The organism is Bacteroides faecium (assembly GCF_012113595.1).
Taxonomy (GTDB): domain Bacteria; phylum Bacteroidota; class Bacteroidia; order Bacteroidales; family Bacteroidaceae; genus Bacteroides; species Bacteroides faecium.
Genome location: NZ_CP050831.1, coordinates 115,344 through 230,686, shown reverse-complemented (window position 1 = coordinate 230,686; position 115,343 = coordinate 115,344). Strand labels below are relative to the sequence as shown.

The window sequence follows — 115,343 nt, the reverse complement described above, 5'->3', positions numbered from 1 at the left end:
CTTTTTTCTTTTGAGAGAATTTGGATAAATATATGATGAAATTGCAATAATATATTTGTTTTGATTGTCATGCTGAACGTTTTTGTGGTAAATAATCAATCATTCAGTCATTTTATATCTCCTTCGGCTTTATGATGAAATAGAGAAAAAAGTAGTCTAGAATGCTCTGAAATAACTCTTCTGTATCTTCCTCACCGAGGAAGGACAGGTTCCTCGGTGAGGAACTTATCGATGCACACCGAGGAACGCCTTGATGGTTTAGGGGGAATGAAGATTAAATTGCTGGAAAAACTGCATATTATATATGAAATTATACAATATTAGTTTGTATTTGTGCATAATATTACACTAATATATGCGGTTTTTACTCTAACTTGTTTCTTTTAGAGCAATTGTTTCTCAACATAATCTTAAAAATAGCACATTCATGCTAAAGACTTTTTGTCCTTTAATTAGAAGAAGTACCCCAATTCGTTCTCTTTGAAAATCTCTGCAACTAACTATTTTTCAAAGAACTATTGAGCTTTTTTTAGTGGACACTAATGTGATAGAGTCTAATATGTATTTTATACAAGTTAGTAAGATACTTCTCTCAGAGTCCCCAAAATGTCAATATCTCTATGTATTAAACGAACATAAATACTTCCCACTAGAACCTCTGATTGAATATAATAGTTTGTTTGGACTCCAAAAAGTTCTTTTATTTGCCTGACTGCCATAGTGCAACGAATTCTATCTTCTTCATTAAGAAAATCATTGGAAATAATGATGATTCTTGAAATGGGACCAATCCGTCCCACAATATCCATTAACTTACTTAAATGTACTCTGCTGCAATCCATATAGGGTAAATGATAACAGGCAACTTCATTCGAAGTATTTGTAAATGCTAAAACAAGTCCGCAAATTGTAGTTCCTGCATTCACCAACGTGTCTCCTGTATGAGCGATCATTGTATGCCCTTGACCTAATAAGTGATTCATCTTCTATTTTTTTAGATAAGTAATAACTGGTACATTATTATCAATTAGTAGGACACCTCTCGTAAAGTTCCTAAGATATCAATGTCTTCCTGTTTTAAGCGAACATAAATGTCTCCTACTAGCACTTCTGGTTGAATATAATAGTCTGTTTTGACTCTAAAAAGCTCTTTTATTTGTCTGACTGCTGCAGTACAACAAATTTTATCTTCCTCATTAAAAAAGTCATTAGAAATAACGATGATTCTCGAAACGGGACCAATCCGCCCTACAATATCCATTAACTTGCCTAAATGCACCCTGCTGCAATCCATATAGGGTAAATGATAACAGGCAACTTCATTCGAAGTATTTGTAAATGCTAAAACAAGTCCACAAATTGTAGTTCCTACATTCACTAGCGTATCTCCTGTATGGGCGATCATTGCGTACCCTTGACCTAATAAGTGATTCATCTTCTATTTTTTTTAGATTAGTAATAATTGATGCAATATTACAAGTTATAAAGAACAATCTATTATGCAAAATATTAATTTTATTACATATTTGAAGTGAACTTAATGTAAATTGATGTGATTGGATTCAGAATCATAGTTTGCAGAAAGGAAAAATGCAAGTTGTTCAAAACCTGCAATGTCCGTGTGTGCAGCGAAGAAAACCAGGTGGATTATTGTTTCCAGTGCAGCCGGTTTCCTTGTGAAAATACAGGCTTTGACGAGCATCTATACAAAAGATTTGTTGCAATCAATAAGCGGATGCAAGAGATAGGAATAGAGAAATATTATGAAGAAGTAAGAGACTTGCCTCGTTATTAAGTCGCGGATAGTCTCTCTTTCTTTGCTTCACTCCAATTCCTGTGCATAAATGTTGATTGCGCGTAATGCTTTTAATATTTCAGTCGAGGTAATTCCCTGACATTCTATTCTTAATATTTTCTCCCAGTTCTCAAGGTCTACATTCCATTTGTAGATTTGCGGACACAGGGTGAAAAGCGCCGAGATATGTTTTATATCTCGTACATTTTTTACTGAAGTGCGGAAAATAAGTATTTGCTCTTCCATGGTTGCTATTTTATTTTTGTTCTGAACGCAAAGGTAAGTCAAAATAGCCTCAGCCATAGAATTATTCGACGAACGCCCTGATTACTCATGACGAAACAAGTAATATAGGAGATAAACTTCGCATACTCAAAGATTTTACTTACATTTGTTCTTATAAATAAAATGTAAGTAAAAAACATGAGAAAACAACTATCAATTACATTAGCTTGTTTCCTTCTTACTTCGGCTACGGCATTCGCTCAAAGCTGGAAACCTTATGAAAATACTGCGAAGGGAAAGACTTATGAAACATCCGATTGCGTGACATTACTGGATAGCACGCTGGTATCTGTCCAGCCTACCGGACAAGGCTCGTTTGCTGTGTGCAAAGTGATTAAAGTGCAAACTCCGAAAGGGGCAGTAGCTAACCGGGTAATTAAATACGATTATGACCCTCTGACCGCTTATGCTGAATTCAAACGTGCGACCGTTTACCGTGCCAATGGGCAGGTGGATGAACTTGATGTAAAGAAAACCTGTGATTATGCCGCTCCTGCCCGGGCTATTTATTGGGGAGCGAGACAGATTATGCTCGAAATCGGTGCTTTACACCCCGGTGATATCGTGGATTATGAGATAGCTAAGAAAGGTTTTACTTATGCGTTGCTCGGAGCCGGAGATGAAGATGATTCACGTTTTATCCCGCCTATGCGCGGACAATTCTATGATATTGTTCCTTTTTGGAGTAGTGTCCCCACCGTGCGTAAAGTTTATAAAGTGGCTGTCCCTATGGAAAAAGAATTGCAATTCCAGTTCTATCAGGGCGAATGTGCTTCATCCATGCGTTATGAAGACAATAGTAAGGTGTACACTTTTACAATGGATAATGTGATGCCTTTCGTCAGAGAACCGAATATGGTAGACTTTTTTGATGCGGCTCCCAAACTGATGATGTCTTCTACTCCCCAATGGAAAGACAAGTCCTTGTGGTTCAATAAAGTGAACGAAGACTATGGCAGTTTTGCCCCACTGCCCGAAGCACAGAAAAAAGTGGACGAACTGATAAAAGGCAAGAAAACCGAGATGGAAAAGATTGCCGTGCTGACTCATTGGGTGGCCGATAATATCCGTTATTCCGGCATATCCATGGGAAAAGGAGAGGGGTTCACACTTCACAATACTAAAATGAATTATACCGACCGTTGCGGGGTCTGTAAAGACATAGCAGGCACACTGATTTCCTTCTTGCGTATGGCAGGTTTCGAAGCCTATCCGGCTATGACAATGGCGGGCAGCCGTGTGGAGAGTATTCCTGCCGACCATTTTAATCACTGTGTGGCAGTAGTGAAACTAAATAACGGAACGTATATGCCACTCGACCCTACCTGGGTTCCTTTCTGTCGCGAATTGTGGAGCAGTGCCGAACAGCAGCAGAACTATCTGCCGGGTGTGCCCGAAGGTTCTGATTTGTGCATCACTCCGCTTTCAGCTCCCGAAAATCATTATATGCGTATCAAAGCCGATAACCGTTTGGATGTGGACGGTACTCTGCGTGGTACTTTCACTCTTACCGCCGAAGGGCAGAGCGACAGCAATATTCGCCGCATCTTTACTACCGGATTTCAGAGCGAATGGAAAAATACGATGGAAAGACAGCTCTTAGCCATATCTCCAAAAGCCAAATTGTTGAGTGTAGACTACGGTAAGAATCCTAAAGACTATCAGGCAGCACCTATAAAAATCACTTTCCGTTACGAAATACCTGGTTATGCATTGAAAGGCGAGAAGGAGATGTTCTTCCGTCCGTTGGTGATGAATAACCTTTATAATCAGGTACGTTCTTACTTGCGAATTGACACTTCGCTGAAAGAACGTAAGTATGGTTTCAAAGATGGATGCTCGCGTCTGGTCGAACTGGATGAAACGATTCAGCTTCCGGCAGGATACAAACTGGCGAATGCCGACAAGAATGAAACAATGCAAGGTACGGGAGCCGATTTTGAAGGTTCATTGGCACAGCAAGGAAACAAAGTGTTGCTTCACAACAAACTAGCCTTGAAGAAACGTGTCTATGAGGCTTCCGACTGGGATAGTTTCCGCAATGCAGTGAATGCCCATAAGGCATATGGTGAATATTTAGTGATTAAAAAGTAGAGCAGAATGAAAAATATACATTATTATATAATTACACTGGTAGTACTGCTGCTTACAGTAGCTCCGGTGAAAGCGGCATCCGAAGCCGAATTTGGGAAATTGCACAAAACTTACATTTTGCATGCTGATGGTAGCCAGGAGATGCGTGTACAAAAGGAACTGACACTATTTACTCATGCAGCAATGAATCGTCTGTATGGTGAAAGTTTTATTATTTATAATCCGGAGTTTCAGGAATTGAAGATTCACGAATCTTACACCCGTCAGAAAGACGGCAATATTGTAAAGACACCCGAAAATGCTTTTGTGGAAGTACTTCCTTCTGCGGCAGCCGATGCTCCGGCATATAATGGTTTGAAAGAAATGGTCGTAGTCCATACCGGATTGGAGTTGGGAGCTACTATTTATCTGGATTACTCTGTTATTACCCGCCCGGGCTATCTACCCGAACTGGACGTGTGCGAACAGGTGGAAGAACTTTCTCCAATCAAAGAATATGTACTTTCATTGTCAGTGCCCGAAAGTAAGTCTTTGCATTACGAATTATTGAATGGAAAGACTGCTCCGGCAGTGAAAACTGCGGGTGGTGTAAAAACAGTGACCTGGACATTGAAGAATGTGCAACCACGTCCTTATATGCTTGACGTTTCTTTGCCGGCAGGCAATGTGCAGGCTATTGTAGCTTCTACTTATGCTTCAAAAGGCCATGCCTTGAAGGTGATTAAACAACAATTCGAGAGTAACGGAAGGGAAGTTTCAGAATTGGCAAAGAAACTGACTGCCAACGCACAAAGCCCGGAGCAAAAAACGAAACAACTCACTGCTTACGTACAAGGATTAGGAAACTGCCGTTTGTCATTGTCGCAAACCGGATACCGTTTGCGTCCGGCAGCCGAAGTGATTCGCTCGGCTTATGGGACGGAAGCGGAGAAAGCGGCTTTGTTGGCTGCTTTGCAGCAAGCAAGCGATATTCAGACTGAAATAAAGGTTGTTTTTCCTAAAACAGTGAATAAGGATGCAGCGGGACTTGCTGCTGTCAGCAAACTGTTTGTTACTGATAATGCAATTGCTGATATGCAGGATTTTGTTTCAGTTGTCAATATGGACGCTCAACCAATAGCTTTAAAAACGGTTTCTCATATTATTTCGCAAACCGACACATTGCGGGTGACTGCAAAAACCGGAAAAGCTTTGGAAGCAGGTTACCGGAGATTCGAACTGCCCCAGGCGCGGAGCGGCTGGGCTGCTTATGAAGGACGTTCAACAACTATGAATACAACTCGTCCGGTTAATCTGCTATTGCGATACTTGCCCGATGAAACTTATACTTGTATTGTGAAAGTTACCGATGGGATGAAACCGGTAGTGTTACCGACTGATAAAAAGATTGAAAATCCTGTCGGTAGCATAGAAGTTACAGTGAAAAGAACGGCAGATGAAATAGAAATTGTCCGTACCTTGAAACTGAAAAAGCAATTGATAACTCCGGCAGAATATCCGGCATACTATCGCTTGATGTCGGAATGGATGGATGCTGATAAAAGCACTGTACTCTTTCAAGTTGCAAAGTAGTATTATGGAATGAAATAAAAAATGTAGGTTAAACATTTATACCTGTTTATTTATGTATGAACTGGAGCAAATCGGAAAGCAGAGCTATTATATAAATTGTCCTGCGAAAATAGGAGTATATAAACAAAATGATAAAGATATATACTTGATAGATAGTGGTAATGATAAAGAAGCAGGTAAGAAAGTTTTGAAACTTGCAGCTCAAAACAACTGGGAAATCAAAGCTATCATTAACACGCACTCTAATGCTGACCATATCGGCGGCAATCATTATCTGCAACAACAGACGGGTTGTCCGATTTTTACGAACGGCATTGAAACTGCATTTACTAATTATCCTGTCTTAGAGCCTTCTTTCCTATATGGCGGTTATCCGTGTAAAGAGTTAAGAAGTAAGTTCTTGCTTGCTAAAGAAAGTAAGGCAGTGGAATTAACGGATAATGATTTTCCTGAAGAACTGGAAGTTATACCTCTTCCGGGACATTTTTTTGATATGATAGGGTTACGTACTCCCGACAATACGGTTTTTCTAGCTGATTGCATTAGTAGCCAAACTACATTGGAGAAGTATCAGGTTTCGTTTATTTATGATGTTGCCCGATATCTCGACACATTGGATAAGGTGGAAAATATGCAAGCGGCTATGTTTGTTCCGGCGCATGCGGAAGTTACTTCGGATATTAGAGGACTTGTTGCCCTCAACCGGGCTAAAGTGTACGAGATAGCTGACGGATTACTGGATATTTGTAAAAAGCCGCTGGACGGTGATAGTATTCTTCAAAAGGTTTTTGAGAAATATAATCTGACAATGACTATCGAGCAATATGTATTGGTGGGAAGTACAGTCCGTTCCTATCTTTCCTGGTTGAAGGATGGTGGTAAATTGACGTTCTACTGCCAGGAGAATAAACTTCTTTGGGAGAGTATCTGAATAGATATGCAATAGAGAAAATGCCGAAAAAAATGAGGGCGGAGACTATGAAGAAATAGTCTCCGCTTCATTGTCGAAGGAAGTATTAAGGGAATATCTACAACAATGGCATTTCTACTCTTGTCACTTGTTCTTCTTCGGGTGCATCAGGACCGGTATAATAATACTCTATAGATGTTCCCGAAGCCTTGTATCCATTGGACTTTATCCATTCCATCATTTCATTGTACAGGGTAGCCAACTCGGCATAAGTTCCTCTATGCAGACAGGAAACTATTTTTCTTTCCGGTATTATTATAGATTGTATATCCTCTTTACCTTGTAATTCTTTGGGTGATTTAAGGCCGATAATCATTCTGATATTCTGTTCAGTCAAACTTTCAAAGTCAGGATATTCAACGTAGGGAATATCTGTTGTGACTTCTCTCTGTTCTTTAAATAAAGAGTCTATCCTTACGAAATTTCCCCCAATAGCTTTCGACATTCCGTTCATATCTGTCCGTACTTCAACTGCCAAAGCGAATTGTTCCGGTTGTTTCAATAGCATGATTTCTGAAATCTTTCCCATAATAGATTGTTTTAGAGTGTTGATAATTTATTATTTCTTTACGACCGGAATATAAATATCAGTAATTAATTCCGTTTTGAGAGTGGAATCAGGATGATTCATATACATCTCAAAGCTAAAGGGACTTTGAGGACGATACTTGCTTTTCGGAAACCATTCTTCGTAAATTCTCCGGTAGAATTTGTGCAATAAAGAGTAATCTCCGGTATGCCTGAATATTGCGTAACGACCACCGGGGATTTCCATGATTCCCGGTTGAGAGTCATGTGTCATGTTATCTATTGTTACTCCGAGATAGAAGCGGCATTTATCCATAGGAGTAATGGATGGGTCGTCCATACTGACACTGACAAATTTATAATTCGATTTACTTTCATTATACTGCCTGGCATAATTTATCAACCTGTTCCATATTAATTTATATCGAAGCTCATCCTTGTATTTTTCACCGACTTCAATATAGAATATTTTCATTGGCTGAATTGACCAGATTTCAGGGACAATAACCGTATGCTGTTCGTCATGCATCGGCTTGTATTTTTCCCTATATTGAGAAGTCGTTATTTCGAAATGTTTCTTGAAAGCTTTGGCAAGACTAAACTTTGTCTGATAGTTTGTCTGCTCCAAAATCTGATTGATTGTAAAGTCAGTAGATACTAATAAATGTGCTATATGTTCAAGTCGTAACCGTTGTATATAGCTTCCTATATTTTCTCCGCTAACGGTCTGAAACACCCTTCTAAAGTGATATTTGGAAAGTCCGCTCATGTCACTTAGCATATCTGTATCCAAAGAATCGAATAAGTGATTATTGATATGAACGATAATATCCTGAATCTTCTGGTGGTGAATGTTGCTGGTTTCCAACTTCTGTTTCCAGCGTTTCAGTTTAGGTAAACGCATGTTGAGTATAGTTCTCAATTCTTCCGGTGAATATGTGGTATCTGCATATTCATTGTACTTGTCGGTGTATTTTATCCAAATATTAATCATCTCCGACATCGGAATATCGACGATATATTTTCCGTCTTTCAGGCAATAATAGCAATATTCGTCACTTCGCGAACCGTCGGAGTTGGTACCCAGATATTTCTCTATATCAAAGCGTAAGGGCATCCCGCAACTTTGGCAATACTTCTTGTTTATTTCAGATTCAATCATTTATCGGTTCGGTTTTCGTTTGATGGATAGAAGGCGCTCCATATCATTGAATAAACTGGTATCTCTCAGCTCGAACATAACCCACTTCCCATCATGAAAAGTGGTCGCTTCATCATATATCTTCAGCGTTTCGTTAGAGAAAAGAGCTCGCTGTGATTCAAATTTGGCACGTTCGTCTTTGCCTAAAATGACCATGAAACCGAAAGTCTGCTCTCTGGCATATAGGGCGCAAAGCGTTTTCCCACCTCTGCGATATTTATATTCGTACTTCCAGGCTTTTCCGCCATGATTCCACAATTGTTCCATATTGTACTTCTGTTCAATAAGTTGGCAAAGTGAAGACCATATATTATAGAGATCTTTACCTATGAGGTTTTCCAATGTTTCGGGAGTAGGAATCTGCAAAGCTTCTTTCATGACATTCTATATTTGTTTTTAATAATTGACATCACAAAGATAGACTGATTTTTCGACAGATAGTTGTCCAATATAGCTGTCTTTAGTGCAAGATTTATTCTCACTGTGATGAGAGCCTTTTCTCACTGCAATGAGAAAACTTTCTCATCGCATTGGGAAAATTTTCTCATTGCGATGAGTATTTTTTCTCAAAGGTATGAAAATGTATGAGAAAATATATAGCTATAAATGGCTGTAAATGATGTTGCTAAATGAATCATTATCTAAAGGTTTATATTATGTTGAATGGATAAACTGCCATCGTATTCTTTATATTTTGCATTTTTGTATATATTGACTAGCTTGTTACCGTAATCAAGAATCATATTTTGAGATTCTTGTGATAAGTTTGTTGCTAGAATACCGCTTCCTAAAATGCCCGGATTACACAAAATACTGTCTTTCCTTATTGAATTCATCGTGAGTTCTACACATGTGTAGCTCTTGATACCTTCTTTTTTTAGACTTGATGTGATATATTTGTCCAGAGATTCTTTGCTATCTTCAGTCATGAATCCATACCATAATAAACACTTCATCCCTAATTGAGTCGCTTTTATCAGAACATCGAGATAAGTGTAGCCTGAATCGCCTTTCTTATCTATTTCGTAAGGATCAATATGGATGAATGATGATCGGGGAAGTGAAGGCAATAGTTGCATCGTTCCTTCCAAAGAATCGGTATTGTGTACTTCTACAGATACATCCAACCCGATTTGTTTTGTGTAGAAAGCCACATTATCCAATGCACTCTTTTCCAAATCAAAGAATACAAATCTTTGTGCTTGATTCCCTAATACATTCATTGCCAGGGCAGGAGAACCTAAGTAATGTCCTTTTGCCATTTCTGTACTTTCCAGTTTGTGATAAATGGAATTTTTCAGGGCTGTATCCTCATTTGCATTTTCTAAGAAATGGTAGATGCCATATTGCTGCTCCGGTGTATGTGCCATTTGATAAATGGCGCATGCCGAATTCGTTTCTACATATACCTGTGGCGTTTCGTTCCGAAGGGCTTCACAGAGTACCAGATGTTTCAGCACATCAGGCTGTTTTGCGAAATGAGTGTAAGTTGACATATCGGTGTATTTATTAGGAGTTAATCAATTCATGAATCTCACGGATGTGTAGATGTAAATGGTCTAAGTAACCCTCTATCATATCTTGCAGAGTGACTTTTGTACCCTCAAAGTCGCACCAATAACTGTCCAGTCTTGTTTGGTCTACGGACTTTATGACTTGGATGATATGTAGGTTAAAGAACTTCCATAATTGAATTAAATTGTGGAAGTCCTCATTTTGATAATCTTGCAGAGCTATCCACAAATCATTATCCTGACGATAATCAGGAAAGAAAAGCAAGTCTTTGCAGTATTGCAGCCTGACCATGCGTTGATGATTGTTTGACGCTGAATCAATCAAGTGCCCGAGAATCTGTTTGATAGTACGGTTTTGCTTATTGCGTTTTAACGTAATCGTCTCTTCTTGTAAGCTGATTAATACTTTCTCTTCGGTTTCTATAACATTATAAATACCTTCTGTTACTTTCGAAAAATCGAATTTAGCCATGGTTCTTTCTTAAAATAATTTGTTTTTGCGAATTGCTTAATTCTACAAATATAAATAAATACATGAAATAGGTAGGTTAAACGGTATGTTTTATCTGAAATAATTTTATTTGAATAAAAATATATATATTAAAATCTTTATCTAAATAAATAAAAATGCATGAGGATATCCCATTCAAAGGGAAACTTCTATTACTATTTTTATGTTGCTGATCATATTTTAGTAAAAAAATGGCTTAATACTTTTTTTATTCTGTATTTTACATAACTTTGTAGCGCATACTCCTTGAATAAAGGGAATAAAACAAAAAGCGTTTCATAATAAAAAGATAAAACTATGATTAATTTACAGAAAGGACAGAGAATAGAGATAGGCCTGTCAAAAGTGAGAGTTGGATTAGGCTGGGATCCTAATCAAAGTACTGGTTATGATTTTGATTTGGATGCATCTGCATTTATGCTGAATGAGAGAAAGAAACTTCCTACAGATGATTTTTTTGTTTTTTATAATAATCCGGTGTCTCCTGATAAAGCAGTAGAATCATCGGGTGATGACCTGACGGGTGGTAATAGTGCAGATGGAGATGATGAAATTTTGACAATCGATTTGCAAAAGGTAGATACCCTTATTCAAGAAATTATTTTCACCGTAACTATTCATGAGGCTGAACAGCGTAAACAGAATTTTGGGCAGGTTCATAATTCATATATTCGGATTTATAATGCGAATACTGATGAAGAAATTGCTCGATATGATCTGGATGAAGATTTCTCTGTAGAAACAGCAGTTGAATTCGGACGCTTATACCGACGAGGCGGAGAATGGAAATTTGAAGCTCTGGGAGTCGGGTATAAAGGTGGATTACAGTACTTTGTTGATAAGTATGTGTGATTTTGTTTTTCATAAAAGGAAAAGTAACTAATTAATTATCAATGTTATGATAAATTTAGAAAAAGGGCAAAGAGTAAACCTTGATTTGCAAAAATTTACTATCGGTTTAGGATGGGACACAAACCAATCAAGTACAGGAGCTGATTTTGACTTGGATGCTTCTGCATTTATTTTGGGTGAGAATCGTAAGATGCTTTCTGACGAGTGTTTTATATTTTATAATAATCTCAAATCACCGGACGGTGCTATCGAACATACAGGCGATAACTTGACAGGAGAAGGTGAAGGAGATGATGAAAGCATCAAAGTAGATTTGTCTAAAATTAATCCCCAAGCAACGGAAGTTTGTTTTGTTGTTACCATTCACCAGGCAGAAGAACGCAGACAGAACTTTGGACAAGTTCATAACTCTTTTATTCGTGTCTGTAATGCCGATACCAAAGAGGAAATACTTAGATACGAATTGGAAGAAGACTTTAGTGTCGAGACTGCTGTCGAATTCGGACGTTTGTATAAGAAAAACGGACAATGGAAATTTGAAGCAATTGGAGTAGGACAAAAACAAGGACTTCAGGAATATCTAACTAAATACAACTAAAAACTACTAAAAAATACGATCATGGCAATACGTTTGGAAAAAGGTCAGAGAATCAATCTTGAAAAAAATAATGGTTCTAAACTTACTAGTTTCTGTGTGGGATGTAACTGGGGAGTAATTGAAGTAAGCGGTGGGTTCTTTGGATTAGGTAAGAAAGTTACCGAAGTCGATTTGGACTTGAGTTGTGTAATGTTGAATAGTGCAGGAGATATGTGTGATCATATCTATTCTCCTTTATATAAACCGGAATTCTTAGCTCATTATGGCATGCCTGCTGGTAAAGTGGATTCTAAGGAGTACGCTCTTCACCACTCCGGTGATGATTTAAAAGGCGACGAAGGTGGTGATGACGGATTGGACAATGAAATCATCACAGTCAATCTGGATAAAATCAACCCGGATGTTGAGCAAATCTTTTTCTTTCTGAATAATTGTGGAAAAGAAGACTTCTCACAGATTCCTTATGCTGCTATAAGAATGTATGAAGGAACACCTGACAGGGTGAAGGAAGTTTTTGCACAATATGATGTTGCTGCAGAAGCCCAGTATAAGGGAAAACTAGCTTTGATTATGGGTAAGTTATATAAAAAAGGTGGTGAATGGAAATTTGCTGCTATAGGAGACGCGTATGAAGATGCCAATCTTTGCCTGACAATAAAGAGAATCCTAACTAACTACGCAAAATAATCATGAGACGTTTACCTGTATATTTATTGTTGGATACTTCAGGTTCTATGTACGGAGAACCGATTGAGGCAGTGAAGAATGGAGTTCAAGTACTCATTTCTACTTTGCGTCAGGATCCGTATGCTCTTGAAACTGCATATTTGAGTATAATCACTTTTAATAGCAGTGCCCAACAAATTATTCCTTTGACGGAATTGTCAACTTTTCAGCAGCCGAATATAGATGCCAATGGTTGTACAGCATTGGGTGAAGCTCTTGCATTGCTGGCGACGAAAGTGGATGCGGAAGTTACCAAAACGACCCCCGAAGTCAAAGGCGACTGGAAACCTCTTGTTTTTATTATGACCGATGGTGAACCTACGGATGATTTAAATAAAGGGTTGGCTGAATTTAAGAAAAGAAAGTTTGGTATGGTGGTGGCTTGTGCTGCCGGACAGGGTGCGAATACCGATACACTGAAAAAGATAACAGAGTGTGTCGTACAGTTGGATACAGCCGATAGTGCAACGATTAAATCTTTCTTCAAGTGGGTGTCCGCTTCCGTTAGTGCAGGTAGCATGAAGGTTGAAGATACCGGTAAGGAAGTTTCCGGAATGAGTGAACTACCTCCTCCTCCTCCCGAAGTGAATATTGTTGTATAATTTATAAGTAAGGTTTAAGAGGCTGTTTCAAAAGGTTGCCAGCAAAATGTCAGCATAACACTTTTGACGCAGCCTCTTTTAATTGTAGACAAAATGAGACGATTACCTGTATATTTATTGATTGATACTTCTGGTTCCATGAAGGGTGAACCTATCGAGTCTGTAAAAGTAGGGCTAGAAGCTATGATAGCGAGTTTGCGGCAAGATCCATTTGCTTTAGAATCAGTCAATATAAGTATTATCACATTTGATAGTAGCGTAAATCAGTTGTTACCTTTGACTGAGTTGGAAAATTTACAATTGCCTGAAATTGTAACTCCGGATTCCGGTCCTACTCATTTAGGAGCTGCTTTGGAACTATTGTGTAAAGTAGTAGATAAGGAGGTGCGATTGAGTACTCCCGACAGAAAAGGCGACTGGATGCCTCTTCTTTTCATTATGACGGACGGAAAGCCTTCTGATATCCAACTTTATAACCAGATGATACCGGAAGTAAAAAAAAGACATTTTGCAAGTGTCATAGCTTGTGCCGCCGGTATGCATGCCCGGACAGAACCGTTAAAGCTGCTGACAGACCAAGTGTATTCTTTGGATACTGTAGACAGTTCAACTTTCAAGCAATTCTTTAAATGGGTATCAGATTCTATCGGAGTGGGTAATAGAAGTATCGGAGCTGCGGACGAACTGATTCTTCCTCCACCTCCTGCGGAAGTTAATGTTGTAATATAAAGGAAATTATGAGACGTTTACCTATATATTTTTTAATAGATGTATCAGAATCTATGGTTGGTGAACCTATAGAACAGGTTCAAAACGGGATAAGGAACATCATACAGGAGTTGAGGATGGACCCTTATGCGCTGGAAACAGTTTTTGTTTCGGTGATCGCATTTGCAGGAAAAGCTAAAAGTTTGTCTCCCTTAACAGAATTATATAAATTCTATCCGCCTGTGTTTTCTATTGGCGGGGGAACTTCTTTGGGAACTGCTATGGAGTTTTTGATGAATGATATCGATCGGTCTGTTCAAAAAACTACCTTGGAAACAAAAGGTGACTGGAAGCCTATCATCTTCTTATTTACCGATGGAACTCCGACAGACAAGCCGGAGAGCGCATTCAAAAAGTGGAATGCCAACTATCGCCGGAGTTGTAATTTAATCGCTATTTCTATCGGAGATAACGTTAATACGCAATTGCTGGGAACAGTTACTGAGAATGTTTTACGTCTGAAAGATACGGACGAATATTCCTTCAAGGCTTTCTTTAAATGGATAACGGCATCCATCAAAACATCCAGTGTATCAGTCAGTGAATATTCAAATGATGAAATAAAACTGGCTCCTATGGATGGCATTAATCTGGAAAAAGTCGATATTGGCAAACAAAGTTTTGTGGATGAGAACTTTGCGGTTATTCCGGGTAAATGCCAGAGTACTAAAAAGATGTATTTGATGAAGTACGCTAAAAGACTGAAGCCGTTTGAAGGTTTGGAGCAGTTTAATGTTGCCGACTTCAAATTGGTAGGAGCATACCCTATCGACGAAGAGAAATATAAGGAACTTTCTGAAGGCACTTATACGAATAAGAACATCAGGACATCTGAATTGGTAGGTCAGCCAACGTGTCCTTGCTGCGGAAATCAGTACGGCTTTGTGGTGTGCGAATGTGGAAATGTATTCTGTGTAGGTGAAGAACGCAGGAACCGATGTCCCTGGTGTGGATTGGAAGGTGAACTGACATTTGCTGAAGGAGGAATGGATGTAAACAGAACCAGAGGATAGAAAGTATGATAAACGCAAAAGAAATCCTCGAAAAGATAGGTGTCAAGACTACTGATGAGGAATACGAAGACTTTGAAAATCGACTCATAAAAAAACTGTGGAGCGAGTATAATGCTGAATGTATGGAACAATATACAATTATAAAAAATAAAATAGATGCGTCTGATATAGTATTTCCGAATGGAACAGTAAATAAGGAGTATAAGGTAACCGTAAATGTCTCGAAAGAGGATGTGGACGATTATTGGTTTGAAGGTTTGGATGCTATAGGGCTGAAAGAAGTGATAGACGGAGACAGTTGTGTTGTGAAAGGGATTCCATTGGAAGCGGGGAGTTTTGATTTCAAATTGTGCTATAAATATAAAGGATGGATCAATGGCAAACCTATTTTGGCACGCAACTTTACCATTGCTATAAACCCTGACCCGCGCACCTTATGGAAAGATATTCCTACTCCTACTGATATAGAGTACTTTAAAGCAGATTATGCGACAGATTATGTTCAAGTAATAAGTGAAGGTGGCGAACCTCAAAAAGACATGGTTGCTGCCAGTAAACGGGGGCGTTCGCATGCTCATGAGGGAAGAGCGAGGGATGATGATTTCCGGTTGTATCATTGTGACAATACAGGATGGTATGTCATGGCTGTTGCCGACGGAGCGGGTTCTGCCAAATATTCCAGAGAAGGATCTCGCATCGCCTGTGACACGGTAATTAACCATTGCAAGACTAAATTGTCTGTTGCGGGTGACTTTGAAGAATATATACGTATTCTGCAAGAGGAAGAAACACCGGAGAATAGAAAATGGGTAGGTGATAATATCTATGATATTGTAGGGAATGCGGCATTTAAGGCGCATAAAGCCATTAATGAGAAAGCGAAAGAAAAGGGGGCATCTCCCAAAGATTATTCTACCACTTTGCTATTGGCTATTTGCAAGAAATTTGATTTCGGATGGTTTGTAGCTTCTTTTTGGGTAGGCGATGGCGCTATGTGTATTTATGATAAAGAAAGGCAGTATTTCAAATTACTGGGAACACCTGATGGTGGGGAATATGCCGGTCAGACTCGTTTCCTGACCATGCCCGAGATATTTAGTGATGCAAAGTCCTTTTATGGCCGTCTGAAATTCTCCATTGAGAAAGATTTTACAGCTTTGCTTTTGATGTCCGATGGAATTTCGGATCCTATGTTTGAAACGGATGCTAATCTGAATAAGATTGAGAAATGGAACGACCTGTGGGAGAATATAGGCAAGGAGGTGGAATTGGTTGATGACAATTCAGAGTCACAATATCAGCTGCTGAAATGGTTGGATTTCTGGTCGCCCGGAAATCATGATGACAGAACAATCGCAATCTTATATTGATTATGGCACAGACTATAAAACTGACGGCAACAGACGGAACCTCTGTTGAATTTGTAGATGATGTGATTGGCTCCGGAGCGATGAAAGATGTCTATTTTAGTCCTGATAAGACTTATGTAGTAGGCTTTTTCCGCACTCCGCAGGATGCTAACGCTAAAGATCGTCTACATAATATTACAGGCGTTTACAGAGAACGTATTTTCAATCAAATAGGTGGAGAATATTGGAAGAACTTATTTTGCTGGCCGACAAAGATGGTCGAATGGAAAGGGAAAATAGGAATTGTATGTCCTACCTACCAGTCTCATTTCTTTTTTAAGAGCGGTAACTTTAAGGGAAAGGAGAAGGAAGGCAAATGGTTTGCTTCCGCCAAGTTGAGAAATAAATTCTTGCCGGTTCAGGAAAAGGGAACGTGGCTGAGTCATTATCATATGTGCATTCAGATAGCCCGTGCGGTGAAACGTCTTCATGCAGCGGGATTGGCGCATTCCGATCTTTCTTACAAGAATGTGTTGGTTGATCCCGTTACGGGTAGAGCGGCTATTATTGATATTGACGGATTGGTAGTGCCCGGCAAATATCCGCCTGATGTGGTTGGAACCCCCGACTTTATAGCACCGGAAGTTTTGGAAACAAGAGCGTTGCCTTTGGGGGATACAAACAAGAAGTTGCCCAGTATTTCTACCGATCGTCATGCTTTGGCTGTATTGATATATATGTATTTGCTTTATCGTCATCCTTTAAGGGGCGGCAAGGTGAACGACATGGATGCTGCTAAGGACGAAGAATTGTCGATGGGGGCTAAGGCTCTGTTTGTAGAGCATCCTACCGACAAAAGCAACCGGCCGAAAGTAAATCAGTTGGCACCAAGCGAACTGCCACAAGGTGATGTCATCAAATTGCCTTATACGATTTGTGGTCCATATTTGACGGAACTGTTTAAACGTGCGTTTATCGATGGACTTCATAATCCTTCCATGAGACCGACTGCTGACGAATGGGAGCAAGCCCTGATTAAAACGACGGACTTGATGCAACCTTGTCAAAATCCCAAATGTGAATATCATTGGTTTGTTTTTGATAATTCTACCAGACCGAAATGTCCTTTCTGCGGAGCGGAATATCATGAGAAATTGCCGGTGCTGAACTTATATTATTCCCCTAAGAAAGGGGTGTTCAAGCCGGAAAATTATCGTCTCATGGTTTACAATCAGCAGTCGCTCTATATGTGGCACGTGAATCGTTTTATCACCCCAAACGAAAAGACGAAAGAGGAAGATAAAAAGCCCGTAGGAGATTTCCATCTTTTCAATGGAAAATGGATATTGATAAACAGGCGGTTGAATAGTCTGTATGATAAAGATTTGGATAAGAAAATTGAAATAGGAGAGTATGTAGAATTAACGGAAGGAAAGAAGATATTACTTTCTACGGAAGATGGGGGCAGGTTGATAATTGTTCAACTTGTGAATGGCTGATATATCGATGTATACTCATACTTCTTATAACAATCTGAAGAAACAAGAATGATTTATATATTACGTAACAACCAGCAGTATGGTCCATATACTGAGGCTGCGCTTCTTTCTTACGTAGAAAACGGACAGATATTACTTCAGGATAGGGCAATAAAAGATAATAGTCAAGAGGTAAAAACAGTGGGTTACTTTCTTCGTGAGGCAGGACTCTCTGTTCATTTGAAACATAAAGGGAACTTATTGGTCCAACTGAAAGATATTGGGACCGAATTAATTATTCCAAAAGCATCTTTTGCGTCCAGACAATGGTTATCGGATAAAAGGCTTTTGACATTGGCGCTCATCGGGTTGATTCCCAGTATGCTGATGATGTTTCCGTTAGGAGACTATCTGACATTCTATTCTATTGCGCTTTATTTTTCAGGAATATGGGGATTGTTCTTCTATTACTTTTTCAGAACCTCTCAAGTGTCCGTGAAAGTAACGTTAGGCGTGTTTTTCTTAACTCAGCTATTCGTTTTTCTGATTTGGGACTTATTGGGACTGGCAGGTCTAAATCCCTTTTATCATATCATAGGAACGAATGTCATTCTGAATATGGTTGGCTACATATTGGGTGTCGGAATCACTGAAGAATTGGCCAAAGCCATTCCTCTGTTTATTATATGCAAACGTGCCAAAGAACCACTAGTTCCTCAAACGATGGTCTATTATGGTTTGATGTCCGGCATTGCTTTCGGCGTTTTTGAAGGAGTTCAGTATCAAATGGGCGTTAATGCGGAGTTAGGATATACTGCATCGTTTTTTATGAACATTGCACGGCTTACCAGTCTTCCTTTTTTGCATGCGATATGGTGTGGAATAGCCGGATATTTCATTGCATTTGCCAACCTTTATCCCAAATATAGGATATCTCTCTATTTTTTGGCTATAGCTATTCCTGCGGTACTGCATGGCTTATATGACACTTTTTGTAGTTCACTGTTAGGAATGTTTATTGCCTTGCCGATAACGTTTATCGGCGTTATTTTACTGATGACTTATCTGAAGCAAGGTGTCAATTATCAATCTAAATTGAGAAATTAATGCACATGTAACAAGAGAAAAGAATAAATAATCAGGTTTGTTTAAAATAGGTTTGAATTAAAAACGAGAAAACTAAAAATTAGAAAAATGGAACAAAAGCATTTTGTGGGATTAACCGAACAGGAAGTCCTGGAGAGTCGTAGTAAGTATGGAGAGAATTTATTGACTCCACCCAAAGAAACTCCGTGGTGGAAACTTTATTTAGAGAAATTCGGCGACCCGATTATAATTATTTTGTTGGTCGCTACTGCTATATCTTTAGTATTTGGTATTATTCACGGGGACTTTACAGAATCTATAGGTATTATTTTTGCTGTATTGATTGCGACGGGCGTGGGATTCTGGCAGGAATATGACGCCAAGAAGAAGTTTGATGCTATGAAGTCTGATAAAGACTACGAGCATGTGAAAGTGAGAAGAGACGGTACGGTGCTTGAGATAACGAAAGATCAGCTTGTTGTAGGTGATATTGTTATATTGGCAGCGGGGGATGAGATTCCTGCGGATATAGAATTGTTTGAAGCTATCGAAATGAAGGTTTCGGAAGCATCAATGACTGGTGAGTCGGTGGCTGTATCCAAATATCCATGCCGAGACTTTAAGGGTTCGGGCTTTGCTCCCAACTTACTTTTGAGAGGTACTACCATTGAGCAGGGATTGGGCGAAGGTATTGTGGTTAAAGTGGGTGATTCTACCGAAATAGGTAAAACCACGCGTCAGGCTTCCGAAGAAACCAATAATAAAACACCCCTGGAAGAACAACTGGACGGGTTGGCTGCGAAAATCAACGTTGCTGCATTTACCATTGCGACCATCATGTTTATCATTCTGAATATCGTACATTGGATGGACAATGACTTTAGTTGGACATGGGATACGCTTCTTACTGAAGTTCGTTTTTTGATGGGGGCTGTGGTTGTTATTATTGTAGCTGTTCCAGAAGGGCTTCCGTTGTCTGTTACTCTGGCTCTTGCTTTCTCAATGAAGACGATGGCTAAAGAGAACAATTTAGTCAAGAAAATGCATGCTTGTGAAACCATCGGAGCGGTGAATGTGATATTCTCTGATAAAACAGGTACTTTGACACAGAACAGCATGACCGTTGTTGACACGGATATAAAGCCTGAAAATAAAGAATTGCTCAACGTGATTGGTGCGCTCAACTCTACAGCCAACTGGTCTCATGATTCTCAAGTGCTGGGTAATCCTACGGAAGGGGCTATTTTGAAATTTATCGGTCATAAGCAAACAGAACAATTGCGTTCTGAATACCATACTGTTTCGTGTATTCCGTTCTCCAGTTTGTATAAATACATGGTTACTTATGTTGAGAAACGCTCGGATGGCAGCAGGTTGATGATGATAAAAGGAGCTCCTGAAGTAATAGCCAAACTAATCAATAAGGATGATTATTTGGCGGAAGTATCCAATCAGCAGGCTCGTGGACGTCGTGCTATATCAGCAGCAATTATTCACGGCTTAACTTTTGAAGAATTGAAAGCAGTATTGGATAATGGAGAGACGCTGAAGGATAATGACTATATCGGAACATGGTTTATCGAAGATCCGGTGCGTGCAGATGTACCGCATGCTATCGGGCAATGTTATAAAGCTGGAATCGATGTGGTAATGATGACAGGTGATAACTTGAAAACGGGTTCTGAAATTGCGCGTCAGGCAGGTTTTAAGGATATTTGGGCTATTGAGGCAAAAGACTTTAATGAGGCTATAAAGACCGAACATGCTACCCGTGAGTTTCCTAATGTTATCGCAAGGTGCACGCCGACAAATAAATTGAATATTCTGAAATGGGCACAGGAGAAAGGATATGTGTGTGCTATGACGGGAGATGGAGTGAATGACTCCCCTTCGTTGAATTACGCGGACGTAGGTATCGCTATGGGGTCAGGAACTTCGGTAGCTAAAGAAGCGGCAGATATAATATTGCTTGATGACGCTTTCCCGTCCATCGTGACAGGAGTGAAGTGGGGACGTTCTTTGTTCAAGAATATAAAGAATTTCTTGTATATGCAACTTTCTATCAATGTGTCCGCCTGTCTTATTGCTGTATTCGGACCGATAGTAGGGGTTGCCATGCCGTTTACTGTGACTCAATTCCTTTGGATAAATCTGGTAATGGATTCGCTGGCAGCTATTGCGTTGGCGTCGGAACCTGCTGATGAGAATGTTTTGAGTGAGAAGCCTAGAGACAGGAAAGAGTTTATTATCAATAAATCTTTGGCTAAAGCCATCTTTGGTTTTGGAGGTTTAATCTGGTTGCTCTGTACATTGGTTCTTTGGGGAATGAAGCATAATGTGGAGTTTCTTTCTCACATGAATCTGACTGTATTCTTTGCTGCTTATATGGTACTGAATTGGTGGAACTTGTTTAACGCAAGGGTTATCGGTAAGAATAAATCAATTTTCGATGGATTAGGAAGGAATTTGAAGTTCGTCGGTGTAGCTTTGGGAATATTATTTGTTACTATTGTAATTGTTCAGATAGGTGGAGAAGCTTTCCAGACAGTACCTCTTTCCTGGCAGACATGGGGATATATTATATTATTCACATCTCCTGTTGTGATTGTTAGAGAATTATGGTATAGATTGGTTAGCCGGAAATAATTTGAGAAAATAAGGGGGAAAGATTGTTCTTAATAGTCCAGACTATGAAAGAACAACTATCTTTCCCCGATTATTCTCGTTTTTTTTAATTGACTTCCTTTTAATTGTAAAGACAGCTCAATCTTGATATAAAAACATTTAAAGAGGCTTTATCGGGATACAAATATCAACAATATGTTTATTCTCGGGATGTGTCCGATGACTATTGTGGTATAATTCATAAGTGCATCCGTCTCCTTGTTGATAACCGCTTTCTGTAAACCACTTGCACATCGTGTTCCATGCTTTTTCAAAATCTTCGGTCCCCAATTCAAAATGTCCGACAGCATATTTCCCGCCGGGAATAACGAGATTTCCTATTTCGCCTTCCCCTTTAATATCTCCTTCAACAATGATGCAGGCACTCTGACGAACCTTATCCAGTTCAGTTACCGAGGGGTCATCGTGTGTGACGGTTGCGGATTTTGTTACATTTGGGATATACAGACCGCGAGGTTCCGCCCATTTGATAAGTTTCTCATACGCCTTTACGATTTCTTTGAAAGGACCAATGTGCCGGTAATAAACAGCTTTCATGTCCGGCATTTCTTTTACTTCGATTTTTGTTTCCATAAAATATGATATTTTAAATTTGACACTGCAAAGTTGGGGAGATATTACAGTCTTGGGTGTCAAATTCTTGCTAACCATTTGTCCATTCTTGCTGAATAATATTCCGCCCTGGGCATAAACAGGTTTCTCCATTTTACGGAACTGGCTTGGAGTTAAACCGAAGAATTTCTTAAATACACGACTAAAAAGTGATATAGTGCAAAAGCCGCAACTATCGGCAATTTCACTGACAGAGACTTCCGGCTCTTCCCGTAACCTGCTTGCAGCTTTTTCAATCCGTAGGCGTTGAATGTAATCAATCGGTGTTTCACCTATCAGAAATGTGAATATCCTGTGGAAATGAAAAGGTGAGAAATTAGCTATCTCTGCTATATTTTTCAGGTCCAGTGGTTGGTCAAGGTGCATATCAATATAATCCATTACCCGGTTGATTCTGGAACGATATTCTATTTTACTTTTTTCTTGTATATTCATGGCAGAACGTTTAAGCCACAAAGATAGTTGCTGGTTATCAGAACTATTTGTCTATTCTTGCTTTATTGAATAGTCTTGCAATATTTTGTTTACCTTTGCGACATTAATATTTTGTTTAATTTATAATTCTACCGATTATGAGAGTACTGGTATTTCTTGCTAAAGGATTTGAGACGATTGAATTTAGTGGCTTCATTGATGTCATGGGATGGGCAAAGACAGATTTCGACTGCGATGTTGAGGTGGTGACATGCGGGCTGAACGAGAAAGTTATCAGTTCTTTTAATATCCCCGTTTTGGTAGATAAAACTATTGATGAGATTTCCGTAGACGAATACGATGCTCTTGCTATCCCTGGCGGTTTTGAAGTATTTGGCTTCTATGAAGAAGCATATAATGAGAAACTTCTGGATTTGATTCGTCTGTTTGATACTCGGAAGAAGTGGATTGCAACTGTTTGCGTAGGAGCTCTGCCTGTTGGCAAGAGTGGCGTATTAAAAGACAGGAAAGCAACAACTTATCATCTGAACGGAGCGGTAAAACAGAGAGTCCTTCAAAGTTTCGGGGCAATTATCGTCAATGAACCGATAGTGGTAGACGATAATATAATAACTTCGTACGGTCCTCAAACAGCTCCGGGAGTAGCTCTCCTTTTATTGGAGAAACTGACTTCCCGCCATGAGATGTCTTTGGTGAAAGAAGCTATGGGATTTTAACAATAGCCTTAAAAACATCAACTCTTCTTGAACCATTTATAAACCCACTTGCCCACTTTCTCATAGTGCTGTGTTTCAGTGTCGGTGTATAACTTGGAGAAGAAAGAACTGTCTAGCGGCTCTCCCGATTGATTGGGATATAATACAATCAAGCTGTTATTAGAAAAATATTTTCCTAATTGTCTCGGCAACTTCTCAAACGAACTGTCATAAGAAAGTGTTCCGGGACGTGCACTGATAATGACTAACAGATGGTCGTAACTCACTTGTCCGGTCAAGACCAGTAAGTCGTTCCAGTCTTCCAGGGAAGAGAAGTCGGTCAGCACTTGTTTATGTCGTTTCTTTATCCAGGCTTGCAGGCGGATGGTGGTCTTTTCGTTTGCGAAGAAGTGTACGCGGCATCCGAGCGTACTTCCCATCCGGCAGAAATGTTCCATCCATCGTGGGAAACCGGATTCGTATTCCGCTTTTGGGGGCACGGCGATAACAATCCGCTTTATTGTATTGACCGGTATCAGGAATTTGGAGATAATTATTTCGCAGTTCAATCCTTTCAGCAGGTTTTCGGTAAGCATTCCGAAGTATGAATCGGTGATGTTGACCTTGCGGTGCAGACCGGTGATAATACTTGTTACCTCATTCTCTTTCACCGAATGGATAATGCCGGAAGCGATATTTAAGTCATAACGGGTGAGTTGTTTCAATGGTACATTGGCAGCGGTTGTTGTCATGGCTGCTTTTTCCAAGTAACGTTTGCTCCGTATTCTTAGGTTATCGGAAGTATTATCATCATTGATAACATTCAGTGCCAGTAGATTATCTTTTAGTTTCGTATCACGTATTACTAAAGAAAGATTCATCATGTCTTCAATCGTATTCGGATTGGCAAGCGAAATCAGAATCCTTTCCGTTTCTGTCGAGGACTCTTTTTCCGGCTCTGAGTCGTCCATGGCTACTTTCCTGGCTGCCCGTTCGGTTATCAGTGAACTGACTATGCAGGTAACCAGTATCAACAGGACTGTTCCATTCAATACGTCATCGTTCAGCAAGCGTTCGCCGTTGGGCAGGAATATGTTGTAACCGACCAGCACTGCTGCCAGTGTTGCTGCTGCTTGTGCATTACTCAAACCGTACATCAGGTTTCGTTCAAGAACGGACATTTTGTATATCTTCTGTGTGAGCCAACAGGCAATCCATTTGCCAGTCAGCGCCATTACAATCATAACGGCAGCTACTTTCAGCGCATCCCCGTGTCCGAAGATAACACGCAGGTTAATCAACATTCCCACTCCGATAAGAAAGTAGGGAATGAAAAGGGCATTACCAACGAACTCCAGATGATTCATTAATGGAGAAACATGTGGGATGAGCCGGTTTAACACCAGTCCCGCGAGAAATGCGCCTAAGATGCCTTCCATACCCACAAATTCCATAAGCCCGGCGCCTAGAAAGACCATGGCAAGAACAAATATGAACTGCATCACATTGTCATTGTACCGATGAAAGAACCAGCGACCGATACGTGGGAAGAAATAAATGATAAGCCCGCCCAGGAAGATAACCTTTACCACCAGCCATACCCAAAAGAAACCACCGGTTTCTCCCTTGAACAGCCCGCCTATAACCGCCAGTACAAGCAAAGTAAGTGTATCTGTCACTGCTGTTCCGCCTACCGCTATGCTTACGCTGCGATGACGTGATATACCGAAACGGGTGACGATGGGATAGGCCACCAATGTATGGGAAGCGTACATACTGGCTAACAGTACGGAAGTGACAATACTGTATTTCAGATAGGATATATTTGCCACAAACCCGATTCCGATAGGAACGATAAAAGCCAGTAGTCCCAGGACTAGCGCCTTGTTTCGTGTCTCTTTGAAATCCCCCATATTCATTTCAAGTCCGGCCAGGAACATGATATAATAAAGCCCGACTTTTCCGAAAAGTTCAAAGCTGCTGTCGCGTGCCAAAATATTGAAACCATGTTCGCCGACAGCCAATCCTGCCAGAATCATACCGATAATGTGAGGAATACGCAGCTTGTTCAATAAAATGGGAGCAAACAGTATGATGAGAAGTACAAGGAGAAATATCCATGTAGGGTCGGTAATAGGGAATGTTAAATCAAGGCCAATCCAATCCATAATTTGATGAGTTCGTGATATTAGTTGTGCAAAATAACTTAAAAAATACTTTTAAGAAAACGATTGCCGATAAAATTTTGTTTTTATTTATTGCCATATAATTATTATCTTTACAATAATTTAAAACTAAACAGGATTTTAGGAAGATGAAAACAGCACTATTAGCAGTAGGAACCTTGTGTTTCATGGCAAGTTGCACGCCCGAAATGACAAGTTCAAAAGGCATCGTTTGCGATGCAAGTATGAATACGGTATCAATCGTTACCGATAAGAAGGATACGCTTTCATTCAGTACGATGGATGCAAACAAAGAAGAAGTGAACGGCTTGCTTCTGAACGATACACTGGAAGTCTTCTATACCGGAAAATATACTCCGGGAATGAAAGCAACAAAACTCGTCCAGTATCCACAGCTAACAAAATTAGGTGGTGACCGGGACGAACACGGATGTATCGGCTCTGCCGGCTATGTGTGGTGCGAGGTGCAAAAAGACTGTATCCGTCTGTTTGAGAAAGGTATCCGTACGGAAGCAATCGATGGAAATAATGCTTCTGCTTTCATCGTTTTCAGCCCCGATTCCACTCGTGCCGAACTTTTCTTCTCTGACGGGCAGGCTAACGAAATCCTGGAGAGACGTGGTTTACCTTCAGGCGGTTATGCATGGAATGTGGAAGATGATGACACAAAGAATGTACGTTTGGTTGACGGCTTGTGGACAATCAGTCAAAGAGGCAATCTGATTTATACACAGAAAGCAGAAAAGAAATAATCAATAGTCGGACACAAGAGATTGGAATCCCGATACAGGTGTATATGAATACAACCTATATCGGGATTTTTTTACATAATTATATTAATAGATAGCCTTATTTCCTTTCCAGATTCATTATTGACGGAATGAAAAATGCGAGAATACCCGTCATTACAATTGCAATGCCACATATGACAAATACATTAGCGATGCCGATGGCATCTGCTATAAATCCGGTAGCCAACAGTCCTAATAAAGAAGGCAGCAAACTGATACTGTCGAACAATGAAAATACACGTCCCAAGAAAGATACTTCGATTTGTGTTTGCAGTAAAGCAGTGAACGGACCGGAATAGAACGGCATGGATATGCCTTGTACTACCGCCATGATAGCGTAAATAATAAATGCCGAAGGGGGAAGCATTCCGGTAATAAAAATAGAAACACCTACAATAACGTAAGACAGATTTATCATCACGACTTTTCGGACACGCGGATTCCATACCCCCAGTAGAATACCACCCACTAATGCCCCCGAGCCGAAAAGAAGTTCTATCAAGCTGACCTGGTAGGCAGTTCCCGAAAAATTCTTCAATGTCATCAGAGGGATTAGGGCAACAACGGGCATGATGAAGAAAGTGATGAGAATCTCAGTTACCATCACCCATTTCAAACCTTGGTTGCTGCGAATCGCTATAAATCCGTCTTTCATGTCACGAAGCACATTATTGGTTGTTTCCGTTTCTGTTTTCTCCGGATTAGGGATAAAGACAAACAATAGTGAGGTGCAGGCTATAGCTGCCCCAACGACATCGAGCAACATTACTACACTCATATTCGTACTGACAATCAGTGCGGCACCCAGTACGGGACCGCAGATATTGCATAATGCCTGTATGGTCTGATTGATACTGGCGATGCGGGTCAACTCTTTTTCAGGAGCAAGCAATGGTATGGATGATTTCATGGCAGGCGCATGAAAAGCACTTCCGATGGAACGGAGCATAAGCAACAGATAAATCTGCCAAATCTCGATAACATCCAGATAGAACAGCAACGCAATGACGGCTGAACAAAGTGCTACGAAACTATCCGCTAATATCATTGTCCATTTCCGGCTCCAACGGTCAACGAATACTCCGGCAAAAGGACCTAATATAACTTGGGGCAACAAGGCGGCAATAGTGGCAAACGAGAGGACTTCTGCCGAACCAGTCTCAAGACTAATCCACAGAACAATGGCGAACTGGGCAATAGAACTGCTGAGGATGGAGAACAATTGTCCCGACCATATGATGATAAATTTCTTTTTCCAATTATTCATAATACTTCATTGATTATGGATGATGATAGAAGGTATTATCTGTCTGCATATGAAACTTGCAGAGGATATACCGTATAACTATGATAATAAACAATTAATTGAGAGAAATAGTCTTTATAATTCTCTGTTTTCCTGTAACGGAGGAAAGAAATAAAGTACAGGAAGCCCAGCTAAGAGAGCTCCAAATGAGAAACGAAGATTGTGAATTGGTAAATGACTTTCATTTTGATAAAATTCTTCAATTGACTTGTTTTTACTATTTCCAGGAATTTCCGTTCAAAAACATAACTCTATATTCTTCTTGCTTTTTCTTCGGCAATTTCTTTATGACTTCCTCTACCGAATGACTAATCAACTCTTTTATAAGTTTATCGGAAACATCTCCTTCCAAATAGACCGTTATCCAATGCTTCTTATCTGAAAATGGTCCATAAAAGATATCCTCATATTGCTCTATTAATTCTGCCGACTTATCAGGATTACATTTCATATCAGCCCAGAATCTCCCGTCCTTAGGTCGCAGAGTTGCAAAAGTGAACATTTTGTCCATCACTTTAAAAACTAAAGTATGATCACCAAATGGCATACATTCTGTTGCCCCTTTGACCGACAAGCAATATTCTCTGTAATCTTCGATATTCATGGTTTCTCCCTTTCTCCTTTTTTCAAAAGACAAACATACATAAAATCTGAAGATTTTTATGTATGTTTGCTTCGATATGAAGAAATATTCTAAATATAAAAGATAAAACTTATGACAGAAAAAGAAAAGATGCTTGCCGGAGAAATATATGATTGCGGCGATCCGGAATTACTCCAACGTTGGCATTATGCAAAGGAACTTCAGCTCCGATATAATAATACGGATAGTAGGAACAGTGAAGAGTTATCTGCTATTTTGGATGAATTATTAGGTTCACATGGAGATAATGTTTGGATTTCAGCGCCTTTCTTTGTAGATTACGGAGAGAATATACATATAGGCAGTCATGTTGAGATAAACATGAATTGTGTCTTTTTGGATTGCAACCGCATTACGATTGGAGACAATTGCGGTATAGGTCCCGGAGTACATATCTACGCGGTTACCCATCCGGTGAATCCGACAGAACGACTGTCTCCAAACAGCCAGTTCTGGAAGTCACTCACTGCTCCGGTTACGATTGGAAATAACGTATGGATTGGCGGTAGCTCCGTTGTTTTGCCGGGAGTTACTATTGGTGACAATGTGACTATTGGAGCCGGAAGCGTAGTGACTAAAGATATTCCGTCGAATAGTCTGGCGGTAGGAAATCCTTGCCGCGTTATACGGGAAGTTTAGTTATGCTGTCAATGGCTTCTGTTTGGGTATCGTAAATCAGTATGCCTTCCGTTTTATCATCTAACTGTGCAAGTAATTCTCCTTTAGAATTCCAGATAGATGATTTTCCGGCACATTCATATCCGCCTGATTCTCCGATATAGTTTGACATGAAAGTCGTCATTTGGTTGGTAGAAGCTATCTTTGAGAGTTTTTCTATATCGCCGTCTACGCCATTGACTGAGTTTAGTACGCTTGCCATGTAGACTGTCGCATTCATTTTGCGTGCATAGTCTATATGTTCATTATTGGATAATTCGTAGCATATAGCCGGAGCAATTCTGTTTGCTTCGTCATAAGAAATAATATAAGGGGTGTGTCCGGCTGTAAATATCCCTTTTTCAGTAGGATATAAGTATTGCTTCGAATAAGCAACCCTTTCTTTATTAGGACGGAAGATAATCATACTGATAAATAACTCATTATCCTTTTTGGTAGGAATACCGACACATAAAATGATATGATATTTATCACTTACTTCCTGTAAAGGAGTTAAGCGGCTGTCATCTGAATTAGTAGCTAACTCTTTAGCCAGTTCGGGTTCATAACCTGTCAATGACAATTCCGGAAACATAAGTAAATCCGGCTGCTTTTCTAATGCAGCACCTATTAATTTCAAATGTTTATTCAGATTTCCCTCAATATCCCCTTTAAGAGGTTTTAGTTGTACGATACCGATTTTCATATGTCTGCAAATATAGTTGTTTCTGAACTATTAGTTATCAAATAGATTCAAAACTTTCCGTCAAAAAGAAGCGAAGCGATTCGATCGAATAAAATAGATGTTCTTTATTATGCTCTTTTATATTGCAAATATCCATATCGGATACTGCCCATGCAGCGGACAAACATTTTATTCCAACCTTCTGACAAGCCATAATATCCGAAACAGCGTCTCCGATATATACCATCTCATAAGGTTGTAAATTGTATTCAACCAATAAGTTATTAAGATGCTCTGCTTTTCTGTTTCTCTCGGAACTTCCGGTTTTGATGTAGTCAAAACATTCTTCCATATTAAATTGCTTCAATGTAATAGTACAACTCTTTTCTCCTTTACCTGTGACTAAAGCAATAACGATAGATTTCTTTTTCAATTCTCCAATCAATTCTACTATACCTTCAAAAGGATGTGGGCATTTTATAGCATGCATCTTTTTATAGACATCATAAAAGTCATCTAAAGCCTTTTGCCAATTATCTCCGGTAATAACTTGTCTAATCATTCCTTCTTCATTCAACCCGAAAGTTTGAATGATTTCTTTTTCTGTTAATTCATGGTTAGCATAGGGAGCTGCTGCTTTCTTGAAGGCGCTTATACACATTGGTATAGTATCTCCAATTGTACCATCCAAATCAAATGCAACTAATTTAATCATATCCTTGTGCTTTCATTGATTTTACGAATCGTCCTGCATGGATTTCCTACAGCCAAACTGTCGGCAGGAATGCTTTTGGTAACAACGCTGCCTGCACCGATAACACTACCTTTCCCAATCGTGATGCCGGGTAAAATAATCACTCCACCACCAATCCAGCAACCATCCTCAATGGATACCGGTAGTGCAAATGTGTGGCGGACGTATTCGTAACCTTCCGAAGTTTCTACCGGAGTAAGCCGTTCATTCAAATCTATCGGATGGGTTGCCGTGTAAATCTGTACGTTGGGAGCTATCAGTACATTATTTCCTATGGTGATTTTATTGCAATCTACAAATGTGCAACCGGTATTTACGGTGACATTGTTTCCAATATGAATATTACAGCCATAATCACAAATAAAAGAATGACCAACAGAGACATTCACTCCAATACTGCCGAACATAAGTTTCAGAATCTCATATTTTTCTTTTTTCTGTTCATAAGATACCGAGTTGTATTTCATTAACAAACGGTGAGTTTTACTTTTCAATTCCATAAATACCTTGTCGTGACAATCATACCATTCACCAGCCAGGCATTTCTCCATTTCTGTTTTCATAAGCTATTGATTTTGATACACAGCAAAGTTATACCAATTTTTGAACTAATTTTATGTATTATTTTTCGTTATTCTGGTATAATGGCGCTTTTGGAGATTATATTTGCACTATGAAGAGAGAAAACCTACATCAACCGTTTGAGATTAGTTTTAGTGAACTTGACGAATCGCTATTGAAGGAACACGACCATACCTTTTTCGAATTGGTGTATATCCTGTCGGGTACAGGTATTCAATGGATAAATAATAATAAATTTTCCTACCATGATGGGCATTTATTTATGCTAACTCCCGGAGATTCCCATTCTTTTGATATACATACCACGACAAAGTTTGTCAATATCAAGTTTAATGATATCTATATTCACTCTGCGGTTTTGGGTGCTGAAAACATACATAGACTGGAATTCATTTTGCAACATGCCAATCATCAACCCGGATGTATCTTGAGAAATAAGACTGATAAGTTGTTGGTCAAACCGATGATAGAAGCTATTATCCGGGAATATATCAATAAAAAACTGTATAGTAAAGAGATTATAGCCCAGCTAATTAATACAATAATAATTGTTGTGGCGCGTAATATTGCGATGTTTCTGCCTGAACAAGTCGATGAGTGTTCGGAAGAAAAAGCACTTGATATTCTGCAATATATTCAAACCCATATTTACCAGTCCGATAAGATTAAGGCAAAAGCTATAAGTCAACAATTCGGTATTTCAGAAAGTTACTTGGGACGTTACTTTAAAAAACATACGAATGAGACAATGCAGCAATATATATTGAATTACAAACTAAAACTAGTCGAGAATAGATTGCTTCACAGTCAAATGAGAATCAGTGAAATAGTAACCGAATTGGGCTTTACTGATGAAAGTCACCTGAATAAGTTATTTAAGAAATATAGAGGATGCAGCCCTTCCAATTTCCGGAAAAAGGGAACGGTATAACTTTCTGACAACTTTGATTATTTCGATTGTAGGATTGAAATTAGTGTAATCTTTGTGTAGAGAGAAGAAACTGAATAATCACATCCGGGGATAATAGGTGTATTATGTCATAATTTATTCCATAAGTCTCCGAATATTAGAATTTTAGGAGTATATTGTTTTAAGAAGAAATATTTTGGAATCTAAAATTAATCTATATATTTGCAGAATATAGAGAATGTATTGTCAGAGTCTGAAATAACTATTTTATTCATTATCACCACTTCTAAATTTATTATGAAAACTACCGATTCCGAGCAAAAAGGAACCGATATGGAACTGGAGCAGTACCGTACCCGGCTCGAACAAATGGTCGAAGAAAAATCTAAAGACCTGATTGCTATTCAGGAAAATCTCGAAGCGACCAACCGGCGACAGGCATTGTTCATCAAGGTACTGCAAATACTCCAATTGGAACCCGATATACCCACAGCCATGAATATGGCACTTGCCGAAATCGGCCGTTATACAGGTGTTGACCGTTTGGCGACATGGGAAAATCATTTGGACGGTGTAACCTACGGCTGCACTTATGAATGGTGTAACGAAGGAATCGAACCTGCCATAGATTACTTGCGGAGTATGACTATCGAAGCGGGAAAACCTTGGTTTGATATGTTCGAAGATAACAACATCATTTGTACATCCGATATTTATTCGCTCGACCCTTTCATTTCCCAAATGCTCGAAGTGCAAGGAGTAAAGGCCATTGCTGTTTTTCCCCTGTCACAGTTGGGGATACATTTCGGCTTCCTTTCGTTCAACTTTTGCTGGAACAAGCAATGGGATGAGAAAGATGTGGAACTCATGAGCCAAATTTCACAAATTGTATCTACCGCTACGAAGCGTTGGCAGGTCGAAGTATCCCTGCAACAGTCGCAACGTACCATGCAAAAGGTATTGGATAATATCAATGCCAATGTTTTTGTCTGTGATTATGATACAATGGAAGTGCTTTTTGCAAATAAACCTTTTAGGGAAGAAGCCGGGCAAGTGCCGGAAAGAGCGAAATGTTGGAAGATGTTGAATGCCGGATTGGAAGGTGCATGCGTGCATTGTCCGAAACCACAATTACTCGATGCCGACCGCAAGCTCACAGGCGTTCATTTTTGGGAAGACTATAATCCTGTTACCGAACGTTGGTACACCATCCAAAGTATGGCGATTAAATGGCTCGACGGACGGTGGGCAATCATGGAACTTGCCACCGACATCACTACCCGCAAACACGTAGAGTTGGAATTGATTCAGTCTAAAGAAAAAGCCGAAGAAGCGGACAGGCTTAAATCGGCATTCCTCGCTAACATGAGCCACGAGATACGCACTCCCCTGAATGCCATTGTAGGCTTTTCGAGCCTGCTTGCCGAAACTGATGAGGCGGAACTGCGTCAATCATATATGTCACTGGTACAAGAGAACAATGAACTGTTACTCAACCTTATTTCCGATATTCTGGATATTTCCAAAATAGAAGCCGGAACAATAGAACTCACTATATCAAGTGTAGATTTACATCAACTTTGCAAAGAAGTGATAGCTACTTTCTTGCATAAGAAACATGATGAAGCAGTAGAACTTCGTTTTGATGAAAGTTCACCGCAGATAGTGATGGATGCCGATAAAAATAGAATCGTGCAGGTACTTTCTAATTTCATGACCAATGCCTTGAAATTTACCACCAAAGGCTCGATTACTCTTTCCTATACTTTAGAGGATAACGGTCAGCTACGTTTCTGTGTAACGGATACGGGCAAAGGTATTCCTGCCGAACAGCGAGATGAAATCTTCAATCGTTTTGTGAAACTCGACTCATTCGCACAAGGCGCCGGTCTTGGGCTTTCAATATGCCAAAGTTTGGTCGAACGGATGGGCGGAAGAATTGGGGTCGAATCCCGTGAAGGAAAAGGCTCCTGTTTTTGGTTCACACACCCATACCTATCCGATACCCAATCTTCCTTGGAAATAGTAGCGGAAAACGAACAACTTCCAATCCCAAAGACTACCCCAAGAAACTATAAACCTCTGATTCTGGTAGCCGAGGATATAGACAGCAACTACTTGCTGATTGAAGCGTTACTGAGAAAAGATTATCGCTTATTGAGAGCACACGATGGCAGCGAAGCCATAGAGCTTTTCAACGCCCAAACTCCCGACCTCATACTTATGGATATGAAAATGCCGGGTATGGGCGGAATAGAAACGACCAGCCTGTTAAGAAAAACCGGAACTCAAGTTCCCATTGTCGCACTTACGGCCTTTGCTTATGCCAACGATAAATCACTGGCTTTCAATGCGGGTTGCAATGATTTTCTGACTAAGCCTGTCTCGCCGCCCGAGCTGCGTAGAATAGTTAGTAAATGGACAGCGAAATAAACGGGAACCAAAAGATTATCCAATATGGCTATCTTATATTTAAAACATATGTTGAAATGTTATTATGCTTATTTTTTAATTTCTATGCTTAGAATGCGGAAATAGCATATAATGTGCTGTTTTATCAAACTAAATGATGACATTCTTGTTTTTCTTTATATATTTGTAGAAAATAAAGTTTGCCTATAATGATTGCAGAAATTAAATTTAAGAATTTGCTCTCTTTTAGAGATGAAGCAATATTTAGCTTTGAAGCAGATAATAGTAAAGATATGGAGACATACCATGTTGTTGATTTGGCTCCTGGAATCCGATTGCTTAAATTGGCTGTTGTTTATGGTGCAAATGCTTCCGGGAAAAGTAATTTCATAAAGATATGTGACTATATTAAGACGTTTTTGGTGCGTACGCCGACTACTAAAGGAGAGGAGACAGGAATTGTCCCATTTCTTATGAATAAGAATGGTATAACTGAAACCTCGGATTTAAGTATTTCATTTTATATCATAAAAGAGAAATGTCAGCCTGTAAAATTTATCTATAAACTTTCTCTGACAAGAATGCATGTGATTAAAGAAGAGTTGTGTTACTATCCCAGTCAGCAACCTGCAACGATTTTTGAACGGACTTTAGAGAATGGAGTTTCTGTCATAAAGTTTGGAAGTAAATTAAAATTGGGAGCGGCTGCAAAAGAAGAAGTTTCTCTGAAGTGTCTGCCTAACATGTCTGTTTTTGCCGCATATATGCAGGTAAACGTGAATGTTCCTGAAATAGAAGAAGTGCTTGCCTATTTTCGGAATAATGTGCTTCCTGCTGTGACACCTGCATTACCATTAAGGAAATATGCTGAGAATCGTATAAAAGAAACGCAGAATAAGGATTATATTCTGCAATATTTGCAAGAAGCGGATTTTAATATTTCTGATATTTCGGCAAAAGAAAAAGAAACTCCTGTAGGAGTGATACAAGATACTATTTTCCAACATAAAGTTCGGGACGAAAAAGGAGTGGATTCATTTTATGAGTTTTCAGAAATGTTTGAATCACAGGGAACTATTCGTACGATGGGACTTGCGGGGTGTATTCAAGAAACCATTTCTAATAATGCATTTTTAGCAGTGGACGAGATTGAATCTTCTCTCCATCCTAAGTTAATAGAATATATTATTGAACGTTTTCTAAAAGAGTCGAAATGTGCTCAGTTACTTTTGACTACTCATTATGATGGATTATTGGCTGAGGAAGATTTGCTTCGCAAAGATAATGTTTGGTTTACAGAGAAGGGGAGTGATGGAAATTCTGTACTTTATCCGCTTACTGATTTTAAAGGACTGAACAGAATTAGTTCTTTACAGAAAGCATATAAGTTCGGTAAATTCGGAGCAATTCCTAATATATAATCAAAGCTAGTCATGAGGAAGCAAAAACATACACAGAATATCCGTCAAGTGATTCATATCGTTGGAGAAGGATTAACAGAGTTGTTTTATTTCAGTCATATCAAAAAGTTATTAGGATATCGCTGCTCTATTTCACCTCGTTTATTTGAAAATAACAGCATCGAGAAAATAGAGAAGAAAGTGATTGAGTTACTAAGAGAGGATGTCTTTGTGATTTGTATTTTCGACGCCGATGTTAGTCGTCGTTCCGCTGCTGAGAACAAGAAACTTTCATCATTGAAGAAACGTTACGAGAAAAATAAGAATGTCCTTCTTTGTGACAGCCTGCAATCTATTGAGTATTGGTTCTTATTACATTATGAGGACACTTGCCGTCATTTTAATGATTCGGCAGCCACCGAACAAGCGTTGAAACGATATATTCCTACTTATGATAAGAGTCGTAAGTTTATGGAAAAAGAGAAATGGGTTAAAGATATGATTGCCGATGGCAGAATGGAAAAGGCTTGTGAATTGGCTGAAAAATATGATGGTAGTGAATCCTATAGTGGGATTTATAAAGCCATACAAAAATTAGTAGGGCAATAGAAGTCAATGGAAAGAATGGATACTCGTTTCTTCCTTCTGCCGGATTCTGGGGAAAAGAAGACTTTTGGGCTCCCGATTTTTATAAATATAAAGACAAATATTATTTGTTTATCACGTTGAGTGCACCGGGAGTAAAGAGGGGTACTTCCATACTGGTGTCGGATAGGGTGACGGGAACTCTCCAGCCTTTGGTCAACAGGGCTGTTACCTCACAGGACTGGACGTGCTTGGACGGTTCTCTTTACATTGATTCGGAAGGGGCTTCGTGGATTTTCTACTGTCGTGAATGGGTGGAGCGTCGAGACTCGCCCGAATATGTGAGGTTTAAGGAAGGATTTGAAGACACGCCCGAATGGGGGAGCGCCTTTATCATATCTTCCTGGTATACATACTTATGGTATGGGGGTGACAAGGCTCTGTCCACCTGTTATCCTGCTATGAAAGCTTATATGAATTACTTGGCCTCACGCGCAAAAGAGCATATAATCTCCTATGGTCTGGTATTATCATTACCGGTTGTATCCCAAGATTGGGGACACATTGTATAATACCTCAAACAAACCTTATAAGGTAAAGCAGGATTTTATAATCACGCATCCTAATGATAAAGGGATGAAGATGATTGCCCGACAGCTTTTTGAGTCAATATGCAAGAAGTGATTCTTGTTAAACACGCATAAAATATAATTTGTATGATGCTGAAAAACAGATTATTTTGTACTTTTGCCTTATATATGCAAGAGTCCGCATTCAGAATAATCAATATAATCAATCCGTTTTTTCAGATACAAAGACTAAAGGAATATGCAGAGAATATTAATAGTGGAAGATGAAAAGAGAGTCGCTGATTTGCTGAAAATCGGTTTGGAAGAGAACGGTTATCAGGTTTTGGTAGCTTATGACGGTGCAATGGGGTTACGTCTTTTTCAGTCAAACACTTTCCAACTGGTCATTTCGGACATCATTCTGCCCAAGATGGATGAGTTCGAACTGTGCAAGGAAATCCGCAAGGTTGACGACCGTGTTCCGATATTGATGCTGACTGCCTTGGGTGCGGCTGACGACAAGCTGGAAGGCTTCGATGTCGGAGCGGATGATTACATGGTGAAACCCTTTGATTTTAGGGAGTTGACGGCAAGAGTCAGGGTGTTGTTGAAAAGGCAGGCGGTATCAGCCGAAGTCCTTGTAAAGCAGATTGCTTACGCAGATTTGTTTATCAATCTGGAACGGCAGGAAGTTACGCGAAACAACGTTCATATCCGGCTTTCCCCCAAGGAATACAACCTGCTCGTGTATATGGTAGAGAACGCGGAAAAGGTAATCAGCCGCGTGGAGATAGCGGAGAAAGTGTGGAATACCCATTTTGATACGGGAACCAATTTCATAGATGTATATATCAACTATTTGCGTAAGAAGATAGACAGGGATTTTGACGTGAAACTTATCCATACCAAACCGGGAGTAGGATTTATCCTGACAGACAAGTTATGAAAATAAGAACGGCGCTTACATTAAAGAATACCGGTATAACGGCTGCTGCATTCTTGCTGTGCATGCTTCTGATTTATCTGGTCAGCGAACAGACACGCGCTAAAACCTTTTTCAGGGATTTGAAAAGCGAAGGAATCACTAAAGCCCACCTGTTTCTTGCCGACCAGGTGGATGCCCGGACTATGCAGTCCATCTACCTGAATAATAAGAAATTCATTAACGAAGTGGAGGTAGCCGTTTATACGACCGACTTCCGGATGATTTACCACGATGCCATACAGAACGATATTATCAAGGAGACGCAGGAAATGATAGACGACATTCTGCAGAAAAAGGAGATAGAGTTTCATATCGGCAAGTATCAGGGGATTGGCATCGTCTATCCGTTCGATGGAAAGGAGTATATAGTCACGGCCGCTGCCTATGACGGTTATGGTTATGACAACCTGGTCGGATTACAGAAAACGTTGTTTGGTTTGTTTATTGTCGGATTGCCTTTGCTGTTCGCTGCCGGTTATTTCCTGGCCAGAGTTTCCTTACAGCCGATACGCAATATCGTGAACGAGGCGGAAACGATTACCGTCTCGCGGATAGACCGGCGTCTTCCGGTGAAGAACGAAGGAGACGAGTTAGGCGAACTTAGTACAGCTTTCAATGCGTTGCTCGACCGGTTGGAAATTTCATTCAATTCGCAAAGGATGTTTGTCAGTAATGTCTCACACGAATTGCGTACACCGTTGGCGGCCCTTATTGCCGAACTGGATTTGTCTCTGCAAAAAGAGAGGACAGCAGAGCAGTACCGTTGTGCCATGCAGAATATGTTGCAGGATGCCAGGCGGATGACCAGGCTAATCGACGGACTGCTGAATCTTGCCAAGGCCGATTACCGGAAGGAGGAAATCAGTATGCGGGATGTACGGTTGGATGAACTGTTGCTTGATGTAAGAGAGCTGATACTGAGGGCGCATCCGGAATATAGTATAGAACTGCTTTTCGGACAGGAAGAAGCGGACGACGACCGTTTGATTACCGTGACGGGAAATCCGTATCTGCTGAATATCGCCTTTTCCAACCTGATAGAGAACAACTGCAAATATTCTGCTAATAACTCCTCGACTGTGCAAATCTCTTTTTGGGATAAATGGACTGTTGTCCGCCTGTCGGATAGCGGCATCGGCATGTCGGAAATCGACAAACAGCATCTTTTCACTTTGTTTTATAGAGGAGAAGATGACAAAGTGGTGGAGGGGTACGGCATCGGCATGGCACTGTCTCAAAAGATTATCCGTTTGCACGGCGGAGACATTGCCGTACACTCGGAACGGGGAGAAGGTACTACATTTGTAGTGGAACTACCCCACGTCTGACAATGCCCGCATTTCTCTAATAGTTTTCTAATACCACTCTAATACTTTTCTAACAGTCCCTTACAAGAATGCTTCCTACTTTTGCGGCGTGAATGGCAAAACAAAGTAATTAATTCATTAAACAAAAGCAACATGTGGAAGAAAAAAAAGCGTAAGGAGCAATTTGCCTTTAATGCCGAGAAGGTATTTTTGGCCGCAGGACAGCCACTTGAATCAGTTTTCAATTATTTCCGGACAACCCAACTCGGACTAACTGAAGATGAAGTAGAGAAAAGACAATCTCTTTTTGGGAAGAATGAGGTTGTGCATGAGAAAAGAAAAAGGCCGCTTATCATGTTTGCCAAAGCATTCATCAACCCCTTCGTAGGCGTATTGACGGCACTGGTCGCCATATCCTTCGTGATGGACGTGCTGATGGCTGCTCCCGGCGACCAGGACTGGACTTCTATAATCATCGTCACGACAATGATTATATTGAGTGCCATCCTGCGTTTCACCCAGGAATGGAAAGCCAACCGTTCGAGCGAGGCTTTGCAGAAAATGGTGACAAATACTTGCTACGTAAAACGTACGGGAGTTTCCGAGGGGGAAATAAGTATAGAAGAACTGGTTCCGGGAGACCTCGTGATGCTCGCAGCCGGTGATATGATTCCTGCCGATATTCGTATCATCGAGTCGAAAGACTTGTTTGTCAGCCAGTCTACCCTGACGGGTGAGTCTGATGCGATAGAAAAAACTCCTAAGGTGATGGGGAAGAAGCACCATAAGGGAAGTGTGGTGGAACTGGACAACATCTGTTACATGGGGTCTAACGTGGTGAGCGGATCGGCGAAAGGAATTGTTTTCGAGACAGGAAACAACACTTATCTGGGAACCATTGCCAAAAGTATAGCCGGACATCGCGCGGCTACGGCTTTCGACAAGGGCATCACTAAAGTAAGTTTGCTGCTTATACGTTTCATGTTGGTTATGGTTCCGATAGTGTTCCTTATAAATGGCATTACGAAGGGAGATTGGATGGAAGCGTTTATCTTTGCTATTTCAGTGGCAGTGGGGCTGACTCCCGAGATGCTCCCTATGATTGTGACGGCGAATCTTTCAAAGGGCGCCATGGCCATGTCGCGGAAGAAAACAATTGTAAAGGATCTGAATGCCATCCAGAATTTCGGTGCCATGAACATACTTTGTACCGACAAGACCGGTACATTGACACAAGACCATATCGTGTTGGAACGTCATGTCAATGCTGACGGTACTGAGGACAGGGAGAACCGTATCCTGAGGCACGCCTACTTTAACAGCTATTTCCAGACCGGACTGAAAAACCTGATGGATCGTGCCATCCTTTCACACGTCAAGGAGCTGAATCTTGAGTCTTTGAGTAGTTCTTACAGGAAGGTGGATGAGATTCCGTTCGACTTTACCCGCCGTCGGATGTCGGTGGTAGTGGAGGATAACAATGGCAAACGGCAGATTATCACCAAAGGAGCCGTGGAGGAAATGCTGGGCATCTGTACTTATGCTGAATTTGGCGGCGAGGTACGTCTGCTCACTGAGGAAATGCAGGGGAAAGCGCAAAAGTTTGTCGAGGAGATGAACAACCAGGGGATGCGTGTCCTTGCCCTTGCCCATAAGAGTTTTCTGAGCAAGGAGAACAATTTTGCCGTAGAGGATGAGCAGGAGATGGTACTGATAGGCTATCTGGCATTTCTCGATCCGCCCAAGGAATCTGCGGCACAGGCTATCCGCCAGTTGCACGAACACGGCGTGGAAGTCAAGGTGCTCTCCGGTGACAACGATGCTGTGGTGAAGACTATTTCCCGGCAGGTAGGGATTGATACCTCAACTGCCGTTACGGGTTCCGAACTGGAAAAAATGAACGAGGAAGACAAGATGAAAGCGGTTACGGCGGGTAACATATTTTCCAAACTGACACCGATGCAGAAAGTGGAGATTATCCAACTCTTGCAGAAACAGGAGAATACGGTCGGTTTCTTGGGAGACGGCATTAATGATGCGGCTGCGTTGCGTGAATCGGATATAGGTATCTCCGTAGATTCGGCTGTGGATATAGCCAAGGAAAGCGCCGATATCATCCTGCTCGAAAAAGACCTGATGGTGCTGGAGAACGGTGTGCTTGAAGGGCGCAAGACGTTCGGGAATATTGTCAAGTATGTGAAGATGACCGCCAGTTCTAACTTTGGTAATATGTTCAGCGTATTGGTGGCCAGTGCATTCCTGCCTTTCCTGCCGATGATGCCTATCCATCTGCTGGTTCAGAACTTGCTCTACGATATATCCCAAACCACCATTCCGTTCGACCGCATGGATCCGGAATATCTGCGTAAACCCCGTATCTGGGATTCTTCCGACTTGAGCCGTTTCATGATTTGGATCGGCCCCATCAGTTCCATCTTCGATATTGTGACTTATATTGTGATGTGGTGGTTTTTCAGTTGCCGGACTCCTGAAATGGCATCTTTGTTCCAATCAGGATGGTTTGTCGTTGGACTGCTGTCGCAGACGTTGATTGTACACATGATTCGTACACGCAAGGTTCCGTTCTTCCAGAGCACGGCATCCTGGCCGGTACTGATAATGACATTCTCGATTATGGCTATCGGCATCTATGTACCATTCTCCTCGTTTGGCGCATCTATCGGTCTGACCCCGCTTCCATGGACTTATTTCCCTTGGCTGGTCGGTATCCTGCTCGCCTACTGTATGCTGACGCAGGGACTGAAGGTGCTCTATATCCGTGCATTCAAACGTTGGTTATAAAACAGTATGTAAAACATTTCTGCGGGATACTCGCTTTCAGCGGGCGAATGTTCCGTAGACAAAAACTGCGGTTATGAAATTAAAGACAATACTTTTCTTTATGGGCTGTACGATACCCGGTATGGCTTATACCCAGATTTTCAGTGGTGAATATACCGCCGAGTGGCAGTGGGATACGAAGAAGAAGACTAACTGGGTAAACCTGCTCCGGTTGGATATGGACTTGTCTCTATGGAAAGGCGGAGCGTTGGAGACTGCTACCATCCATGTAGCAAAGACGAACGAAAGTATCATTGATGATTGGCAGACTTTCTCCAATATTGAAGAAGACAATAATTTTGCAGCTATCGCCATACTGGGGTATATGCACACATGGGAAAAAGCGCGTTTGTTTGTCGGGGTACGCAATGTGAATGAGGATTTTTTCACTTCCGATGCCACCTCTCTCTTTACAGGTAGTTCCTGTGGCATTTTTCCCACGATTTCGGCAAGTTATCCGATTTCCAATTATCCTTTGTCCGGAATGACTATATATTTTGACGTGAATCTGGGCAGATGGACTTTTAAGAATAGTCTGTACAACGGTGTGGGGTATAACGGATGGAACCGGAATGACAATCCGTTCCTCGTCCGACCGAAACGGGATGGCGTTTTCGATATGGCACAGTTGGAGTATGAATGTGGAAACGGGCATTATTTTGCGGGGATGGCTGTACACAACAGGCAGTGGGCTATTGATAAAATTGATAAAGAGGAGGAAATGGCTCCTGTGGAGGAAACCTTGAAGAAGACTAGTTGTGCCTGGTGGGTTTATGGGGAACAGCCTGTATGGAAAACTGATGAGAAGAAAGTTATCCTGATGGCTCAGTATTCGGAGAACACATACGGGTCGAACGATTGTTACCGGTATGCGGAGATAGGCTGTGTGTATGCCGGCCGGAGTAACCGGGTTGGGGTATCGGGACAGCATGCCCGATTTCATCAGGGGAAAGAGTGGTCGCTGGAATTGACGTGGAGCAAGGCCATCAATGAATCTTTGTTCATCCAGCCCATTTTCCAGTATGTCGGGAACGGGAATGGAAACTTCACGGTGCTTGGTGCACGGGTTCATTGCAGTTTTTGACTTGCGATTCCAAAAAATATTTTTGTTGATTTTACCCTCATACCCTCATAGTTTGCCTGAACTTCTTTGTTCATGGTAGTTTCAGCTATGAGGGCAGAACTGAAAAACACCCTGAGGGTAACTTTTACCCTCAGGGTGCTAATTTCTAGTTTATTTCGTAACCAGTTCATTATTACCATAATAACCACTTCCCGGTACATAAATCGGTTGCATCACTCCACCCTCATTTTTCAGCTTTCCTTCGTCACGTAGCCGTCGGATATGCCGCATAGCCGTGCTTCTTGCCATTCCGCAGAGATTTTGGAAGTCATATCTCCGCATAAACTGATGTGTTTGGAAGTACTTCGTCAGTTTTCGGTCTATTTCTTCGTTCGTGGGTTGTGAGAAGTCCAGTCCGCCTTTCAGGCTTTTGACTTTCAGTATGCCGAACTCATTCTTCAATGTCTGGTCGGCACGAAACTGGATAGATTTCAGTTTAACTTTGGTCGCCTTTCGTTTCGTGCCTATCGTTACCGGTTCCGTACTGGTCAGGCAGGGGCGGAAGTAGCCGATACCGTCCAAATGCACCTGCTTCCCGTCCGCCAATTCTTGTCCCATGATGTGGGAAAGGGCGTCGAGTACGGCGGTGACATCCGTTGCCGTCAGTGAACAACGATCCTGAATACGTTGGCGTAACAGGTCAGTCCCTGTCGAACCGTTATATTTTAAACGTGGATGCAGTGTTTTCTCTCCTTGTTCTTTGTCCGAAGGTTTCGGGTCTTCATACCAGTCAAATAATATTGCCATAGCTTCATGTTTTGTTTTAAAGTAACTGTTCTTGTTATGTATTCTCTTATATAGTCGTACGTTAATGCTTACTGTTTGTTTTGTTAAGCCTTAATGCTTTACAAGGGCTTACTAATGTGAACAAAGCTATTAACATCTGTGGACGTTTTTGTTTACAACTGATAGCCTGTTTGTTCACGTTAGTGAGCCCTTGATAACTACTAAGCAAAGATACATGAAATATAGGTGTAATGCAAATAAAATGCGGGTATTAATCAGAAGAAATGCTTGTTTCCTGCAAATTAATAGCGTATCTTTACAGGAAATAAACAAGATGTTGTATTTGTAGAAAAAACAGACAAAAACAGGATGAAATTTACTTTAATCAGACAGGATAGCGGGAGTGGAAAAGAGACTCTCAGCATTTGTGAAGCAAGCACATTGTTCGACAAAATGAAGACGGAGACAAAATCGGGACATATCACGGCTTTGCGCGAACTGATACCTTTGATGGAAGGTTCGTACGGGCACTATGAACACATAGACAAGCTGCCCTATATTTATTCCGCCGTGGAATATACCCGTACTAAGGACGGTGAACGGAAGATGAAACAATATAACGGACTGGTGCAACTGGAAGTGAAGCATTTGGCGGGTCTGTCCGAAATCGAGTTTGTGAAGCGGCAGGCGGCGCTTTTACCGCAGACTTTCGCCGCTTTCTGTGGCTCCAGTGGTCGCAGTGTAAAGATATGGGTGCGTTTTGCCCTGCCGGATGCCGGCGGACTTCCTGAAAAGGAAACGGACGCGGAATTGTTCCATATCCACGCCTATTGGCTGGCGGTGAAATGTTATCAGCCGCTATTTCCCTTTGACATTGACCTGAAAGAACCGGTGCTGACGCAAAGGTGCCGGATGACATTGGATGAGACTCCTTATTATAATCCGGACGCGGTGCCGTTCTGCCTGGAACAACCGCTTTCCATGGCGGGTGAAGAGACTTTCAGGCAGCGCAAGCAGGGGGAGAAAAATCTTCTGTCACGTTTGCAGCCGGGATATGAATCCTCGCGGACTTTCAAGAAGATTTATGAAGCTGCACTGAACCGTGCGCTTCAGGAAATGGAGAACTGGAAACGTGGGGATGACCTTCAACCCTTGCTCGTGCGTCTTGGCGAACATTGTTTCAAAGCGGGTATCCCCGAAGAGGAAGCGGTACGGCAAACGCTTATCCACTATTATCGTGAGGAAGATGAGCAGGTCGTCCGTCTCGAATTACATAATCTCTATCAGGAATGTAAGGGATTCGGCAAGAAAAGCAGTATCAACAGGGAGCAGGAGACGGCTTTCCTGTTGGAAGAATTTATGAACCGCCGCTACGAACTTCGTTATAACACGGTATTGGACGACCTGGAATACCGTCAGCGTGATTCCATCCATTTTTATTTCAAGCCTGTGGACAAGCGTGTGCGCAACAGTATTTCTATCTGTGCCTTGAAAGAGGGTATCAGTGCATGGGACCGTGATGTAGACCGTTTCCTGAATTCGGAATATGTTCCTTTGTACAATCCCGTCGAGGAATATCTTTATGAGGTGGGGCGTTGGGACGGCAAAGACCGTATCCGTGCATTGGCAGGTCTGGTTCCTTGTGATAATCCGCATTGGCAGGAATTATTCTACCGATGGTTTCTTAGCATGGTGGCGCATTGGCGTGGGGTAGACCGGCAGCATGGAAATAATACTTCGCCTTTGCTTGTCGGCCCGCAAGGTTTTCGTAAGTCAACATTTTGCCGTATTATCCTGCCGCCGGAACTACGTTTCGGCTATACGGACAGCATCGACTTCAAAAGCAAGCAGGAAGCGGAGCGTTATCTGGGACGTTTTTTCCTGATAAACATTGATGAGTTCGACCAGATAAATGTCAGCCAGCAGGGATTTCTGAAACATCTGTTGCAGAAGCCGGTCGCCAATCTGCGCAAGCCTTACGGCAACACTATCCGCGAAATGCGCCGTTACGCTTCTTTTATCGGTACGAGCAATCAGAAAGATTTGCTGACCGATCCCAGCGGCAGCCGCCGTTTTATCTGTATTGAAGTGACGGCTCCTATCAGCACGAACGTCACCATCAACTACAAACAGCTTTATGCACAGGCGATGGATGCTATCTATAAAGGTGAACGTTACTGGCTGAACGAGGACGATGAGCAGATTCTGAAAGAGACAAACCGTGAATTTGAGCAGATAAGTCCGTTGGAGCAGTTATTCCATTGTTATCTCAGTCCGGTGGCGGAAGAAGAGGATGGCGAGTGGTTGACGTCTATGCAAATCTTGAGTTATTTGCAGACAAAGACGCGTGATAAGCTGGCTATCAATAAGGTAGCGCAGTTCGGCCGTACGCTTCAGAAGATGAATATTCCCTGTCGGAAGTCTTATCGGGGGACGCTTTATCATTTGGTGAGGATAGAGTGACGGGGATAAGCATCTTCGCGATACTGTTGTAGGTAGCCTGAGGGTAAAACTTACCCTCAGGGGGTAAATGGAACTTGCTCTCATAGCTGAAAAGCCGATGAATAGGGGAGTACGGACTATTTATGAGGGTATGAGGGTAAAACACTCATAATAAATATTTGGGGAGATTGTTGGGGAGATTGTTGGGGAGATTGTTGGGGAGATTGTTGGGGAGATTGTTGGAGAGATTGTTGGAGAGATTGTTGGAGACTGCCTTGGGGCTGCCGTCTTTATTAAAGTTGCGAGCGTCATCATATATAGTTTTATCTGGGACCGGTATTTTTTCTGGAACCAATATTTTAGTTGGATTAATAGTATTTTTCAATTCCGCCAAACCCTGTTATTATTTTATTTTCTTTCGTCTTATTGATAAAGTTATTCAATCGCTTTTCAAATTCTTCCGGTCGTTTCCTCGCTGCTTCAATATATGCAATTCGGATACGTTTATATGGTTCGGAAAGATGTTGATAATTCTTCCATACTATTTTGTCTTCTTTCAGTCTGTCGACTATATCATCGGGGAAAACAAAAGGAGCAGACAAGACATCCCGTATCTTATCTTCAAATTTAGGATGTATCATTTTATTTTCCAGTAGCCATTTAAGTCTTTCTTTATTGGCTTGCGAGTATGTGCTTTTAGGGTTTCTGGGCGTGAAATGCTGAATTTTATGTTCTTCGTCAAGTGCCTTTATTGTACTGTCAATCCACTCGAAACAAAGGGCTTCTTCAACAGCGTCATTGTACGTTATACTTTTTTTGCCCGAAGCCTTACTGGGAAATACAAACCAAATATCATTGGCAGTCTCAAAGTTGTCGGTCAGCCACTTTCGCCAGTCTTTCCTATCTTCAAAATATTTTATTTCTATTGGCATGACAAATTATTCCTCTTATTTTTTTGTATCCTTATCGGACGAACTATATATTGTTTCACGTTCAATTCCGCTTTGAACAAATAATGATTATTGCTTGCGGCAAGAAGAGCCAAAAGCCGGAAACTGGTTCAATAATGCAGCCGATTATGGTGAACAACAGAATAGCGTAACCTAAAAATGCAGGTGCCGGTTTCTGTTCTTTGCTGATGTAATATTGAAGTGTTTCTCCCCAAAGGATAAGTATTATTCCGCAGATTAAGAACCAAAAAGCAAATCCCAGGTTGTAATTTTCCCCGACAGAGTTTACCAATCCCTTTCCGAACATTTCCGAAAATGCATCTTTCCCGATGAATAGTGCATAAATCGTATGAATAACTCCCGTTACTGTTAAAAAACGTCCACTGTATTTCCAAAGTTTCATATACTTGCTTTTTAGTTCTTGATTAATATATTGTTTATTTCAAATCAATTTCATATACTCGGGAATGTTCGCCCCATGGATGATAACATTCTCCTATATACGTAAAGCCAAAACGTTCATAATATGAAGTATGATGTGTGCTTAGATATAATTTTGAATATCCCATCGCCAGTGTATCTCTCTTTACCTGTTCTATTAAAAGGTTTGCATAATTATTTCCCCTATGTTTTTCTTCTATGAACAAAGCGACCAGCCAGGGGTATAAGTCCATGCGGGAATTGAAATCATTAGTGGTAAGACCTACGCACCCGATGATTTCATCATCTTTCATTAAAAGATACCATTGGGGAATAGGGCTTTCCGTTGTGATGGAATGTCTGAAACAGTCGTCATAAACCATCTTAGAATCATTGTCCGCCCATTTGCTCTGAAAATAAGCAATAGTCCTTTCCAAATATTGAGGTGACTTTCTTAGTGAAATGATATTCATATAATCTTTATCAGTTTTGTGTATTAATAGTTAGTACAGTCATGATTTGTTGCAATATAGCAATATTTAGGGTGGGAGATAGAACTTAGCGTGAAGATTTAAGTGTTATTTAGAAAAACACTTAAACCTGAAATTATGATAATGTACAGATGCCGGGATTGATTCCATGGCATCTGTACATTTTGAAATGTCTACTTAATATCCCGGATTCTGATACTCACTGCCATTCGTGATTGTAGCGGTGAAAGTGGTTGAGATGGGACGTAACGCATAATTCGGATGGAAGAATCGGGCTAAATCTGGATGAGTCTTTTCCAGATACCCGGAGTCCTTAAACATTCCTGTCCGTTTCAAGTCGTAGAAGCGACAATATTCGCCACAAAGTTCACGGCCTCTTTCGTCCAAGATATCTTGAATCGTAATACTTTCTGTCAGCGGATTTGCTCCGGCACGTTCACGAACTTTATTGATATAGCCGGCTGTATTCGCACCGCCATTCAGGTAAATATCAGCTTCTGCCGCAATCAGATAAACTTCCGCCATACGCATGATAAATGTCGCGTTCAAATTACCGTTTCTCTGTTTGGAAGCATTGGCTACATAGTAATTACTGCTGTTATGCTTATTCAGTGACGGGTAGTAGTAACGGAACTGGTTTTCATTCGTGCCGTCATTCTTGTAATTGCCTGTGACGTTTGTATAAGCATAATTCATGTTCACGTTATTATTGTCGTCGCTATATACATGGTGATAATCAATGAGTAAATAATCAGAAATGTGTTCTTTCTGCTTTTCTGCGGAATAATCCATATCCTGTGGCATGATGAACTTAATGGCTAAATCGCCTTTATTCAGAGCTTTGCCGATAACTGTTTCTTCCTTGTCATACATGTGTGCGGCACTTTCGTCCCACGTGTAATTCTTGTTTGCGTTCCACTCAGTAGTGAATGATTCATGAAATCTGGGATCCAATGTCCCGTCTTTCTGTACGTATAAATTCAATAAATGCTGTGTGGGCATAAAAATGCCGGTGATTGAGCCTTCCCAAGTAAGCCGTGTCTCCTGATTGTCTTCACGCGCACCGAATTTATTGATATTACATAAGAAATACTCGTCGTTGCGATTCAACTTATAGTTTCCGTTGCTTGATCCGTGACCGTCTGCTCCTGCATACCAGCGATGTTTCCAAAGGGCTTCTTTGTTTTCCCAGTTATTACTTTCTTTGAACACTTCGCTGTATGATGGATACATATACGTATTGTACTTCCCGCCGCCGGTTTCGCAATCGGTAATTAATTTTCCGGCTGCGTCCAGTGCTTCCTGCAAGTATTCGGTGCTTCCATATTCGTACGTCTGCAAGCAGGCTTTAGCCAGAAAACCGAGAGCTGCTTTCTTTGTCGGGATGGTAGTCGTTGCATGAGTACCTGTCGGCAACCATTCGGATGCAAATCTTAAATCGGGTAGAATAACTTCCTGATAGATAGTCATTGGATCGGTGCGGGTGGGCGAGTAGGTCATCGTTTCCGTCACTACGGGTTCTGTGAGCATCGTCACCGCTCCGAATTGCTCCACTGCGTTGAAATAATAGACAGCTCTAAGGAAACGGGCTTCCGCAATCTTTGCATTTCGCTCTTCTTCCGTGGTGTAGGGCGGTTTGTCTCCTAATGCGATAGCCTCGTTGCAGGCTCCCACGCCGTCATACGTTCCGTTCCACCAATTATTGGTGTAAGTCGTATTGGGCGATGTTCCTGCGAAAAACCAGAACCATTGTGTGTAACTTGTCGATTCGTTGGCTTTATAAGTCCAAAGGTCAGTGTCACCTTCAGTCAGTGACATCCAGTCCGCAGAACCGTAATAAAATCTTTCCATGGCAAAATAACACTGGTTAATCAGGGTTTCATATCCGTCTATGGAAGTAGCCAAAGCTTCTTTGGTAAATGCGCCCGGGTTGTACTCGTCCAAAGTGCAGGAATGTAGAGACAATGCCGAGAGTAGCACACTGCAAAATATGAATTTTATATATATACTTTTCATGATTATAGTCTTTTGTTAGAATGTCAAATTAACGCCAAAAACAAATTGCCGGTAGGTGGGGAATGCGTCCGAACCGTTGGTTTCGGGATCGGTATCTTTCAACTGCTTGTCTTTTACAAAGATGAACGGATTGTAGGCTGTGGCATAGATGCGGCATTTCTCCATCAGAACCTTGCGTGAAATATTGACGGGCAGTGTATATCCCAGCGTGATATTCTTGATCTTGATAAAGGAGCCGTCGCGTACCCTTAATGAAGGATATACGGTCTTTTGCTCATCTGCCGTTCCGGGACGGGGGAAATAGGCTCCCTGATTGTCTTCCGTCCAGTAGTCCACACCTGCCAACTGATTCTTGGTTACGCTCTGTTCGGCGGTATAATAACCGAGCAGGTCACTGTTGATTGTCTGTCCGTAACGTGCCATGGCAAAGACGGACAAATCAAAATTCTTGTAGGTGAAGGAGTTGTTGAATCCGATAATCCAGTCCGGATTGGAATGTCCCAGGATTTGCCGGTCTTCCGTATTGTACTTATGTACGCCGCCATCGCCCTTCTGGTCTAGGGTTTCTATTTTGATGAATCCGGGTTTGACGCCGTAGGCATCTAATGTCTCCTGCGGAGTATCGGTTCCCCAGATACCGGCATATTTATATCCGTAAACGGCTTTGATAGGTTCACCGACAAACAGATTTTCGGCGATCAGGTCACCGTCAGGCAGATTATCTATTTGCTCCTTGTTCCAGGTGACGGATAAGGTTGTGTTCCATGTGAAATCCTTGTGCCGTATGTTGTGCGAAGTTATGGTTGCTTCCACACCCCGGTTACTGGTTTGGGCGATGTTCTGCCAGATAGCCAAAGGTGAGCCCCATCCGGTCAGACCACTGGTGATGGGCAGTGTACGTTTGAATAACAATCCTTTGGTGGTCGTCTTGAACCATTCTACCGAACCGTCGATGCGGCCGTTCAGGATGCCGAAATCCAGACCTGCATTCCAGTTGTATGACTTCTCCCATCCGAGGCCGGAACTGCCGTAAGTGCCTGAGTATTGCGTGAATGGAACAATCTTTCCGTTAATGGAAATTCCCGAAGCTGTATATACATAGGCTTGTGTTGTGGTGCTGTATGCGGTTGTTCCTCCCGAATTTCCCGTGATACCGTAGCTCACTCTCAATTTCAGGTTGTCCAGCCAACTGCGTGTCTTTTTCATAAACGCCTCGTCGGATATTCTCCATGCCAGTGCGCCTGCGGGAAAAGCATCCCATTTATGCCCGGTGGAGAATTGTGAAACACCGTCCCAGCGGGTAGAGAAATTAAATAAGTATTTACCCTTGTACGAATAGTTCAGACGGAAAGCGAAAGACATTTTTTGCGTCTGTGCGAAGTCGGATTCCACATGTTGGGAAGTGCCCGAGGTCAGTCGCCAGAAAGACCATTGATCTACCATCTGACCGCTGGCGGCAGCCATGCTGCTTTCCGACTGGTTCTTATTCCAGGAAGTAATCAGTGAACCACCCAGGTTATGGTCTTTTGCGATGGTTGTGTTGTAAGAAAGAATATTCTCCCATGTGTAATTCCAGGTATTGTTGTTGGTGATGGAAGCATGTGGTGAACCGGCATAACTCGGACGGTTGGCATTACACTTCTCTCCCCAGTATTGCCCGTGGCGTGAGTGATTTAAAGTACCATTGATACGGCTGGTAAAAGTCAGGTCTTTGACGGGAGTCAGCTCAACATACCCATTCATATTCAAATAGGTGGAGCGCGTGTTGTCTACATACTGATTCTCTATGAAATCACTCATCGGGGAATATTGTCCCGTGATGTATTCGTGATTAATCCCCCCTTCTTCGGTATAAGTATCCCCCAACGGAATGGCGGAGAGAGATTTGGTGAATGTGTTTTTCACGCCGGAATTCAAGTCCCGGTAGACTAAATTGGAGGTAAAGCCTACCTTTGCCCATGAAAATATCTGCTGATCCAGATTGAGACGTAACGAATATCTGTTCAAGTTTTCGTTGCTCAGTAAACCTTCTTCCCGGTTGTAGGAAGTCGAAGCAAATATTTTTGTCTTTTCAGTGCCGCTACTGACCGAAAGACTGTATTTCTGTGTGGTAGCCGTATTGCCTGACACTTCATCTATCCAGTCTATCCATTTACCGTCGTTGTATGCGTCTATAAAATCCTGTTTTCCCAACAGGGCGGACATATCGGTAGGATAGTCACCGTTTTTATACTTATACGCTTCCCGTTGGTAAGTGACCCATTCATCCCGCGTCATCCCATGCCTGTAATTGGGTGCGCCGCTGAATCCGTAATAAGCATCGAAGTTCACAGTGGCTTTTCCCTCTTTTCCTCTTTTGGTGGTGATGATTACAACGCCGTTTGCTCCCGCAGAACCATAAATGGCGGTGGAAGCTGCATCTTTCAATACATCTACGCTCTCAATATCCGACGGGCTGACTTGGCTATAGCTGCCGGGAATCCCGTCGATAATAAACAACGGTTCGTTGCTGCCATAGATAGAACGTGAGCCGCGTAGCAGGATAGTGACATCACCGCCTACCTGTCCTGAAGTCTTGGTGATATCCATTCCGGGTATCTTTCCTTGAAGGGCTTCCATCACATTATTGGTAGGAGCAGCCAGAACTTCCGCACTCTTGACAGAGGTTACCGCACCCGTCAAATCCCGTTTCTTGACCGAGCCGTATCCTACTACCACCACTTCGTCAATCAGTCTGGCATCTTCTATCATTATGATTTCCAGTTTGTTTCTGTTATGTGTCCTGACTTCTTGTTCCGTGTATCCCATATAAGATACTTTTAATATTGCATTAGGCGACACCCGTAAGGTGAACTGTCCGTCTACATTCGTAATTGTCCCGTTGCTTGTACCTTTTTCAATAATGTTTGCTCCGATAATAGTCTCTCCCTGAGAGTTTTTCACTATACCCGAGATTGTCTTGACTTGTTGGCTATAAGCCCGTGTTGTTCCAAGTATTGATAATGAACCTATTAATAGGAATAATAGGTAAAACTTCATTCCATAAACAGTCTTTAGGGGATTATTCCACCCTATGTTTGTTTTATCAGAAAATGATTTCATGCTTTTTGTTTAATTGTATGTTTATTAATTTGTTTCTGAATAGCTGAATTTCCGTACGATTCAAAGCTATGTTTCGATTGTGATGACTTTATTTACTCCATAGGCTATTAGATTTTAGTAGTTAAATGATGATTTTGAATGCCAATGTTAATTGAACATTACTCTACTATTGTTTTGAATGTGGCGCCACGATTCATATCAGTAAAAAAACTGACAGGACAAAATTAGGCATATGGAGCTGGGGATTGAAAAAAATAAAGTTGACTTTTAATAAGATAGGGTTGTTTCTTACGGATAGTTATACATTTGATTTTATAAGGTAAAAAAGATAAAGATTGCGATAAAATAGATGTAATCAGATTATATCCAAAAGAGAAACAGATGGAAAGCTGTCTTTTTCAATGGATGATATGTAGTTGCGTATTTTATTTTCCTTATCTTTGTCTCAATGAATTTACTAAAAGAACAATGATATGGATATTAAAGTAAAAGACAAAGCGCATCAAAGGCATGTCGGTCGCAACCTTCAAAGAATCCGTGTGTATCTAGGTATGAAACAGGAGGCGTTAGCTTCCGATTTGGGTATTAGTCAACAGGAGATTTCGAAAATAGAAAAACAAGATGAAATAGAGGACGGACTGCTAACAAAAATAGCTGAAGTCTTGGGAATATCTACTGATGTCATTAAGGATTTTGATGTTGAAAAAGCCATCTGCAATATTAATAACTATAAAGATGCTACGATTTCTCCGGGAGCAACAGCAACAGTTTATGCAGCTCATACGCAACAAATTAATCCTATTGAAAAGGTGGTCGAACTGTATGAACGCTTGCTGAAAAGCGAACAGGAGAAAATAGAGATTCTAAGAGAGTGCATAAAGCAAGGCAAATAATCAACAGACTGGAATATGGAAACGGAAAAGTACACAAATGCGATTCATTTGGGAAGAAAAATAGAACGGGTACGTCGGCTTAGGGGAATGACTCAAGCGGAACTCGGTGATTTGCTAGGTATAACAAAACAGGCTGTTTCGAAAATGGAACAAACCGAAAAGTTTGATGATGACCGATTGGAAGAAATTGCTTCTGCGTTAGGAGTTACTGCAGATGGTCTGAAGAATTTTAACGAAGAGACAATTCTGTACAATACGAATAACTTTTACGAGAATTGCGGTGTTAAAAGTGCTGTCAGTAATACAGGCAACAATCAGATCTTTAATAGCTTCCCTGTTGAACAGGTGATTGAACTTTTCGAAAAGTTGTTGGATAAACAGAAGGAACAATTTGAGCATTTAAAAAAAGAGAAGAATTAAATATCTCCAAGATATTGAATTTCATAAGCAGTAATTATACTCCTAATACAATTATAGGTGGGTTGGTTTCTTCAAAAAACAAGGAGATAGATTGGCTGAAAGATGAAATTAGTCTTTTAAGACAGGAGAATGAAAGATTGCTGCGGATTGTGAATGAAAAGATATAAATGGAGAATATAATTTGAATAATACTATGGAATGGCATGAATATAATGGGGAAGACCCTAAAAGTCTGTCAATGCTAAATGCATGTGAGATTGTGTCAAGGCTCGGTAAGATTTGTAATGACATTTTTCGAGAGGAAAGACTGGTTAAAACTCGGCTTATAAAGAAGAATTTGATAACTTTAGGTCTTGATTTGGGATATATAGCATATGCGAACAATTTAACGAAAGAGGATCTATCAGAAATAAAACAGCCTTATGTACAACGTGAATTGCTTTATGATTTAATTTGGTGTACAGAAAATGAACACTTTCTAATGAATCGTATGGAGTTAGCTGTTGAATGTGAATGGGGTCAGCGTTGGAAATCTAGTCGAAAACTGGAATGGGACTCTACATGGAAATTACGAGAAACCCCTTTTAGTGGGTTTAAGTATGATTTTCAGAAATTAGTGGTATGTAATGCAGAACTTAGACTAATGATTTTTCGAATCAAAAAGCGAACTGATTTAGATGACTTAGGGGAGTATTTTAATAAAGCGATACAAAGTTATACTCTTCTAAATACGGGAGCAAAATTTTTATTTCTTGCATTTTTTGAAAAAGAAGAAAAGTTGTATTATAAAGAAATCGTTAAAGGTTAAGTGTTTAGAGAACTAAAAGGTCACAAAATTGATTGTGACTTTTTATTTAATGCTTCCTGATTAACATAATCATTTTTATTTAAGGAATACTGATGGAAATATTGGAATCTATAAATTATTTGAACTTATATGCATTACCGGAATTATGCAATAAGAATTTTTTTATACCTGATTATCAGAGAGGTTATCGATGGGGGGAGACACAAATATATCAATTATTAGAAGATTTATATACTTTCTTTTATAATATGGATGCTGCTGGCAATTTTTATTGCTTACAGCCTATTGTTGTTAAAAAAATGAATTCATCTGACATTGACAAGTATAGGTTGGACTCGACCTTTGATGATAATATATGGTATGAGGTGATTGATGGTCAACAACGATTGACAACAATAAGAATTATTCTTGCTTTGGAAACCCTTCTTGATGAAGATAAAGACAAGTTATTCAATATTTGTTATCAGACTAGGCCTTTGTTAGGCGAATTATTTGAGAATTTGATAAAAACGAAAGATGAAAACAAAAAATATACAATTCATACGGAGAGTGATGCTAGATTAGATATAGATTCTTGGCATATACTTCAGGCAGCCAATTTGATTATTAAATGGTTTCAAAATGATGAACAAGGTAATCTACCATCTATTTCGGAGTTTAAAGGATCATTTTATGAGAAATTTACTAATGGGAAGGATAAGAATAAGTCGGTTCAGGTCATTTGGTATGAGTTGAGAGATGATAGTGATCCTTATGAAATGTTTAAGCGTTTGAATGATAAGAGTATTTCACTTAATAATGCAGAACTTATCAGGGCGTTGTTTTTGTCAGATTCGGCCAAATACAAGTGTGAAGATAGTTTGTTGAATGATTTTAATGAGGATATCAAGCCTATTGTAGAGAAACGTGAACAAGCTCGTAAGCAAAGTCACATTATTGAGAAATGGGATATTATAGAAAGCAAGTTGCGTAATCATCGTTTTTGGGCATTCATTAAGGATGACAATAGTACCGAACAGTATAGTTGTCGAATTGAATATATCTTTGATTTGATTTCAAAAAAGGATACAAAAGAAAAAGATCCCTTATTTACTTATTTGAAATTCGAGAGATCTTTGAGAACCAATGAAGTACGCGATTTATGGAGCCTATGGTTGAAGGTCGAAACTTATTTTTCTATACTTCAGGCATGGTTTGACGATAGATATTATTATCATAAGTTGGGCTTCCTTATTACAGAATTGGGAGCTAGTGTATTAATGGAACTCTTAGCAGAATCTTCTACTAGTAGCAAAACCGTATTCAAATCAATTATTGATAAAAAAATAAAGAGTGTTATTTCAGATAAAAGAAATCCACAACGGAATATTTGGGCTTATAGTTATGATAGTGATTATGATTTACTAAGAAAAACTTTGTTCTTGTATAACGTGGAATCTACCTTGCAGCGAGTTTGTATGGATTATTTCCCTTTTGAGGAATATAAAAAGGTAGATTGGACCTTGGAGCATATTCATGCTCAAAATTCGGAACGTCTGGATCAAAGCGATAAAAGTAAATGGTTGGAGTGGCTTGAGGAGAATCTAAAAGTTTTGGGAAGGTTGCAGTCACGATTGGTAAACGATAGACAGCTATCTAATCTTGTGAGTGTTCTTGATGATGCAAAAAATGTGTTGAATACATCGCAAAAGGATAAATATACATTTGCCAGAATAGTCGTTCTTTTTGATATGGTCCAAGCATATTTTGATCAGATGGCTCAAGAAGAAGGAAAACCTACTGAGATTCATGATATCTCTAATATGGCATTGTTGAGTGGAAATATAAATTCTTCTATTGGGAACTCTGTTTTTGAGGTTAAGCGTCAGAAAATAATGGATGAAGATGCCAAAGGTGCATATATTCCGTATTGTACGCGTAAAGTGTTTTTAAAATATTACAATTGTAAGGACGAGAATTTTATGGTACAACAGAACTTCTATTGGAGTGAGAAAGATCGTAGAAATTATTTGAATGATATAAAGAATATATTGAGGGTATTTATAGATACTCCCTGTGTGGCTGAAACTGTAGTTATTGATGGGCAGAATTCGCTTGCCATGGAAAAAAGAACGGAGGAATGTAATGAGTAATATTGGAAAACTTACAACCTTTTGCCGATTACTTAATGATGAATCGGTGATAATGATTCCCAAGGTGCAACGGGATTATGCTTATGGACGCCAGGAAAAGAAAGTGGAAGAAGTGCTTGATGGTATGCTGGATACGATGTTGGCTGCTGTGAAAAACAATGCAACGGAAATATTTGATTTCATTTATGGAGGTTCATATATTAGAAACAATAATAAATCAATAGGGCTTATTCCACTTGATGGGCAACAACGTCTTACGACTTTATTTTTGTTGCACTTCTATGCATCCATTCTTCAAAAAGATGTGCAGGGGAGTGATGTGGAATGTCTAAAGAAATTTCGATATGAGACTCGACAGTCAGCTACAGATTTTTGCGAATCCTTAATTGGCGGCATACGTACCGATATATTGTCTAGCAATGCTGATGAGAGCAAATGTATAAGTGAAATAATAAAGGATAATCCTAAATACCTTCCCAGTTATGAGTCTGACCCTACTATTCAATCAATGCTTAATGTTTTAAATAAAATAGAGGGAAAGTGCAAGGAATATAGTATACATGATTTATGGACAAAACTGGTAATGCGGGACAATATACAATTTTATTCTCTTTCACTTGACGATTTTGGACTGACTGATGATTTGTATATTAAGATGAATTCCAGAGGGAAAAAATTGACAGAATTTGAGATCTTTAAGTCTGATTTGGAGAAAGCTGTTGCTGCTATAGATCAGGACATCAAAGAAAGCATGTCTCGAATGATTGACAATGAATGGATGGATATGTTATGGGATTATGCAAATAGTAATAATGATAATCAGCAAGTTGTGCAACGTGCTGACAGTGGATTTATGTGTTTGTTTAGAAATGTTTTCCGGTTGGAGTTATTCCGCAGAAGAATTGAAGATAGGAAAAATCGGGACCCAAAAATAGCAGAGATTATCACGGATAAAGAAGCTGTAGAATCGATTATTTCCATTTTTAATTCAATAAGTTCTATCCATAAGCGTTGTGGTATTGAAGAAGATTGGTATAAGTATTTTTATTTTTCACAGGAAGATGTTATTGGAGAGGATAATAGAATACGACTGTTTTGGCAGTTAAAACAGAATCATAAGTCTGTTTTTTTGTTGGCAACTGAACGTGAATTGTCAGTACCTGAATTTGTTTATTTCTATGCGTTACATCTTATAGAGAAAAATCACATCAATGAACAAATAGCATTGAAGCGGTTGCGTATCATTAGAAATCTGGTTACCGCGAATGTTAGAAGTAACGTTGCTCGTTATGAGCAGTTGGCAGGATTTCTGAATGATGCAGAAATGATAATAACAAACGAAATTATTCCTAATACAAATAATACTTTTATCTCAACAGCCTGTGACGAAGAACGTTTAAAATTGAAATGTTTCCAGGAAGAGGACTACCAGCATCTTCTTCGCTACGAAAATCACCAGATTCTTCAAGGTTCTGTGATGCTCTTTATTGATAAATATATGAGTTTAGAAGATAGTGAAAATTCAGAACTATTTAGACAGTTACATAAATTCGAATATATATTTTCAAATGAATACAAAGAAAAGTTCAGTTTAATCCGTATTGGCTTAATTGATGCTGATATTGAATATATGCAATATCATCCGTCAATGGCAAATGAGGATAATATGACTCGTAGATACTTTCTACATAGAAATGATGAACTTAGTCACTTTTTTATTAAGAATGAATTGAGAAGGAATCAAGAGGCGATTCTTGATATTCTTTCCCTGAAATTTATTTCACTTGGAAATTTAAAAGATCCTTTTAGAAAGTGTTTAGAGTTTAAGATAACCAATTGGCAGTATTATTTGACTAAATATCCGGTTGAATCAAACCGGGAGGATACTAAATATGGATGTTATGTTTGGGATGATAAGGAAAAGAGACCATTGGAAATGGTTATTTTAAACAGTTCTTATCATAGCGAAAGTAACATAGAGTGGAAAGTTCTTAATCATATACTTATCAGTAAATTATGGAATCCCAATAAATATTCATTAGATTTCCATGCTTCCAGTCCGTTTGTAATGATCCAATTAGGTGTTACATTGACAATAACACAAGAAGGATGGTTAGTTGATTTTGGAAATACAGATTTGGTGAATGCACTTAGAAGTTCTGAAGTGTATAAAATAACCGATTTTAGTAGTGAAACTTCTGCGACAAAGTATCTTGTGGATTTCTTTACTATAGACGAATCTTATGATTATATAGATTTGGGTATTATGCTGGTTAATGATATTGAGAATGTTTATGCACAATTCGAAACACAAAAAACAGATGATACTACAACTCTAATTATATGAGATACCACTGTCTGTTATTTGTGGATAGTTATTCCTTTTATGCTGTACGCATAATTAAGATTTCATTGAAACTTTATAAATAGTATTTTTCGCCAAATTCGATTGTTGGATTTGGCGAACTTTTTTGCATTTTACTTAGGAATATCCCTGTTTGTTTATACGGGGACTTTATCGGGGGCTTACGAGAATGCTTACATTCATTACTATATTTGAAAACAGGATTCAAGTATAAAACCTGAATCCTGTGGTTTTATATTTAGGGATATTCAGTAAATGCCCTTTTCTATTTTGAGAATATCCCTATGAAGAGTCCCTTTTTATCCATTTTATTTTGGAATGTTTGATATTTTATGATTTAGTAAAGTCATGCTCAAAGGAATTTCGAGATAAATATATCATAAATTTTTGCAATAAATCATCAGAATAAGGTGACTTATAATGAGAGATTCTTTTTATATTAAATTTAAATTTTCTATTACTATAATCATAAATATCATCTCCATTTATCTTTAAGTCTTTTAAACATTCAGGAGCATATATGAATTTCTTAAGTCCTCGTATGTCTTGGTCATTAGTTTCCAGTTTTAACTTTATGTTGTTGAAGTAAATTAATGCCTTTTCATATTTCTCAAATTCTTTGAAAATGTACTCATATCTTTTTAGCCAAGGAAAATGTATCATTTCATTAGTCAAAGTTGGTTGATGCATGTTTAAAATAGCTTCTCCTGATACATTGTAAACAATCAAATCTAATAAGTCTAATGAAATATTCTTATAACTAGAAAAGTCTGCGTATTTAATTGTTTCTTTTAAATTAGGATCAATGATTTGTTCTATTGCAGGAGAATTTATTTTCTTGACATCGCCTTTCTTGAGAGGAACCAAAAGCCCATTCTTGTAGTTATATGCTCTTTTTCCACAAAAGCCATCAGTAGCTCTTAATGCTAGATTGCAAGGTTGAACTAAAAGTATATATTCTGTATTCTTAATTAAGAATATATCACCACAGGATATTGGTAAATATAATGGGTTGATAAGCTCAGAAGGAAGATAAATCTCGCTTTTACGTAGCTCTATTAATTGTTTGTTGTTTAAATGTGCTTGATAGCCTGTTCCTATCTCATCTATCCTGCGAATCTTTTTTATTGAATTATTAAAGGAACATCTTTTGGAGGGATCAGATATATGTCTCAAATTTTCTTCTTTAGACAATATCCCATATAGGCGGAATAAGGTGTTGATTTCCCAAATACCTTCTTTTAAAGAAGACTTTTGAATAATATGATTAAACGTCTTAGGTGATATGTTCTTTATTTTCTCAGTTGCCGTTTGGTTACTAGTCTGAAATACATCAATAGCTTGTTTCTTTAAATCTTCAACATAAGGCAAGAGAAGCATGTTTTTAATCCCTTCCGCAAAAGCGCTGATTTTGGGATCAAATGCAAATCTAGATTTAGAAATTGTATAAAACTTGCTTGATTCAATATTGAAGTCGCGTGAATATTTTTTTCTATACTCATCTTCATCCTCTTCTGAGAATGTGTGAGAGAAAATGCCGCATATAATTTTATTAGACAGTTCTTCTTGTTCTAATAACATTTGAGCTAGTTGTGCTCCATTTTTATCAGATATGAGATTATTCCCATTGTGAAATTGAAAATCAAATAAGCACAGAGCTTTCTGATCTTCTGTTAGTGATTTTATTAACTTATATTCATTGCGTATCCATTCATCTGGTGTTAGTTTCTTTATTTTGTCACCTAAACAGTTTTCTATTTCTAGGGCTGGGATAGTGTTTGCACTTTCTTCATCATGTAAATGAGTACAAACTTTATGTAATAACTCTCTTTTGTTTTCATTGTTATCCCACAAATTTATAGCTTGTTCTTCAAATCGAAGGGTAGGACCATCCCAGTCTAATGATTGAAAATCATTATCTGTTAAATAATCTCCATTATCTTTGATTTGTTTTAAACGAGCTTTGAATTCTTCTTTTTGCCCATTAATATCAAACTTATCGTCTATATAAATTATATATGCAATCTTTTCAGCATTAAATAATTGTTCAATGGATGATATCGCGTTCCTACGTGATTCTTCAATTGAAATATTCTTTGGAATGATTTCTAAAGATTCGGTACTATTATTTATGATAATTTTCTCATTCATTGCTCTGTAATAATATTTGATAGATTAATAGCGAATATGTATTTTCTTTTATGTTCGTTCCTGACGGGTTCTAATGTTATTGTACACCCAGAAGAATCCAATAATTGTTGAATAATAAATAACCCAAGACCTCTTCCTTCTCCTTTTGGTTTTGTTGTTACAAAAGGTTCAAATATTTGATTTTCTACTGCTGGAGGTATGCCATAGCCATTATCATTTATATAGATCCAAGGTGACTCAATTTTAATAGTAATATTCGGTAGAAAATTTTTGTCGTTTTTTTTCTGCTCGATAAGCCAGTATTCTGAATTGTTGACTATGTTGTCAATGATTTGAACAAGCTTTCCTCTATTTATGATAATTGAGAAATTATCTTTCAGGTCAATATTGAACTGAATATTTTGTTTCTTTAGTCTATTTCTATAATATTCATTTTCTTGTTCGAAAAAATCAATAAGACTGATAGTCGTTCTTTTTTCTCGGCTGTATTTGAGAGCTGGATCAAGATGCTTTAATTGTGTTTTTAATCCACTAACAGTCGAGTTTATGTATTCTATAAAAATATATATATCGGAATTTGTGATTTTGTTACCTTGAAGCTTAGTAGTGTAGAGAGACGCCCTTTCTGCTAATCTATCTGCTATAATAGCAAATTCATGACTTACAGCTTCTGCTGTTAATCCCAAACTAGCCAGTTCTGAAAAATATCCTAACTGTTCTTCTAGAATTTGAATTTTAGGTTCAAGTATATCAATAACCTCATTTAAATTTTCGGTTTTTGCTATTACTTTTTCAAGTTTATCTAGAGTGTTTTGAATCTTTTTTAATTCATTAAGTAGAACATCTACTTTTTCCGCAGTCTTTCTTTCTGAGTCAGTAGAAAACATCGGATTATTTTTTACAGTTCTTACAATTAGCTCAGAATCATTAATCGCTTTTTCTACTGTAACTACTGCATTTCGAAACTCAATCTTTACATCCTCTGTTTTTAATTTAGTTTCTTTGAGTTGATTAAAAGCCTGATAAACTGTTTTTATACCATTGTTTTCTGTTTTATATGTATTGAGAAAATTATTATAACCTCTTCTAATTGATCTTTGATATAAATTTATCTGATCTCTAACAAAATAGATTATAGTAAAAAAGTTTCGTGAGTAAGGATTTGAATTTAACCCTGATCTATCTGTCTTGTCTTTTAATTCATAGTTTTCTCCCTCATCTATAGAAATATATCCAATTACGTTATCAGGTCTTAAGTCATAAAAAGATGTTTTGGTTTGTGAACTTGATAGTCCTAACCAGTCTTTATTATTATTGTTAATGCCATATGGTAAGACTGCGAATCCATTTCTATAGATTTTGATACCAATTTGTGCTTGGGCAAAATCTCTATAGTTTTCAAATTTTCCAAAAATACTTTTGATGGAATACTCATTTTTAAGTTGTTCTTCTTTGTAAGAGAACTCGTTTATAATACCATAAAAATTTCCTGGAATAGCTCTTTTGCCATCCAATATTTCAAGTTTTAAATCTTTTTCTATATCATATACCCTTTCAAAATTTATAAAATAAGGGCTATTTGATTCTTTCAGATCACTTATTTTCTTATTTAAATAATTATATAGTTTCCTTCCATTATCAACTTCTACATAATTATGGTATGCTTCTTTAGCTTCCAATTCATTTCCTAAGAATTTCGCTAATCTTGTCTGACCATAGATAGTTAGAGTGCTTCCTTTTACTGTAAAAGTGAATTTAGAAATCGCTAAATCTGATAAACTTTCATTAAATTTATCTAGTTCTATTGGTTGTTCATTTACTTTGAGATAAACTTCGAATGGTCTGTTCTCTTTGTATGGAGATATAACTTGTAATATTTGTCCCTTGAATTTTTCTAAATTTTTGCCTTTCCAAACTTCTGCGTTGTTTAAGTGGCTGAGTAGTAGTATTGTACCTTTCTTTTTTTTGCTTAAAAAGCTTTCGTATTTTACTTCAACTTTGCTTAGGGCTTCTTTTTCTTCAAAATCTTTCCAGTTGAAAGCTATGTGAATTCCCTTTTGTTCTATTTTATTTGTGTATATCTCACATATATTTGCGAGACGTTGGGTACTAAGTCTTCCAAGTCCCTTTTCACCAAGGGGGGTTCGCCCTTCCGGAGTCTTTTCTTTTGGGCCATTTAAACTTCTTTTGTTAGAATAGGATATAAGTAACCATGATTTCATGATGGTCTCTTTATCCATACCAAATCCATCATCTTCAATAACAATAAAACCATCATGGTTAGGATAAAAAAGATTGTTTTTAGTATACTGTCCTTTTGTATTTATTTCTATTGAAACGTAAGAAGCGTCAGCATCGTATGAGTTTTTTATTAACTCTAACAACGCTGTGATTTCGTCTGAAACTAGTTGTTCGCCAAGTTGTTTGACTATATGTGGAGTTATGTCAAAGTGATATTGAGGACTATCCATTATTCCGTCTTTTTGAAGATTAGAATTTTTTCTTTGCTCATTGTATCAGAAAAATTATTTCTTCCAGGCATTCGTTTACTTAATATTTCTCTTTCTAAATTGGTGAATATTTTTACACCTTTTGAAGCAAGTAGCTCTTTTAAAATTAAATCATTCTGAACTATTTGTTTATTTACGTTTCTATTACCAATAGTCCAAACCATAAAAGAGTCTTTTTCCATTTTGGGAAGCATGTTATCGATGCTTTTATTTAAATCATAAATGAACCTCGTCACCTTTTCTGCTTTTTTCCTTTCTGTATCTTTAAATTGGGTAACGAACTTTTTCAAAGATCTCGATTTGTTAAACATTAGTTCCTCAAGATCCTTAATGTTACTCCTTGCTTGCCCACCTAGACTTTTAGTGTCAATTATTTGAGCATTTTCTAAATAATTAATATCAATACTGTTATCTATATCATGGACTGGAATCCATTGTAATGGTAAATACGAGAATTGGCCATAAGTAACAGTTGTTTGATTATCCCCATAGGGAGGAGAAGTCACAAGTAAATTGAATGACTTGTCTGTTCTAATTTCTTTATTTGTATCTCCCCATACAACTTCTATTTCTTTTAGATACTTTCCATTTTGTATATGCCCATTCTGTACCAATATAGTGATGTAATCACTAATGTTCTTAATGTTTTTTTTAGATATAGATGTAAATGTTTTTATAGCAGATACTTCTCTTGATTTAATGTCTTCAAGTGATCTCATATGCATCTTGAAAGTGGAAGTTCTATCATTACTCGTAAGGCGAATTACTTCAGCCAAAACTATCCAAAAAAATTTTCTAATTCTTATTATAGATTCTTTACTAATAGCTCGAAAAATTTTAGATAAATCAATTTGTACATTTTTGGTAAACCATTTATCTATATTAGTAAAGTTGATTTCGACGGTATAAGATTGATCTGTGTTGATATGATTGATTATTCTAGCTTCAGCTTCATCAAGCTCTTCTTTTGAATAATAGGAAGTTTTCACTTGGCTTAATAGTAATGAAAGTGGATTTATGTCTTGTCCAAAAACATTCATTCCATATTTCATACCCGTCACTAAAGTATTTGAGGCTCCCATGAATGGGTCTAATAACGAAACTTCATTATTTAATACTTCCGCAAGTTCTTCTATTATTGGTTCTTGAACTGATGGAACCATCATTGCCGGATAATTAAGGAGGCTACGGGCAAAATCACTTCTACTATAGTTTGTCCCATTTAGCACTTCACTGCTAATGGATTTTATATTTCTCTTTATTTTCCTTTCTAATATTGCCATTTAGTAATTCCGTTATAGCGTTTTTTAATAAAACAATATGTACTAAGCTTATTCCTTATATGTTAGAACAAACCTGTTAGCATTGTGTTTTATGTACTCCTATATGTTTTACAAAGTTAAGTATTTTTTTTGAGTATTTTCTACGTTAGCAATAAATATTCTTCAGATTTAATTCGATATACGGTATTTTGAGCGAAGTGGAATAAAAAAAATAACTGTAACTTGCCTTTTTAATCGTTTCGCTCATACTTGTTTGAGTTTAACTTTGAGCGTAATGGATAGAACTTTTAAACGAAAAAAGCAGCTATCTGATTTAGACAACTACTTTTTTTTCAGTGATCCGCCTGGGGCTCGAACCCAGGACCCCAACATTAAAAGTGTTGTGCTCTACCTGCTGAGCTAGCGAATCAATCCTTATTTGCGAATCAGTTATTTCCTGATTGCGGGTGCAAAGGTAGTGACTTTTATTTAATCTGCAAGTGTTTCGTAGAAAAAAGTTTCAATTATTTTTTCTCTATACCGCTTGTTTCTTGATTATCAGTAATTTCGGCTTCATCATATTTTATCTTTTCTTTGTTGATAATAAAGCGTTGATAATAGGAAAGCATTAAAGTGGTTAGAGGTAACGCGATGATCATTCCCAACATTCCCATTAAAGAACCCCAAATAGAAAGAGATAAAAGGATGATGGCAGGATTCAGTCCGGTAATCTTTCCCATGATTTTGGGGACGAGGAGAGTATCCTGTATAATTTGTACGATGGCGAAAACAGCCAATGCACATGCGATGATAATCCAGAAATTTTGTCCGGTATCGGCTGCTTTGAGGATAGCCAATACAATGGTGGGGAGAAAACCGATGATTTGCAGGTAAGGAACCATGTTGAGAGCTCCGATGAAAAGCCCCAAAGCAATAGCCATCGGGAAATCAATAATCAGGAAACCTATACTGAAAAGAATACCTACGCAGAATGCGACCAATGCCTGCCCACGGAAATATCTGTTCATGCCGTCCTGTACATCATAAACCAGGTTGGAAGCGAATTTGCGGTATTTGTTGGGAAGCAGGTGCAACCATCCTTCGGCTATGGCTTCATAATCCAGTAATATAAAGATTACATATAATAATATGATAAAGGAAGCAAGGATACTGAACAGGATATTAATGGATTCTGCAAGTAAAGTCCACATCTTGGGTACAGTTTCCTTGATTGCGGCAAGAATATTCTCTTCGCTCAACATTCTGTTTAATGCAACCAAGTCGAGATTCTCATGGACAAATTCGGAAAGTGTTTTGGGGACATTGCTGCCGCCGCCATTCGTGAGATAGCTCACTAATAAATCATTCATCCTGCCTATTTCGGAAACCATAGGCGGAACCAGCAGATAGAACAGCGCTACTCCGATAATACTAATCAGAAATAGAGAGCAGAAAATGGAAAGGATACGGCTTTTCAGTTTTAGCCTGTACTGGAAGAACTTGACTAACGGATAAACCATATAAGCAATCAGCCAGGCAATAAAGAAAGGTAATAGCACTCCGCTCAGTCGTTCTACAAGCATTAAGACTCCTACCACCATCACGCATCCGATGGCACCACGTATAAAACTGTCGAATGTTATCTTTTTCCTTTCCATAGTTGTTTTCTGTTGAGTTTATATCTTTTGCCCGTCCTCTTCCAACGCCCGGAGGTAGCATTGCCTGCAAAGAGGCTCGTATTCCGCAGTTTCACCCAAAAAGACTTGCTTGTCGTTCTTGACTGTACGATGTGAGAATGATGCCAGTTCTCCGCATTTTACGCAGATGGCATGCACCTTGGATACTTCATCGGCTATGGCACAAAGCTGTGGCATCGGTCCGAAAGGATTCCCTTTGAAGTCCATATCCAAGCCTGCAATAATGACGCGAACTCCATTATTTGCAAGCTGATTGCATACGTCTATCAGTCCGCTGTCGAAAAATTGCGCTTCGTCGATGCCTACCACATCTATTTCGGAAGTAAACAGCAGGATACTTGCCGATGAATCAATAGGAGTGGAAGCGATGGAATGGCTGTCGTGTGAAACGACGTCCTCTTCCGAATAACGGGTGTCGATAGCCGGTTTGAATATCTCCACACGCTGACGTGCAAATTTTGCCCGTTTCATTCTGCGAATCAGTTCTTCTGTCTTTCCTGAGAACATAGAGCCGCAGATAACTTCGATTCTACCTCTTCTTTTAGTCTCCTGTATGTGGTCTTCTGAAAATAATACCATGTGATTTCGTGCTTTCTTGATTAAATAAATGACTGCACAAAGGTAAACAATTCAATGTGCAAGAACTGTTAAAATATCCATTATTTTAAGTTATTGCATAAATTATTCCTACATTCGCACCATATTAATAATAGATGAACATGAAACAGAAGCTATTAACAGATATCGAATTGGATGTTCATGAGTTGAAGTATCTCATGGAGTCTTTTTCCAAAGAGCCGACTCAGACTTTATCTGAACTGTTGAAGCGGAGTATTATGCGTATGCAGGGACGTCTGGATGAATTGTCGCAGGAAATAGATTCTGTTGAGTTGAGTTCTTTATCTTCTCTTGTCGTAGAAGAAACGGTAGTGGAAACGAATGACATTACCGATCCGGAAGAGAATACATCTGTTATTATCCAATCTCCCGAACCTGTTATTGTAGAGGAAGACGAGGAGGACAGTTCTCTTATTATAGAGGAAGAATCTGCTATATTAGAAGAAAAATCCGTCATTGCAGAAAACCCCGTCATTGCAGAAGAGCCTGACGTCAAAGAGGAACCCGTCGTCAAAGAAGCCCCCGTCATTAAAGAGGAACCCGTCACCGAAGAAGAACCAGTTATTATAAAGAAGGAAGAACCAAAATCCGTAGTGTTGGGAGAAAGTATTAAACTGGCTGCCGGCTTGCGTCATTCTATCAGTTTGAATGATTCTTTCCGTTTCTCACGCGAATTATTTAAAGGGGATACTGATTTGATGAATCGTGTGATTGAGCAGATATCAGTAATGAGCTCCTACAAGACTGCTGTCGCGTTTCTTTCCTCCAAAGTTGAAATAGACGAAGAGAAGGAAGCGGTAGTTGACTTTCTGGAGTTATTGAAAAAGTATTTTAATCAATCAGCATAAATAAGAAATATATGGGAAAGTTGTATGTAGTACCTACGCCGGTAGGAAATCTTGAGGACATGACCTTTCGGGCTATCAAGGTTCTGAAAGAGGTCGACTTGATTCTGGCAGAGGATACGCGTACTTCCGGTATCTTGCTGAAACACTTTGAAATAAAGAACGCAATGCAATCCCACCACAAATTTAATGAACATAAAACGGTGGAAAGTGTTGTTAATAGAATAAAGGCAGGTGAAACGGTTGCGCTGATTTCGGATGCCGGAACGCCTGGGATTTCCGATCCCGGATTCCTGGTGGTTCGTGAATGTGTGCGCAATGGTATCGAAGTGCAATGCTTGCCGGGAGCAACGGCTTTTGTTCCGGCACTCGTAGCATCGGGATTGCCGAACGAAAAATTTTGCTTCGAGGGTTTTTTACCCCAAAAGAAAGGACGTCAGACACGACTGAAGGCATTGGCAGAAGAACGCCGTACCATGGTGTTTTATGAATCGCCCCACCGTCTGTTGAAGACGTTGACACAGTTTGCCGAATATTTCGGCGCTGAACGTCAGGCAACCGTGTCGCGCGAAATATCCAAGCTTCATGAGGAGACGGTTCGCGGCAGCTTGGCAGAACTGATAGAACACTTTACCGCCACCGAGCCGCGGGGCGAGATTGTGATAGTATTAGCAGGAATAGACGATTAAAATAACTTCATTTAAAAACGTAAAACGTAAACGTATGAAAAAGTTAGCAGTTTTATTTGTATGCGCAGCCATGTTGGCTTCGTGTGATGGCTTTAAAGGTGGAAGCAAAGACCTGAAGGCTGAAAATGATTCTCTTTTGATGGAACTGACCCAGCGCAATGCTGAACTGGATGATATGATGGGAACTTTCAATGAAGTACAGGAAGGTTTCCGTAAGATCAATGCTGCTGAAAGCCGCGTGGACTTACAACGCGGAACGATTACTGAAAATTCAGCCAGCGCCAAACAGCAGATTGCTTCTGACATCGAATTCATCTCTAAACAGATGGAAGAAAACAAGGCTCAGATTGCTAAATTACAAGCTCAGTTGAAGAAAAGCAACACCAATTCTGCACAGATGAAAAAAGCTGTTGCCGCTTTGACTGCCGAATTGAACGCTAAACAACAGCGTATCGAGGAACTTCAGACAGAACTGGCTTCCAAGAATATCCGTATTCAGGAGTTGGATGCTGCTGTCAGCGACTTGTCTGCTGCTAAAGAAACTCTGACTGCAGAAAACGAAGCAAAAGCTAAGACCGTTGCCGAACAGGAAAAGAGTCTGAACGCTGCCTGGTTCGTATTCGGAACAAAATCTGAATTGAAAGCTCAGAAGATACTTCAAAGCGGAGATGTCCTGAAGAGTGCTGATTTCAACAAGGATTATTTCACTCAAATCGACATCCGTACGACGAAAGAAATCAAGTTATACTCTAAACGTGCTGAGTTGCTGACTACTCATCCTGCCGGTTCTTATGAGTTGGTAAAAGATGACAAAGGTCAACTGACATTGAAGATTACTAATCCTAATGAATTCTGGAGTGTATCCAGATACTTGGTGATCCAGGTAAAATAAGGTAGGATTCCTTTTTTGAATTGCCAATGTGCTGATTCCTGGATTCAAGAAATTAGCACATTGGCTTTTTTGTTTCTTATACACACCCATAGCTACTGATGAAATATAAAAATCTGTTTTTTGATCTTGACGACACTATTTGGGCTTTCTCCCGTAATGCCCGTGACACTTTTGAAGAAGTATATCAGAAATATGCATTCGACCGTTACTTTGATTCGTTCGACCATTATTATGCGCTTTACCAAAAACGTAACACCGAACTTTGGATTGAATACGGTGAAGGAAAGGTGACGAAAGAAGAATTGAACCGTCAACGTTTCTTTTATCCTTTGCAGGCGGTAGGAGTAGAGGATGAGGTTTTAGCCGAACGGTTCTCGAAAGATTTCTTTGCCATTGTTCCTACTAAAAGCGGTCTGATGCCTTATGCCAAAGAGGTGTTGGAGTATCTTGCCCCTAAATATAATCTGTATATCCTTTCCAATGGCTTTCGGGAATTGCAATCGCATAAGATGCGTTCGGCGGGCGTAGATGGTTATTTCAAGAAGGTGATTCTTTCGGAAGATTTGGGAGTGTTGAAGCCCCGACCCGAAATCTTTAATTTTGCTTTGTCTGCCACTCAATCGGAGTTGCGCGAAACGTTAATGATTGGTGACAGTTGGGAAGCTGATATTACCGGAGCGCATGGGGTAGGGATGCATCAAGCCTTCTACAACGTGACAGAACGGACAACTTTTCCTTTTCTTCCTACTTATCACATCCATTCTCTGAAAGAATTAATGAATTTATTATAAGTTTTCTGGATTAAGTCGTATTTTTGTTGCGTTTAATAAATGCATAAAAATACGATATAATCATGGATAGTGCACTTCTGCCTTTTGCTTTGCTTTGTTTCACTTCGTTTTTTACATTGACCAACCCTTTGGGGACAATGCCCGTCTTTCTGACAATGACTCATGGAATGACGGAGAAAGAGCGTCAGTCAATTGTTCGTCGTGCCACTATTGTGTCGTTTATCACGATAATGGTTTTCGTCTTTGCCGGTCAGTTTCTTTTTAAATTCTTCGGTATTTCTACTAACGGATTCCGTATTGCCGGGGGAGTGATTATCTTCAAGATAGGCTTCGATATGCTTCAAGCCCGTTATACGCCGATGAAACTGAAAGATGAGGAAATCAAGACGTATGCGGACGATATCTCTATTACTCCTCTCGGTATACCTATGTTGTGTGGACCCGGTGCGATTGCCAACGCCATCGTATTGATGCAGGATGCCCATTCTTATGAAATGAAGGGGATACTGATAGGTACTATTGCATTGATTTATCTATTGACTTTTTTCATTCTTCGTGCTTCCACGAAATTAGTGAATGTCTTGGGTGAAACGGGGAATAATGTGATGATGCGTCTGATGGGATTGATTCTGATGGTGATTGCTGTGGAATGTTTCGTGAGCGGGGCGAAGCCGATATTGGTGGATATTGTGAGAGAGGGGACTTGTTTTAAATAGAATAGGAGAACTCTATATTCGCAGGTACTTTCTTGTATACGACCATACATGAAAAGGCGTCTCTCCAAGAATTTGATAAATACTTCTCAGAAAGACGCTTTTTATATAATTTAATTAGATATTTCTATTTGTCAGCATCGCGTGTATCCCACCACATGGTGCTTCCCCAAAAGTAATCCACAACAGATGCATTAGCTATCTTATAATTCTCTGTATTCAGGTTGGCTTCTGTATCCGGATAACCGTATCGCATTGGGGGACATTTATGTCCGGGGTAGTAACAGTCGGGAGCTACGGCGTTATCAGTCGGAAATCCGGTCCGGCGGTGACAAGACCATGCTTCCATGCCTTGCTTGAATAAAGAAATCCATAATTGTTCAAAGAGCTGTTTGTCTGTGCCATTGTATTTAGCTTCATTGGCCAGATACGATGTGATGTCGTCTTCTGCTATGCCATTTTCTTCCAAAGATAATCTGACAGCCTTGTTGTAAGCATCTTCCGCACTTATTCCAGTGGCAAATCCCAGTTTGTTGGCTTCAGCAATCTCGAAATAAGTTTCGCAGGCACGGAACCAAGGAGTAAAGCCGGCTAAATCTTGCATAAAACGTTTGCCTACTTTTGAATAATTAGCTACGGTTGCATAAACCTTTTTCCCATTGGGATAGCCAATATATTCAGGATTTCCCTCCTTTTCGCTGTTGGCAGTAGGAAGTGCGTAGACAGAAAGACGAGGGTCATTATAACTTTTCAGTTTATTCACCATTAATTCGCTGGTTCCATATTCATTGGCACGTTCGCGATAATAGTCTGCCCAAGGCTCCGGGTATTCGTTGCCCCATGTGAAGAAAGCATTTTGTGAATTCTCCTCGATTAGAGGATATTTGGCCGGATTACCCAGAATTTCTTCTACCGTACTTCTTGCCAAGTCTTTGGATACTCCGGAAATACGCATAGCCATGCGGAGACGGAGAGAATTGCAATAACGCTTCCATTTATTTATACTACCTCCGTAGAGTACGTCTCCGCTGCCTATGTCATCTCCGTTTTCGTCTAAAGCGTCGGCTGCAACCTTCAACTTGGCAAGTAAATCCGGGTATATATCTTCCTGCTTGTCATATTTAGGTTTCTTGATTGTTTCCAACTGGCAAGCTTCTGTATATGGAATATCTCTCCAACGGTCCGTTGTGATCTGGAAGATCTGACATTGGAAAATAGTAGCTACCGCTTCCATGTTCTTGGACTTATCTTCCTGTGACATGGCAATGATGTCATTCAAGTTGCTGATAATAAGATAGCAAATTGCCCATGAGTTGTTGTTTACATTCGGACGAAAATTATAATACCCTTCTTCCGTGTAAGAGAGCTTTGATATTTGACCGGCAAATCCGCTGCACTCGTTCAAATCAAACCATTCATCAAAAAGATTATCTGATGCATCACGTAAACAGTGAGCCAGTATATTTGTCGCGTCCACTGTGGTGGGGCGGTCGGGATCGGTATTTACTTCGTCAAAAGAGTCAGTACATCCGGCTGTCATTAACGAACTGACCAGCAGAAGTACATATAATTGGTTGATATATTTTTTCATATTTCTATACGGGTTTAATTAAAATGTTACACCTAGTTTGATGCCGAGGCTACGTGTCGGAGGAACAGAATTTGATTCAAAGCCTACTCCGTTATTATCTGATGCAATGCTTGATTCCGGATCAATTTTAGCCTCATTATGTTTGGATAGTTTCAGTATGGCAACGTTGTTGGCAATGAATGACACGTTTGCCGATTGAATGAATTTGGTTTTACTCAATAGTGATTTCGGGAAAGTATAGGTTAGGTGTATTTCGCGAAGTTTCAGGAAAGAGCCGTCGCAAACCGCCATTTGCTTATTTGAATAATAACTTTGATAATAGTCTTGAGCACTGACAGTTATATTATTTTCTGAGCCGTCTGCTAATACACATTTTTTATCCTTCAAAACATCTTTTCCTACAATCACTCCTGTTTCACGGATATTGCCTGCTGCCGTGAAATCCAGAATACCGGTTTGGGCACCGAACATTTGAGTTACAGAGAAAAAGTCTCCTCCTTTGCGGAAATCCAGCAAGAATCCCAAGCTCAGGTTCTTGTAAGTAAATTCGTTTTGGAAACCTCCAATCCATTTCGGCGTTACATTGCCAATCTTTTGGTTAGCTGCCAATACGGGAAGACCGTTGTCGCCGATAATGACATTCCCGTTATCGTCATATTTGAATGATGCTCCATAAAGTGTTCCCCAAGATTCTCCCACTTTGGCATAATTATATACTCCCCAGTTGTTGTTGATAGTATAAGTGTCCAACCCTTCCGATAATTCCTGGATTTTACTCTTGTCCTTAGCCCAGTTGAATCTTGCAGTCCAACTGAACCCACCCAGATTTTTGATAATATCAGCAGTAATCTGTAATTCTATACCCTTGTTCTGAACTTTTCCCGCATTGATTAGTGACCATGAGTAACCGGTGGAGCGCGGAACTTCTATAGTCATAATCTGATCGGAAGTTTCTTTATTGTAGTAAGTCAAGTCTACACGCAGGCGGTTTTTGAGGAAAGAGGCTTCAACTCCCAGTTCGTAAGTCAAAATCTTCTCTGGTCGTAACTCTTCATAAGGTGCCGTAGTCGGTTTGTAGAACTGTGATGTTCCGTTAATGGTATAATCGTCTGTATAATAATATTTTCCAATCATATATGCATCGGTAGCATTACCTATTTTTGCCCAACTTCCACGGAACTTTAAATAGTTCATAACGTCCGATTGTAAAGATTTGAATGTTTCTGTAGGAATCCAGCTCAAACTGAAAGCCGGATAGAAGAAGTCTTCTTTAATCGTTGAACTCCAGTCATTGCGCATGCTCACGTCGGCATATATTTGGCTGTCCCAACCTAACGATAAATTTCCATATACAGAATTGGAGCGAATGTGGGAGTGGTCCATATTTGTATATGGAGAGCCTTTGACATTGCTCATTGTGTATAATCCCGGTACGGTAAGCCCTTCCGAACCGGCACCTTGCGAACTTTGGCTGAAGTTAAGGTCACGGTAATTAGCTCCCACCAGTCCGTTGACGGAAAGTTTACCGAACTGATCGTTATAGTAGGCGACTACATCGGCATTCAGTTCCTTTTGCGTTTCGCGAATGTCACGGAACCAGCCGTTAGTGTGCTCTGTATCATATAAGATCTGCGAATTAAGTGTACTGCTGTACATGTCATATCCCAATCGCCCTTCTATTTTTAAGAAACTGAACGGCTTAACGAATACTGAACTTTTCCCGAAGAAGCGGTTGCGGTCGTATTTATTTGGATTGTTGTACACATTATAATACGGATTTACATGAAAAGATTGGTTCCAGTTATAACGGTTTCCGTTTTCGTCCAGTTCATTGTATTTTTCTTTGAGCACTTTCATGTCTACTTGTCTGCCAAACCACTGGAGAATGGATTGAAGCGGGTTGCTGGCAGTGTATCCCGTTGCGATAAGATTTCCACTGTTTGTGTTTGTGTAATTCATTGCTATGTCAAAGTCAATGTATTTGTTTACATTGTAAGTGGCATTCATTTGCCCGGTAATCTTTCTCATGTCAGTGTTAGGAATAGTACCGATTTGGTTACGATAGCCCAACGAAGCACGTACAGTTGAATTTTCTTTCACGCTGGTAACAGAAAGATTATGATTTTGGGATGTTCCTGTTTCAAAAAAGTCCTTGATGTTATTCGGATTGGACACCCAAGGAGTTGCTTGGCGTACTCCATTAACGATCGGGCTGTTGAATTGTGGAATCATTAATCCTATATCCAGGCGCGGCCCCCACGATTCGTCGTCATTATCGTTAACACCGTTTCCGGTTCCGTCAACATAATTGAAACTTTCATTCAATACATAGTCGGAGTATGAACTGTATGAGCCTTTACCGTCTCTGTTGTATATATATTCGCTACCATTAGCTCCCTGCCCGTATTTGTTTTGGAGTCTCGGCAGGTTGTAAACCCGGTCGACGGTAAAGTCCATATTGTAAGAGACAGATACCCCCTTGTCATTTTTTCTTCCGGATTTTGTGGTAATCAGGATTACCCCGTTACCGGCACGCATACCATAAAGAGCAGCGGCTGAACCTCCTTTTAATACTGAAATAGATTCAATATCATCCGGATTAATATCGTTCATTCCGGAGCCCAGGTCAAGTACACCACCATTGTTATTAGTTCCTACGTCATTGCCACGTGCATTAGAAGTTGCCTGATCGTTAATGATAGGAACACCGTCTACTACAATTAAAGGCTGGTTTTCTCCGAATGATGAGTTTCCTCGAACTACGATGCGTTGTGAAGAACCGACTGCACCTCCCGACTGTGTAATTTGTACACCTGCCATTTTGCCGGACAATGCTGAACCTACATTTAGCTGACCGCCTTTAGTCAATTCTGTTGCACCCACTTCCTGGACTGCATATCCCAATGCTTTTTTCTCACGAGAAATTCCCAACGCAGTAACAACTACTTCATCCAAAACTTCAGCATCGGATTTTAGAATTACTTTTAATTGTGGTTTGATAGCGACCTCTTGCGTTTGCATACCAATGTATGAAATTTGCAAAGTCTTTGCAGAACTAAATATTAGCGTAACCTCTTTATTATGAGTGATTAACAGATTATGCTATATTTACATAGCATAAATATAGATTAAATATATGGTATTGACAATCAACATATTAATATTAAGAAAGAATCTTGAATCAGTGATTTATTCTACTATATTTCCACCAAATTAATTAGTGTATTTATTTGGTAATCAGAGGTATGGTCTTAATATTTAGGTGTAATGATAAATACAAATTGTTACCATTTAATGCCAGGTAACCATTTTGTCGCCATTGATTGTAATGAAACATTACAGAAGTTGAATGCATTTTCTCACTGGATATTTATTCTCAATCTTTCTGTCTTCCTCTCCACCTTTTTCCTGTTTCTTCGATGAATAAAGGGATTGCGGGTAAAGAACAACAACTTCACCTGTATGCGATTAGTTTCAAAAATTGTTCCTCCTAGTGAAACCATTCGTTTCTCGGTGTGGAACACTTCGTTTCAAGCAGTGAAACACTTCGTTTCACACCGAGAAACAAAGTGTTTCAAATAGGGTTGAAACTAATTACAAAATAGCTTTACTAATCATGCTCAATTGTGAAAGCAGGAATCATCAATTCATTATTCATTTCCGTACCGAAATGAATAAGTCTTTTAACACAACTAGTCTGTAAATTGATCGCTCTTGGCTATAAAACAAGAATTTTAGAAATGAAACATTCTAGTCTAAATTTTATGCGTACCATTTCCCTTCAATAACGCTGCCTTCTCAAGATCACGTACAACAGTTATGTCCATTATATTTGCATATACCTGAGTGGTTTTCACGCTTTTATGACCTAATAATTTTTGTACAGTGGTAATATTTGCACCACTATATAATAATAAGGTAGCATTTGTATGACGGGCGGTATGAAAAGATACCCGTTTGTCAATACCTGCCAAGTTTGCTAATATATTCAACTCTTTGTTAATATTGGAATTATCTTTTAACTTGAAGAAATTATTCAGTCCCTCTTTATAGCGCTGTAATATACCAATTCCTTTACCTTCAAATAATAGGTATAATGGCAGGCGTACTTCAATTCCTGTTTTTACAGATTTGTATATAAGCCAGGTTTCCTGATGGAATTCAACAATATTCGCTGATGTCAGATTTATAAAATCGGAATATCGCAGCCCTGCATAACAACAAAATAAAAAAGCATCTTTTGTCTTTTGTAATTTTACAAATTTTCCTGTTAACTGTAAATCTTCAAATTTATGCAATTCTTCCGGTGACAAATGTGTATGATTGCCTTCCACACTTTTAATCTTATATTTTCTGAAGGCATATTTCTGTACATCCATATGTTCCTTGTTAATAGCAACGTTGACATACCGTTTTAGGTGTTTCATATGCTTGGCTATAGTGTTAAGGTGATACCCTCTGGATTGCAGGTAATTGTCAAATGAAGAAACAAATTCAAATGTCAAGTCCGTAAACGATATATCTTTTTTGAACTCCCGAAGTAGTTCAAGCGTAGAAAGATGATTCTGCTTAGTACTTTCTTTCAATGAAGAGTTGGCAACTTCTTCTTTATAGAAACTCAAAAATGATCTTCCACTACTTACAGGTTTATCAATAGACTCTTTCAATAAATCCAGAGATATCGATTTTCCTTGTTGCCACAGTCCAAGTTCAGTTTGCTCAATCGCAGCTATATACTCATATAACATGCGGTTGAGAACATCAGCATTAGGGTGGCCTTTTACCATTCTCCGTTTAGCGTCCCATTGGTCAACTTTGAGGTATATTTTAGTAGAGAAATACATTTTCCTCCTGTTGAGATAAGCTTCTACCTGTACTAATGCCATTCCCTTCTTATTCAATTTCTTTTTTCTGTTAAACACAAGATTGTAACTAATCTTTTCCATACTTTTCCTTTTTAATTAATAATAGAACAAATTAAACGTAGTTCTGTGCTATATCAGAGATGAATATGCATTAATATCTCTAAAAAAATAATCTTTTAATAATTGAGTATTCACAAAACTTTAAATTAAATGCCACTTTTTTATAGCTATTCTTGTGCAAAAAGCAAAAAGTAGCCATACAAAAGGTGTTTTGTGACGATAAACGAGTGAAAGAATTCTTAAAAGGTACATTTTGCTCAAACAAAATATCACTGTCAGCTTTTGAAACAATCAACTTTGAACTTTAAAAAGATGTCTTTTAGCATAAAAACAACCATTAAAATAACAATATGTTATATTTGCAACCTTTTTTCATTAAAGTAATTGTTAGTTTCATATTTATTAATATATTTGCAAAATGTTAGAGTAAAGAAACAATTAATGTAAAGTTAAACTTTAAGAGAGAATTTATGAAAAGAAAATTAATGCTGTTATTGGCATGCCTTTTTGTGGGCATAAGTCTGGTAACTGCCCAAACTCAGAAGGTCACAGGCGTTGTGATTTCTGAAGAAGATGGGCAGCCGGTTGTTGGCGCTTCTGTGTTAGTAAAAGGTACCACCCAAGGTACAATCACAGATGTAGATGGTAACTTTAATTTGTCGAATGTACCAAGTTCTGCAAAGACTTTGCAGATTTCGTATATTGGAATGGAAACACAGGAAGTTACTATTAAACCTCGTTTGAAAGTCGTTTTGAAGTCCGATGCAAAGCAGATTGACGAAGTTATAGTGGTAGCCTATGGTACGGCAAAGAAAGCTGCATTTACTGGTTCTGCATCAACAATGAAAGCTGAAAAGATTGCTATGCGTCAGGTTTCTAATGTAACAAATGCATTAGTAGGTTCTGTTGCAGGTGTGCAAGGAACCAGTGCTAACGGACAACCGGGAGAGGATGCTAAAATCAAGATTCGTGGTATTGGCTCAATGAGTTCTAGCAATGACCCTTTGTATGTTGTAGATGGTGTACCCTATGATGGCAGTATTTCCGCTATCAACTCACAGGATATTGAGTCTATTAGCGTATTGAAAGATGCATCTGCCAGTGCTATTTATGGGGCGCGTGGAGCTAATGGAGTTGTTCTGATAACAACAAAGAAAGGCGTGTCCGGTGGTAATGCGGTAGTTACAGTCGACGCTAAATGGGGTAGCAACTCACGTGCTGTACCTAATTATAATGTAATGAAAGATCCTGCCATGTATTATGAGACATTCTACAAAGCAATGTATAATAGTCAGGCTTATAATGGAAAGTCGGCTAGTGAAGCACGTGCCTATGCTTTGAAAAACATGTTGGATGTAAAGAATGGTGGCTTAGGCTATCAGGTGTATAATGTACCAGTTGGAGAAGACTTCATTGGAACAGACGGTAAAGTTAATAAAAATGCAAAGTTAGGATATAGTGATGGTAATTATTACTACACTCCGGACAACTGGTATGATGAAATGTTCGATAAGGGCAACTTAAGACAAGAGTACAATGCTTCAATCTCCGGTTCGAGTGATAAATTGAACTTCTATATGTCATTAGGCTATCTGGACGACTCCGGTATTGTCGAGGGATCAGGTTTTACACGCTATACCGGTCGTCTAAAAGCTGATTATCAAGCTAAACCATGGTTGAAAGTGGGTGCGAATATGGGATATACCTATTATAATAGCAAAGCACCGACGAATCAGACTGACTGGGGATCAACCGGAAACTTGTTTTATATTACTTCCATGATCGCTCCTATCTATCCGATGTATGTGCGAAATGCTGACGGAAATGTCAAAGTTGATAATAATGGAATGACTGTTTATGACTCTGGTAACTCTACCGGGCAAGTACGTGCTTTCATGGCAATGTCGAATCCGGGAGTATCGCTGAAACTGGATAGATACGAATCTTTGACTAATGTAATTAATGCGAAATTCTATGCAATAGTGGATTTGTATAAAGGATTGCAGTTTAACGCTAATGTGGGTGTGAACACAAGTGACCAGCGTTCTTCAATTTTATATAATCCATTCTATGGTGGTTCTGTGTCAGCAGGTGGACAAGTAGAAGTTGAGCATTATAGAAAAATAGGATTGAATCAACAATTCCTGTTTACTTATAAGAATAGTTTTGCCCAGAAACATGGTATAGATATTTTGGCAGGTTACGAATCATACAACTTGAAGTTGCAAGACCTGGACGTACAAAGTAAAAAACTGTATAACCCATGGGTAGGTGAAATTAGTAATGCTATTTTCGAAACTCCCAAAGCGACATCTTACACCGATCGTTACTCTACCAAGGGATGGTTGTTCCGTGCACAATACGATTATGATGAAAAATACTTCTTCTCTGCTTCTTATCGTAGAGATGCTTCATCACGTTTCCATCCGGATAATCGTTGGGGAAATTTCGGTAGTGTAGGTGCGGCATGGTTAATCAATAAAGAAGAGTTCTTTAATGTTGACTGGGTAAATATGCTAAAGTTGAAGGCTAGTTATGGTGTGCAGGGTAATGATAATCTGAATTATAGCGATGGCACAACCAACTACTATCCTTATTTGGATCAATACACTCTTGGAAGCAGTAATGGAGATTTTGCTCCTACATTTACTTATAAAGGAAACAAGGATATCACTTGGGAAACATCTCATAGTGTCGATCTTGGCGTCGAATTCGGATTGTTCCACAATCGGTTAACCGGTAGCATCGATTATTTCAATCGTAAAACAACAGATTTGCTGTACAACCAGCCGGTATCTTTGACGCAGGGATATTCTTATATGCCTAAGAATGTAGGTTCAATGCGTAACTCCGGTGTTGAATTTGATTTAACCGGAGTATTGCTAAATACTGATAAGGTATATTGGTCACTTAGTTTGAATGGAACTCACTATAAGAACAAAATCCTCACTTTGGATTCTAGTGTAGCAGAAAATGGTATCACCAGAACTGTTACCATCTGGAAAGTTGGCGGTTCATTGTTTAACTCTTATCTGCGTGAATATGCGGGAGTTGATAAAGAAACAGGTAAGGCTTTATATTATGTTGACCCAGATAAAGGGGACAGAACTACAACTGATGACTGGTCTGCTGCCAAACAAGCGGATCTGGGCTCGTCACTTCCTAAAATATACGGTGGTATAAGTACTACAGTAAGTCTTTACGGATTTGATATATCTATGGCACTTTCTTATCAGTTAGGTGGCAAATTCTATGATTTCTCTTATCAGGAATTAATGCACTCGGGAGATGGCCCTGGTAAAAACTGGCACAAGGATATCTTGAAAGCATGGACGCCGGAAAACACAAATACGGACGTTCCTCGTATCAGTACAGCGGATAAATCCAACCAGTTGCTTTCTTCCAGATTCTTGGTTAACTCTAATTATTTATCCTTGAATAATATCACAGTCGGATATACTATCCCTAAGAGACTGAGTCAGAAGTTTAATATCAACAAATTAAGATTCTACGTTGTAGGTGATAATTTGGGGTTATTGACTGCGCGTAAAGGTGTTGACCCACGTCAAAGTTTAGGAACCGAATATTTCCAGGAGACAGGTGCCGGTATGTATACCTCACTTAGAACGATTTCCGGTGGAGTTACTATTACATTCTAAATTATTTGTAGAATAAAACTGAAAATTATGAAATTAGAAAAGTACAATATATTAGCAATAGGATTGGTAAGCCTTGTAATTGGAGCTTGCACTGATCTGGATACTAAGCCCGAGGGGGATATTATAACTTCTGAACAGAAAGAAGAGATAGCAGAAGCATTGCCCAGCCGTGTGGCAAGTGATGTTTTAGGAATGTTTGCTTCTATTGGTAAGCAAGGATGCGTATATGGAATGACAGACCCGCGTGACGATGATTTCGGATATCCTATGGCAGCACTTTGTCAGGATTTGAACTCGGCGGATATGGTTGCTCCGAATAATGACTTCAACTGGTTTTCTGTAGCCAGCGAATATTCTGACCGTACATACAACTATGCCAACCCATATATGCGTTGGAGTATGTTCTACACGCAGATTAAGCAAGCGAATGATATTCTGTCTTCTATTCCGGAAGATACGGAGATTGCCGAATTGAAATATTATCGTGGAATGGCATTGGCTACACGCGCTTTCGACTATTTCTCTCTCGTGCAAAACTATCAGTTTACTTATGTAGGGAACGAGGATAAGCCGGCTGTACCTATCGTGACAGATAAAGAAGCCGGAAATCCTTCTGATAATCCCCGTGCAACAGTGAAGGCTGTTTATGAACTTATAATGAGTGACTTGAACCAAGCCGTAACATTACTTGAGGGGTATAACAGACCGGCAGCTTCTAAGAACTTCATTAACCAGAACGTTGCTTATGGACTTCGTGCACGTGTTAATTTGGTTATGCAGAATTGGGCAGCGGCAGCAGATGATGCTACTAAGGCTCTTAGTGGTTATTCACCGGCTAGCAAAGGAGAGATTTCTAAACCGGCTTTTGTTGATGCACAAGCAAGCGCTAACTGGATGTGGGCTATATTATTAAATCCATCTAATATGCCTGCTGCCTATCCTTCATGGATTTCGACTATTTCGTCGTTCTCCGGAGATGCTTATACTGCAGGAGTTGGCTGTTATAAAATGATTAGTTCCATGCTTTATGCCAAGATAGGAGACAAAGACGTACGTAAAGGATGGTGGGTAGACGAGAACTTGAAATCAAAGAATCTGGATGGATTATCATGGGCTGGGTATGACGGCCAATCTATTCCGGAACTGGAGATTCCGGATGTAAAACAGAAGTTTACTCCATATACCAATGTCAAGTTTGGAGTTTACCAAGGCAATATCGGAACTACGATTAATTGTGGCGACTGGTGCTTGATGCGTGCGGAAGAAATGATTCTGATTCAGGCGGAGGCAACAGCGATGGCCGGTAACCCGGGCGGTGGTAAGAAAATACTGGAAGACTTCATAAAGGCTTACCGTGATGAAGAATATACTTGTACAGCAAGTTCCAAAGAAGAAGTGCAGGATGCTGTATGGTTACAACGCCGTATTGAGTTATGGGGTGAAGGTTTTGCGTTTCCGGATGTTATGCGTCTGAAAAAGAACATCGTTCGTTTCAAAAGCAGCGAAGTAGAAAAAAGTAACTTCCCGGATGCTTTCAAATTTAATCTTAAAGCAGACGATGGATGGTTGTTATTGCGTATTCCGCAGAAAGAGATTAACTCAAACAATGGAATCTCTGAAAGTGATAACAATAAGGAAGGAAAAATGCCGGTACAAGGAGATGGTGCCGGACTTACTGACGGTGTGACCGATTGAAATACTAATCTTTTCAGATAAAATATAATAGACAATTTATACGTGAAAGTCTGTCCCGGTTTGACTGGGGCAGACTTTTTTCGATGCCTTTTTATAACATTGTCCTCTTTTTTTTGTTATATTTGTGCCCACATTATTATATAAGAGTAAAGAATGAAAGAATTTGTAATATCCGAAGCCAAAGTAGAGACAGCAGTACTTGTCGGACTCATCACGCAGACGCAGGATGAGCGTAAGACGAACGAGTATCTGGACGAACTGGCGTTCCTTGCCGAGACGGCTGGGGCGGAAGTAGTGAAACGATTTACACAGAAGTTGCCGACAGCCCATTCGGTGACCTATGTAGGAAAAGGAAAACTGGAGGAGATCAGACAATATATCCGTAACGAAGAGGAAGAAGAACGTGAAGTGGGAATGGTCATCTTTGATGATGAGCTTTCCGCGAAACAACTTCGTAATATAGAAGCCGAACTGAAAGTGAAGATACTGGACCGTACTTCGCTGATTCTCGATATATTTGCCATGCGTGCCCAGACTGCCAACGCGAAGACGCAGGTGGAACTGGCACAGTATAAATATATGTTGCCACGTCTGCAAAGACTCTGGACTCACTTGGAACGCCAGGGTGGTGGTTCCGGTGCCGGTGGTGGTAAAGGTTCCGTGGGACTTCGTGGCCCGGGTGAAACGCAGCTCGAAATGGACCGTCGTATCATCCTGAACCGTATGTCATTGCTGAAAGAACGTCTGGCGGAAATAGACAAGCAGAAAGCTACCCAGCGTAAGAACCGCGGACGTATGATACGTGTCGCACTGGTTGGTTATACCAATGTGGGTAAATCGACCATAATGAATCTATTGGCAAAGAGTGAAGTGTTTGCGGAAAACAAGCTGTTCGCTACGTTGGATACCACTGTACGTAAGGTGATAATTGATAATCTTCCGTTTCTGTTATCAGATACGGTAGGATTTATCCGTAAGTTGCCTACCGACCTGGTTGAATCTTTTAAATCTACCCTGGATGAAGTTCGCGAAGCGGACTTGTTGGTGCACGTGGTAGATATCTCACACCCCGGATTTGAAGAACAGATTGAGGTGGTGAACAAGACGCTGGCCGAAATTGACGGTGCCGGCAAACCTATGATACTTGTATTTAATAAAATAGACGCCTACACCTACGTGGAAAAAGCGTCGGACGACCTTACCCCCCGAACAAAGGAAAACTTAACACTCGAAGAACTGATGAAGACGTGGATGGCAAAGATGGAAGACAACTGCCTTTTTATTTCCGCCCGCGAACGAATCAATATGGACGAACTGAAAGATGTAGTTTACCGACGGGTGAAAGAATTGCACGTTCAGAAATATCCCTATAACGATTTTCTTTATCAGACCTACGAAGAAGAGGAAGAATAATTAATCAATGTGCTGCTTTGCTAATTGGGGGAAGGCAGCACATTACTATATTTATTTATATGAAAGACTATCGTAGATTGACTGAAGATGAAGTGCTTCAGTTGAAGAGCCAGTCGTGTCTGGCCGATGATTGGGGAAATGTTTTGGTAGCCGATGGATTTAATTGTGAGTATGTCCATCACACCCGTTTTTCGGGAGAAGTGAAGCTAGGGGTATTTGAAGCAGAATTCACACTGCGGGGAGGCATTAAGAAACATTCGGGATTGCGCCATGTGACGCTGCACAATGTGACAGTAGGGGATAACTGCTGCATTGAGAATATCCAGAATTACATCGCAAATTATGAGATTGGCAGTGATACCTTTATCGAAAATGTAGACATCATCCTGGTGGATGGGCTGACTACTTTCGGCAACGGGATAGAAGTGGCGGTTCTCAACGAAACCGGGGGACGTGAGGTCTTGATAAATGACAAACTGTCTGCACATCAGGCGTATATACTTGCGCTGTACCGCCATCGTCCCGAACTGATCAGCCGCATGAAGTCGATTGCGGATTATTATTCCAACAAACATGCATCTGCCGTTGGCAGTATTGGTAATCATGTGATGATTCTCAATACAGGCTCCATCAGGAATGTCCGGATTGGCGATTATTGCCATATCTGCGGAACCAACCGACTGTCCAATGGCAGTGTTAATAGTAACGTGACAGCCCCTGTGTATATAGGACATGGTGTGATTTGCGACGATTTTATAATCTCATCCGGTTCACGGGTAGATGATGGCACCATGTTGAGCCGTTGCTTTGTGGGGCAGTCCTGTAAATTGGGACATAACTATTCCGCTTCCGATTCCTTGTTCTTTAGTAATTGCCAGGGAGAGAACGGAGAAGCATGCGCCATCTTTGCAGGTCCTTTCACCGTGACGCACCACAAATCTACGTTGCTGATTGCCGGAATGTTCTCGTTTATGAATGCAGGTTCGGGTTCCAATCAGAGTAACCATATGTATAAGCTAGGTCCCATTCATCAGGGAACGATGGAAAGGGGAGCGAAAACGACTTCCGATTCATACATCCTGTGGCCGGCACGTGTCGGGGCTTTTTCCCTTGTAATGGGACGCCATGTCAATCATGCCGATACATCCAATCTTCCTTTCTCCTATCTGATAGAGCAACGGAATACGACTTATCTGGTTCCGGGCGTTAATCTGAGAAGTGTCGGTACTATCCGTGATGCCCAGAAATGGCCGAAGCGTGATAAACGGCAAGACCCGAACCGGCTGGATTACATCAATTACAACCTTTTGAGTCCCTATACCATTCAGAAGATGTTCAAAGGACGTTCTATCCTGAAAGAACTGAGACGGGTATCCGGTGAAACATCCGAAATCTATTCTTATCAGAGCGCTAAAATTAGGAACTCTTCCTTGAATAACGGTATCCGTTTTTATGAAATAGCTATTCATAAATTTCTGGGTAATTCAATCATTAAGCGATTGGAAGGCATTAACTTCCAAAGTAATGAAGAAATCCGTCAACGTCTGAAACCGGATACGGAGATAGGAATCGGTGAATGGGTGGACGTGTCAGGGTTAATTGCTCCAAAGAGCGAAATAGACCGTTTGCTGGATGGCATTGAGAATGGTGCTATCAATCGTTTGAAGTCAATCAATGCCTGCTTTGCGGAGATGCACGAGAATTATTACACCTACGAATGGACATGGGCTTACAATAAGATTCAGGAATTCTATGGCTTGAATCCGGAGACAATTACGGCACAGGATGTGATTTGTATCGTGAAATCCTGGCAAGAAGCCGTAGTCGGACTGGATAAGATGGTATATGAGGACGCAAAGAAGGAATTCTCACTGTCCTCCATGACCGGATTTGGTGCCGACGGCTCTCACGACGAGATGAAGCAGGACTTCGAACAAGTGCGCGGAGATTTCGAAAGTAATACATTCGTGACGGCAGTGTTGAAACATATTGAAGAAAAAACAGCTCTTGGAAATGAACTGATTAAACGTATCGAAAAGATTGAATAACGGCAAACGACAATAACTATAACGCATAAAAAACAAGTAGGCAATAAATAGGAATTTCATTTATTAGCCTGCTTGTTTTTTTATGCGTTACAATGCTTTATTTCTCAATTTTTAATTCTCAATTCTCAATTTATCATTACCTTTGCCACACTAACTAACATTACGTAATAAAATAAGAGACTTATGGCAACACCTCCGTTTAAGTATCAGCCCATGTTTGAAAAGGGAAAAGATACAACTGAGTATTATCTGCTTACAAAAGACTATGTGTCAGTAAGCGAGTTTGAAGGAAATCCTATCCTGAAAATTGAGAAAGAAGGTTTGACTGCGATGGCTAACGCAGCTTTTCGTGATGTATCATTCATGCTCCGCCGTTCGCACAACGAACAAGTTGCTAAGATTCTGAGTGATCCCGAAGCAAGTGAAAACGACAAGTATGTGGCATTGACTTTCTTGCGTAATGCGGAAGTTGCTTCAAAGGGGATACTTCCTTTCTGCCAAGATACGGGTACTGCTATCATTCACGGTGAAAAAGGCCAGCAGGTATGGACCGGTTATTCTGACGAAGAAGCTCTCTCGCTGGGTGTCTATAAGACATATACTGAAGAGAACTTGCGTTACTCTCAGAATGCACCTCTGAATATGTATGATGAGGTAAATACAAAATGCAACCTTCCCGCTCAGATTGACATCGAAGCTACCGAAGGCATGGAGTATGAATTCCTTTGCGTTACAAAGGGTGGTGGTTCCGCCAACAAAACCTATCTGTATCAGGAAACAAAAGCTATCCTGAATCCGGGTACACTGGTTCCGTTCCTTGTTGAAAAAATGAAAACATTAGGAACAGCCGCTTGTCCTCCCTATCATATCGCTTTCGTTATCGGTGGTACTTCTGCTGAAAAGAATCTGCTGACAGTGAAACTGGCTTCTACTCATTTCTATGATAACCTGCCTACAACAGGAAACGAATATGGTCGTGCATTCCGTGATGTCGAACTGGAAAAAGAAGTATTGGCAGAAGCTCACAAGATTGGTCTTGGCGCACAATTCGGCGGTAAATATCTGGCTCATGATGTTCGCATCATCCGTTTGCCTCGTCATGGTGCTTCTTGCCCGGTAGGTTTGGGCGTATCTTGCTCTGCCGACCGTAACATCAAATGTAAAATCAACAAGGAAGGTATCTGGATTGAGAAACTGGATTCAAATCCGGGCGAACTTATTCCGGCAGAATTGCGTAAGGCAGGAGAAGGCGATGTCGTAAAAATCGACTTGAACCGTCCGATGGCTGAAATTCTGAAAGAACTGACTAAATACCCGGTATCCACTCGTCTGTCATTGAACGGAACGATTATCGTAGGTCGTGACATCGCACATGCCAAACTGAAAGAACGTTTGGACCGTGGTGAAGACCTGCCTCAATATGTCAAAGATCATCCTATTTACTATGCAGGTCCGGCAAAAACACCGGAAGGCATGGCTTGTGGTTCTATGGGCCCGACTACTGCAGGACGTATGGATTCCTATGTAGAGTTATTCCAAAGTCATGGCGGCAGCATGGTTATGTTGGCAAAAGGTAACCGCAGTCAGCAAGTAACGGATGCTTGTAAGAAATATGGTGGTTTCTATTTGGGTTCTATCGGTGGTCCGGCTGCTATTCTTGCTCAGAATAACATCAAGAGCATTGAATGTGTGGAATATCCGGAACTGGGTATGGAAGCTATCTGGAAGATTGAAGTAGAAAACTTCCCTGCATTCATCCTGGTAGATGATAAAGGCAACGACTTCTTCAAACAGTTGAAACCCTGGAATTGCACTAAATAATTAGTCGATAATTCCATTTATATAAAACGATTCATTTAAGGGATACCTGTCATTTATTTATATGGGTATCCCTTTTTTACTAACTTCTCCTTTCTGCTACTAACTATTATGAAACCACCGACAATCGAACTGTCTAATCAAAAGAACCAACATATCGTATGGCTGGATGTTGTACGCCTTATCGCAATGTTTACAGTTGTTTGCTGCCATTGCACCGATCCTTTTAATTTTTATCCGGGCACTGCTCCCAATATCGGGGAAATCAAATTATGGGGAGCTATTTATGGATCTGTTCTCCGTCCCTGTGTACCCTTGTTTGTGATGATAACGGGTGCCTTGCTTTTACCTGTCCGGGGTGATACTTCCACTTTTTATAAGAAACGTATTACCCGTGTCCTGTATCCGTTCTTAATCTGGTCTGTTATCTACAATCTTTTTCCCTGGATAACGGGCGTATTGGGGTTGGAGCCTAAGGTTATTCTTGATTTCTTTCCTTATGCCGGCGAGGAAGTGATGCAGCAATCCTTTTCGGTGGCTGTGCAGTATATCCTGGCAATTCCTTTCAACTTCTCAGTATTGGCAGTGCATATGTGGTATATTTATCTGCTTATCGGGCTTTATCTTTATTTGCCCATATTCTCGGCATGGGTGGAAAAGGCTTCGCAGCGTGCTAAACTTATGTTTCTGCTGGCTTGGGGCGTGACCTTGCTTCTGCCTTATTATTATCAGTTTGTTTCTCCTTACTTGTGGGGCTCTTGCTCATGGAATTCTTTCGGAATGTTGTATGCATTTGCCGGATTCAACGGATATTTATTATTAGGGCATTATCTGAAAGACCTCGACTGGAGTTTAAAGAAAACATTGTTAATCGGTATTCCGATGTTTGCAGTTGGTTATGTTGTGACGTTCTTCGGTTTCCGTCATATGACGGCTTTGCCGGATTGTACAGATGAAATGTTGGAGCTTTTCTTTACTTACTGCTCTCTTAATGTGGTAATGATGACCATTCCTGTATTTATGTTGGCTAAAAAAGTCAATGTCCGTTCGGAGAGAATACGGAAAGCATTAGCAGATTTGACCGTGTGTGGTTTCGGAGTTTATATGATACATTATTTCTTTACCGGTCCGTCTGTGGTATTAATGAGGGCTCTTAATGTACCTATTCCTTTGCAGATTCCGATTGCTGCAATAGTTGCGTTTGCTGCTTCCTGGTTGATAGTACATTGGGTGAACCGCATTGGCAAACCTGCAAAATATATAATGGGATAAATCAGGCACGGATTACACGGATTTCACGGTTTTTAGCTGTGCTGTATCTTAAACCGTGAAATCCGTGTAATCCGTGCCTAAAAATGTGAATGATAAAGTCTTATTCTTCCAGATACTTCGTAATCTTTCCACTAATCTGTAACAAGGAAATCTCACAAAGTTTGGTATTATATTCTGCAGAGAGGATACGTTCTTCTGCATCCAGCAAGCTCTTTTGCGCTTCACGCACTTCAAATCCTGACAAGTCTCCCTGGATATAACGGTCCATGGCAATATCATGGTTATCTTTGGCAGTTATAAGATTCTGTCGTTCCAGATTCAACAATTGAAGATTGTTGCGATAAGCCTGCCATAAATTGCTGAGGTCGGAGCGAAGTGCCAGTTCAAGGTTCTGCCGTTCCAGGCGTCTGTTTTTAAAAGAAAGAGTCGCATTACGCTTTTCGCGGCGGCGATTTCCGTCGAATATATTAAATCCGACAGTTACTCCGGCATTGAACCCCAGGTTGCCCCTTCTACTGGTAGCGTTAATGTCATATTTATTAAAGGTATATCCGTATCCGGTATTCAATTTGAGATAGGGATAGTTGCGTGAGTTTATCTTTTTATAATCCAGTTGTGCCAACGTGGTGTTTTGGTCAGCTCTTAACAAAGAAGCATTCGTCGACAACGTAGAATTCCATAAATCTTCGAACTTTAGATTGCTGTGTACATCAATGGTAGAATCTTTGATGATAATAACTTGATTGACATTATTATTAGCCATCAATTCATTCAACTGGATACGTGAAGAGTGCAGTAACTCCTGTTGTTTTATGTACTGGGCGCTATCTGCATTGAAGTCAACCTTTGCCTGCTGATAATCCAATCCCGAAAACTTACCGACAAGGTGGCTCGCTTCCGCGATACGCAGACGCTCTTTAGAGAGTGACATTGCGTAATGAAAGTTTTTCAGACGAATCTTCTGCTGAATAAAGTTGTAGTACTCCGATGTCAGGTCGGCAATAAAGTCCTCGATAGCGATGCGGGTGTTGGTTTCTCCCTGTCGCTCCAACTCTTTCAACTGTTTGTAAGTCGTACTGATATTGAATCCGTCAAAGATAGTCCAGTTAAGGTTGAGACCGACGTTGACCGTTTGGTCATATACTCCGTTGTTCTTGGTTATTTCTCCGGTAGCACGAGCTTTGCTTTCAATATTATCCAAGTTTCCGGCATATCCGGCGGAGAAGTCCAAAGTCGGCAAATAACCTGCATTTCCCAATGTCGCATTGTTCTTGCTGATTTGCTCTTCATTATGGACGATACGCAAAGAATAATTATTTTGTAATCCTTCTTCCAGGCACTCTTTCAAGGTAAGCACCTGTTGTGCCTTTACAGTAGAAACTGATAAGAAGACACATGAGGTGACGATGTATATGATACGTTTCATACGAATATCTTTCTGTTTCATTCTCCTAGTTTTTTGATTCGGTTTGTCGAAATATAACTGTAAATAGCCGGTACAATATACATGGTGAGCAATGTGGATACTACCATACCGCCGACTACCGCCGTACCCATGGCAATACGTTGATTGCAACCTTCTCCGGTGGCAAATGCCAGTGGAATAAGTCCCAGAACCGTAGAAGCACTTGTCATCAGAATCGGTCGGAGACGTTGCAGTGCGGCATCTTTGATGGCACTCATCTTGTCCTCTCCGGCTTCCTGTTTCTGATTGGCGAATTCTACAATCAAAATACCGTTCTTCGCCACCAGGCCAATCAGCATGATAATACCAATCTGGCTAAAGATATTCATTGTAATATCGGTGAAATACATGAATACCAACGCTCCGGCAATAGCCAGCGGCACTGTCAACATGATAATCAGCGGGTCTTTGAAACTTTCGAACTGTGCTGCCAAAATTAAGTAAATCAGAAGAATAGCCAAGATAAAGGCAAACATCAAGCTGGAAGAACTTTCCCGGTACTCCTTGGAATCACCCGAGAGAGCGGTACGGAATGTGTCATCCAATGTTTCCTTCGCTATCTTATCCATTTCGTCCAAACCTTGCCCGATTGTTTTTCCATCAGCCAATCCTGCTGAAATAGTTGCCGATACAAAACGGTTGTAACGATACAATTTGGGAGGTGCAATACCACTTTCTAATTCAATGAGGTTATCCAATTGTATCATATCCCCGTTATTGCTGCGGATATAAATGGCTTTTAGGTCAGCCGGTTTATTTCTCTGTTGGCGATTGATTTCACCAAGGATTTCATATTGTTTTCCGTTCATGTAGAAATATCCCATACGCTGTCCGCTCAATCCGTATTGCAAGGTTTGAGCAATGTTCTTGGTACTTACTCCCATGATACTGGCCTTGTCACGGTTAATCTGAATACGGGCTTCCGGTTTACTGAACTTCAAGTCAACGTCCGCCATCTGAAAGACCGGATTCTCGTACACCTTAGCCATAAACTTAGGTAATACCTCTTCCAGTTTTTCCAGGTTAGTGGCCTGAAGTACATATTGGACAGGCATACTTCCACGGCGTCCGCCGAAAGAAGATTGCTGCTGTACGAACGAGCGTGCCATTGTCTTTTTCTGTACAGCTTTCGAGATTTTCTCGGCAACATCCATCTGCGTATAATCACGGTCCTTCATATCTTTCAAAGTGATACGCACATTTCCGCTACCACTGGACACACGGGCAGTAACAGCTTCTGCATCAGGAAGAATGGAGTCTACAAGTTGATTGATGTCTTCCGTATAATCCCGTATATACTCATAAGTCACCCCTTCAGCGCCACGTGTGCTGATACTGATTTGCGAACGGTCTTCAAGAGGAGCCATTTCCGCCGGAACCACATTCCAAAGGATGCCGATAAGACACATTGTGATGAGCGTGAAGGGAAGTGCAATCCATCGTTTCCGCAGGAAAGCAGCCAGTGAACGGCTGTATAGCCGGTTCATACCTTCAAAGAAAGGCTCTGTTTTCGCATAGAACCAACTTTGTTTTTCCCGTTTTATAAGCAGTTTTGTTGCCAGCATCGGTGTGAAAGTCAGTGCGGCAAACGAAGAAATGATAACCGAACCGGAGATTACGATACTGAATTCCCGGAAAAGTCGTCCCGTCATTCCATCCATAAAGACAATAGGGAAGAATACGGCAACCAATGTGATAGTCGTTGAGATAACGGCAAAGAAAATCTCTTTTGCTCCTTCTATTCCCGCTTCTTTCGGACTCATTCCTTTTTCTATACGGATATAGATATTCTCCGTCATAACGATAGCGTCATCTACCACTAGCCCTACGGACAATACGATGGCAAGCATCGAAAGCACATTGATAGAGAATCCTGCCAGATACATGACAAAGAACGCACCGATTAGGGAGACAGGAATTACAATACAAGGTACCAATGTGACACGCCAGTCGCGGAGGAAAAGGAAAATGATGATGATAACGAGTATAAATGCTTCATATACAGTAGACTTCACCTCATTGATAGACGCACGGATAAACTTGGTATTATCAAAACCATAGTTATAATGTACATCTTCCGGCAAGTCTTTCTTCATTTGCTCCATGCGCTGATATACAGCATTTGCAATTTCGATATGATTGGCTCCCGGTTGCGGGATGACTACCACACCCACCATCGGCACACCGTTCATCTTCATGTAGCTTTTGATATCGGCAGGACCCAGTTCGGCACGCCCGATATCACTGAAACGTACGATACGGTTGTTCGCTTCCTTGATAATCAAATCATTGAATTCATCTGCGGTGTGCATCAATCCTAATGTACGAATCGTGAGTTCGGTTGTGTTTCCTTCGATACTGCCTGAAGGAAGTTCCACATTCTCATTATCTACTGCATTCTTAACGTCGATAGGAGTAATTCCGTAACCTGCCATCTTTACAGGGTCTAGCCAGAGGCGCATGGAAAAACGTTTCTCTCCCCAGATAGATACACTACTAACGTCGGAAATAGTCTGCAACTGTTCCTTGACAGTCAGATCGGCGATTTCACTCAATTCCAATAGGGTGCGCTTGTCGCTTTGAAGGGCAACCATCAAGATAGGCATGGCATCTGCGTCAGCTTTAGATACGGTAGGCGGGTCACAGTCTCGCGGCAAATAACGTTGTGCACGCGAAACCTTGTCACGCACGTCATTGGCAGCCGTTTCCAGGTCGACAGACAATTCAAATTCTACCGTGATACGGCTTTGTCCCTGTTGGCTGACACTGGACAAAGAGCGGATGCCCGGAATACCATTGATATTCTGTTCCAACGGTTCGGTAATCTGGTTCTCGATAACGTCGGCATTGGCTCCCGGGTAGGAGCAGCTGACGGAAATAATCGGATTATCCACTGATGGATATTCGCGGACACCCAAATAGTTGTATCCGATGAATCCGAAGAGTAGGATAATGATTGTCAGTACGGTAGCTAATACCGGGCGGCGTATGCTTAATTCGGATATATTCATGAGGCGCTGGTATTAATCAATATTGTCAAGTGTCACAGCGAGTCCGGTGCGGAGCTGTAATGTTCCCGAAGTGATAATGGTATCTCCCATGTGCAATCCTCTTATCACTTGTACTTCGGATGCGGTGCGGATGCCGGTGGTAATATCTACCGGTTCGGCTTTTCCTGATTTATACAGGTAGACTTTATCTTTACCCATTTCCGGTACAATCGCTTCTGTCGGGATAGCGATGGCATTCTTTATCTCGTCTTTTTTCAATAATACACTAGCATAACGGCCGGGAAGCAGGATGTGATTAACATTGGGATAGAGCGCACGTGCCGTAAACTGGTGCAAGTTAGGGTCAATAGATGATTCTACGGCATAAACCTGTGCACCGAAAGCATCCAGGTTTCCTTCAACGCTGAAGTTCAGGTTAGTCCCTTTTTTAATCTGTTTGGCGTAGCGTTCCGGTACGGAAAATTCTACTTTTAATGGAGCTATTTTAGTCAGCTTGGCAACAACCGTGGTAGGGGAGGCGTATGTACCGACACTGACTTGGCGAAGTCCGATAACCCCATCGAACGGGGCGCGAAGCTCAGTCAATTCAATATTGGTCTTGATTATTTCTATGTCAGCATTCAGGGTGGCTAAATCCGTCTTAACCTGTTCGTAGGCTTCCTTACTGACAGCATCCCGCTTCAATAACGCATCTTGGCGAAACACACGATCTTCCGCCAGCTTCAATTGCGAAACGAGACGTTGCAATTGTGCCTGCAACTGCCGGTCATTCACTTTGGCAAGTAACTGACCTTTTTTCACCGGTGTACCTTCGTTAAAATTGATTTCGACGATCTTTCCGGAAGTCTCGAAAGATAAATCCACTTCTTCATCGGGCAGAAGTACACCTGTGGTTGTAAATTCATCTGTCAGGGATTGTGGCTTTATGACTTTAGCGTTCACATTCAAAATCTGCCTTCCCTTTTTCTTATTGCCACCCATCACCTTTTCGGCAGCAGCTAGTTCGTCGTTCTCTTTTGGTAATTGTGAGTAGATTCCTCCACCAATGATACCGGCACCGACAAGAATAATGATGCCCCATTTAGTTTTCTTATTCATGGTTTAGTATAGTATATAGCTATTGAATAATTATTCTTTCGTTGATTAGACTCCGCATTTTTGAAATGGTTTAATCTTAAAATGTTTTTTCATGGAAATAAAAGTAAAGAAATGAAAATGATTATGTAAAAAGAGCCCGGCAATCTACCGGGCTCGAATAAAAAAGAATCTGATACCTTAAATTATTAACTAAAAAACAATTGGGGGATTGTGTCAAGTTATTACCATCCCGGATTTTGCGGCAATAATTGGGGGTTGCGCTGCAATTCACCTGTGGCTATTGGATATAAATACATTTTGTCGTCCCATTTGCGGCTTTTTCCCTCTTGATAGGAGAGGTCGTCATTGGTATAGTTGGGATATACAATTGCATATTTTCCGTTGGATAGTTTCTTGCCGACATATGTCATTACATTATCCAGTAAATGACCGGCCTTCCAGCGGCGCAGGTCGTCAAAACGGAAACCTTCTCCTGCCAGTTCTACGCGGCGTTCGCGGCGTATTTCCTGTAATATGGGAGAAAGGGTGTATCCGTAGTCAGGCCAATTGGGATCTGTAAATCCTACTTCTATTTTCAAGTGTGGCATCCCTGCGCGGTCGCGTAATTCATTGATGGTATTGTCCAAATCATCCTGGGTTAATGTCTTAAGCTCTGCTTTGGCTTCGGCGTTGATTAATAATGTTTCTGCATAACGATAAGCGATGCCGTCTGTAAATTCAACATAATAGCCTGATGGCAAGTCGGGGATATACCCCTTAATAGTATGGTAGCCGGTCAGGTGGAATTTGTCTACATAATTGTCATCATAATTAGCTTTTTCCTTCTCTTCGTCTGTCAGGTATGCATCGTTTTTGATGAGTTGGGAGAAACGAGGGTCACGACCCGCCATTTCTTCTGCGATGGTATTGTCTGTTGTGGGTTGGGTGGTCACTCCTTTAGGAAGTCCGTCGTCATATAAAATACAGTCTACGAAGTCTTTAGAGAAGCCGGCATTGGCTTCCAAGGTACCGTGGCTCATATTGTGCATACGTTTGTCTTCTATATAATCAATATATAGAATAGCTTCCTTCAGATTACTTTTGTCATCCATCGTGAAAAGATTGTGATAGTCGCTTTCGGGATGGCCGGTATTATATATTTCATATTTTCCGGAAATGATGAGAGCATTGGATGCTTCAACTGCCTGCTGCAACAATCCGTCGGCTTCACTTGTATACTTCAGTTCTGTATGATATTTGTAATAAGTACCTTCGTGCAGACAAATGCGCGCTTTCACATGGCGGGCAATGTCTTTGTTCAAGCGGTTTGCTTCTTCGCTGCCGGCCTCAGGAAGCCACCGGATGGCGAAGTCAAGGTCTTCAATGATTTTTTTTGCCACTTCATTGCGTGCAGTCTTCGGCCCATAGAGTTCTTCGCTGTCTACATTTAAGTCTTTATCCAGCCAGGGGACATCTCCCAACGTCTTTATTTTATCAAAATATAGCAAAGCACGGAAAAAACGTATCTCACCCACATATGTGTTGATTTCCGCTTCAGTGCCTTGGGCGTTCTGATAGTGAGTCATAAAGTAGTTGAGATTTCGTATCGTCGACCAATTGGACTGGCTCCATGCTCCGCCTTCCGTCGGTACTGTATACTGTCCCCACAGGAAAGTGTTAATACTGTTTGGAACCTGTGTGTCACTGTTCGTGTCGTCCAGATTGCTGACTCCGGCAGGTATCAGGCCGTAAAAACCGTTGGCATACGTTTTGAGGTCATTTGCGGTAGACCAGAAAGTTTGGTCATTCAGGCTTTGCGGAGCCCTTTCGAGGAAGGCGTCATTACAACCCGTTGTCAACAAGGCTGTAGACATATAAATCATATATTTCAGTTTCATAATATTCTATCGTTTTAAGATTAAAATGTGACATTAATACCGACAGATAATGATTTCTGCTGTGGGTACTTATACGGGTTGTCCAATTCGGGGTCGAATCCTTCGGGGGTATGTTTGAATGTCAACAAGTTTTCACCACTGAAGTAAATGCGGCATTTCTGGATTCCCCATTGTTGTGTCAGTGTTTGTGGTATGGTATAGCCCACTGATACTGACTTAAGGCGGAGATAGGCGGCGTTAAGTAGATAACGTGTCTGATTTTGTCCAAGAGCGGAACCGCCGTTAAAGCGTGCGACGGGGTAATATGCGCTGGTATTGTCCTCGCGCCAGTAGTCTTGTGCGGCAGCCACCGGGACTTGCCACTGGCTGCCATACTGCCATTTGAATGTGGCAGGCAGCATCAGGTCACGTTTGCCTACACCTTGGAAGAAGATGCCGAAATCAACCCCTTTCCAGTCGGCCGAGATATTGAAACCATAGCGGAAACGTGCTTTGTTATTACCGATAATTTTCATATCACCGGGATTGTCTACTGTGTTCTCACCGTTATTTATTACGTTATCATCATTTTGGTTGATGAATTTGATGTCACCCGGTACTTTTTTGATGCCGCCATCCAGTTTTGACTGGTCGGGAGCTGCGTCTATTTCGGCTTGTGATTGGAATAATGTAGATTCGTATCCCCAAATGTCACCCAATATCTGGCCTTCATAATAAGAACTGGAAAGAGACTTCGTCGGATTGTCAAACTTGGTGATTTCGGCTTGTGTATCAGATAAGTTGAAGCTTGCGCTATAATGGAAGCCATTCTCCAGCCTGTCATTCCAGGAGAGGGAAAGTTCCCAACCTCTGGTCACCATATCTGCCGCATTTTCTTCCGGTTCACTTGTACCAAGAACACCGGGCAGCACTTTGCCGGCTCCCAGCATGCCTGTGGTAGAACGTTGGTAGTAGTCGAAAGTTCCCTGCAGGCGGTTGTTCAGGATAGCGAAATCAAGACCCAAATCCCACTGGGTAACTTTCTCCCAAGTGATGGAGGTACTTACCAGGCCGCCGGGAGATACATACTGGTTCTGTGCGCCGCCCATAATATAGCTCATTGTTCCGGTGCCGTAGGTGGACAGATAAGAATGCCAGCCATTGTCCAGTGCTTGATTGGCAAGGCTACCGTATGAACCTCTGATTTTCAGTTCGTCAAAGAAACCGTTGGTCGGGTTCTTGAACCAGCTTTCTTCTGAAAGTTTCCAGCCTACTGAGAAAGAGGGATTAAATACGGCACGGTCATTTTTCGGGAATTTTGAGGAGAGGTCGTAACGTCCGTTCAGTTCCAATAAGTAACGGTCTGCATACGTATAATTGACACGGAAGAATCCGCTTCTTGTAGCCCAACTATCATCAGAGTTGCCGACATATTTTTCACCTGTAGCCGAGCCCATGGAAGGGAGATCGTTTGATATCAGTTTCTCACGCTGGGCATAGAAGCTGCGTGTATGCTTGGTTTCCTGGTTGTAACCTGCCATCACTTTGAAGTAGTGCTTGCCGAAAGTACGTTCATAGTCGCCGAAGAAATTGAATGCGTTGTAGGTATCGTTGTTTTGTCCTTCATATACACCGTTCGGTTTGGAATATTGGAACACTTGCAGGAAATTCCCGTCTACACCATATTCATTAAAGGATTTGATGTGGTTTTTATTGTGCTCGGCATAATAGTTGAAGGTGTAGTCCATGTTGATAGTCATGCCTTTCAATGGTGTCAATTTTAATGCCAGTGTATTCCAAAAGTCGTTCTTGGTCGTTTTGCGTGACCCCATTTCGTCCAGTACGGCTGCAAAGTTGGTGTAGTTGCCCTGTCCTGCCCAGTTTCCGTCGGGATGTTTTACGGGCATTAGGGGTTGGGTGTCGTTACCAATCCATGCTTCGCCATGTACACCGTCTTGTACAATACCCGATAATTCAGTACGGATATAGCTCGTTTTCATAGATATATTCAGCCAGTTGTTTATGTCGTAGTTGATGTTGTTCACCATGTTGAACTTGCGGAATCCTTCGTCGCCGTGACGCAGCAGTGAGCCTTGGTCGGTGTATCCTACTGAGGTATAATAAGTGGCTTTATCGCTACCACCGCTGATGTTCACGTTATATTGCTGTAACGGGTAGCTTTTCTTGTACATTTCTTTCATCCAGTCCGTGTTGCCGCAGTAGGCGTATTTGCCTGCCTGGCAGTTTCCATACTGCCAACTGTTCGGGTCTGTGGTGACGAATACCGGAGAATTGTTCGCGGGATCATTGAAATAAGCCGTGATATGTTCCATTTCATCGGCGCTGAAAAGGTCACGGCCGTTAGTCAGGTTGTTGGCTGCGTTCATCCAGTTGGCATATTCCATGGAGTTCATGTAGCTGGGACGTGTGGTCGGGCTGTTGAATGATATAGAAGCATCAAGTGATACTTGGGTCGGCATATTCTTTTTACCGGTTTTAGTGGTAATCAAAATTACACCATAGGCAGCACGTGCTCCATAGATAGAAGCGGAAGCGGCATCTTTCAAAACGGATACACTGGCAACGTCCTGCGGATTAATTAAGTTGGGATCCATTTCTACTCCGTCCACTAATACCAACGGGCTACCACCATTAATGGACGTTTCACCACGGACGTTGTAGGTGGAACCTTTACCCGGCTGTCCGCTGGTAGTGATGTTCAGGTTGGGAATCGTTCCCTGCAGTCCTTGTCCGAGGTTAATAATCGGGCGGTCTTCCAGTACTTTACTGTCAACGGCAGAAACGGCACCTGTCAAGTTGGCTTTTTTTACCGTGGCATAACCGACAACGACTACTTCATCCAGTTTCTTACTGTCTTCCACCAGTGTCACTTTGATAGGTTTGCCTGTGTAGGTGATTTCTTGCATGATGTATCCGATATAAGTTATTTGGATTACATCTCCTTTTTTCACTCCGTCCAAAGAAAACTTCCCGTCCATGTCGGTAATGGTACCGTTTGTCGTACCTTTTTGCATGATTGTTGCCCCGATGACGGGACCGGAAGTATCCGTGACTGTTCCTGTTACTCTCTCTTGCACCATTTCAGGGCTTGAAACTTCCATCCCGGTTTTAGCTTGCAAGGTGGCGGGGAGCCCCAATACACCTATTACTAAAAACATGGAGACTTGTCTCGTGATTTTTTTCATAATAATTAAATTTTTAGTTGACATTCAGGTTTACTTATATAAACTATTTTCTACTTTGTTCTGATTGTTGTATATTGTTATAGTTCTAACAGAACTTGGTATGATACTGACAGGTTTGTAATTTTATTTGCAATTACTTTGTCGATTGGAAGAAGAATGTGTGCATTTTTTATCTCAAAGCACGGCGTAAATAAAGAATTATGAAAAAAAAGATATATTTCTGTTGCTTTTTGCAAAAAGAATATATACTTTTGTTCCGTTATGGTATTCTAAAGTGGAATAAATGACAAATATGTATAGAGGTATAAAACAGTTCATGTCTTGTAATGTTGTTTTTGATAAAAGACGATGAAATGATAACCAAGTTCTGTTAGTACTTGTATACGTTTTTTGAAGTCTTTCTAATGTTTGAGTATGTCATAGAGGGATATTCGGACTTTTCTTCTAAAAGTAAAATATCTGGAACTTATTTTTATGGAGTATGAAAGGTAATCATGGAATATATTTCCGTGATTGAAAGATAATATGTGGTAGAAACAGATTAGTAAGCAGCCCTGTATTTGCCTTCCTCTTTATCTTCCAACATATTCAGATAAGAGGTGTAGCGTGATTCGCTTATCAGGTGTTCTTCTACTGCCTTGCGTACAGCACATCCCGGTTCGTGGCGATGAGTGCAGTTATTGTATTTGCAGTCAGCAGAAATCTTGAATATTTCGGGAAAATAATGTCCGATTTCTTCCTCTTCCATATCAAATGTACCGAAGCCTTTGACACCCGGCGTATCAATGATATATCCGTTTCCGTCTACAGGAAACATTTCAGAGAAAGTAGTGGTATGCATTCCCTTATTATGATAAGAAGAAATTTCACCGGTTTTTGTTTCTATGCCCGGCAGTATGGCATTGATAAGCGTAGATTTTCCTACTCCCGAATGACCGGCGAATAAAGTAATCTGACCTTCCAGAGCCTTTTTGATTTCGTCTACCCCGTCACCATTTTTTGCGGAAACCTTGAAACAGGGATATCCGATATGTGTATATAGATTGATAAGTGCGTCCAGATAGCGGAGTTCGTCCTCATTGTACGCATCCACCTTGTTGAACACCAGTTTGACGGGAACCCGATAAGCTTCTGCCGATGCCAGAAAACGGTCGATGAAGATAGTGGAAGTTTCGGGATAGTTGACGGTTGCCACCAGCATACATTGGTCGAGATTAGCGGCAAGAATATGAGATTGTTTGGAAAGATTGGAAGAACGACGTACGATGTAGTTCTTCCTATCTTCTATTTCGTTGATAAAAGCCGTGCCTTCCTGATTGAGTATAATCTGAACACGATCGCCCACCGCTACCGGGTTGGTACTACGGATCCCTTTGAGTCGGAAATTACCTTTGATTTTACATTCAACAAATTGTCCGTCATCGGTCTTTACCTGATACCAGCTACCTGTGTTTTTGATTACTAATCCGTGCACGCTTCTCTCCTTATTTTTTTAGACAGTCATTATTTCTTTGTCCTTTTCAGCCAGCATATCATCTATCTGTTTGATATACTTATCATGGATTTTTTGCAGTTTGGCTTCCGCATTCTTCTGCTCGTCTTCTGCCAATCCATCTTTTACGGCTTTCTTCAGCATATCGATACCGTCACGGCGGGCGTTGCGCACACTTACTTTAGCTGTTTCGCCTTCGGCTTTACACTGTTTTGCCAGTTGTTTACGGCGTTCTTCCGTCAGAGGAGGGATACCGATACGGATTACTTCACCGTTGTTTTCGGGCATAATGCCGAGATCGGAGTCGATAATTGCTTTTTCGATGATACGGAACATACCTTTGTCCCAAGGTTTGATGGTGATGCTGCGTGCATCGGGAGTAGTTAGGGCTGCTACATTGCTGATAGGAACCATGCTTCCGTAAGAGTCTACACGGATACCGTCCAACAGTCGGGTACTCGCTTTTCCGGCGCGGATATGTGCCAGTGCTTCTTCCAGATACATGATGGCCATATCCATTTTTTCTTGTGCATTGTCAAGGCAAGTCTTTACGTCTACCATATTTTTCGATAATTAAAGTTGCTATTCGATTGATTAATTAGCAAAAGTATATTATTTTTTGTTCATCTGCAACAGCATTCCCATCTTTTTTATGAGCGACTTTCCTATGATAATTAGGGTAACGGCAGTGATAATCATTAAAATACCTACCATTAACCGGGGCGTAATTTTTTCGTGAAATAAAAGAACGCCGAAAAACAAAGCCGTTACAGGTTCCAAAGCTCCTAAGATAGCCGTTGGTGTGGAGCCTATGTAATGGATGGCCAGGGCTGTACAGACCAGTGATACGGCAGTAGGCAGAATGGCCAGTGACAGTACGTCCGCCCAAAGCCAGGCGGATGGAATAACCTGCAGTTCTGTGCAAAAGTTCAGGCGGACGATATAAACCGAGAGTCCGAACAGGATAGCATAAAACGTAAGTTTTGTTGTCGGCAGGTTTTTCAATGTCGAACGATTTACACCTACTATATATATAGCATAGGAGAGTGAGGATAACAGTACAAAGATTATGCCTATGGTAGACAGCGGCTTGTCACCGTCTCCCTGATAAAGTAAAGCGATGCCCGAGAGTGCCAGCAAGATCGAGAAAACGGTAATCGCGGAAATCTTCTCTTTGAAAAATGCTCCCATAATGACAGCTACCATCACCGGATAGACAAACAGAATGGTAGAAGCAATTCCGGCGTCCATATAGTTATAGCTCATAAACAGCAGCAGTGATGAAAAAGAGAACAACAATCCCATGATGACTAATGGCAGAATATCCGCCTTTCGGAGAGCAAAAGACTGGCGTTGCATCTTCATCAGAATGGCGAGCACTATGGCGGCAAAAAAGTAACGATAGAATAAAACCGTATCGACACTCATACCGGCTGCATAGAGCGGAAGTGCAAAAAGTGGATTCATGCCGTAACTTGCGGCGGCAATTGCTCCATAGATAAAACCTTTGGTCTTGTTGGTCATTGTCTTTAGCTCTTTTAAAATGGCGTGCAAAAGTACGCAGTTCGTTAATGATAAACAAGCGTTTAGGGCGTTGATAGTATAATTTAATCTTTCGTATGCTAAAAACTATTGTTCCGCCTGCATAGAATTGATTTAGCTTATGCATAGATTTATTCGTCTGACTATAGTTATTCTTTCGTCCGACTATAGTATAACTTTCGTCTAACTATAGTCAGACGAAAAGTAAACTATAGTCAGACGATTAGAATTATGTATGTTCGAAGATAATTCTATGTAGTCGGCAGGATAGTTTTCAGGCGGGTAAAAGGTTACTATATACAAGAAAGAAGTTATTCTTAGTTAGTGCCGACTTTCTGAAAGTTTCCGTTTACTTGTTTTTTTCCTCAGAACAAATATATCGCTATATTTGTCTTGAACTAATAAACAGGGGAGAGTATTATAAAAGCCAATTTATCATGTGACTTTATTTAATACTTCTCCCCATCATTAATAAAAAATATGGGGAACTTTATTTCTTTTATGAAAGAAGTAGCCGATGGGCTACAAAAGAGTGGGAATTTTGGTACTGCTCACATTTATAGGAGCAGTATGAATGCTGTTATTGCATTCAATGGTAGTGGGAATCTTTCTTTTCGGAAAGTAACACAGGCTTTTCTTAAGAAATACGAGTCGTATTTGCGGGAGAAGAATTGCAGTTGGAATACCGTGTCTACTTACCTGCGTACATTGCGTGCTGTATATAACCGTGCGGTTGATCGACATTTGGCTCCTTATGTGCCACATCATTTCCGCTATGTTTATACAGGAACGCGTGTCGACCGTAAGCGTGCTTTGGAAAAGGAGGATATGGGGCTGTTGATGACAAAGATTCCTGTAGGAAATTATTCGGAAAATAGCGACTTGCAGCGTACGCGTGCGCTATTCTTTTTGATGTTTTTGCTTCGCGGTATGCCGTTTGTAGATCTTGCTTATTTAAAAAAGCATGATATTGATGGGAACGTTTTGACTTATCGCCGTAGAAAAACCGGTCGTTTACTGACCGTAACCCTTACGTCGGAAGCTATGAAGTTGATAGAACGGTATATGAATACAGATTCTTCTTCTCCTTATCTTTTCTCGTTAATTACCAGTGCTGAAGGAACGGAAGCCGCATATAAGGAATATCAGCTGGCATTGCGAAACTTTAATTATCAGTTAACCATTTTAAAAGAGGTGCTTGGGTTGAATACAGATATAAGTTCGTATACCGCTCGCCATACATGGGCTACAATGGCTTATTATTGCGAAGTACATCCAGGTGTTATTTCAGAGGCAATGGGACATTCGTCTATCACTGTGACAGAAACCTATCTGAAACCTTTCAAAAATAAGAAGATTGATGAAGCTAATGTAAAAGTGATTTCTTCACTGGGAAATCTATATAAAACAAGTAAGTTGCTGAATAATAGGTCTGTTACTTTGTAGGTAACGGGAATAAATATCGGTGCAAATATGAGCATATTTCTTAAAACAACCAAACTAAATCAAACATTTTTTCTAATAAACTACTCAAAAGCGGAACTAAGACAGATAAAACACGTGGATTCTTTGTATTAGGGCTTTGTTAACTTCTAAATATTGCAAAAGATTTCCCTCCCCTCTGCCGCTTGTCAGAAGCAGGGGTTAAATTATTTCCATTCCTTATTTATTAAGTATACCCTGCAGACACTACTGTTAGGGGATCAATGTGTTTTCCCGTTACCTACAAAGTAACGGGAGTAGAACTATTAATACGGAAAAGAACTATGAATAATAGAACCAAATTTTTTATTTATTAATTGTATAACATTTAATTTACTTTTATGAGAAAATGGACGTATTTAGTCGCAGCCTTGCTTATGGCAGGTACGACAGCTACATTCACAGGATGTATTGACACCGATGAACCGGAAGGCATCACCAATCTGAGGGGGGCGAAGTCTGAGTTGATTAAGGCACAGGCAACAGTAGAGTTAGTGGAAGTCGAAATGCAGAAAGCAAAGGTTGCTAATCAGGAGTTACTGAATAAAGCACAGGAGCTTGCTAATCAGAAAGCAGAGTATGACAATCAGTTGAAAGCATTGGAAGTGAAGCTGAAGGAGCTTGAAGTTGAGTTGAAACAGGCTACGAATGAAGCAGAAAAAGTAAGAATTGAAGCAGAAATAGCTGAATCGAAGAAAAGAAAAGCCGATGCGGAAAACAACATGGCTTTGGCTGCAGAGAAATTCAGAAAGGATATGCTGGCTGCTCAGGAAGCAACAGCAAGAGCTCAAGCTTCTTATGATTTAGCTATGGAAGAGATTGAACTTGCTAAGTTGACATTGAGTGATAAAGAACAGCAACAGGTTCAAACTGCACAAGAGTTCTTAGCTTCTACAACTAGTACAATGAATGATAAGTATGATGTCTTAAGGATTGCTCAAACTAATTATTATAATGCATTGGTTGATCCTAGTCAGCCTACATTGGCTGGCTTACAGGCGGCTTTGAAGAGAGCTCAGATTGATGTAGAGAAAGCTGAAATTGTATTGAATGAACAGAATAATATGTTGGCTCTCGCAGAAGACTTTGATGCTGCTTCATGGGACGCTAAAATAAAGGAATTAGATAAAAAAATTACTGAATATAAGAGTGAACAGAGTAAAGCACTTTATAAAGTAGAAGAAACTAAGACTAAGCCTGAATATAAAGCCGCTGAAGATAAAGTCACGGAAAAAAATAAGTTGAAAACCGAGGCCGAAACCGCTTATAATAAAGCTGCTGCTGATTCTGCCAAACAATATGATAATGCTAAGCTTTACCTTAAATCATATAAGTCAGAACCTATAAATGCAGCTTTGAAACAACTGTTTAGTGGAAGTGCAGACTTTTTGTCTTTAAGTGGATATGATTCAAATGCAGGAATCTTTGCTTATACTTTTAATTCTACTGATAGCTATACCCAAAAAGCATACGAAGATGATCTGGATTTAGAGGATGAGACAGCAAGAACAACCCTTCCTTCTACTACATTGAGAACGGTAGAAGCTTGGCAAAAAACAGTGAAGGATTATACTGTTGATCAAAATGGTGTAGAATGGAATGAAGTAAAGTTAGCAGGGCTTGAAGAGAATGCTGATGCGAAAAAGAAAGATTATGATAAAGTGTATGCTTTATGGGAGATATCTGTAAAAGCAGTAAAAGGAACGGCTACATTGGTTCCGACTACTGATTTGAAAAAAGCAACGGATGCATATAATAAATCTTATACAACTCTGGTTAATGCAGTAACTGCATATAATACAGCTTATGATAAAACATATAAGGTGGCTTATGATAAATATGTTACTGATACAAAAAAAATCAAAGAGGACGGTTTTTATATTGCAGGATTGGAAGCGTTATTAGCTGCTGAAAGTTCTTCTGTCAAGGGAGAATATGATGCTTGGAGTGCTGGTAAGAAAGATGCAGAAAAGATAACTAAGCTTGAAGGTTACCTGAAAAACTTTGGCAAAACAGCTGAGATAGCAGGTGAAAAGGCGAAAGCTGCAACCAAAACGACTGAATTTTATGCAATCCCAGCAAATTTGACTGCTTTAGAAAATGGTGCAAAGTCTGCTGGTCAGACTGCTTTATCAAGTAGCGATGATGTGAAGGCTGCACTGGAAGCTTTAGTTAATGCGAATAAGGATATGCAGACACCCCTTGGTAAAGTGACTACTGCTATCGGTGTTTATGAAAATTTAGCTAAAACTCCTTATGGACAGAAATTGGTTAATACGCTAACACTTGACGATCTGACAGGTTCGGGCGCTTTCTATGAAGATGAAAAAGATAAAGACGGAAATCTGACTGGACATAAAAAAGCACTTCGCTCTAATATCTCTGATGACGAGTTTGCTAAGTTAAGTGAAACTAAACTTGATTCCAGTACAGCTGAAGCAGCTCTAAAAACGACTTCCGTTGCTGTATTTGGTAGTGTATTCTCAGATGATAGACTTGTTGAAGTGACTGAAGCAATGGTTCGTGCCTATATTGAACAGAATGGTGGCAATTTGGGTGCTTTTGGCGCATTGGGAGCTATGATGGCTGCTAACGACGATGTGCAACTTTGTAAAGACAAAATAGCTGCCGCAAAACTGATTGAGCCGTTAATTGCTCAGCTTGCTGGTGTGAAAGCTAATTTGGAGAATGAAATTAAGGCTAACACATCTTTAATGAATCCGTTTATTGCAAAGGCAGAGGAGACTCGTATCGCCTTGAAAGATGCCAAGGCAGAAGTGAAGGCGGCAGAGGACGAAAAAGAAGCTTTGACTGCTGCTGATCAAGCGGAGGCTGATAAATTTGGAGTTTTAATTACTGATTATACTACTTTGAAGACTACTGCTCAAAATCAGATTAATGGCATGAATGGCGCAGGAGCTGTTGGTGGTACATCACCTGTAACAGTAGAATCTATTATTGCCTATTGGAAGGGTGAAGTTGCAGACGCGGAAAAAGAAGTTGTGAAAAAGAAAGATGCCGTAGCACTTGCTGAAAAACGTATCGAACTGTTCACTAATCATGAAGATGTTTCTGCTTATGAACTTCAACAAAAGAAATATGCTTTAGATTCCGCACAAGCTGAATATAATAAAGCTAAAGATGTTTATGACATGGCATTTGCTCAACTGGAAGCTTTGCTTGCTGCTTTGACCAAATAATTCTCTAACTACGTAAAAGTAACAAGATGATAAAAAAACTATGCACATTACTTTTGCTGACCTGTATGACTGCTGCGCCTTCATTGGCGCAGCGCTACAGCAGCAGTGATGATGCGTCGTTTGCCCCGAAGAAAGGGCAGTGGCAGGTTTCGGTGATGCTTGGCAGTGGTAAGTTCTTCAGTGAGAACACCTCTTATCTACTACCTAAGTTTACCAATACCGAAGGAGTAATCGGACTTCCAAATGGAGGAACGGACAACTCCGGAGACCTGGACCGCTACCTGAATATCGGTAGTCTGAACAATAATAGTCTTGTCAATATTGCAGGTGTGGAAGGTAAATATTTTCTGTCTGATAACTGGGATGTAAACTTCCAGTTCAGCATGAATGTCAGCCTGACTCCCAAGAAAGACTATGTGGAAGGAGACAATAGTGTACCCGACATGATTATCCCGGCGCAAAGTTATATCAATGCGCAGATGACCAATAATTGGTATATGTCTGTCGGTTCCAACTATTATTTCAAGACGCGCAACGAACGTATTCATCCATATATCGGAGGCGCACTCGGCTTCCAGATGGCACGCATTGAAACTACCGAACCTTATACCGGAGACACCTATAAGGATAGTGACGAGTCGGAAGAACTTCCTGCTCAAGTGTTCACTTCCGGTAGTAAAGCCGGTCAGATGTACGGTTTCAAAGTGGCTGCCGTAGCAGGCATCGAGTATAGTATTGCCAAAGGTTTTATTTTCGGTTTCGAAATGCATCCGCTGGCTTACCGCTATGACTTGATACAGATTTGTCCGAAAGGGTTTGATAAATATAATGCTGGTCACCATAACATCAAGATTTTCGAAATGCCTGTGGTGAAACTGGGTTTCAGATTCTAAGGATAAATGATTATACAAATGTATAAATGAAAAAAGAGAGCCGCTCTGCTGATATTGGCGGACGGCTTTTCTTTTTCATTGATGAAGAATAAATAACTCAATGAACAAAAAAATATTATTTTATCTCTTAGGTATAGGTTTGTTGGGAGGAGCCTGTTCCGGTCATCAATTGAAAGGGTATGAGATTGACGGTACAGTATCCCTGCCTGAATTTGAAGGTAAAAAGGTCTATATGAAAGATGCTTGTACCAATCTACCTGTAGATAGTACACAGATAATAAACGGAAAGTTTGTCTTTGCCGACACGGCAGCGATCGTTTCGCCGGTAGTGAAGATACTTTCCATTCCTACCCGTCGTCCGGGATTTGAATATCGCCTTCCTGTCGTTTTGGAAAACGGGACTATCCAAGCCGGTATTTCCGATATTGTCTGTACGAAAGGAACGATGCTTAATGAACGTATGCAAGATTTCCTGATGGCTGTTGATGAATATTCCGCAACCTGCACGGGTAAAAATGTAGAACAAATAAAAACCGGATTTTCGGATTTGCTGAAGAAATTTATAGAAATCAATAACGATAATGCGATAGGAGAATATATACGAACTGCCTACCGCTCATCGCTATAATACAATCATATTGCCCCTTTTTCAGAAGGAAACAAAATTTCCCACGAAGAACAATAACTTCTCCGGGTATTTCCCATCAATAATATTATTACTTATTAGGATGGAAATATCATAAAGAGAAACAAAATATGCCCTTGTGAAAGTCCATATTTTGTAGTGTTATGTTTTCAAGGACGTTCCTGAATACTAAATTCCCTTATTTCCCGGGAACGTCCTTTTTTTATAATTAGTTATGTACCAAAGTACCTATTTCTTCTCCACTGATTACCTTCTTTAAATTACCTACCGTATCCATATCAAAAACGACAATAGGCAAATTATTCTCCTTGCACATACAAGTAGCTGTCAAGTCCATTACTTTTAATCCGCGTTTCAGTACTTCATCATACGTGATGTCATCAAATTTGGTTGCAGTAGGATCTTTTTCCGGATCGGCGGTATAAATACCATCTACACGGGTTCCTTTCAGCATTACATCTGCTTCGATTTCGATTCCTCTCAATGAAGAACCTGTGTCAGTAGTAAAGAAAGGATTTCCTGTTCCTGCGGACATGATGACAACCTCCCCGTTTTCCATACATTCGATAGCCTTCCATTTGCTATAAAATTCACCGATAGGCTCCATGCGGACTGCCGTCAAGACACGGGCTTTCACTCCGGTAGCTACAAGAGCCGAACTTAGAGCAAGGCTATTAATGACAGTTGCCAACATCCCCATTTGGTCACCTTTCACACGGTCAAAACCTTTATTGGCGCCACTCAATCCGCGGAAGATATTTCCGCCACCGATAACGATACCTATTTGTACGCCTTGTCCGTGGATTTCCTTGATTTGCTCTGCATACTCTGCCAGTCTTTTTTCGTCAATACCATATTGTTTCTCGCCCATTAAGCTCTCTCCGCTGAGCTTTAGTAAGATTCTTTTATACTTTGCCATATCTTTTTCTTTTATTGTTTGCCGCAAACTTACACAAAAACGCTGGAATAGACGAATAAAAATGGAAGAATAATGCAGCTTGGATGGAATATATGGTAGAGTAGGATTCCAAGTCATTACTCAATAAAAAGGGTGTGTTCATATGGATTCTATTTTAGTAACTTCCGATTTCCATCATCCTCCAATACCCGCATTTGTTGAATAGCAATCTGATTTAGTTTTATGAGTCGTTCGCCTTGTTGTATTCCTTGGTCGATGAATACAGCATTGAGGGTTTCCATATTTGAGAGGCAAATAAGCTCATTGATGGTGGCATAGTCACGGATATTTCCTTTCAATTCGGGATTTTGCTCCCTCCACATCTTTGCTGTCATGCCAAAACATGGCAACATTCAGCACATCGGCTTCTTCGGCATAAATGATACTTGCCTGTTTGGTGGTAACTTCGGCCGGGATAAGATTTTGTTTAATGGCATCGGTATGAATTCGGTAGTTTATCTTAGATAATTCACGTTTAGCTGTCCAACCGAGTAGGGCTTGTTCTTGCTCTTTCAAACGTTGGAACTCTTTTACGATGTATAACTCAAATTCCACCGAAATCCAACTTGCAAATTTGAAAGCGATATCTTTATGAGCGTACGTTCCACCATATCGTCCGGATTTGGAAATAATGCCAATGGCATTTGTCGATTCGGCCCATTTGCTCGGAGAAAGAGTAAATGCATTCAGCCCTGCTTCTTTTTTAAACCCCTCGAATTCGAGGGGTTTAAAAGCTGGGTTGTACAAGCTTTCCCAAATGCCGAGATATTCTATGGTATTACGATTACGCATCCAATTGCAATAACAGCAGTTAGGTCATCACTTTTATATTTAGCTATATCTGTTAATGATATATAATCGTTATCATTGAAGAGAGTGATAGTCACGTTTGTGTTCTTGACTGTTATTTTTGCCATGTTACATTGATATAATGATTTTCGTTATCAAAAGTACTATATTCTTTTGATAATAAAGAAATTTCATTTGGGAAATTGTGCTATAATTCAAATGGTTTCAATTCGTTTTATACTGATAGCCTTTATTGAGGCGATGTGATTGCCTTTTTCATGACCCCTCTTCCTAAAAAAGTTTGTACGATTCCTCTTAATGAAAGATAAACAAGAAACGCCAGCCATAAAGCATGATTTCCCAAAAGGGAATGAAATGCATAATATATACCGAAGAAACTGGCGGAAGCGACTAGCATCGAGTAAAGCATCTGACGGGTAGCGGTAGCACCGATAAATACTCCATCCCACAAGAATGCAGAAAAACCGGCTAATGGAATGGCGAGTGCCCAATAGAAATAGGAGTCCGACGCATTGATTACTGAAGCATCGTTAGTCAGCAATCCCAGGAATTCTTTTCCACCAACTGAATATAAAATAGTGAATACCAACGAAAGTCCAAATCCCCAATAGAAAAGGTGACGCACTGTGTTGTGCAGGCCTATTTGGTTTTTAGCGCCTATATAGCGTCCTGCCAAAGCTTCGCCGGCATAAGCAAAACCATCCATGATATAGGAAAAGAGAGTAAATAATTGCATCAGCAAAGTATTGACTGCTAAAACAACTTCTCCTTGTGCGGCTCCGGCTGAAGTGAAGAACATGGTGACTATAACAAGGCAAAGCGTACGGAAAAAAATGTCACGATTTACCTGGAAGAAACGATACATAGCCTTCTTCTGCCAAATCTCTTTCCATATAATTCGTTTTCTAAGCGTATGATAGTAACGTATGTATAACAGAATAGCCATGAAGAAACCTGCATATTGGGCAATGAGGGTTCCCAAAGCTACACCTGCTACTTTCATATCCAATAAATAGACAAAACAGAGACTGGCTGCAATATTGACAATGTTTTGCGTAATAGCGATATACATCGGGAAACGTGAATTCTGCATTCCGATGAACCAGCCAGCAAATCCATAAAGGCCTAATGTGGCGGGAGCTCCCCAAATGCAAATGTAGAAATAGGTCGTTGCCAGTTGCTCGACTTCCGGTGTCGTTTGTATAAATGTAAATGCCAGTTTCAGGATAGGATATTGAAGTATCAACAGACAGAAAGCAATTAATAATCCCACGCCGACAGAGCGTAATAGCAGCCGGGTGATTTCATTAAGATCGTGCTGACCATAAGCCTGTGAAGTCATGCCGCTGGTTCCCATGCGCAGGAAACCGAAAATCCAATAGATAATATTGAACAACATTCCCCCTACGGCAATGGCTCCGATATAAGCCGGAGAACCGAGGTGACCTACGATAGTGACATCAATAAGTCCCAGTAGCGGAACGGTTATATTGGATATAATCGATGGTATGGCAATCTGTAATATTCGTCTGTTTTCAGAGGTTTGTTTTTTATCTATCATTTTATAGAAACACTTTTATCAAATCGATTGTTCTTTTTGTGCGCAAAGGTACATTTTTTATTTTTTTATTGTATCTTTGTGTGCCACGAACTAAATGCAAATATTGGATTATGAGAGCCTTAACTATCTTCTTTTTATCTTTGTTTTCGTTGCCGCTGATGCTGAATGCGCAGTCGGTGGACGAGATGTTGCAGAAAGTGTCTGCCGCTATCGAAGCCGGACAGCACGGACAGGCTGTGAGCTATTTCCGACAGACGATCAGTCTGAATATGGATCGCACGGAAATGTACTATTGGACGAATGTGGACAAAAGCAGTGAAATTAGCGTGAATCTGGCGAATGAACTGGCGATTGCCTATAAGAAGAAGCGGAATTACGACAAGGCTTATCTGTTCTATAAAGAGTTACTTCAAAAGGCTCCCAATAATGTAGACTATCTCGAACCCTGTGCCGAAATGCAGGTATGCCGCGGACAGGAAAAGGATGCCCTGCGTATGTATGAAAAGATATTGCAACTGGATGCAGACAATCTGGCGGCCAACATCTTCTTAGGCAATTACTATTATTTGATGGCTGAGCGGGAAAAGAAGCAGTTGGAGACTGACTATAAGAAAATATCGTCACCGACGAAAATGCAATATGCCCGTTATCGGGACGGATTATCAAAAGTGTTTGCTACGGGATATGAAAAGGCACGGGATTCTTTGCAGAAGGTTATTTTAAGGTTTCCGTCGACAGAAGCTCAAAAGACGTTGGATAAGATATTGAGAATAGAAAAAGAGGTGAAGCGCTAGGCGGTTCACCTCTTCTTTATCAATTAATTGTGATTGAATACTTATATTCTATTTAATGACTTTTATTGGTAAGTCGATTGGCCCATCCGTAGTAGAACGTGTTTGTACTTGTCCGTTTTTCGGTCCCGGAATAAGTGGACTGTATGATAGGACATGGCGGATACGAGCTCTTTGATCAGGTGTAAACTGATTAGAGTAGCTGATGGAGTAATCCATTATGTTATAAGAAATAAATGTATTATTGCTACAGTTAGTTCTACGAACGAGATAGTTGAAATTATAATTCTCCGGTTCGTTTTGCTCTACATATGCATAATCAGCATCATACTGAATCTTATTGTAACTAGGGGTGTCGTCGCAATAGTCTGTATCTTTACATGTATTGATAATGTTTCCGTTTTTATCAGAGGAGAATGTATGATGCAGACCTAAATAATGTCCAAGTTCGTGTGCCAAAGTGACGGTGACATCAGCAGGATCATACTTTGGAGAAATAGATTCTCTGTTGATAAACAGACTGTTAATGGATACGGAATATGGAAATTGAAGATTTTCTAGCTTTATAGAGGAGTATTTAGTTTCAGTGAGTCCTTCTAAAAAGTTAGCACCTGTAGTAGAATAAGGTAGATGAGAGATTCCTAATGTTACACTTCCTGAATTGGGATCAGAGGTGAAATTATATATCATAATATTGATATACTTGTTAGGATCCCATAAATATTTTACATAATAACCTGAATTATCGTTCATGAAAGTTTCACAGTCAATCGGGTAGTTTTGAGACTGTTCTATGTATTCTACGCCTGGAGTAGTTAATGTCTCTCCATTGGGACCAGTTGTCGTAAGTGTAAACGTTAGATTCATATCTAC

Annotated in this window: 88 protein-coding genes, 1 tRNA gene and 1 pseudogene (1 of these 90 only partly in view); 48 read left to right on the top strand and 42 right to left on the bottom strand. The window is 40.2% G+C overall.

The window, feature by feature from the left end; all coding sequences use genetic code 11:
* Positions 1-575 precede the first annotated feature (575 nt).
* Both BacF7301_RS00925 and BacF7301_RS00920 read right to left on the bottom strand, forming a co-directional pair.
* Positions 576-983 carry a hypothetical protein gene (locus BacF7301_RS00925; RefSeq protein ID WP_167959563.1) on the bottom strand — a complete coding sequence of 136 codons (408 nt, stop codon included), beginning with the start codon at positions 981-983 and terminating at the stop codon, positions 576-578.
* A gap of 44 nt (positions 984-1,027) precedes the next feature.
* Positions 1,028-1,435: a hypothetical protein gene (locus tag BacF7301_RS00920; RefSeq protein ID WP_167959562.1), complete on the bottom strand. Its 408-nt coding sequence runs from the start codon at positions 1,433-1,435 to the stop codon at positions 1,028-1,030.
* A gap of 117 nt (positions 1,436-1,552) precedes the next feature.
* Here BacF7301_RS00920 and BacF7301_RS00915 point away from each other — a divergent pair, with 117 nt between their 5' ends.
* Positions 1,553-1,795, top strand: coding sequence for a DUF3795 domain-containing protein (locus BacF7301_RS00915; RefSeq protein WP_256380253.1), 243 nt, complete (start codon positions 1,553-1,555; stop codon positions 1,793-1,795).
* A gap of 27 nt (positions 1,796-1,822) precedes the next feature.
* Here the strand turns inward: BacF7301_RS00915 and BacF7301_RS00910 are convergent, their stop codons facing one another.
* Entirely contained in the window at positions 1,823-2,041 is a 219-nt protein-coding gene (locus BacF7301_RS00910) for a hypothetical protein (RefSeq protein ID WP_167959561.1), read from the bottom strand.
* A 177-nt stretch (positions 2,042-2,218) separates the two neighbouring features.
* Between BacF7301_RS00910 and BacF7301_RS00905 the strand changes: the two genes are divergently transcribed.
* Genes BacF7301_RS00905 through BacF7301_RS00895 form a run of 3 tightly spaced genes read left to right on the top strand, consistent with a single transcriptional unit; the run spans position 2,219 to position 6,677 of the window.
* Positions 2,219-4,174 carry a DUF3857 domain-containing protein gene (locus tag BacF7301_RS00905; protein ID WP_167959560.1) on the top strand — a complete coding sequence of 652 codons (1,956 nt, stop codon included), beginning with the start codon at positions 2,219-2,221 and terminating at the stop codon, positions 4,172-4,174.
* A 6-nt stretch (positions 4,175-4,180) separates the two neighbouring features.
* Complete coding sequence (locus BacF7301_RS00900; protein WP_167959559.1) at positions 4,181-5,746, top strand: DUF3857 domain-containing protein; 1,566 nt, start codon at positions 4,181-4,183, stop codon at positions 5,744-5,746.
* 52 nt (positions 5,747-5,798) lie between these two features.
* Complete coding sequence (locus tag BacF7301_RS00895; RefSeq protein ID WP_167959558.1) at positions 5,799-6,677, top strand: MBL fold metallo-hydrolase; 879 nt, start codon at positions 5,799-5,801, stop codon at positions 6,675-6,677.
* Between the two features lie 97 nt (positions 6,678-6,774).
* On the opposite strand, the gene BacF7301_RS00890 is transcribed toward BacF7301_RS00895, so the two are convergent.
* The 5 genes from BacF7301_RS00890 to BacF7301_RS00870 all read right to left on the bottom strand — a co-directional run bounded on the left by BacF7301_RS00890 (position 6,775) and on the right by BacF7301_RS00870 (position 10,431).
* On the bottom strand, positions 6,775-7,245 hold the full coding sequence (locus BacF7301_RS00890) for a GyrI-like domain-containing protein (protein WP_167959557.1): 471 nt from the start codon (positions 7,243-7,245) through the stop codon (positions 6,775-6,777).
* 30 nt (positions 7,246-7,275) lie between these two features.
* Positions 7,276-8,406, bottom strand: coding sequence for a GyrI-like domain-containing protein (locus tag BacF7301_RS00885; RefSeq protein ID WP_167959556.1), 1,131 nt, complete (start codon positions 8,404-8,406; stop codon positions 7,276-7,278).
* Entirely contained in the window at positions 8,407-8,823 is a 417-nt protein-coding gene (locus tag BacF7301_RS00880; protein ID WP_167959555.1) for a DUF3788 domain-containing protein, read from the bottom strand.
* A 263-nt stretch (positions 8,824-9,086) separates the two neighbouring features.
* Positions 9,087-9,941 (bottom strand): 23S rRNA (adenine(2030)-N(6))-methyltransferase RlmJ, encoded by an 855-nt coding sequence (locus BacF7301_RS00875; protein ID WP_167959554.1) that lies wholly within the window; start codon positions 9,939-9,941, stop codon positions 9,087-9,089.
* Positions 9,942-9,954: 13 nt separating this feature from the next.
* Positions 9,955-10,431 carry a DinB family protein gene (locus BacF7301_RS00870; RefSeq protein ID WP_167959553.1) on the bottom strand — a complete coding sequence of 159 codons (477 nt, stop codon included), beginning with the start codon at positions 10,429-10,431 and terminating at the stop codon, positions 9,955-9,957.
* 336 nt (positions 10,432-10,767) lie between these two features.
* Between BacF7301_RS00870 and BacF7301_RS00865 the strand changes: the two genes are divergently transcribed.
* The 10 genes from BacF7301_RS00865 to BacF7301_RS00820 all read left to right on the top strand — a co-directional run bounded on the left by BacF7301_RS00865 (position 10,768) and on the right by BacF7301_RS00820 (position 21,588).
* On the top strand, positions 10,768-11,322 hold the full coding sequence (locus tag BacF7301_RS00865; protein WP_167959552.1) for a TerD family protein: 555 nt from the start codon (positions 10,768-10,770) through the stop codon (positions 11,320-11,322).
* A gap of 46 nt (positions 11,323-11,368) precedes the next feature.
* The gene (locus tag BacF7301_RS00860) at positions 11,369-11,920 is read left to right on the top strand and encodes a TerD family protein (protein WP_167959551.1); all 552 of its coding nucleotides are present in this window, start codon (positions 11,369-11,371) and stop codon (positions 11,918-11,920) included.
* A 21-nt stretch (positions 11,921-11,941) separates the two neighbouring features.
* Positions 11,942-12,607 (top strand): TerD family protein, encoded by a 666-nt coding sequence (locus BacF7301_RS00855; protein WP_167959550.1) that lies wholly within the window; start codon positions 11,942-11,944, stop codon positions 12,605-12,607.
* Between the two features lie 2 nt (positions 12,608-12,609).
* Positions 12,610-13,248 carry a vWA domain-containing protein gene (locus BacF7301_RS00850; protein ID WP_167959549.1) on the top strand — a complete coding sequence of 213 codons (639 nt, stop codon included), beginning with the start codon at positions 12,610-12,612 and terminating at the stop codon, positions 13,246-13,248.
* Between the two features lie 93 nt (positions 13,249-13,341).
* Positions 13,342-13,977: a vWA domain-containing protein gene (locus tag BacF7301_RS00845; protein ID WP_167959548.1), complete on the top strand. Its 636-nt coding sequence runs from the start codon at positions 13,342-13,344 to the stop codon at positions 13,975-13,977.
* Positions 13,978-13,985: 8 nt separating this feature from the next.
* On the top strand, positions 13,986-15,029 hold the full coding sequence (locus tag BacF7301_RS00840; protein WP_167959547.1) for a TerY-C metal binding domain-containing protein: 1,044 nt from the start codon (positions 13,986-13,988) through the stop codon (positions 15,027-15,029).
* A 5-nt stretch (positions 15,030-15,034) separates the two neighbouring features.
* Positions 15,035-16,399 carry a PP2C family serine/threonine-protein phosphatase gene (locus BacF7301_RS00835; RefSeq protein WP_167959546.1) on the top strand — a complete coding sequence of 455 codons (1,365 nt, stop codon included), beginning with the start codon at positions 15,035-15,037 and terminating at the stop codon, positions 16,397-16,399.
* A gap of 2 nt (positions 16,400-16,401) precedes the next feature.
* Complete coding sequence (locus BacF7301_RS00830) at positions 16,402-17,877, top strand: helix-hairpin-helix domain-containing protein (RefSeq protein ID WP_167959545.1); 1,476 nt, start codon at positions 16,402-16,404, stop codon at positions 17,875-17,877.
* 48 nt (positions 17,878-17,925) lie between these two features.
* A complete protein-coding gene (locus tag BacF7301_RS00825; protein WP_167959544.1) occupies positions 17,926-18,963 on the top strand; it encodes a PrsW family glutamic-type intramembrane protease in 1,038 nt (345 codons plus the stop codon).
* Between the two features lie 87 nt (positions 18,964-19,050).
* On the top strand, positions 19,051-21,588 hold the full coding sequence (locus tag BacF7301_RS00820; RefSeq protein WP_167959543.1) for a calcium-translocating P-type ATPase, PMCA-type: 2,538 nt from the start codon (positions 19,051-19,053) through the stop codon (positions 21,586-21,588).
* 138 nt (positions 21,589-21,726) lie between these two features.
* On the opposite strand, the gene BacF7301_RS00815 is transcribed toward BacF7301_RS00820, so the two are convergent.
* On the bottom strand, positions 21,727-22,674 hold the full coding sequence (locus tag BacF7301_RS00815) for an AraC family transcriptional regulator (protein WP_167959542.1): 948 nt from the start codon (positions 22,672-22,674) through the stop codon (positions 21,727-21,729).
* A gap of 137 nt (positions 22,675-22,811) precedes the next feature.
* Here BacF7301_RS00815 and BacF7301_RS00810 point away from each other — a divergent pair, with 137 nt between their 5' ends.
* Positions 22,812-23,390, top strand: coding sequence for a DJ-1/PfpI family protein (locus BacF7301_RS00810; protein WP_167959541.1), 579 nt, complete (start codon positions 22,812-22,814; stop codon positions 23,388-23,390).
* Positions 23,391-23,407: 17 nt separating this feature from the next.
* Here BacF7301_RS00810 and BacF7301_RS00805 read toward each other — a convergent pair whose 3' ends face one another.
* Positions 23,408-25,537: a cation:proton antiporter gene (locus tag BacF7301_RS00805; protein ID WP_167959540.1), complete on the bottom strand. Its 2,130-nt coding sequence runs from the start codon at positions 25,535-25,537 to the stop codon at positions 23,408-23,410.
* A 146-nt stretch (positions 25,538-25,683) separates the two neighbouring features.
* Between BacF7301_RS00805 and BacF7301_RS00800 the strand changes: the two genes are divergently transcribed.
* Positions 25,684-26,307, top strand: coding sequence for a hypothetical protein (locus BacF7301_RS00800; RefSeq protein ID WP_167959539.1), 624 nt, complete (start codon positions 25,684-25,686; stop codon positions 26,305-26,307).
* 97 nt (positions 26,308-26,404) lie between these two features.
* On the opposite strand, the gene BacF7301_RS00795 is transcribed toward BacF7301_RS00800, so the two are convergent.
* Both BacF7301_RS00795 and BacF7301_RS00790 read right to left on the bottom strand, forming a co-directional pair.
* The gene (locus BacF7301_RS00795) at positions 26,405-27,613 is read right to left on the bottom strand and encodes an MFS transporter (protein ID WP_167959538.1); all 1,209 of its coding nucleotides are present in this window, start codon (positions 27,611-27,613) and stop codon (positions 26,405-26,407) included.
* 256 nt (positions 27,614-27,869) lie between these two features.
* Positions 27,870-28,256 carry an MmcQ/YjbR family DNA-binding protein gene (locus BacF7301_RS00790; RefSeq protein ID WP_167959537.1) on the bottom strand — a complete coding sequence of 129 codons (387 nt, stop codon included), beginning with the start codon at positions 28,254-28,256 and terminating at the stop codon, positions 27,870-27,872.
* Between the two features lie 111 nt (positions 28,257-28,367).
* On the opposite strand from BacF7301_RS00790, the gene BacF7301_RS00785 reads away from it, so the two are divergent.
* Positions 28,368-28,934: a sugar O-acetyltransferase gene (locus tag BacF7301_RS00785; protein WP_167959536.1), complete on the top strand. Its 567-nt coding sequence runs from the start codon at positions 28,368-28,370 to the stop codon at positions 28,932-28,934.
* On the opposite strand, the gene BacF7301_RS00780 is transcribed toward BacF7301_RS00785, so the two are convergent.
* The 3 genes from BacF7301_RS00780 to BacF7301_RS00770 are packed head-to-tail and all read right to left on the bottom strand — an operon-like array spanning position 28,918 to position 30,954.
* Positions 28,918-29,658 (bottom strand): carbon-nitrogen hydrolase family protein, encoded by a 741-nt coding sequence (locus tag BacF7301_RS00780; protein ID WP_167959535.1) that lies wholly within the window; start codon positions 29,656-29,658, stop codon positions 28,918-28,920. The genes BacF7301_RS00785 and BacF7301_RS00780 overlap by 17 nt on opposite strands.
* Before the next feature lie 37 nt (positions 29,659-29,695).
* Complete coding sequence (locus tag BacF7301_RS00775) at positions 29,696-30,352, bottom strand: HAD family hydrolase (protein WP_167959534.1); 657 nt, start codon at positions 30,350-30,352, stop codon at positions 29,696-29,698.
* Complete coding sequence (locus BacF7301_RS00770) at positions 30,349-30,954, bottom strand: sugar O-acetyltransferase (RefSeq protein WP_167959533.1); 606 nt, start codon at positions 30,952-30,954, stop codon at positions 30,349-30,351. Before BacF7301_RS00770 ends, BacF7301_RS00775 begins: the two co-directional genes overlap by 4 nt.
* A gap of 110 nt (positions 30,955-31,064) precedes the next feature.
* On the opposite strand from BacF7301_RS00770, the gene BacF7301_RS00765 reads away from it, so the two are divergent.
* From BacF7301_RS00765 to BacF7301_RS00720, 9 genes are all read left to right on the top strand, one after another.
* The gene (locus BacF7301_RS00765; protein WP_167959532.1) at positions 31,065-31,904 is read left to right on the top strand and encodes an AraC family transcriptional regulator; all 840 of its coding nucleotides are present in this window, start codon (positions 31,065-31,067) and stop codon (positions 31,902-31,904) included.
* Between the two features lie 276 nt (positions 31,905-32,180).
* Complete coding sequence (locus BacF7301_RS00760; RefSeq protein ID WP_167959531.1) at positions 32,181-34,316, top strand: ATP-binding protein; 2,136 nt, start codon at positions 32,181-32,183, stop codon at positions 34,314-34,316.
* Positions 34,317-34,504: 188 nt separating this feature from the next.
* Entirely contained in the window at positions 34,505-35,716 is a 1,212-nt protein-coding gene (locus BacF7301_RS00755) for an AAA family ATPase (protein ID WP_167959530.1), read from the top strand.
* 12 nt (positions 35,717-35,728) lie between these two features.
* On the top strand, positions 35,729-36,304 hold the full coding sequence (locus tag BacF7301_RS00750; protein ID WP_167959529.1) for an RloB family protein: 576 nt from the start codon (positions 35,729-35,731) through the stop codon (positions 36,302-36,304).
* Entirely contained in the window at positions 36,289-36,852 is a 564-nt protein-coding gene (locus tag BacF7301_RS25865) for a family 43 glycosylhydrolase (RefSeq protein WP_369805665.1), read from the top strand. The genes BacF7301_RS00750 and BacF7301_RS25865 overlap by 16 nt, the downstream gene beginning before the upstream one ends.
* Before the next feature lie 256 nt (positions 36,853-37,108).
* Positions 37,109-37,795 (top strand): response regulator transcription factor, encoded by a 687-nt coding sequence (locus tag BacF7301_RS00735; RefSeq protein WP_167959528.1) that lies wholly within the window; start codon positions 37,109-37,111, stop codon positions 37,793-37,795.
* Positions 37,792-39,162: a HAMP domain-containing sensor histidine kinase gene (locus BacF7301_RS00730; RefSeq protein WP_167959527.1), complete on the top strand. Its 1,371-nt coding sequence runs from the start codon at positions 37,792-37,794 to the stop codon at positions 39,160-39,162. Before BacF7301_RS00735 ends, BacF7301_RS00730 begins: the two co-directional genes overlap by 4 nt.
* Positions 39,163-39,294: 132 nt before the next feature.
* Entirely contained in the window at positions 39,295-41,943 is a 2,649-nt protein-coding gene (gene mgtA / locus BacF7301_RS00725; protein ID WP_245208303.1) for a magnesium-translocating P-type ATPase, read from the top strand.
* Between the two features lie 73 nt (positions 41,944-42,016).
* Positions 42,017-43,066, top strand: a complete 1,050-nt coding sequence (locus tag BacF7301_RS00720) for a carbohydrate porin (RefSeq protein WP_167959525.1) — start codon at positions 42,017-42,019, stop codon at positions 43,064-43,066.
* Positions 43,067-43,216: 150 nt separating this feature from the next.
* On the opposite strand, the gene BacF7301_RS00715 is transcribed toward BacF7301_RS00720, so the two are convergent.
* The gene (locus BacF7301_RS00715) at positions 43,217-43,852 is read right to left on the bottom strand and encodes an HU family DNA-binding protein (RefSeq protein WP_167959524.1); all 636 of its coding nucleotides are present in this window, start codon (positions 43,850-43,852) and stop codon (positions 43,217-43,219) included.
* Between the two features lie 348 nt (positions 43,853-44,200).
* Here BacF7301_RS00715 and BacF7301_RS00710 point away from each other — a divergent pair, with 348 nt between their 5' ends.
* Positions 44,201-46,294 carry a BT4734/BF3469 family protein gene (locus BacF7301_RS00710; RefSeq protein ID WP_167959523.1) on the top strand — a complete coding sequence of 698 codons (2,094 nt, stop codon included), beginning with the start codon at positions 44,201-44,203 and terminating at the stop codon, positions 46,292-46,294.
* Positions 46,295-46,641: 347 nt separating this feature from the next.
* Here BacF7301_RS00710 and BacF7301_RS00705 read toward each other — a convergent pair whose 3' ends face one another.
* From BacF7301_RS00705 to BacF7301_RS00685, 5 genes are all read right to left on the bottom strand, one after another.
* A complete protein-coding gene (locus tag BacF7301_RS00705; RefSeq protein ID WP_167959522.1) occupies positions 46,642-47,205 on the bottom strand; it encodes a YdeI/OmpD-associated family protein in 564 nt (187 codons plus the stop codon).
* A 61-nt stretch (positions 47,206-47,266) separates the two neighbouring features.
* Positions 47,267-47,626, bottom strand: coding sequence for a DUF6463 family protein (locus BacF7301_RS00700; RefSeq protein WP_167959521.1), 360 nt, complete (start codon positions 47,624-47,626; stop codon positions 47,267-47,269).
* Between the two features lie 34 nt (positions 47,627-47,660).
* Entirely contained in the window at positions 47,661-48,116 is a 456-nt protein-coding gene (locus BacF7301_RS00695; protein ID WP_167959520.1) for a GNAT family N-acetyltransferase, read from the bottom strand.
* Positions 48,117-48,311: 195 nt separating this feature from the next.
* On the bottom strand, positions 48,312-50,150 hold the full coding sequence (locus tag BacF7301_RS00690; protein ID WP_167959519.1) for a RagB/SusD family nutrient uptake outer membrane protein: 1,839 nt from the start codon (positions 50,148-50,150) through the stop codon (positions 48,312-48,314).
* Between the two features lie 15 nt (positions 50,151-50,165).
* Complete coding sequence (locus tag BacF7301_RS00685) at positions 50,166-53,252, bottom strand: SusC/RagA family TonB-linked outer membrane protein (RefSeq protein ID WP_167959518.1); 3,087 nt, start codon at positions 53,250-53,252, stop codon at positions 50,166-50,168.
* Between the two features lie 473 nt (positions 53,253-53,725).
* Here BacF7301_RS00685 and BacF7301_RS00680 point away from each other — a divergent pair, with 473 nt between their 5' ends.
* The 5 genes from BacF7301_RS00680 to BacF7301_RS00660 all read left to right on the top strand — a co-directional run bounded on the left by BacF7301_RS00680 (position 53,726) and on the right by BacF7301_RS00660 (position 59,852).
* Positions 53,726-54,145, top strand: coding sequence for a helix-turn-helix domain-containing protein (locus BacF7301_RS00680; protein WP_167959517.1), 420 nt, complete (start codon positions 53,726-53,728; stop codon positions 54,143-54,145).
* Positions 54,146-54,160: 15 nt separating this feature from the next.
* On the top strand, positions 54,161-54,565 hold the full coding sequence (locus BacF7301_RS00675) for a helix-turn-helix domain-containing protein (RefSeq protein WP_167959516.1): 405 nt from the start codon (positions 54,161-54,163) through the stop codon (positions 54,563-54,565).
* Between the two features lie 193 nt (positions 54,566-54,758).
* Positions 54,759-55,373, top strand: coding sequence for a hypothetical protein (locus BacF7301_RS00670; RefSeq protein ID WP_167959515.1), 615 nt, complete (start codon positions 54,759-54,761; stop codon positions 55,371-55,373).
* Positions 55,374-55,465: 92 nt separating this feature from the next.
* Positions 55,466-57,505: a DUF262 domain-containing protein gene (locus tag BacF7301_RS00665; RefSeq protein WP_167959514.1), complete on the top strand. Its 2,040-nt coding sequence runs from the start codon at positions 55,466-55,468 to the stop codon at positions 57,503-57,505.
* A complete protein-coding gene (locus BacF7301_RS00660) occupies positions 57,453-59,852 on the top strand; it encodes a DUF262 domain-containing protein (protein ID WP_167959513.1) in 2,400 nt (799 codons plus the stop codon). Before BacF7301_RS00665 ends, BacF7301_RS00660 begins: the two co-directional genes overlap by 53 nt.
* Positions 59,853-60,200: 348 nt before the next feature.
* Here BacF7301_RS00660 and BacF7301_RS00655 read toward each other — a convergent pair whose 3' ends face one another.
* The 6 genes from BacF7301_RS00655 to BacF7301_RS00630 form a co-directional block, all read right to left on the bottom strand.
* The gene (locus BacF7301_RS00655; protein ID WP_167959512.1) at positions 60,201-62,021 is read right to left on the bottom strand and encodes a hypothetical protein; all 1,821 of its coding nucleotides are present in this window, start codon (positions 62,019-62,021) and stop codon (positions 60,201-60,203) included.
* Positions 62,018-64,492: a sensor histidine kinase gene (locus BacF7301_RS00650; protein WP_167959511.1), complete on the bottom strand. Its 2,475-nt coding sequence runs from the start codon at positions 64,490-64,492 to the stop codon at positions 62,018-62,020. Before BacF7301_RS00650 ends, BacF7301_RS00655 begins: the two co-directional genes overlap by 4 nt.
* Positions 64,492-65,814, bottom strand: coding sequence for a TRM11 family methyltransferase (locus tag BacF7301_RS00645; RefSeq protein WP_167959510.1), 1,323 nt, complete (start codon positions 65,812-65,814; stop codon positions 64,492-64,494). The genes BacF7301_RS00650 and BacF7301_RS00645 overlap by 1 nt, the downstream gene beginning before the upstream one ends.
* A 336-nt stretch (positions 65,815-66,150) precedes the next feature.
* A tRNA-Lys gene (locus BacF7301_RS00640) sits at positions 66,151-66,223 on the bottom strand.
* Between the two features lie 94 nt (positions 66,224-66,317).
* A complete protein-coding gene (locus BacF7301_RS00635) occupies positions 66,318-67,451 on the bottom strand; it encodes an AI-2E family transporter (RefSeq protein ID WP_167959509.1) in 1,134 nt (377 codons plus the stop codon).
* Positions 67,452-67,469: 18 nt separating this feature from the next.
* Positions 67,470-68,069 carry a thymidine kinase gene (locus BacF7301_RS00630; protein WP_167959508.1) on the bottom strand — a complete coding sequence of 200 codons (600 nt, stop codon included), beginning with the start codon at positions 68,067-68,069 and terminating at the stop codon, positions 67,470-67,472.
* 140 nt (positions 68,070-68,209) lie between these two features.
* Here BacF7301_RS00630 and BacF7301_RS00625 point away from each other — a divergent pair, with 140 nt between their 5' ends.
* The 5 genes from BacF7301_RS00625 to BacF7301_RS00605 all read left to right on the top strand — a co-directional run bounded on the left by BacF7301_RS00625 (position 68,210) and on the right by BacF7301_RS00605 (position 72,041).
* Positions 68,210-68,956: a DUF8457 domain-containing protein gene (locus BacF7301_RS00625; protein WP_167959507.1), complete on the top strand. Its 747-nt coding sequence runs from the start codon at positions 68,210-68,212 to the stop codon at positions 68,954-68,956.
* An 11-nt stretch (positions 68,957-68,967) separates the two neighbouring features.
* Positions 68,968-69,642, top strand: a complete 675-nt coding sequence (gene rsmI / locus BacF7301_RS00620) for a 16S rRNA (cytidine(1402)-2'-O)-methyltransferase (protein ID WP_167959506.1) — start codon at positions 68,968-68,970, stop codon at positions 69,640-69,642.
* A 34-nt stretch (positions 69,643-69,676) separates the two neighbouring features.
* Positions 69,677-70,534 carry a Cbp1 family collagen-binding glycoprotein adhesin gene (locus tag BacF7301_RS00615; protein WP_167959505.1) on the top strand — a complete coding sequence of 286 codons (858 nt, stop codon included), beginning with the start codon at positions 69,677-69,679 and terminating at the stop codon, positions 70,532-70,534.
* A gap of 98 nt (positions 70,535-70,632) precedes the next feature.
* Positions 70,633-71,325 carry a YjjG family noncanonical pyrimidine nucleotidase gene (locus BacF7301_RS00610; RefSeq protein ID WP_167959504.1) on the top strand — a complete coding sequence of 231 codons (693 nt, stop codon included), beginning with the start codon at positions 70,633-70,635 and terminating at the stop codon, positions 71,323-71,325.
* A 62-nt stretch (positions 71,326-71,387) separates the two neighbouring features.
* Positions 71,388-72,041 carry a MarC family protein gene (locus tag BacF7301_RS00605; RefSeq protein WP_167959503.1) on the top strand — a complete coding sequence of 218 codons (654 nt, stop codon included), beginning with the start codon at positions 71,388-71,390 and terminating at the stop codon, positions 72,039-72,041.
* A 124-nt stretch (positions 72,042-72,165) separates the two neighbouring features.
* Here BacF7301_RS00605 and BacF7301_RS00600 read toward each other — a convergent pair whose 3' ends face one another.
* The 3 genes from BacF7301_RS00600 to BacF7301_RS00590 all read right to left on the bottom strand — a co-directional run bounded on the left by BacF7301_RS00600 (position 72,166) and on the right by BacF7301_RS00590 (position 78,575).
* Positions 72,166-73,629, bottom strand: coding sequence for a SusD/RagB family nutrient-binding outer membrane lipoprotein (locus tag BacF7301_RS00600; RefSeq protein WP_167959502.1), 1,464 nt, complete (start codon positions 73,627-73,629; stop codon positions 72,166-72,168).
* An 18-nt stretch (positions 73,630-73,647) separates the two neighbouring features.
* On the bottom strand, positions 73,648-76,692 hold the full coding sequence (locus BacF7301_RS00595) for a SusC/RagA family TonB-linked outer membrane protein (protein WP_256380268.1): 3,045 nt from the start codon (positions 76,690-76,692) through the stop codon (positions 73,648-73,650).
* A 692-nt stretch (positions 76,693-77,384) separates the two neighbouring features.
* Positions 77,385-78,575: a site-specific integrase gene (locus BacF7301_RS00590; RefSeq protein WP_167959500.1), complete on the bottom strand. Its 1,191-nt coding sequence runs from the start codon at positions 78,573-78,575 to the stop codon at positions 77,385-77,387.
* Between the two features lie 449 nt (positions 78,576-79,024).
* On the opposite strand from BacF7301_RS00590, the gene BacF7301_RS00585 reads away from it, so the two are divergent.
* The 6 genes from BacF7301_RS00585 (at position 79,025) to BacF7301_RS00560 (ending at position 90,459) form a co-directional block, all read left to right on the top strand.
* Positions 79,025-82,213 carry a SusC/RagA family TonB-linked outer membrane protein gene (locus BacF7301_RS00585; protein WP_167959499.1) on the top strand — a complete coding sequence of 1,063 codons (3,189 nt, stop codon included), beginning with the start codon at positions 79,025-79,027 and terminating at the stop codon, positions 82,211-82,213.
* Between the two features lie 27 nt (positions 82,214-82,240).
* Positions 82,241-83,908, top strand: coding sequence for a RagB/SusD family nutrient uptake outer membrane protein (locus tag BacF7301_RS00580; protein ID WP_167959498.1), 1,668 nt, complete (start codon positions 82,241-82,243; stop codon positions 83,906-83,908).
* 153 nt (positions 83,909-84,061) lie between these two features.
* Positions 84,062-85,321 (top strand): GTPase HflX, encoded by a 1,260-nt coding sequence (gene hflX, locus BacF7301_RS00575; RefSeq protein WP_167959497.1) that lies wholly within the window; start codon positions 84,062-84,064, stop codon positions 85,319-85,321.
* Between the two features lie 59 nt (positions 85,322-85,380).
* Complete coding sequence (locus BacF7301_RS00570; RefSeq protein WP_167959496.1) at positions 85,381-87,369, top strand: DUF4954 family protein; 1,989 nt, start codon at positions 85,381-85,383, stop codon at positions 87,367-87,369.
* Positions 87,370-87,552: 183 nt separating this feature from the next.
* Positions 87,553-89,190 carry a fumarate hydratase gene (locus tag BacF7301_RS00565; protein ID WP_167959495.1) on the top strand — a complete coding sequence of 546 codons (1,638 nt, stop codon included), beginning with the start codon at positions 87,553-87,555 and terminating at the stop codon, positions 89,188-89,190.
* Positions 89,191-89,298: 108 nt separating this feature from the next.
* Entirely contained in the window at positions 89,299-90,459 is a 1,161-nt protein-coding gene (locus tag BacF7301_RS00560; RefSeq protein ID WP_167959494.1) for an acyltransferase, read from the top strand.
* Positions 90,460-90,559: 100 nt separating this feature from the next.
* Here BacF7301_RS00560 and BacF7301_RS00555 read toward each other — a convergent pair whose 3' ends face one another.
* From BacF7301_RS00555 to BacF7301_RS00520, 8 genes are all read right to left on the bottom strand, one after another.
* The gene (locus BacF7301_RS00555; RefSeq protein ID WP_209319487.1) at positions 90,560-91,906 is read right to left on the bottom strand and encodes a TolC family protein; all 1,347 of its coding nucleotides are present in this window, start codon (positions 91,904-91,906) and stop codon (positions 90,560-90,562) included.
* Positions 91,903-94,935 (bottom strand): efflux RND transporter permease subunit, encoded by a 3,033-nt coding sequence (locus BacF7301_RS00550; protein ID WP_167959493.1) that lies wholly within the window; start codon positions 94,933-94,935, stop codon positions 91,903-91,905. The genes BacF7301_RS00555 and BacF7301_RS00550 overlap by 4 nt, the downstream gene beginning before the upstream one ends.
* Positions 94,936-94,947: 12 nt before the next feature.
* Positions 94,948-96,033, bottom strand: a complete 1,086-nt coding sequence (locus tag BacF7301_RS00545; RefSeq protein ID WP_167959492.1) for an efflux RND transporter periplasmic adaptor subunit — start codon at positions 96,031-96,033, stop codon at positions 94,948-94,950.
* A 221-nt stretch (positions 96,034-96,254) separates the two neighbouring features.
* Entirely contained in the window at positions 96,255-97,910 is a 1,656-nt protein-coding gene (locus tag BacF7301_RS00540; RefSeq protein WP_167959491.1) for a RagB/SusD family nutrient uptake outer membrane protein, read from the bottom strand.
* A gap of 20 nt (positions 97,911-97,930) precedes the next feature.
* Entirely contained in the window at positions 97,931-101,095 is a 3,165-nt protein-coding gene (locus tag BacF7301_RS00535; protein ID WP_167959490.1) for a SusC/RagA family TonB-linked outer membrane protein, read from the bottom strand.
* 541 nt (positions 101,096-101,636) lie between these two features.
* Complete coding sequence (gene rsgA, locus BacF7301_RS00530) at positions 101,637-102,569, bottom strand: ribosome small subunit-dependent GTPase A (protein WP_167959489.1); 933 nt, start codon at positions 102,567-102,569, stop codon at positions 101,637-101,639.
* An 18-nt stretch (positions 102,570-102,587) separates the two neighbouring features.
* Positions 102,588-103,148, bottom strand: coding sequence for a ribosome recycling factor (gene frr / locus BacF7301_RS00525; protein ID WP_167959488.1), 561 nt, complete (start codon positions 103,146-103,148; stop codon positions 102,588-102,590).
* Between the two features lie 51 nt (positions 103,149-103,199).
* Positions 103,200-104,111 (bottom strand): DMT family transporter, encoded by a 912-nt coding sequence (locus BacF7301_RS00520; RefSeq protein ID WP_167959487.1) that lies wholly within the window; start codon positions 104,109-104,111, stop codon positions 103,200-103,202.
* A 498-nt stretch (positions 104,112-104,609) separates the two neighbouring features.
* Between BacF7301_RS00520 and BacF7301_RS00515 the strand changes: the two genes are divergently transcribed.
* The 4 genes from BacF7301_RS00515 (at position 104,610) to BacF7301_RS00500 (ending at position 110,332) form a co-directional block, all read left to right on the top strand.
* The gene (locus BacF7301_RS00515; protein ID WP_167959486.1) at positions 104,610-105,575 is read left to right on the top strand and encodes a tyrosine-type recombinase/integrase; all 966 of its coding nucleotides are present in this window, start codon (positions 104,610-104,612) and stop codon (positions 105,573-105,575) included.
* Positions 105,576-105,952: 377 nt separating this feature from the next.
* On the top strand, positions 105,953-108,811 hold the full coding sequence (locus BacF7301_RS00510; RefSeq protein WP_209319486.1) for a BT1927 family outer membrane S-layer protein: 2,859 nt from the start codon (positions 105,953-105,955) through the stop codon (positions 108,809-108,811).
* A gap of 26 nt (positions 108,812-108,837) precedes the next feature.
* A complete protein-coding gene (locus tag BacF7301_RS00505) occupies positions 108,838-109,704 on the top strand; it encodes a BT1926 family outer membrane beta-barrel protein (protein WP_167959485.1) in 867 nt (288 codons plus the stop codon).
* 100 nt (positions 109,705-109,804) lie between these two features.
* Entirely contained in the window at positions 109,805-110,332 is a 528-nt protein-coding gene (locus tag BacF7301_RS00500) for a DUF4369 domain-containing protein (protein ID WP_209319485.1), read from the top strand.
* A gap of 226 nt (positions 110,333-110,558) precedes the next feature.
* Here the strand turns inward: BacF7301_RS00500 and pyrH are convergent, their stop codons facing one another.
* The 3 genes and pseudogenes from pyrH to BacF7301_RS00485 form a co-directional block, all read right to left on the bottom strand.
* Positions 110,559-111,269: a UMP kinase gene (gene pyrH, locus BacF7301_RS00495; protein WP_167959484.1), complete on the bottom strand. Its 711-nt coding sequence runs from the start codon at positions 111,267-111,269 to the stop codon at positions 110,559-110,561.
* Positions 111,270-111,418: 149 nt separating this feature from the next.
* A pseudogene (locus BacF7301_RS00490) lies at positions 111,419-112,225 on the bottom strand (KilA-N domain-containing protein).
* Positions 112,226-112,347: 122 nt separating this feature from the next.
* Positions 112,348-113,679, bottom strand: coding sequence for an MATE family efflux transporter (locus BacF7301_RS00485; protein ID WP_167959483.1), 1,332 nt, complete (start codon positions 113,677-113,679; stop codon positions 112,348-112,350).
* 110 nt (positions 113,680-113,789) lie between these two features.
* Between BacF7301_RS00485 and BacF7301_RS00480 the strand changes: the two genes are divergently transcribed.
* The gene (locus tag BacF7301_RS00480) at positions 113,790-114,473 is read left to right on the top strand and encodes a tetratricopeptide repeat protein (protein ID WP_167959482.1); all 684 of its coding nucleotides are present in this window, start codon (positions 113,790-113,792) and stop codon (positions 114,471-114,473) included.
* 48 nt (positions 114,474-114,521) lie between these two features.
* On the opposite strand, the gene BacF7301_RS00475 is transcribed toward BacF7301_RS00480, so the two are convergent.
* On the bottom strand, positions 114,522-115,343 hold the 3' portion of the coding sequence (locus BacF7301_RS00475; RefSeq protein ID WP_167959481.1) for a zinc-dependent metalloproteinase lipoprotein. It continues 486 nt past the right edge of the window; 822 of the gene's 1,308 nt are visible here — the last part of the coding sequence; its start codon lies off the right edge, out of view; the stop codon is at positions 114,522-114,524.

Coding starts and splice junctions, on each gene's coding strand:
- BacF7301_RS00925 (WP_167959563.1), bottom strand. CDS start 983: ATGAATCACTTATTAGGTCAAGGGCATACAATGATCGCTCATACAGGA.
- BacF7301_RS00920 (WP_167959562.1), bottom strand. CDS start 1,435: ATGAATCACTTATTAGGTCAAGGGTACGCAATGATCGCCCATACAGGA.
- BacF7301_RS00910 (WP_167959561.1), bottom strand. CDS start 2,041: ATGGAAGAGCAAATACTTATTTTCCGCACTTCAGTAAAAAATGTACGA.
- BacF7301_RS00905 (WP_167959560.1), top strand. CDS start 2,219: ATGAGAAAACAACTATCAATTACATTAGCTTGTTTCCTTCTTACTTCG.
- BacF7301_RS00900 (WP_167959559.1), top strand. CDS start 4,181: ATGAAAAATATACATTATTATATAATTACACTGGTAGTACTGCTGCTT.
- BacF7301_RS00895 (WP_167959558.1), top strand. CDS start 5,799: ATGTATGAACTGGAGCAAATCGGAAAGCAGAGCTATTATATAAATTGT.
- BacF7301_RS00890 (WP_167959557.1), bottom strand. CDS start 7,245: ATGGGAAAGATTTCAGAAATCATGCTATTGAAACAACCGGAACAATTC.
- BacF7301_RS00885 (WP_167959556.1), bottom strand. CDS start 8,406: ATGATTGAATCTGAAATAAACAAGAAGTATTGCCAAAGTTGCGGGATG.
- BacF7301_RS00880 (WP_167959555.1), bottom strand. CDS start 8,823: ATGAAAGAAGCTTTGCAGATTCCTACTCCCGAAACATTGGAAAACCTC.
- BacF7301_RS00875 (WP_167959554.1), bottom strand. CDS start 9,941: ATGTCAACTTACACTCATTTCGCAAAACAGCCTGATGTGCTGAAACAT.
- BacF7301_RS00870 (WP_167959553.1), bottom strand. CDS start 10,431: ATGGCTAAATTCGATTTTTCGAAAGTAACAGAAGGTATTTATAATGTT.
- BacF7301_RS00865 (WP_167959552.1), top strand. CDS start 10,768: ATGATTAATTTACAGAAAGGACAGAGAATAGAGATAGGCCTGTCAAAA.
- BacF7301_RS00860 (WP_167959551.1), top strand. CDS start 11,369: ATGATAAATTTAGAAAAAGGGCAAAGAGTAAACCTTGATTTGCAAAAA.
- BacF7301_RS00855 (WP_167959550.1), top strand. CDS start 11,942: ATGGCAATACGTTTGGAAAAAGGTCAGAGAATCAATCTTGAAAAAAAT.
- BacF7301_RS00850 (WP_167959549.1), top strand. CDS start 12,610: ATGAGACGTTTACCTGTATATTTATTGTTGGATACTTCAGGTTCTATG.
- BacF7301_RS00845 (WP_167959548.1), top strand. CDS start 13,342: ATGAGACGATTACCTGTATATTTATTGATTGATACTTCTGGTTCCATG.
- BacF7301_RS00840 (WP_167959547.1), top strand. CDS start 13,986: ATGAGACGTTTACCTATATATTTTTTAATAGATGTATCAGAATCTATG.
- BacF7301_RS00835 (WP_167959546.1), top strand. CDS start 15,035: ATGATAAACGCAAAAGAAATCCTCGAAAAGATAGGTGTCAAGACTACT.
- BacF7301_RS00830 (WP_167959545.1), top strand. CDS start 16,402: ATGGCACAGACTATAAAACTGACGGCAACAGACGGAACCTCTGTTGAA.
- BacF7301_RS00825 (WP_167959544.1), top strand. CDS start 17,926: ATGATTTATATATTACGTAACAACCAGCAGTATGGTCCATATACTGAG.
- BacF7301_RS00820 (WP_167959543.1), top strand. CDS start 19,051: ATGGAACAAAAGCATTTTGTGGGATTAACCGAACAGGAAGTCCTGGAG.
- BacF7301_RS00815 (WP_167959542.1), bottom strand. CDS start 22,674: ATGAATATACAAGAAAAAAGTAAAATAGAATATCGTTCCAGAATCAAC.
- BacF7301_RS00810 (WP_167959541.1), top strand. CDS start 22,812: ATGAGAGTACTGGTATTTCTTGCTAAAGGATTTGAGACGATTGAATTT.
- BacF7301_RS00805 (WP_167959540.1), bottom strand. CDS start 25,537: ATGGATTGGATTGGCCTTGATTTAACATTCCCTATTACCGACCCTACA.
- BacF7301_RS00800 (WP_167959539.1), top strand. CDS start 25,684: ATGAAAACAGCACTATTAGCAGTAGGAACCTTGTGTTTCATGGCAAGT.
- BacF7301_RS00795 (WP_167959538.1), bottom strand. CDS start 27,613: ATGAATAATTGGAAAAAGAAATTTATCATCATATGGTCGGGACAATTG.
- BacF7301_RS00790 (WP_167959537.1), bottom strand. CDS start 28,256: ATGAATATCGAAGATTACAGAGAATATTGCTTGTCGGTCAAAGGGGCA.
- BacF7301_RS00785 (WP_167959536.1), top strand. CDS start 28,368: ATGACAGAAAAAGAAAAGATGCTTGCCGGAGAAATATATGATTGCGGC.
- BacF7301_RS00780 (WP_167959535.1), bottom strand. CDS start 29,658: ATGAAAATCGGTATCGTACAACTAAAACCTCTTAAAGGGGATATTGAG.
- BacF7301_RS00775 (WP_167959534.1), bottom strand. CDS start 30,352: ATGATTAAATTAGTTGCATTTGATTTGGATGGTACAATTGGAGATACT.
- BacF7301_RS00770 (WP_167959533.1), bottom strand. CDS start 30,954: ATGAAAACAGAAATGGAGAAATGCCTGGCTGGTGAATGGTATGATTGT.
- BacF7301_RS00765 (WP_167959532.1), top strand. CDS start 31,065: ATGAAGAGAGAAAACCTACATCAACCGTTTGAGATTAGTTTTAGTGAA.
- BacF7301_RS00760 (WP_167959531.1), top strand. CDS start 32,181: ATGAAAACTACCGATTCCGAGCAAAAAGGAACCGATATGGAACTGGAG.
- BacF7301_RS00755 (WP_167959530.1), top strand. CDS start 34,505: ATGATTGCAGAAATTAAATTTAAGAATTTGCTCTCTTTTAGAGATGAA.
- BacF7301_RS00750 (WP_167959529.1), top strand. CDS start 35,729: ATGAGGAAGCAAAAACATACACAGAATATCCGTCAAGTGATTCATATC.
- BacF7301_RS00735 (WP_167959528.1), top strand. CDS start 37,109: ATGCAGAGAATATTAATAGTGGAAGATGAAAAGAGAGTCGCTGATTTG.
- BacF7301_RS00730 (WP_167959527.1), top strand. CDS start 37,792: ATGAAAATAAGAACGGCGCTTACATTAAAGAATACCGGTATAACGGCT.
- mgtA (WP_245208303.1), top strand. CDS start 39,295: ATGTGGAAGAAAAAAAAGCGTAAGGAGCAATTTGCCTTTAATGCCGAG.
- BacF7301_RS00720 (WP_167959525.1), top strand. CDS start 42,017: ATGAAATTAAAGACAATACTTTTCTTTATGGGCTGTACGATACCCGGT.
- BacF7301_RS00715 (WP_167959524.1), bottom strand. CDS start 43,852: ATGGCAATATTATTTGACTGGTATGAAGACCCGAAACCTTCGGACAAA.
- BacF7301_RS00710 (WP_167959523.1), top strand. CDS start 44,201: ATGAAATTTACTTTAATCAGACAGGATAGCGGGAGTGGAAAAGAGACT.
- BacF7301_RS00705 (WP_167959522.1), bottom strand. CDS start 47,205: ATGCCAATAGAAATAAAATATTTTGAAGATAGGAAAGACTGGCGAAAG.
- BacF7301_RS00700 (WP_167959521.1), bottom strand. CDS start 47,626: ATGAAACTTTGGAAATACAGTGGACGTTTTTTAACAGTAACGGGAGTT.
- BacF7301_RS00695 (WP_167959520.1), bottom strand. CDS start 48,116: ATGAATATCATTTCACTAAGAAAGTCACCTCAATATTTGGAAAGGACT.
- BacF7301_RS00690 (WP_167959519.1), bottom strand. CDS start 50,150: ATGAAAAGTATATATATAAAATTCATATTTTGCAGTGTGCTACTCTCG.
- BacF7301_RS00685 (WP_167959518.1), bottom strand. CDS start 53,252: ATGAAATCATTTTCTGATAAAACAAACATAGGGTGGAATAATCCCCTA.
- BacF7301_RS00680 (WP_167959517.1), top strand. CDS start 53,726: ATGGATATTAAAGTAAAAGACAAAGCGCATCAAAGGCATGTCGGTCGC.
- BacF7301_RS00675 (WP_167959516.1), top strand. CDS start 54,161: ATGGAAACGGAAAAGTACACAAATGCGATTCATTTGGGAAGAAAAATA.
- BacF7301_RS00670 (WP_167959515.1), top strand. CDS start 54,759: ATGGAATGGCATGAATATAATGGGGAAGACCCTAAAAGTCTGTCAATG.
- BacF7301_RS00665 (WP_167959514.1), top strand. CDS start 55,466: ATGGAAATATTGGAATCTATAAATTATTTGAACTTATATGCATTACCG.
- BacF7301_RS00660 (WP_167959513.1), top strand. CDS start 57,453: ATGGGCAGAATTCGCTTGCCATGGAAAAAAGAACGGAGGAATGTAATG.
- BacF7301_RS00655 (WP_167959512.1), bottom strand. CDS start 62,021: ATGAATGAGAAAATTATCATAAATAATAGTACCGAATCTTTAGAAATC.
- BacF7301_RS00650 (WP_167959511.1), bottom strand. CDS start 64,492: ATGGATAGTCCTCAATATCACTTTGACATAACTCCACATATAGTCAAA.
- BacF7301_RS00645 (WP_167959510.1), bottom strand. CDS start 65,814: ATGGCAATATTAGAAAGGAAAATAAAGAGAAATATAAAATCCATTAGC.
- BacF7301_RS00635 (WP_167959509.1), bottom strand. CDS start 67,451: ATGGAAAGGAAAAAGATAACATTCGACAGTTTTATACGTGGTGCCATC.
- BacF7301_RS00630 (WP_167959508.1), bottom strand. CDS start 68,069: ATGGTATTATTTTCAGAAGACCACATACAGGAGACTAAAAGAAGAGGT.
- BacF7301_RS00625 (WP_167959507.1), top strand. CDS start 68,210: ATGAAACAGAAGCTATTAACAGATATCGAATTGGATGTTCATGAGTTG.
- rsmI (WP_167959506.1), top strand. CDS start 68,968: ATGGGAAAGTTGTATGTAGTACCTACGCCGGTAGGAAATCTTGAGGAC.
- BacF7301_RS00615 (WP_167959505.1), top strand. CDS start 69,677: ATGAAAAAGTTAGCAGTTTTATTTGTATGCGCAGCCATGTTGGCTTCG.
- BacF7301_RS00610 (WP_167959504.1), top strand. CDS start 70,633: ATGAAATATAAAAATCTGTTTTTTGATCTTGACGACACTATTTGGGCT.
- BacF7301_RS00605 (WP_167959503.1), top strand. CDS start 71,388: ATGGATAGTGCACTTCTGCCTTTTGCTTTGCTTTGTTTCACTTCGTTT.
- BacF7301_RS00600 (WP_167959502.1), bottom strand. CDS start 73,629: ATGAAAAAATATATCAACCAATTATATGTACTTCTGCTGGTCAGTTCG.
- BacF7301_RS00590 (WP_167959500.1), bottom strand. CDS start 78,575: ATGGAAAAGATTAGTTACAATCTTGTGTTTAACAGAAAAAAGAAATTG.
- BacF7301_RS00585 (WP_167959499.1), top strand. CDS start 79,025: ATGAAAAGAAAATTAATGCTGTTATTGGCATGCCTTTTTGTGGGCATA.
- BacF7301_RS00580 (WP_167959498.1), top strand. CDS start 82,241: ATGAAATTAGAAAAGTACAATATATTAGCAATAGGATTGGTAAGCCTT.
- hflX (WP_167959497.1), top strand. CDS start 84,062: ATGAAAGAATTTGTAATATCCGAAGCCAAAGTAGAGACAGCAGTACTT.
- BacF7301_RS00570 (WP_167959496.1), top strand. CDS start 85,381: ATGAAAGACTATCGTAGATTGACTGAAGATGAAGTGCTTCAGTTGAAG.
- BacF7301_RS00565 (WP_167959495.1), top strand. CDS start 87,553: ATGGCAACACCTCCGTTTAAGTATCAGCCCATGTTTGAAAAGGGAAAA.
- BacF7301_RS00560 (WP_167959494.1), top strand. CDS start 89,299: ATGAAACCACCGACAATCGAACTGTCTAATCAAAAGAACCAACATATC.
- BacF7301_RS00555 (WP_209319487.1), bottom strand. CDS start 91,906: ATGAAACAGAAAGATATTCGTATGAAACGTATCATATACATCGTCACC.
- BacF7301_RS00550 (WP_167959493.1), bottom strand. CDS start 94,935: ATGAATATATCCGAATTAAGCATACGCCGCCCGGTATTAGCTACCGTA.
- BacF7301_RS00545 (WP_167959492.1), bottom strand. CDS start 96,033: ATGAATAAGAAAACTAAATGGGGCATCATTATTCTTGTCGGTGCCGGT.
- BacF7301_RS00540 (WP_167959491.1), bottom strand. CDS start 97,910: ATGAAACTGAAATATATGATTTATATGTCTACAGCCTTGTTGACAACG.
- BacF7301_RS00535 (WP_167959490.1), bottom strand. CDS start 101,095: ATGAAAAAAATCACGAGACAAGTCTCCATGTTTTTAGTAATAGGTGTA.
- frr (WP_167959488.1), bottom strand. CDS start 103,148: ATGGTAGACGTAAAGACTTGCCTTGACAATGCACAAGAAAAAATGGAT.
- BacF7301_RS00520 (WP_167959487.1), bottom strand. CDS start 104,111: ATGACCAACAAGACCAAAGGTTTTATCTATGGAGCAATTGCCGCCGCA.
- BacF7301_RS00515 (WP_167959486.1), top strand. CDS start 104,610: ATGGGGAACTTTATTTCTTTTATGAAAGAAGTAGCCGATGGGCTACAA.
- BacF7301_RS00510 (WP_209319486.1), top strand. CDS start 105,953: ATGAGAAAATGGACGTATTTAGTCGCAGCCTTGCTTATGGCAGGTACG.
- BacF7301_RS00505 (WP_167959485.1), top strand. CDS start 108,838: ATGATAAAAAAACTATGCACATTACTTTTGCTGACCTGTATGACTGCT.
- BacF7301_RS00500 (WP_209319485.1), top strand. CDS start 109,805: ATGAACAAAAAAATATTATTTTATCTCTTAGGTATAGGTTTGTTGGGA.
- pyrH (WP_167959484.1), bottom strand. CDS start 111,269: ATGGCAAAGTATAAAAGAATCTTACTAAAGCTCAGCGGAGAGAGCTTA.
- BacF7301_RS00485 (WP_167959483.1), bottom strand. CDS start 113,679: ATGATAGATAAAAAACAAACCTCTGAAAACAGACGAATATTACAGATT.
- BacF7301_RS00480 (WP_167959482.1), top strand. CDS start 113,790: ATGAGAGCCTTAACTATCTTCTTTTTATCTTTGTTTTCGTTGCCGCTG.